Annotated in this window: 72 protein-coding genes, 1 other RNA gene, 2 pseudogenes and 1 CRISPR repeat array (1 of these 76 cut by a window edge); of the genes and pseudogenes, 40 read left to right on the forward strand and 35 right to left on the reverse strand. The window is 37.0% G+C overall.

The genetic code is table 11. From position 1 onward, the window contains the following. Nucleotides 1–545 carry the beginning of a transporter substrate-binding domain-containing protein gene (locus F6K15_RS03095; protein WP_293056885.1) on the reverse strand. The gene continues 559 nt to the left of window position 1, outside the view, so 545 of the gene's 1,104 nt are visible here — the first part of the coding sequence; the start codon lies at nt 543–545; its stop codon lies beyond the left edge, outside the window. A gap of 603 nt (nt 546–1,148) precedes the next feature. Here F6K15_RS03095 and bchM point away from each other — a divergent pair. The 3 genes from bchM to F6K15_RS03110 all read left to right on the forward strand — a co-directional run bounded on the left by bchM (nt 1,149) and on the right by F6K15_RS03110 (nt 4,856). Next, the gene (bchM, locus tag F6K15_RS03100; protein ID WP_293056887.1) at nt 1,149–1,835 is read left to right on the forward strand and encodes a magnesium protoporphyrin IX methyltransferase; all 687 of its coding nucleotides are present in this window, start codon (nt 1,149–1,151) and stop codon (nt 1,833–1,835) included. Nucleotides 1,836–2,240: 405 nt separating this feature from the next. Beyond that, the gene (locus F6K15_RS03105) at nt 2,241–2,621 is read left to right on the forward strand and encodes a DUF423 domain-containing protein (RefSeq protein WP_293056888.1); all 381 of its coding nucleotides are present in this window, start codon (nt 2,241–2,243) and stop codon (nt 2,619–2,621) included. Nucleotides 2,622–2,783: 162 nt separating this feature from the next. Continuing rightward, nucleotides 2,784–4,856, forward strand: a complete 2,073-nt coding sequence (locus tag F6K15_RS03110) for a serine/threonine-protein kinase (RefSeq protein ID WP_293056889.1) — start codon at nt 2,784–2,786, stop codon at nt 4,854–4,856. A 210-nt stretch (nt 4,857–5,066) separates the two neighbouring features. On the opposite strand, the gene F6K15_RS03115 is transcribed toward F6K15_RS03110, so the two are convergent. The 4 genes from F6K15_RS03115 to F6K15_RS03130 form a co-directional block, all read right to left on the reverse strand. Further along, nucleotides 5,067–6,830, reverse strand: a complete 1,764-nt coding sequence (locus tag F6K15_RS03115) for an iron uptake porin (protein ID WP_293056890.1) — start codon at nt 6,828–6,830, stop codon at nt 5,067–5,069. A gap of 1,207 nt (nt 6,831–8,037) precedes the next feature. Next, nucleotides 8,038–9,771, reverse strand: coding sequence for an iron uptake porin (locus tag F6K15_RS03120; protein WP_293056891.1), 1,734 nt, complete (start codon nt 9,769–9,771; stop codon nt 8,038–8,040). A 953-nt stretch (nt 9,772–10,724) separates the two neighbouring features. Then, entirely contained in the window at nt 10,725–10,880 is a 156-nt protein-coding gene (locus F6K15_RS03125) for a hypothetical protein (protein ID WP_293056892.1), read from the reverse strand. Between the two features lie 13 nt (nt 10,881–10,893). Further along, the gene (locus F6K15_RS03130) at nt 10,894–13,101 is read right to left on the reverse strand and encodes a PhoX family phosphatase (protein WP_293056893.1); all 2,208 of its coding nucleotides are present in this window, start codon (nt 13,099–13,101) and stop codon (nt 10,894–10,896) included. A gap of 1,451 nt (nt 13,102–14,552) precedes the next feature. On the opposite strand from F6K15_RS03130, the gene F6K15_RS03135 reads away from it, so the two are divergent. Next, nucleotides 14,553–14,705, forward strand: a complete 153-nt coding sequence (locus F6K15_RS03135) for a hypothetical protein (protein WP_293056895.1) — start codon at nt 14,553–14,555, stop codon at nt 14,703–14,705. A gap of 15 nt (nt 14,706–14,720) precedes the next feature. After that, a pseudogene (locus F6K15_RS38065) lies at nt 14,721–14,912 on the forward strand (IS630 family transposase); the annotation flags it as partial. 889 nt (nt 14,913–15,801) lie between these two features. Here the strand turns inward: F6K15_RS38065 and ribBA are convergent. Beyond that, nucleotides 15,802–17,562, reverse strand: coding sequence for a bifunctional 3,4-dihydroxy-2-butanone-4-phosphate synthase/GTP cyclohydrolase II (gene ribBA / locus F6K15_RS03140; RefSeq protein WP_293056896.1), 1,761 nt, complete (start codon nt 17,560–17,562; stop codon nt 15,802–15,804). Nucleotides 17,563–18,052: 490 nt separating this feature from the next. Here ribBA and bluB point away from each other — a divergent pair, with 490 nt between their 5' ends. Continuing rightward, the gene (gene bluB, locus F6K15_RS03145) at nt 18,053–18,691 is read left to right on the forward strand and encodes a 5,6-dimethylbenzimidazole synthase (RefSeq protein ID WP_293056897.1); all 639 of its coding nucleotides are present in this window, start codon (nt 18,053–18,055) and stop codon (nt 18,689–18,691) included. A gap of 337 nt (nt 18,692–19,028) precedes the next feature. Here the strand turns inward: bluB and F6K15_RS03150 are convergent, their stop codons facing one another. Further along, the gene (locus F6K15_RS03150; RefSeq protein ID WP_293056898.1) at nt 19,029–22,031 is read right to left on the reverse strand and encodes a hypothetical protein; all 3,003 of its coding nucleotides are present in this window, start codon (nt 22,029–22,031) and stop codon (nt 19,029–19,031) included. 685 nt (nt 22,032–22,716) lie between these two features. Between F6K15_RS03150 and psaA the strand changes: the two genes are divergently transcribed. The 9 genes from psaA to yidD all read left to right on the forward strand — a co-directional run bounded on the left by psaA (nt 22,717) and on the right by yidD (nt 33,792). After that, entirely contained in the window at nt 22,717–24,972 is a 2,256-nt protein-coding gene (psaA, locus tag F6K15_RS03155) for a photosystem I core protein PsaA (protein WP_293056899.1), read from the forward strand. Between the two features lie 281 nt (nt 24,973–25,253). Next, complete coding sequence (psaB, locus tag F6K15_RS03160; protein WP_293056900.1) at nt 25,254–27,482, forward strand: photosystem I core protein PsaB; 2,229 nt, start codon at nt 25,254–25,256, stop codon at nt 27,480–27,482. Nucleotides 27,483–27,559: 77 nt separating this feature from the next. After that, nucleotides 27,560–27,730 (forward strand): hypothetical protein, encoded by a 171-nt coding sequence (locus tag F6K15_RS03165; protein ID WP_293056901.1) that lies wholly within the window; start codon nt 27,560–27,562, stop codon nt 27,728–27,730. Between the two features lie 101 nt (nt 27,731–27,831). After that, entirely contained in the window at nt 27,832–28,461 is a 630-nt protein-coding gene (locus F6K15_RS03170; RefSeq protein ID WP_293056902.1) for a hypothetical protein, read from the forward strand. Between the two features lie 123 nt (nt 28,462–28,584). Beyond that, complete coding sequence (locus F6K15_RS03175) at nt 28,585–29,580, forward strand: glutathione S-transferase family protein (protein ID WP_293056903.1); 996 nt, start codon at nt 28,585–28,587, stop codon at nt 29,578–29,580. A 330-nt stretch (nt 29,581–29,910) separates the two neighbouring features. Next, on the forward strand, nt 29,911–30,873 hold the full coding sequence (locus F6K15_RS03180) for a D-alanyl-D-alanine carboxypeptidase family protein (protein ID WP_293056904.1): 963 nt from the start codon (nt 29,911–29,913) through the stop codon (nt 30,871–30,873). A 376-nt stretch (nt 30,874–31,249) separates the two neighbouring features. Beyond that, entirely contained in the window at nt 31,250–32,131 is an 882-nt protein-coding gene (locus tag F6K15_RS03185) for an aspartoacylase (protein WP_293056905.1), read from the forward strand. A gap of 486 nt (nt 32,132–32,617) precedes the next feature. Further along, a complete protein-coding gene (locus tag F6K15_RS03190; RefSeq protein WP_293056906.1) occupies nt 32,618–33,448 on the forward strand; it encodes a hypothetical protein in 831 nt (276 codons plus the stop codon). 125 nt (nt 33,449–33,573) lie between these two features. After that, the gene (yidD, locus tag F6K15_RS03195) at nt 33,574–33,792 is read left to right on the forward strand and encodes a membrane protein insertion efficiency factor YidD (RefSeq protein WP_293056908.1); all 219 of its coding nucleotides are present in this window, start codon (nt 33,574–33,576) and stop codon (nt 33,790–33,792) included. A gap of 350 nt (nt 33,793–34,142) precedes the next feature. Here yidD and F6K15_RS03200 read toward each other — a convergent pair whose 3' ends face one another. Continuing rightward, the gene (locus F6K15_RS03200; protein ID WP_293056910.1) at nt 34,143–35,549 is read right to left on the reverse strand and encodes a WD40 repeat domain-containing protein; all 1,407 of its coding nucleotides are present in this window, start codon (nt 35,547–35,549) and stop codon (nt 34,143–34,145) included. A gap of 310 nt (nt 35,550–35,859) precedes the next feature. After that, nucleotides 35,860–36,384: a ferric reductase-like transmembrane domain-containing protein gene (locus F6K15_RS03205; RefSeq protein WP_293056912.1), complete on the reverse strand. Its 525-nt coding sequence runs from the start codon at nt 36,382–36,384 to the stop codon at nt 35,860–35,862. Nucleotides 36,385–38,622: 2,238 nt separating this feature from the next. Here F6K15_RS03205 and F6K15_RS03210 point away from each other — a divergent pair. Next, nucleotides 38,623–39,588, forward strand: a complete 966-nt coding sequence (locus F6K15_RS03210; RefSeq protein ID WP_293056914.1) for a hypothetical protein — start codon at nt 38,623–38,625, stop codon at nt 39,586–39,588. Between the two features lie 198 nt (nt 39,589–39,786). Here F6K15_RS03210 and F6K15_RS03215 read toward each other — a convergent pair whose 3' ends face one another. The 3 genes from F6K15_RS03215 to F6K15_RS03225 all read right to left on the reverse strand — a co-directional run bounded on the left by F6K15_RS03215 (nt 39,787) and on the right by F6K15_RS03225 (nt 42,220). Continuing rightward, nucleotides 39,787–40,137, reverse strand: a complete 351-nt coding sequence (locus F6K15_RS03215; RefSeq protein WP_293056916.1) for an SH3 domain-containing protein — start codon at nt 40,135–40,137, stop codon at nt 39,787–39,789. A 290-nt stretch (nt 40,138–40,427) separates the two neighbouring features. Next, entirely contained in the window at nt 40,428–41,519 is a 1,092-nt protein-coding gene (thiO, locus tag F6K15_RS03220; protein WP_293056918.1) for a glycine oxidase ThiO, read from the reverse strand. A 353-nt stretch (nt 41,520–41,872) separates the two neighbouring features. Beyond that, nucleotides 41,873–42,220, reverse strand: a complete 348-nt coding sequence (locus tag F6K15_RS03225; RefSeq protein WP_293056920.1) for a 2Fe-2S iron-sulfur cluster-binding protein — start codon at nt 42,218–42,220, stop codon at nt 41,873–41,875. Nucleotides 42,221–42,510: 290 nt separating this feature from the next. Between F6K15_RS03225 and cimA the strand changes: the two genes are divergently transcribed. After that, complete coding sequence (cimA, locus tag F6K15_RS03230) at nt 42,511–44,118, forward strand: citramalate synthase (protein WP_293056922.1); 1,608 nt, start codon at nt 42,511–42,513, stop codon at nt 44,116–44,118. Between the two features lie 144 nt (nt 44,119–44,262). Continuing rightward, nucleotides 44,263–44,671: direct repeats of the CRISPR family, unit length 36 nt; unit sequence GTTTCCATTAATTCCGCTTCAAACGAAGCACTAGAG. Nucleotides 44,672–45,334: 663 nt separating this feature from the next. On the opposite strand, the gene F6K15_RS03235 is transcribed toward cimA, so the two are convergent. Continuing rightward, nucleotides 45,335–45,712, reverse strand: a complete 378-nt coding sequence (locus F6K15_RS03235) for a DUF2237 family protein (RefSeq protein ID WP_293056924.1) — start codon at nt 45,710–45,712, stop codon at nt 45,335–45,337. A 532-nt stretch (nt 45,713–46,244) separates the two neighbouring features. Continuing rightward, on the reverse strand, nt 46,245–47,282 hold the full coding sequence (gene pstS / locus F6K15_RS03240; protein ID WP_293056926.1) for a phosphate ABC transporter substrate-binding protein PstS: 1,038 nt from the start codon (nt 47,280–47,282) through the stop codon (nt 46,245–46,247). A gap of 1,028 nt (nt 47,283–48,310) precedes the next feature. Between pstS and F6K15_RS03245 the strand changes: the two genes are divergently transcribed. Both F6K15_RS03245 and F6K15_RS03250 read left to right on the forward strand, forming a co-directional pair. Next, on the forward strand, nt 48,311–49,273 hold the full coding sequence (locus tag F6K15_RS03245; RefSeq protein WP_293056928.1) for a hypothetical protein: 963 nt from the start codon (nt 48,311–48,313) through the stop codon (nt 49,271–49,273). Nucleotides 49,274–50,349: 1,076 nt separating this feature from the next. Further along, on the forward strand, nt 50,350–51,174 hold the full coding sequence (locus tag F6K15_RS03250; RefSeq protein WP_293056930.1) for a phytoene/squalene synthase family protein: 825 nt from the start codon (nt 50,350–50,352) through the stop codon (nt 51,172–51,174). Nucleotides 51,175–51,574: 400 nt separating this feature from the next. On the opposite strand, the gene F6K15_RS03255 is transcribed toward F6K15_RS03250, so the two are convergent. Beyond that, nucleotides 51,575–54,052 carry an ATP-dependent Clp protease ATP-binding subunit gene (locus F6K15_RS03255; RefSeq protein WP_293056932.1) on the reverse strand — a complete coding sequence of 826 codons (2,478 nt, stop codon included), beginning with the start codon at nt 54,050–54,052 and terminating at the stop codon, nt 51,575–51,577. Between the two features lie 1,510 nt (nt 54,053–55,562). Between F6K15_RS03255 and F6K15_RS03260 the strand changes: the two genes are divergently transcribed. The 3 genes from F6K15_RS03260 (at nt 55,563) to F6K15_RS03270 (ending at nt 60,157) form a co-directional block, all read left to right on the forward strand. Continuing rightward, the gene (locus tag F6K15_RS03260) at nt 55,563–58,007 is read left to right on the forward strand and encodes a dynamin family protein (protein ID WP_293056934.1); all 2,445 of its coding nucleotides are present in this window, start codon (nt 55,563–55,565) and stop codon (nt 58,005–58,007) included. A gap of 93 nt (nt 58,008–58,100) precedes the next feature. Then, complete coding sequence (locus F6K15_RS03265; protein ID WP_293056937.1) at nt 58,101–59,093, forward strand: diguanylate cyclase regulator RdcB family protein; 993 nt, start codon at nt 58,101–58,103, stop codon at nt 59,091–59,093. Next, a complete protein-coding gene (locus F6K15_RS03270) occupies nt 59,090–60,157 on the forward strand; it encodes a patatin-like phospholipase family protein (protein ID WP_293056939.1) in 1,068 nt (355 codons plus the stop codon). Before F6K15_RS03265 ends, F6K15_RS03270 begins: the two co-directional genes overlap by 4 nt. Nucleotides 60,158–60,669: 512 nt before the next feature. Here the strand turns inward: F6K15_RS03270 and F6K15_RS03275 are convergent. Further along, a complete protein-coding gene (locus F6K15_RS03275) occupies nt 60,670–62,511 on the reverse strand; it encodes a sister chromatid cohesion protein PDS5 (protein WP_293056941.1) in 1,842 nt (613 codons plus the stop codon). 1,315 nt (nt 62,512–63,826) lie between these two features. Between F6K15_RS03275 and F6K15_RS03280 the strand changes: the two genes are divergently transcribed. Next, entirely contained in the window at nt 63,827–63,973 is a 147-nt protein-coding gene (locus F6K15_RS03280; RefSeq protein WP_293056943.1) for a hypothetical protein, read from the forward strand. Nucleotides 63,974–64,665: 692 nt separating this feature from the next. Here F6K15_RS03280 and F6K15_RS03285 read toward each other — a convergent pair. Together F6K15_RS03285 and F6K15_RS03290 are read right to left on the reverse strand one after the other, a co-directional pair. Further along, nucleotides 64,666–66,876, reverse strand: coding sequence for a peptidase domain-containing ABC transporter (locus tag F6K15_RS03285; RefSeq protein ID WP_293056945.1), 2,211 nt, complete (start codon nt 66,874–66,876; stop codon nt 64,666–64,668). A gap of 315 nt (nt 66,877–67,191) precedes the next feature. Then, complete coding sequence (locus tag F6K15_RS03290) at nt 67,192–67,425, reverse strand: hypothetical protein (protein WP_293056947.1); 234 nt, start codon at nt 67,423–67,425, stop codon at nt 67,192–67,194. 243 nt (nt 67,426–67,668) lie between these two features. On the opposite strand from F6K15_RS03290, the gene F6K15_RS03295 reads away from it, so the two are divergent. Continuing rightward, nucleotides 67,669–67,857 (forward strand): hypothetical protein, encoded by a 189-nt coding sequence (locus F6K15_RS03295; RefSeq protein ID WP_293056949.1) that lies wholly within the window; start codon nt 67,669–67,671, stop codon nt 67,855–67,857. Between the two features lie 422 nt (nt 67,858–68,279). On the opposite strand, the pseudogene F6K15_RS03300 reads toward F6K15_RS03295, so the two are convergent. Together F6K15_RS03300 and F6K15_RS03305 are read right to left on the reverse strand one after the other, a co-directional pair. Further along, a pseudogene (locus tag F6K15_RS03300) lies at nt 68,280–69,221 on the reverse strand (sigma-70 family RNA polymerase sigma factor); the annotation flags it as partial. Nucleotides 69,222–69,421: 200 nt separating this feature from the next. Further along, nucleotides 69,422–69,757 carry a hypothetical protein gene (locus F6K15_RS03305; RefSeq protein WP_293056951.1) on the reverse strand — a complete coding sequence of 112 codons (336 nt, stop codon included), beginning with the start codon at nt 69,755–69,757 and terminating at the stop codon, nt 69,422–69,424. A gap of 1,213 nt (nt 69,758–70,970) precedes the next feature. Between F6K15_RS03305 and F6K15_RS03310 the strand changes: the two genes are divergently transcribed. Together F6K15_RS03310 and F6K15_RS03315 are read left to right on the forward strand one after the other, a co-directional pair. Continuing rightward, the gene (locus F6K15_RS03310) at nt 70,971–71,570 is read left to right on the forward strand and encodes a DUF4126 domain-containing protein (protein WP_293056954.1); all 600 of its coding nucleotides are present in this window, start codon (nt 70,971–70,973) and stop codon (nt 71,568–71,570) included. A 153-nt stretch (nt 71,571–71,723) separates the two neighbouring features. After that, the gene (locus F6K15_RS03315) at nt 71,724–72,404 is read left to right on the forward strand and encodes an FAD-dependent monooxygenase (RefSeq protein ID WP_293056956.1); all 681 of its coding nucleotides are present in this window, start codon (nt 71,724–71,726) and stop codon (nt 72,402–72,404) included. A 21-nt stretch (nt 72,405–72,425) separates the two neighbouring features. Here the strand turns inward: F6K15_RS03315 and F6K15_RS03320 are convergent, their stop codons facing one another. The 4 genes from F6K15_RS03320 to F6K15_RS03335 form a co-directional block, all read right to left on the reverse strand. Beyond that, nucleotides 72,426–73,514: a transposase gene (locus tag F6K15_RS03320; RefSeq protein WP_293056958.1), complete on the reverse strand. Its 1,089-nt coding sequence runs from the start codon at nt 73,512–73,514 to the stop codon at nt 72,426–72,428. Nucleotides 73,515–73,818: 304 nt separating this feature from the next. Further along, nucleotides 73,819–75,567 carry a hypothetical protein gene (locus tag F6K15_RS03325; RefSeq protein ID WP_293056960.1) on the reverse strand — a complete coding sequence of 583 codons (1,749 nt, stop codon included), beginning with the start codon at nt 75,565–75,567 and terminating at the stop codon, nt 73,819–73,821. 55 nt (nt 75,568–75,622) lie between these two features. After that, on the reverse strand, nt 75,623–78,607 hold the full coding sequence (locus tag F6K15_RS03330; RefSeq protein ID WP_293056962.1) for an ABC transporter substrate-binding protein: 2,985 nt from the start codon (nt 78,605–78,607) through the stop codon (nt 75,623–75,625). A 93-nt stretch (nt 78,608–78,700) separates the two neighbouring features. After that, a complete protein-coding gene (locus F6K15_RS03335; RefSeq protein ID WP_293056965.1) occupies nt 78,701–79,969 on the reverse strand; it encodes an ATP-binding protein in 1,269 nt (422 codons plus the stop codon). Nucleotides 79,970–80,413: 444 nt separating this feature from the next. Here F6K15_RS03335 and F6K15_RS03340 point away from each other — a divergent pair, with 444 nt between their 5' ends. The 6 genes from F6K15_RS03340 to F6K15_RS03365 all read left to right on the forward strand — a co-directional run bounded on the left by F6K15_RS03340 (nt 80,414) and on the right by F6K15_RS03365 (nt 88,694). Beyond that, entirely contained in the window at nt 80,414–80,752 is a 339-nt protein-coding gene (locus F6K15_RS03340) for a nucleotidyltransferase family protein (RefSeq protein ID WP_293056967.1), read from the forward strand. Beyond that, nucleotides 80,739–81,095, forward strand: a complete 357-nt coding sequence (locus F6K15_RS03345; RefSeq protein ID WP_293056969.1) for a DUF86 domain-containing protein — start codon at nt 80,739–80,741, stop codon at nt 81,093–81,095. The genes F6K15_RS03340 and F6K15_RS03345 overlap by 14 nt, the downstream gene beginning before the upstream one ends. A gap of 50 nt (nt 81,096–81,145) precedes the next feature. Then, entirely contained in the window at nt 81,146–85,276 is a 4,131-nt protein-coding gene (locus F6K15_RS03350) for a cobaltochelatase subunit CobN (RefSeq protein ID WP_293056971.1), read from the forward strand. Between the two features lie 272 nt (nt 85,277–85,548). Continuing rightward, nucleotides 85,549–85,836: a hypothetical protein gene (locus tag F6K15_RS03355; protein WP_293056973.1), complete on the forward strand. Its 288-nt coding sequence runs from the start codon at nt 85,549–85,551 to the stop codon at nt 85,834–85,836. Nucleotides 85,837–86,157: 321 nt separating this feature from the next. Then, nucleotides 86,158–86,643 carry a transposase gene (locus F6K15_RS03360; RefSeq protein WP_293056975.1) on the forward strand — a complete coding sequence of 162 codons (486 nt, stop codon included), beginning with the start codon at nt 86,158–86,160 and terminating at the stop codon, nt 86,641–86,643. A 734-nt stretch (nt 86,644–87,377) separates the two neighbouring features. After that, a complete protein-coding gene (locus F6K15_RS03365; RefSeq protein ID WP_293056977.1) occupies nt 87,378–88,694 on the forward strand; it encodes a PEP-CTERM sorting domain-containing protein in 1,317 nt (438 codons plus the stop codon). Nucleotides 88,695–89,129: 435 nt separating this feature from the next. Here the strand turns inward: F6K15_RS03365 and F6K15_RS03370 are convergent, their stop codons facing one another. The 4 genes from F6K15_RS03370 to F6K15_RS03385 all read right to left on the reverse strand — a co-directional run bounded on the left by F6K15_RS03370 (nt 89,130) and on the right by F6K15_RS03385 (nt 93,416). Continuing rightward, entirely contained in the window at nt 89,130–89,423 is a 294-nt protein-coding gene (locus F6K15_RS03370) for a hypothetical protein (protein WP_293056979.1), read from the reverse strand. Between the two features lie 452 nt (nt 89,424–89,875). Beyond that, nucleotides 89,876–90,070 (reverse strand): hypothetical protein, encoded by a 195-nt coding sequence (locus F6K15_RS03375; protein WP_293056981.1) that lies wholly within the window; start codon nt 90,068–90,070, stop codon nt 89,876–89,878. Nucleotides 90,071–90,748: 678 nt separating this feature from the next. Continuing rightward, nucleotides 90,749–91,654, reverse strand: a complete 906-nt coding sequence (locus F6K15_RS03380) for a VWA domain-containing protein (RefSeq protein WP_293056983.1) — start codon at nt 91,652–91,654, stop codon at nt 90,749–90,751. 397 nt (nt 91,655–92,051) lie between these two features. Next, nucleotides 92,052–93,416 (reverse strand): lipid-A-disaccharide synthase-related protein, encoded by a 1,365-nt coding sequence (locus F6K15_RS03385; protein WP_293056986.1) that lies wholly within the window; start codon nt 93,414–93,416, stop codon nt 92,052–92,054. 560 nt (nt 93,417–93,976) lie between these two features. Here F6K15_RS03385 and F6K15_RS03390 point away from each other — a divergent pair. The 6 genes from F6K15_RS03390 (at nt 93,977) to F6K15_RS03415 (ending at nt 106,998) form a co-directional block, all read left to right on the forward strand. Next, entirely contained in the window at nt 93,977–95,800 is a 1,824-nt protein-coding gene (locus tag F6K15_RS03390; RefSeq protein ID WP_293056989.1) for a serine/threonine-protein kinase, read from the forward strand. A 453-nt stretch (nt 95,801–96,253) separates the two neighbouring features. Next, nucleotides 96,254–96,648: a transfer-messenger RNA gene (ssrA, locus tag F6K15_RS03395) on the forward strand. Between the two features lie 884 nt (nt 96,649–97,532). Then, nucleotides 97,533–98,081: a PEP-CTERM sorting domain-containing protein gene (locus F6K15_RS03400; protein WP_293056991.1), complete on the forward strand. Its 549-nt coding sequence runs from the start codon at nt 97,533–97,535 to the stop codon at nt 98,079–98,081. 186 nt (nt 98,082–98,267) lie between these two features. Then, nucleotides 98,268–100,292, forward strand: coding sequence for a magnesium chelatase ATPase subunit D (gene bchD / locus F6K15_RS03405; RefSeq protein WP_293056993.1), 2,025 nt, complete (start codon nt 98,268–98,270; stop codon nt 100,290–100,292). Between the two features lie 1,290 nt (nt 100,293–101,582). Then, on the forward strand, nt 101,583–104,519 hold the full coding sequence (locus F6K15_RS03410; protein WP_293056995.1) for a response regulator: 2,937 nt from the start codon (nt 101,583–101,585) through the stop codon (nt 104,517–104,519). 973 nt (nt 104,520–105,492) lie between these two features. Continuing rightward, nucleotides 105,493–106,998, forward strand: a complete 1,506-nt coding sequence (locus F6K15_RS03415) for a M48 family metallopeptidase (protein ID WP_293056997.1) — start codon at nt 105,493–105,495, stop codon at nt 106,996–106,998. Between the two features lie 437 nt (nt 106,999–107,435). Here the strand turns inward: F6K15_RS03415 and F6K15_RS03420 are convergent, their stop codons facing one another. The 4 genes from F6K15_RS03420 to F6K15_RS03435 all read right to left on the reverse strand — a co-directional run bounded on the left by F6K15_RS03420 (nt 107,436) and on the right by F6K15_RS03435 (nt 110,349). Next, nucleotides 107,436–107,702 carry a hypothetical protein gene (locus tag F6K15_RS03420; RefSeq protein ID WP_293056999.1) on the reverse strand — a complete coding sequence of 89 codons (267 nt, stop codon included), beginning with the start codon at nt 107,700–107,702 and terminating at the stop codon, nt 107,436–107,438. Next, entirely contained in the window at nt 107,683–108,081 is a 399-nt protein-coding gene (locus F6K15_RS03425; protein WP_293057001.1) for a nuclear transport factor 2 family protein, read from the reverse strand. The genes F6K15_RS03420 and F6K15_RS03425 overlap by 20 nt, the downstream gene beginning before the upstream one ends. 614 nt (nt 108,082–108,695) lie before the next feature. After that, entirely contained in the window at nt 108,696–109,217 is a 522-nt protein-coding gene (locus F6K15_RS03430) for an NINE protein (protein WP_293057003.1), read from the reverse strand. Between the two features lie 40 nt (nt 109,218–109,257). Then, nucleotides 109,258–110,349 (reverse strand): alpha-hydroxy acid oxidase, encoded by a 1,092-nt coding sequence (locus tag F6K15_RS03435; RefSeq protein WP_293057006.1) that lies wholly within the window; start codon nt 110,347–110,349, stop codon nt 109,258–109,260. A gap of 260 nt (nt 110,350–110,609) precedes the next feature. Between F6K15_RS03435 and F6K15_RS03440 the strand changes: the two genes are divergently transcribed. Then, a complete protein-coding gene (locus F6K15_RS03440) occupies nt 110,610–111,026 on the forward strand; it encodes a CoA-binding protein (protein ID WP_293057009.1) in 417 nt (138 codons plus the stop codon). On the opposite strand, the gene F6K15_RS03445 is transcribed toward F6K15_RS03440, so the two are convergent. After that, the gene (locus F6K15_RS03445) at nt 110,995–111,567 is read right to left on the reverse strand and encodes a hypothetical protein (protein WP_293057011.1); all 573 of its coding nucleotides are present in this window, start codon (nt 111,565–111,567) and stop codon (nt 110,995–110,997) included. The two genes, F6K15_RS03440 and F6K15_RS03445, sit on opposite strands and share 32 nt — an antisense overlap. Before the next feature lie 893 nt (nt 111,568–112,460). Here F6K15_RS03445 and F6K15_RS03450 point away from each other — a divergent pair. Next, nucleotides 112,461–112,895, forward strand: coding sequence for a hypothetical protein (locus F6K15_RS03450; protein ID WP_293057013.1), 435 nt, complete (start codon nt 112,461–112,463; stop codon nt 112,893–112,895). A gap of 444 nt (nt 112,896–113,339) precedes the next feature. Here the strand turns inward: F6K15_RS03450 and F6K15_RS03455 are convergent, their stop codons facing one another. Together F6K15_RS03455 and F6K15_RS03460 are read right to left on the reverse strand one after the other, a co-directional pair. Next, nucleotides 113,340–114,230: a tetratricopeptide repeat protein gene (locus F6K15_RS03455; RefSeq protein WP_293057146.1), complete on the reverse strand. Its 891-nt coding sequence runs from the start codon at nt 114,228–114,230 to the stop codon at nt 113,340–113,342. 29 nt (nt 114,231–114,259) lie between these two features. Continuing rightward, entirely contained in the window at nt 114,260–114,592 is a 333-nt protein-coding gene (locus F6K15_RS03460) for a transposase (RefSeq protein ID WP_293057015.1), read from the reverse strand. Between the last annotated feature and the right edge of the window lie 751 nt (nt 114,593–115,343).

Below are 115,343 nucleotides of genomic sequence, written 5' to 3' on the forward strand. Positions count from 1 at the left end.
TTCCAATAGTCTTTCGGAAATTGTTCAGTATTGCGCCGTCTTTCTGCTAACCACAAAAGATTACCAACTGTGAATAGGAGAACAACTAATAGACCTACCGAAGACATAAAAGCAAGGCCAAAGAAAGGTTGAAGTCTACTCCAAAGCTTAGGTCTTTCTCCACTAATTAATAAACCAATATTGGCCAGAAAGTATGGTTGAGTAAAAGCCACCCTTTCCAGGCGGTCAGAAGTGACACTAATTGGCCCAATAACAAGATCGAGTTCTCCTCTCAGGATATTATCAATACCATCATTTACACTCTCTTGTCGATAAAGTTCGTATTCTAGTCCTTCTAAGGAAGATAGTTCTTGCCAAATGTCTATACTTATACCTTTAAAATCTCTATCCTTAATTACAAAGGGGGGAGAACCTGCAACTCCTACTCGTAATTTAGTCGCTCTAGCTGATAGTGGGAACAAAGATATTAGGGTAATAGAGAGTAAAGTTAGTAATTGGACTTTGCTAGTTATTTGCTTGAAGATATTTGTAGAAAAAAAATTCATCGTGACAATTTTTTGCCCCTGAGATAGTTGATAATAATTGAGTTGAGTGTAAACTATCCTCTCAATTTATGATGTCTAGTTTTTTCTGACTTTTGCCAATTATTCTTGAAGAAAGCACAAGGCACAAGGCACAAGGCACAAGGCACAAGGGAAAATTAATTATGGATAGTCAACGATCGGCCACTCCGTGTCTACAAATCCCAAACAATTTTCAGCATCGTTGAGACGGTGGGGTATTAAACCCGCATTCATAAAAGATAATTCTCGAAAAGTATGTTTGAGAAACTAGAAATTGCCTTGACTATTTTGTTTGGACTAGGATGGTTTACAAACTTTTGTCCTCAATGTAATCTATCAATTGGACGTGACTGAAATGCTGCAATTAATATCAAGAAAGCAGCTCAAGTGTTGCTCAAAGATTTGTTGCCACCATTAAGATAAAGAAGTACAATTAAGCGGATTTTAAATCAATTACAGAGGTGGGACATCCCTTGGTAGCTCAGTCAATGTTCTCATAGAGAAGTCGCTGAGAAGCCCAAATCTGATTCTCGATCAGCAGTGTGGCAGTATGTCACTAGACAAATATTTTACTATTAGGTGGACATGAACAGCAGGACAGACGACAAAATAATTGTTCGGGAATATTTTAATTCCACTGGTTTTGAGCGGTGGCAAAAAATTTATGGAGAAGGCCAAGTCAATAAAGTACAATTAGATATTAGAAAAGGACATCAACAAACCGTTGATAATGTTCTCAGTTGGCTACAAGAGGATGGTAATTTATCCGGTTTATCAATTTGCGATGCAGGTTGTGGAGTTGGTAGTTTGAGTATTCCCTTGGCCAAAGCTGGAGCTGTTATCTATGGTAGTGACATATCAGAAAAGATGATTACCGAAGCATATCAGCGTGCGAAGTCTAGTTTGATTAGTACAGGTAATGTTAATTTTGTTGCTCAAGATTTAGAAACTTTAAGTGGTAAATATCATACAGTTATTTGTTTGGATGTGCTGATACATTATCCTCAAGAAAAAGTTGCAGATATGATTAATCATTTGATATCTCTATCAGAGTCTAGACTAATTATTAGCTTTGCACCAAAAACTTTAGCTTTAAGTTTATTGAAAAAAGTAGGTGAGTTATTTCCTGGACCAAGTAAAACTACTCGTGCTTATCAGCATCGTGAAGCTGATATTATCAAAATTATAGAAAGTAATGGTTTTTCTATCCAAAGACAAGCAATGAATAGCACTCGCTTCTACTATTCTAGTTTATTGGAAGCTACTCGTTAGTCAATTCAAGAATTGTTAAAGAATATTGAAATTGGGTCCTAAAACTACTAAAAATCAATATAATATAACTAAATTTGTAAGTAAAACTTGGATTAAGATAAGACCCATTTAGGTTTTATATTCTTCATTGGCTGTTACAAATAAGTTATTAAGTTATATAGCTTAAATGCTTAACTACTTAATATTAAATAACAACTATATTACGAATATTATCAATATTTTGAGAAAAGTAGTGAAGATAAAAATAGATAAAAATTAGGGTTAATTTTATCAAAATAATTGGGTCGCGCCACCCCGCCTTTTAAGGCGAAATGTTTTTGGAGGCTTACTCAAATCCCCGTTACAAAAACAACTTCTGACTTATGAATTCTGACCTAGTTAAAATGACACAGGGGTAAAAAATTAATGACTAGAGTTTTTTTAGTAATAGCATCTATTCTAGGAGGTTTGTCTTTAGTCGGTGATTCTTTTGCTACTCATGCTTTGAAAGAAAAGCTTAGTCAATACTCTCTAGATATTTTTCAGACGGGTACTCGTCTACAAATGTACCACTCCCTAGCTCTGTTAGTGGTGGCTTTTTTATTAACTATTGAAGAGTTACCTCAAAGATTAATGTTGGCAGCTGGCTATGCTTTTATTATTGGCATAGCAATTTTTTCTGGAAGTTTATATGCTCTAAGTCTGACAGAAATTAAATCGTTAGGAGCTATAACGCCCATAGGTGGAATTGCCTTGATTATTGGATGGGGCTGTATGGCAGTCGCTGGTTGGAACTTGAAACTATAAAATAAAAATTGATGATTTTGATTATTTATAGAAATATTAAAAGATATTCAAGTCAAAAAATCAGCAAATAATGAACAATATTTTGCCAAAAGTTTTAAAGAAGACAACTTCGAGCTATAGTGTAGTAAAGCAAAGCTATACAAATCTGGGTACCTGGCTTCTGTGAGTTACTGCCTTAATCCCAACTGCCCTAATCCCTCTGACCCATTAAATGCTGGTAGACGCACTTGTTGTCAATGTGGCTCAGAATTGTTGCTGCAAAATCGGTATCGCGTCATCAAGTCCCTTGGGGGGGGAGGTTTTGGGAAAACTTATTTAGTAGACGACCGAGGTGTACAAAAAGTTCTCAAAGTATTACTGAAAAGTCATCCAAAAGCTATATCTCTGTTTCAGCAGGAAGCACAAGTACTAATCAGTTTACGAAACCCTGGGATTCCGAAGATAGAAGAAGATGGTTATTTTACATTTTTCCCAGAAAATAGTGACGAACCTATACACTGCCTCGTAATGGAATTTATTGGTGGTGCAAATTTACAGGATTGGATGAAAAGTCGTCGCCATAGGCCAATAAATCAAACTCAAGCAGTAGATTGGCTGACACAATTATCGGAAATATTGGAAAGAGTTCATCAGCAAAATTATTTCCATAGAGATATTAAACCCCACAACATCATGCGTAGACCAAATGGCCAATTGGTGTTGATAGATTTTGGTACTGTCAGAGAGGTATCTGAAACTTACTTGGTCAAAGTAGGGCAGGGGCAAAATGTTACAGGTATTGTCTCACCAGGATATACTGCCCCAGAGCAAACAAATGGCAAAGCTGTTCCTCAATCAGATTTTTTTGCTCTAGGGCGAACTTTTGTCTACTTATTAACAGGTAAACCTCCAACAGCTTTTCCAGAAAATCCTCGTTCGGGAAAATTGCAATGGCGAAAATATGCTCCCCACATATCAAAGAAGCTGGCAGATATAATTGATTACTTGATGGCTCCTTTCCCAGGAAATAGACCTCAAACTCCAACTATGATTTTGCAGTGTCTAGCAGAAATTGATACAGAAGATAGTTCTGGCAGAGAAAATTCTCGAATTTATTCCCCTTCTAACCAAATTCAACTAGGCAGAGAAAATACTAAAATACCAACAGGAAAAACTCAAACTAGACATCAAGTTAGGACGAAAATAAAAGATACACAAATATCCCGTAATAAGTCAAAAATTAAGCTAAAAAATAATCTGATAATAGGATTAACAATGTTGCTATTGGCAGTAGCAACCTCTCAATTTTATGGCTTTTGGCGCTACGGAATGTTTCCTGCAAATCCAATTCTATTGTTACGAGGGTTGAATAGTAGTAGGTTTTTGCAAAATAACTTAAATGGTTATTTAGGACAAATAAATGCGATCGCTCTGACACCAGATGGTCAAAATCTGGCTACAGGCAGCTCTAATACAATTAAAATTTGGAACCTCAAGACTGGGGAATTAAAAAATAATATTGTAGATGCTCATACAGCTCAAGTAACTACTCTAGCGATTAGTCCTAGTGGTCAAATATTGGTAAGTGGTAGTGCCGATCAAACTATCAAATTTTGGGATCTAGGAGTAGGTAAGTTAATCAGTACAATTTTGGGCCATCAAGGCCAAGTAAATGCAGTGGCCATTAGTCCTGATGGGCAGACATTAGTAAGTGTTGGCAGTGATCGATTAATGAAGTTTTGGAATATTCAAACAAGCAGTCGAATGCTTACCCGAATACCAGATAAAAAATATGAAGTAAATACTTTAGCTTTTAGCCGAGATGGGACGATTTTAGTTAGTGGTAGTAATGACGGAACTATTAGACTGTGGAACATTAGTACAGGTATTCGCAGACAAACTCTAGAGGGACATACTAAGGCAGTGAATACAGTCGTCGTCAGCCCAGACAATCAAATTTTAGCTAGTGGGAGTGAAGATGGAACTATTAGACTATGGAATTTAGAGACAGGGGAAAAAGAAAGTGTAATTAAACCAAATATAGGTGCAGTCAAATCTATTGTTTTTAGTCCTGATAACCAAAAAATAGTAGCTGGTGGTGAAAATATTACTATTTGGGATCTAATTACAGAGGAGAAATTACAAACATTGATTGGTCATTCTGAAAAAATAACTTCTCTTGCTATTACTCCTGATGGTAAAACCTTAGTTAGTGGAAGTATAGATCAAACTATTAAGGTCTGGCGAATGCCTTGAATCAGTTATCAGTTATCAGTTATCAGTTATCAGTACCTACGGGTAAATTACAGTGCTTTTCACCTTTGCTGGATAACCAAATCGCCATAATCAAAACCATGTAGGGACGTTCCATGGAACGTCCCTACTGTGGTCTATCGTACAGGAAAACCGCTGTAGGAGGCGGAAAATCTTAAATTTCCTGTTTGATCAGTTAATTAACCTACCTTTCTAGAACCTAAATTGAGTCCTGACACTTCCTACCCAGAGAGTTTCATTATCCTCAATGTGATTAGGATTAGTAATCACAAACAAACCAGGAGTAATGGCAATATTGTCAGTCATTTGGAAGCGATAGAATACTTCAATGTGTATAGATGTATCGGGGTCTTTTAAATCATCATCATCACCACCATCAGTAATGATTGGTGGCACACCAACAATGATACCTCCTAAACTACCGTCCCTGAATAGATCTGGAAAAGCTAAGGTCAAAGCACCCGTAAGTATTGTGATATCATCATCATCACTGTCATCTTCAGGACGAGCAAATGAGGTGCCGAACCAACCACCTATCTGAAACCAATCATTAACTTTCCACTGAGCTTCAAAGTTGATATTGTCTGCTGTACTTGCTTGATCGTCAAAAGGGTCTCTGGCCAGAAAACTACCAGTACTTCCGGTTAAGTTCAAATCTCCTTTTGTATGATAGGCACGCAAATAACCTATTTGAAAAGCTATTTTATCGTTTGGCTCAATCGTAAACTGGCCAAATCCACTAAACCCACCATTAAAAAGACCTCTGCCTTCTTGAGGGTCTTCCGAATCTGGTACAGCATAACCTATAGTTACCTTAATTGCATCACTAAAAGAGTAGGCAAATTTCATACCCGCATCAGAAGGAGCACGATAGTAAGTAGGGGTGAATCGTCCAAACCTAGAAACAGAACCAGAACCACTACTTTGAAAAGGATTAATAGGTGCCACAAAGTCATCAATACCATAGCCATTAGCAGCTATCTCTATTTGTGCTTTATCGTTGAGTAAAGGAAAACGATAGGCCAGTTTATTGAGAGTCACATCATCATCTAGATCGTCATCTGTAGATAGACGAGTCATCAAACTATTTGTCAAATCTCGATCGCTATAGTTAGGAACGTTACGAGCTTGTAAACGAGTTCTCAAGCGATCTTTACCTGTAAAACTGGTATCAAAAATTAAACGAACCCGATAAGAAAGAGTCGCCTCTGTTCGATCCTCGTCACTCCGTGCTAGTCCACGTCCCCCAGCTTTTTCTCCAAAGGTATCACTCAACCAGAATAAAGTTTCACCACCCAATTTAGTAGTTGTTGAGAATTGATTGGCTTCCAGTTCCTCAGTTCTCGCTTCCAGAGCATCAACACGACCACGCAACTCTGCTAATTCTGTAGCAAACTCTTCTTGCAGTCTCTGTAATACTGCCAAATCATCACGAGTCACTAAATCTGCTGTTGCTGCTGCGACCAATTCTGTAATTCGGTCCAAACAAGCATTCAGACCTGCAGCAAACTCATAACGGGTCATGGCCCGATTACCTTTGTAAGTACCATCTGGATAACCAGCAATACAACCATAACGTTCTACTAGAGATTGCAAAGCTTGGAAAGCCCAATCAGTGGGTTGGACATCTGATAATTGAGTCACAGATGTTACTTGTCCCATGGGATCTACTTGTTCTAACTCTGCTCCAGGAATCTTGAGGGAAGGATCTTTGAGATTTTTTAGCCTAGTATCTCCTGGTATTTCTACTTCTTCTGAGGAGGTATTACCTTGTGATTCTGTTGGTAGTTCAGATGAAGTAGTTGGATAGTTAGTTGTATTTGTATTAACATCTTGAGCGTTAGCCAGTTGTTCTACAGAAACCTGATTTGCTAAAGCAGAATTAGCTATTAGTAAAGTGGCGATACTGAACACACCAGAAGTCTGTTTTAGAACATTCAGGATAATTTTTGTCATTTCGATCTCTCCTCACACCTTTTCATAAGCTATGAACAACCCTACTGCTTAGAGTAGATTTAACTATTGATTGTTCCAATTGATTTTGTTAACAGAAGTCTTAGTGTTAGCTAAGTTTAATCTGGAGATAGATATCTAAAATTATCCCGCACTAGAGAATTAAGGGCTTAAATGCTCTGAAATACGGTATCAACAAATAGAATCTTTTTCTCCATAAAATTATTTCTAGTAGTTTTTACACAAAACTTATCCTGAAAAAAGACAAGTTAAGCATCGCCCTTGAGTGTAACAACAATTTAGATACTAGGTAAATATGTCTAAACTTCACTAGGGTTATCAGTAGACTCAAAATATTTCTGAATAATTAGATACAGCAGACATAGTTATCTTTTTTTACCATGAAGACTAGCACTTCTTACACAATAGTGCAACTATCTTGAATATAATATTTGATTTATTTTATTTTTCTACCTATTGTCCCAAGATTATGACTAGCTCATACCAGAAGCGATAAATCTTTACCATCAAAACTTAGATTGTTGCTAGTAGTCAAGAGAAATAGAATTTCAGCATTTTTTGTTCTTTATACCTCTGTTTTTAGTCAAATAGACTAAAATTTGGTAGAAGGTATTGTTTTAGCAAGTTTTTTCAACAATTAATAATTAATAATTAATTATTAATTATTACCTCTCCTTGAAAAGAAGAGGATTGATTCAAAGGAAAATTTTTCTTCATTATCCCCTTAAAAGGGGAGGCTTTAAACCAAAATTTTTCGGTAATATTCTTTTTTCAAAATGGTATAAAAATTTATAGCTTTTGAGAAATGAAATTTAAAGGGCATTCAGTAATATCAAATCCGGCCGCATTAGTGTAATTAGATAAAGAGTAAGATATTAAAATTTTCAATTAATTTATACATAGCATTTCTCAGGCTAGTGAGGTACTTTTATCTTTCTTATCTATTGCCAGATGAGCTGTTGCCTAGAATTTTATACCTCACTCTATTTGGGGAATTGCTATACATTGATCTGAAAAAAGTAAACCCCTCAGCTTGATCATCAGAACTTTTAAAGGGTAGCTAAGGGGTATAAAACTATTCTAGAAACTGACTAGCTAATCAGTCTTTCTATCATTTACTGAATTACCAAAGTTGTCAAAATAATCCAATCTGATTAACTAATATATTTCTTCTTGTTAATTCAAAGTTTTAGAATCTGAATTGAGTTCTTAAAGTACCGACCCAAAGAGTGTCATTATCCTCAATGTGGTTAGGATTTGTAATCACAAATACACCAGGAGTAATAGCGATATTGTCGTTCATTTGGAAGCGATAAAAAGCTTCAATGTGTATTGAAGTATCATCATCTTTCAAATCATCATTATCACCACCATCAGTAACAATTGGTGGCACACCAACAATAATACCTCCTAGACTACCTTCTTTTAGTAGGTCTGGGAAAGCTAAAGTCAAAGCACCAGTAATAATAGTGATATCATCAGTATCATCATCATCTTCAGGACGGGCAAATAAAGTACCGCCCCAACCACCTATCTGAAAGCCATCAGTAACTCTCCATTGAGCCTCAAAGTTAATAGTATCTGTGGTAGTTGCTCTACCATCAAAAGGATCTCTGGCTAGAAAACTACCTGTACTTCCGGTCAAGTTAACATCATTTTTCGTATGATAGCCGCGCAAATAACCGACTTGAAAAGCAAGTTTATCATTTGGTTCAATTGTAAACTGGCCAAATCCACTAAATGAACCATTAAAAGCACCTCTACCTTCTCGAGGATCTTCCTTATCTGGTGCAGCATAACCCACAGTTACCTGAATTGCATCATTGAAAGCGTAGGCAAACTTAACACCAGCATCAGAAGGAGCACGATAATAAATAGGGTTGAATCGTCCAAATCTGGAAATACTACCAGCACCACTACTTTCTAGAGGTGTGATAACTCCGATAAAGTCATCAATACCATAGCCTGTAGCAGCTAATTCTATTTCACCTCTACCATTCAGTACAGGAAAACGATAGGCCAACTTACCAATAGAAACAGTATCATCCGGACTGCTATCTGTAGATAAACGAGTCATTAAAGTATTGGTCAAATCTCCACCGCTATAGTTAGGAATGTTATTAGCTTGTAGACGAGTTCTTAAACGGTCTTCTCCTGTAAAACTGGTATCAAAGTTCAAACGAACCCGATAACCAAAGGTTGTCTGAGTTTCGTCCTCATCACTCCCGGATCTTCCGCGTCCCTCAGCTTGTTCTCCCCAGGTATCGCTCAACCAAAACAAAACCTCTCCGTTAAGTTTGGTAGTAGTGGAGAACTGATTATTTTCTAGTTCTGCTGTTCTAGCTTCTAGAGCATCTACTCGTCCTCGCAAAGCAGCTAATTCTGCGGCAAATTCCTCTTGCAGTCTCTGTAAAACTGCTAAATCTTCTCTAGTTACTAGGTCAGAAGTTGCCGCCGCAATTAATTCTGTAATTCGGTCTAAACAAGAATTCAAACCTGCTGCAAACTCATAACGGGTCATCGCTCGATTTCCCTTATAAGTCCCATCAGGATAACCTGCGATACAACCATAACGCTCTACCAAGGATTGTAGTGCTTGGAATGCCCAGTCTGTAGGTTGTACATCTGATAACTGAGTTACAGATGTTACTTGATCGAGTGACTCTCCATCTTCCAAGTCTGATACTCCCACTGGTGCCAGTGAAGGATCATCCATGGGCATTGAGCGAATATCTATTTGAGCTATTTCAAAAGAAGATGGGTTTTCTATCGTATTTTGGGCTAAGTTCTGATTTGCAGAATTTTCGCCACTTCCTAAAGTTTGTAAAGGAGGTTCAGCAGCGATCGCTGAACCTGCCATTAATAATGCTGCGCTAAAAACACTAGGACTGTATTTTAGAGTTTTCCAGATAAGTCTTGTCATATTTACTAACCCTCACACCAATGTGACATTCTCCTAAATCAAATCAAAGATTATGATGTAGGTTTCCCAACCTCACGGATAGGGCTTTCTGTTTCACAGGGAGTGCAACCACTTAACCCTCCGCAGACAGAGACGATGGGACTCACCGCCTTTTTATACTGAATCTCTACTTTTGTTTTGATATATCAAGACTAGGGCGGTCTATTTGTTTTACGAAAAAACAAAGGTTTTAATAAGTCTTAATATTTTTTTTGATCTTAAGTTTTAAATGGCCAACCGCAAAAGTCGTTTGACAATGTTAGAGATTGGTTTACTGATTAAGCGATGCTGTAATTTAATTTCCAGCCTTTGAGGAAGGCGTGAGGATTTCTTTACGAACAGCTCAACCATTATTCTTTTCTCTCTATCACAGTTTAGTTAGTTTGTCTATATATACAATTTCTTTACAAGGGATGAGCTTAAGATGCCACCTTAGAAATTAGATTTTTGCTTGATTTGTAAAAATTACGGTCTCGTCGCAAATTTTACACCTAATTTGATAATTTGCAACCTAATTTTCAGAGTATTTTTTTCTGAAAACAAGCCAAAAACTAAACAGAGAAAGGATAGTTAGACAAACTAATAGTAAAACCTGAAATCAATATAATAATGTAAAATTAGAAAATCATTCAATCTAACGACCCGCTTCTCACCACTTATCGTTTTTCAGTTTCTCAATTTCTATTTAGGGGTGGCTGATTAAATCTAAAAGCATTGACAGGTAAAGGTTTTAGCTTTTTTTCGCTGTAAGGGGGTGCAACTTTTTAACCTTGAGCGACCAAACAGTGAGGATAAAAGGCAGAATAATTGCAGAAAAATCAAGGGATAAAATATCCGATACCTCCTCTAAATTCTCCATTCCTCCTGACTCGGTTCTTCCCCTCCACCGGAGGGGTTATATCATGTCCGGATAATTAGTGATGAAAAAACACTTTTTCTCGTAAGCGCCTTTTCTTCCCTTCTGCCTCCTGCCTCCTGCCTCCTGCCTTCCTTCCTCCAAAGTGTAAGTATTCAACCGGACATGATATTAGGGGTGGGTTGACTCCTACCTCATACCAAAAGACTTCCATAAGCAAACCCTATTTAAGTAATTGGTTTTGAATCTAATCGACGAATAGCTATAACTGAAGGTTTCGGAGGATCGTTAACTTGTTTAGTTGGCCAGTTAGACCCCATCGGCACGGTACGAGTCTGGACAAAATCTGAACCATCAGTGGTTTTCATTGCCAACTGACGAGTTTCTGAAGTCATATTCTGGCGAATGCCGTTATATTCTCCTGGATGTTGAATAGCTAGAAACAAAGTTTTCTGGTCTTTGGTAAAGAAAGGCCCACAAGTTTCACTTTCTGTTGGCGCTATTCCAAATAAATAAGCTTCTCCAGCATTAGGACCAGAAGTGGGAAGATACCAGATAGAATTATTACCAAATAAACCACAAAGAGTAGACTGGTTTATTGGTTTGCCATCCTTACCCATTCGATTCATAGGCACTGTTTTGTTATGCTTACTGGTACTAATATCTGTCACCATCCACAGATTACCCTGTTCATCAAATTCTAAATTGTCAGGATTAGAAAATCCTAGTCCACCCTCCATAGGTTCGCCCCCAGTAGCAAACATTTCCCAACTAAATGTCATAGCATCTGGTTGATTATCATCCTCAGTCAAACGCATGATCCAACCAAATTCGTAAGCTTCACCATCCGGATCTTTAAATATACGTTTGTCTGGACTGCCATCATATTTACTGGGAGACCCGGAGGTAAAGGCAATAAATAAATTACCATTTTTATCTACCTGAGTATCTTCGGGACGTGCGGTACAAGTAACCCCAGCAGCATTAGCAGCTAGATGAGCATCAATGAGAATAGCTCCTTGTTTCTCTTCAGCATTACCTTTATACAAGTCCCCCAGAGTTTTATATTTCTGTTTGAACCTTTCTACTTCTTGAGAAGTCATAGCTTTGAAGCTACCACCATCAGGTCTTTGGGGTAGATTAATCATATTGTTAACGTGGACTTCTGGTAAATCTGGATTCACTGGAGTATCAGGTTGCAGAGGAATCCAACTACCTGTACCATCAGGATTAAATTTAGCGCCGTATAACATTCCATCTGTCAAAAGTTGAGAGTTAGCTTTATCAGTGGGGTCTTTTACTATACCTTTACTCACAAATTTATATAGATGACCACTACGGCGATCGCATCCGGAATAAAATGCTAATGGTTTATCGGTTTCTACCCTAATACCTACTGCTTCGTGGCGATATCGACCTAACCAAGTATGTTTTGTACCATAGTCGTCAGGGTTAGCTGGGTCTACTTCTACCATCCAACCATACTTATTACCAGCTAAACCAAATACACTTCCCAGACCAGCGACTCCTCTTTCACCAATAAAGAGGGATTTTTCTCTGGTCGGGTCAACAGAAGTACCATCAGGATATACTGCTTCTACTACATAATTTTGAAAGTTTTCTTCAGCGCTAAATACTGTTCCCCAAGGTGTAGTCCCACCTGCACAGTTAGCAAAACTACCAATGATGCGATCGCCTAATTTATCGTTATAACCTTTGCCTTTCCCTTTATTAAAAACTGCTACTGCGGGTCCAGTTGATTTTAAATAACGTCCGTCTTCTAATCCTGAAATACCTGTTATTCTGCGGTCAAATTTTGAATTTGTTCTTACCCATTTTCCATCTGGTTCGCGACGTATAGAAATTACACCTATTCCCATATCAATCATTGCTTCTTTAGCTATTGCGATAATCTTTTGTTTCAGGGAATTTTCAAGTAATTCTTCTGAACTAATTCCTGGTTCTGTTGCTTGTCTAAATGCTGTTGCTAATTCAGCAAAAGGCATAGATTTACCAATAACTGTTTGATAAGTTGTTACCCAAGGCAAAGGGCTAATATATTCAAAGTTTATAGTTAATAATCCTTCATTTTCACCAGTTTCAATGTAGGAAAGATAGTCATTATTGTAGCCAAAACGTGAATCACCTATTTTGTCACCCCATGACCCAATAACATCGTAAGTAAAACCTTCTGGAATTATTAAATCATCTACTACTTCGTAATTAGTATAATTCTCTATTTTTAAATCTTGATTACTTGTTTTCAAAGGCATTGGACCTTTAACTGGTTGGAAATTAATATTGTTGGTAGAAGTTCCACTAATTGGAGATTTTTCAATTGCTGGAGTAGATGATTGTTTTTGACAAGAATTAAGGGTTATTGTTCCTGCAGTAGCTCCTAGAAATATCAGGAATTCTCTACGTTTAAGGTTCATAGAAAAAGTAATAAGTTTTACGTTTTTTAATATAGCGTCGATTGATACTTTTTGGAAAGGGATAATTAGGCATAGTATGTACTATTTTCTTTTTTGTAGTAGACTTTTTTTTAACAGCATTAAATTGATATTATCTGTAACTTTGCTTTGGGAGTTTAGTGTTAAGGTGGTTTGATTTTATTTTTCAAGTCTAAATATATCAAAGCTTCTGTTCTTTTATTGCGTATGTCGCAATAGTCATTTTGGGCTTTTTTCTAAAAAACAATGTTTCACTTACTTGGAAATGAACTGGAAAAGTTAATATGTAACTTTGTTTTGGGGGTTTAGTGTTAAGGTGGTTTGATTTTATTTTTCAAGTCTAAATATATCAAAGCTTCTGTTCTTTTATTGCGTATGTCGCAATAGTCATTTTGGGCTTTTTTCTAAAAAACAATGTTTCACTTACTTGGAAATGAACTGGAAAAGTTAATATGTAACTTTGTTTTGGGGGTTTAGTGTTAAGGTGGTTTGGTTTTATTTTTCAAGTCTAAATATATCAAAGCTTCTGTTCTTTTATTGCGTATGTCGCAATAGTCATTTTGGGCTTTTTTCTAAAAAATAATGTTTCACTTACTTGGAAATGAGCTGAAAAAGTTAATATGTAACTTTGTTTTGGGGGTTTAGTGTTAAGGTGGTTTGATTTTATTTTTCAAGTCTAAATATATCAAAGCTTCTGTTCTTTTATTGCGTATGTCGCAATAGTCATTTTGGGCTTTTTTCTAAAAAACAATGTTTCACTTACTTGGAAATGAGCTGAAAAAGTTAATATGTAGCTTTATTTTGGGAGCTTAGTATTAAGGTGGTTTAATTTTATTTTTCAAGTCTAAATATATCAAAGCTTCTGTTCTTTTATTGCGTATGTCGCAATAGTCATTTTGGGCTTTTTTCTAAAAATAATGTTTTACTTACTCGGAAATTAGCTGGAAAAATTGGTATGTAAATATCAAGCCTTATTAAAATAGGCACTCACACAACCGAAAAAAAGTTCTTCTCTCTCCAGAGACAATCTCTCAAATTTACCCTAGCTCAGGTGTTCCCTGTCCCTCATAAGCCTGATTTGTGGGTATTCAACTAGACATAACAAAACTTGATTTGTTGAATTTTAGTATTAACTAAATTTAATTTGAAAAGGTAAATCTAGATATATCTAAAAACGTAAAAATTTCCTACGGAATGCTGCGCAAACAGCCGTTAGCTATTAGCTAGCCTCCTAGGTCGCAACTGCGGACTTCAGCTATTAATTTTGAGGAAGATAAAAGCAACCTTTGAAATTCAAGAATTGGCCTGAAAACTATCACTGGTAAATTATTAACAGGAATGGGTATTAAACCCATAGGGAAACACCAATGGCTGTTTAAGTATTTGTGGCTTTATGGGGGGAATAGAACCTCAAACAGCAGAGAGCTTTTTCTATGAATTTAGCCCTAAACGACACGGTGTGTATGGAAAAATATTTGGAGTTATTTGCACAAAAGTATCCTGATGATTTGCATATCATTCAATTGGATAATGGGCCTCTACATCAAAGTTTAAATATGTCAATTCCTGAGAACATAATTTTTTGATTTCAACCGCCTTACTCTCCAGAATTAAACCCCATCGAAAGACTATGGTTAGAGATAAAAAGAAAATTAAAATGGGAAATATTTGAGAATTTAGATCAGCTCAGGAAAAGGTTGACATCTATAATTACAGGATTAACTTCACAGACAATAGAATCTCTAGGGGGATGGGAGATCATTTTAAAAGCTTTATTAAAGGCTGGAGTTTAGTCCCTAATTTACTCCTATTCCCTATTCCTGATTTTGTGAGTGTAGTAATGTTAAATTGCATTTATATGACTATTTTCTAGCCATTAAAGTTCTGCAAGTTTTCCATCACAATTGATAAATTTTTTCCTTAACAACCTGATGCTCTCAGCAATTAAAACCTCTCCTGACTCTATAGAAGGATGGGTAGTTTTTGTATGGTTATTTTGGTTTTTGGTAGTTAAGCGTTCGCAACTACTCTGTGGCGATCGCTTAATAATTTTATACCTATTCTATTGTAACAATATTTTTTGAAATTGGTAATAAGTAATACCAATTGCTGTTTGCGTAGCATTCCGAAGGAAAGGAATAGCTGACTGCTAATAGCTTAATGCTTACCTAAAAACTTTGTTCTTTTATTGCGAATAGGGCAATATAGCTCTTCCCAGAAAGCGTGAAGTATACTTTAAGTCTTGAGCTTATTTATTTATTCTTTTACTTAACTACTGTTGCTATATCTCAGTAGAGTCAGAAAAACTAATGAAAGTAAAAATACGGATACTAATTTCTCTATTCGTAAACAATAGAATCATAAAAATGGATATAAAAAAGTTGTAAGCATTTCCTGCGGAATGCGCTCGCATTCAGCTATTAGCTGTCAGCTAGCCTCCTCCGGAGGAACTACGTTAACAGCAACAAGACTCTCTGATATAGGACAGTGTTTAAATTAAAATAGACTTTAAGGGCAAGGGAGCCAAATTTTGTAGTGAGACAATTAATAGGGCTTTTATAGTAAACTAAAAGCAATAACTGATAGCTGATGGCTGATGGCTGACGGCTGTTTGCGCAGCATGACCTAGGAAATGCTTACGTATAATTAACGATCAAAAAACTTTCTTCTTTTCCTTCTTCTTTATTCTTCTTTCTTCTCTCCTGACTCCTGAGGACTGACTCCTGAGGACTCCATTAAAAAACTGTAAATTTTTTGTGGTTCTAAATCATGTATAACTGTCAATAATTCAGTAATTTTAAAGCTCTGACGTTCGAGTTGTACTTGTAAGGTAGTCATAGGATCGGAACCAGAAGCAATGAGAAATTCCAATTTTGAAATATTCGGCCATTTACCTATTTCTGTTAATATTTTAGCGATCGCCTGTAAATAAGGATGATTTGATTGTTGGTACCATTGAGAATTAGTTAATGTTGCTTGCTCTAAACCAAAATTAACTATTAAAGGCGCTTGAGAAAAAACTGCCATTGCCACTGGTCTAGTTTCTTCCTGCAGTAAAAAGTCATATTCTTTGATTAAACTGCGTAATTTTTCCAAGTATTCATAGCGATGTTGAATTGGAGATTTCAAAGTTGGTTTTAAGGGGCGATCCAATAAATTTACTTCTTTTGTTTTGTTCTTCCAATCAATAGCAATAGTTACCAAATAACTGCGTAATAACATATGACCTAATTTTTGTGCTTTAGTCGCCAGATAAACAGAATTATAATCTGTTGTTTCGATTAACAAAGGAACGCGGTCTACTATTTCGATACCATAACCATTCAAACCTGCTATTTTTCGGGGATTATTTGTAATCAAACGAATTTTATTAACACCCAGATCGTGCAATATTTGTGCCCCCATACCATAGTTCCGTAGATCAGCAGGAAAGCCTAATTTTTCATTAGCTTCCACTGTATCTAACCCTATATCCTGCAATGAATAAGCTTTGAGTTTATTAATCAAACCTATTCCTCTACCTTCCTGTCGCAAATAGACAACAACTCCAGCACCAGCATCTTCAATCATTTTCATTGCTGCTTGCAACTGCATCCGACAGTCACAACGGAGGGAACCAAAAGCATCTCCCGTCAGACACTCAGAATGCACCCTCACCATCACAGGTTTTTCCTGAAATTCTTCTGGGTTACCTTTGACAATAGCTATATGTTCCGAATTATCTTGAGTATTGCGATAAGCATAGATTTTAAACTCACCAAATTGAGAGGGTAAATTGGCAATAGCTTCTCGGTAGACAAAGCGATCGTATCTGAGGCGATAGCTGATAATATCAGCAATACTAATCAATTTCAGATTATGCGTTATAGCATATTCTACTAATTCAGGTAATCTTGCCATCGAACCATTAGGGTTTTGAATTTCACAAATAACCCCTGCTGGATACAAACCTGCTAGTCTTGCCAGGTCAACCGATGCTTCTGTATGACCTGCTCGTTTTAACACTCCCCCCTCTCTTGCTCGAATGGGAAAAACATGACCAGGGCGACGTAAATCTTCTGGTGTGGTAGTAGAATTGATAACTGCTTGAATAGTGCGCGCTCGGTCTTCTGCGGAAATACCCGTGGAAACTCCCAATTCAGGGGAAGCGTCAATACTGACAGTAAAAGCAGTTTGATTACTATCAGTATTTTTAGTCACCATGAGTGGGATATCTAACTCATCAAGGCGATCGCCTGTCAATGCCAGACAAATTAGACCTCTAGCTTCTACTGCCATAAAGTTAATCATATTTGGAGTAGCAAATTGGGCAGCACAAATGACATCTCCTTCATTTTCTCGATGTTCGTCATCGACTACTACGACGCAACGACCTGCTTTAATATCGGCAAGTGCAGCATCAATAGAATCAAATTTAAATTGTTGGTTTAATTGTGTATTCACAAATAAAATACTTCTCAGGTTTTATAATTTTTTTTAAGGTATGCTTAAAAAGTGTTTCCTGGCGGAATGCTGCGCAAACAGAAGTTCAGCGGTTAGCTTTCAGCGAAAAACTTGGGTTTAAATCTCCTACTTCTTATGAAGTCAATTTTAGGAAGGGTCGCGTATCCCTTCTCAAAAGCTGACTGCTAAACGCCAATAGCTGTTTGCGCAGCATTCTTTCAGTAAATGCTTTTTATAAAGTATATAGCAGTTATATTTTTTACAATATAAAATCTTTTGGAACTAGCTAACAAAGATAAGAATTTTAGAGTTTCTATATATTTTTAGATTTTTTACAAATCATTTAGAATTGCTATAAAAAGATTATAGCGTTTCCTAAGCTACCGAAGCAATGATTAAATTTAGATAAACTTTTGATTATCTATGTCAGAAGAAGTAAGTAATTGATTTTCACATAGGAAAGACCGCATAATTCTTGGAGGTAAATTGTATGAAAGGTAAATTGTTTACAGAAAAAGAACGTCAAATATTGAAAGATATTATTATTCATCGCCGAACAGAATTTGGGGAAAATTTCATTAGTCAAGAAATTCCTGATACAACAATCGAACGCTTGCTATTCGCTGCTTTGAATGCTCCTTCAGTAGGTTTTTCTCAGCCATGGGAATTTGTAATTATTCGTGACCCATCAATTAAAACTCAAATCAAAACATCTTTTGAAAAAGAAAATGAAAAAGCCAAAGAGATATTCAAAAATAAACCTTTCTATAATCAGCTTCAATTGGAAGGAATTACCATAACTCCTGTTAATATTGCTGTGTTCTATAAACCCTCACCTAATCCTGTTATGGGTCAAACGAGTACGGATAAAGTTGGACCGTACAGTGTTTGTCTGGCAATTCAAAACTTGTGGTTGATGGCTAGAGCTGAAAATATAGGTGTGGGTTGGGTAAGTATTTTAGATGAAAAAGAGGTGAAAATTATTCTCAATGCTCCTCCAGAAAATGAATTAATCGCCTATTTATGTATAGGTTATGTCACAGAATTCACCGAACGTCCTTTGCTGGAAATTGCTAACTGGGAAAAGCGTAAATCAAAAGCTGCAGTTATTTATTATAACAGTTATTAAGTAAGCATTCAGCTGTCAGCTATTAGCTATCAGCTATTAATTTTGTCTTGGGAAAGGTAAAAGTAATTGAGAAAATTGAGAAATTAAGAAAGAATAAAAATTTACTACCAAAGTCTCCTACCCTAACCTTAGAAGTAATTATTTATTATTAATTGCTGTTAACGTAGTTCCTCCGCAGGAGGCTAGCTGACTGCTAATGGCTGTTTGCGCAGCATTCCGTAGGAAATGCTTACGTTATTAAGGCTTATTAAGACTAGATATTTGTCACTTATAGAGGCGTTTTATACAACATCTCTATAAGTGGCTTATTTACCTTAAAATTACTGTAAATATCAATTTATTCTGTTATCTCTTGTGGAGAGTCAAGAATATTTTCATATTCAATTTCTTCAGTAATTTCTTGTATAGAATCATCGCTTTCACTGGGCATAGATTCTACAACTACTTCAGATTTTTCTGAGGTAATTTGTTCTGAGTTTGGAATATTATCTTGCTGAAAATCTTCTACAACTTCAGGTATAGAAATAGTAGAATCATCACTTTCAGTGGGGATAGGTTCTACAACTACTTCAGATTTTTCTGAGGTAATTTGTTCTGAATTTGGAATAGTATCTTGTTGAAAATCTTCTACAACTTCAGGTATAGAAATAGTAGAATCATCACTTTCAGTGGGAATAGGTTCTACAACTACTTCAGATTTTTCTGAGGTAATTTGTTCTGAATTTGGAATAGTATCTTGTTGAAAATCTTCTACAACTTCAGGTATAGAAATAGTAGAATCATCACTTTCAGTGGGAATAGGTTCTACAACTACTTCAGATTTTTCTGAGGTAATTTGTTCTGAGTTTGGAATATTATCTTGCTGAAAATCTTCTACAACTTCAGGTATAGAAATAGTAGAATCATCACTTTCAGTGGGAATAGGTTCTACAGCTACTTCAGATTTTTCTGAGGTAATTTGTTCTGAGTTTGGAATAGTATCTTGTTGAAAAATTTCTACAACTTCAGGTGTAGATATAATAGTAGAATCATCACTTTCAGTGGGAATAGGTTCTACAGCTACTTCAGATTTTTCTGAGGTAATTTGTTCTGAGTTTGGAATAGTATCTTGTTGAAAAATTTCTACAACTTCAGGTGTAGATATAATAGTAGAATCATCACTTTCAGTTTCAGATTTTTCTGAGGTAATTTGTTCTGATTCTGGAATAGTATCTTGTTGAAAATTTTCTATAACTTCAGGTATAGAAGTAGAAAGATTTTCCACTGATTCATTACTTTCTTCTACATTTGGTGTAAAAGTAGAAGTTTCTTGCGGAGGCAGTTTTTCTAATAGTTCTGTTGTTGGTACTTCCTCTACTATTTCTGGTAGACTGGGAAGCTCATTTTCCTGAAGTGAATCTTCAACTTCAGATTTTTCTGATGGATTGAAATTTTCTTCTACATTTGGTTTTTCTATTGTGTCTAGAGTTTCTGATTTCTGTTTTTCGGTAACCTTATTTATAAGACCTTTAAATCTATCTCTAAAACGATTCACAAATCCACCTATTTTTTCTTTTGTTGTTGGTAGTTCGTTTGCTTCGGTAGTTTCTATTTTTGAGATTGATTCTTCAGTAAAAGTTTCCTCTATTTCTAGTTCAGTAGTAGGAATATCCTCTATTCCTGGTGCAATTAATGTTTCCTCTACTTCAATTTCTTCTGCTGTTTCAGTAGTAGGAATATCCTCTGTTCCTGGTGCAATTAATGTTTCCTCTACTTCAATTTCTGCTGTTTCAGTAGTAGGAATATCCTCTGTTCCTGGTGCAATTAATGTTTCCTCTACTTCAAATTCTGCTGACTCAGTAGTAGGGATATCCTCTATTTCTGGTGCAATTAATGTTTCCTCTACTTCAATTTCTTCTGCTGTTTCAGTAGTAGGAATATCCTCTATTTCTGGTGTAATTAATGTTTCCTCTACTTCAATTTCTGCTGACTCAGTAGTAGGGATATCCTCTATTTCTGGTGCAATTAATGTTTCCTCTACTTCAATTTCTTCTCCTGACTCAGTAGTAGGGATATCCTCTATTTCTGGTGCAATTAATGTTTCCTCTACTTCAATTTCTTCTCCTGACTCAGTAGTAGGGATATCCTCTATTTCTAATTCTGGAGTTACTTCTGCTTGAGTTTCCTCATAAATGTATTCTGGGTCAACTATACTATATGCTTCCTTCAGCGAAATTTCTCCGGCGATAATTTTGCTGAGAGTATCTTGTCCACCTGGTTCGTAACTAATCAAACCAATAGTGCTATTATAAATCTCATAGAGAGCATTACCCTCATCATCAATATATTCTAACTCGATCCAATTTTTTCCTGGATGAAACCCTTCTAAATATATTGACTGCCATTGATCAGTAATAAAACTGGTTCCATTAACCGTAACACGAATACGCCAATCAACTATTTCATCTTCAGGATCTTCTTGTCCTAGTAAGTGCGAAGGTGCATTAGTAAGATAATAATCAAGCAAGATGGGTTCCGCACCATATTCACCCAAGGGACTATTGTAAGTTAATAGTGGTAAATTTGGAGCAGGATTATTATTCGTGGTTTTAGTGAAAATGTGAAAAGTTGTTTGAGCATAAGCACCTTCATTCTTAAAACTTTCATCCCACGGACGACAAGCAAAAACTCTGATAGTATGAGTACCAGGTTCTAAGTCTGATAAAATCAGGAATTGATTTAGGTCATAGATTTTTTTATAAGGTTTGTTGTCTAAAATTACTTCTACATAAGGTCCTAAATCTAATTCTGACTTAAATATAGGTAGGTCTTTCACCTGGAGTTGCACTGTAATAGTATTGTCTTCAAATATTTGCCCTGGTTGAGGACTTTGTATTGTAACTTGTGGTTTGTAGATGTCGATCGCTTGACGTAGTTGTTGAATTATTTCTGGTGGCGAAACTTCCAATATTTTAGAGCTAGAAGTCGTTACAGCTTTTTCTGCGCTAAGTTGAGGTAGCTCAGAGAAGCGATCGCTACAACTGACCAAACCGGAAGTTAAAACTACTACTATTAGAAGTGTTAATAATTTTCTTAAATATAACCAGTCTAGACGATTTGTCAAAAATCCAAAAATAGATAAAGACTCTGAAACTCTTACCTTTGTTACCTGCTCCCTCTCTTGGCTACCTACTAGGTGTATATTTCGGCGATACGTCGCACCCATGTTTCCTCTGCTGGTGAGCATTTCTTGGCGAATGAAACATCTATAGAGTCCCACTCTTGTTCCCTTATTCGAGGATATTTTCTGTAAAACCAAAATCAGACTGTCGTATATTCTTGGCAAGTTTATATGAAACACGGACTATACTCCTATAAATTGAGAGTTGACATTGATATTTGTTTTCTCAGTTTTTCTGTTGTTTATGATGATTTTCTCACTAAAATCAATATTTTTGCCATTGATGGGGGATTAACTATATTTTATTTTTTCGTTTTTCGATAATTAGGCGAACAGCCTTGAAGCTTATCAAAATGTAAAAAAGTCCATGTAGCCTAGTTATCTAGTCAAATTTAAAGTTTTCAAAGAATAGTTAACTTTGAAAATTGTAAATTTTCTCATAATAAGTCTTGACTTTTTGTATATGCTGTGAATAACGATAGCTGATATTGTAAATTTTCTTATAATAAGTCTTGACTTTTTGTATATGCTGTGAAACGAGTAATAAGCAATAATAGGTGATTAAGTTGTGCTCAAGAAATTTTAATAATTGTAAACATACAACTTATACTCGTTAAGCAAGTCTATAATCTCCTAAAGAACTTTCATTTACATTCAGATCGATCAAATCGAATCTATGTATTTGAGAGAGTTTAGCCAAAGTCTTATATACTTTTGGCATAACCAAAGAGTGTGGTGTTGCATTCCTGCAAAAGACAGCTAAAATCTGTAAGTTTGCAAAAGATATTGATAATTCGTTACAAATGTTATCAATGTTGACAACATCAATAGTTCAGTTCAGTTTCTTTCAGAGGGGAGAGTCTTCATGACCATAAGTCCTCCAGAGCGCGAGGCAAAGGTAAAAGTCACCGTAGATAAGGACCCTGTACCCACCTCATTTGAAAAGTGGGGCAAACCAGGTCACTTTGACCGGAGTCTGGCCAAAGGACCAAAAACAACTACTTGGATTTGGAACCTACACGCTGACGCTCATGACTTTGATAGTCATACCAGCGATTTAGAAGATGTATCGCGCAAAATCTTTAGCGCACACTTTGGCCATCTGGCCGTAATATTTATCTGGTTGAGTGGCGCATATTTTCATGGCGCTAAATTTTCCAACTATGAGGCTTGGTTAACAGACCCCATAGGTATTAAGCCAAGTGCTCAAGTCGTATGGCCAATTGTTGGCCAAGAAATTTTAAATGCTGATGTTGGCGGTGGTTTCCACGGAATTCAAATCACCTCTGGATTGTTCCAACTATGGCGTGCTTCTGGCATAACTAATGAGTTCCAACTATATTGCACAGCTATCGGTGCCTTGGTAATGGCTGCCTTGATGCTGTTTGCTGGTTGGTTCCATTATCACAAGAAAGCTCCTAAGTTGGAATGGTTCCAGAATGTGGAATCAATGATGAACCACCACTTAGCAGGCTTACTGGGTCTAGGTTGCTTGTCTTGGGCTGGCCACCAGATTCACGTTTCTCTACCAATTAACAAGTTGTTAGATTCTGGCGTAGCACCAGCAGATATTCCTCTGCCCCACGAGTTTCTCTTTAATCAAAGCTTGATGGCAGAGTTATACCCTAGCTTTGCTAAAGGTCTAACTCCATTCTTTACATTAAATTGGGGCGAGTACGCTGACTTCTTGACCTTCAAAGGTGGTTTAAACCCTGTGACAGGTGGCTTGTGGTTATCTGACACAGCTCACCATCACTTGGCATTAGCAGTATTATTCATTGTAGCTGGCCATATGTACCGGACTAACTGGGGCATTGGTCACAGCATGAAGGAAATTCTAGAGAGTCACAAAGGCCCCTTAACTGGAGAAGGTCACAAAGGTCTCTATGAAATTCTGACAACCTCTTGGCACGCTCAATTGGCCATTAATCTGGCAATGATGGGCTCCCTAAGCATCATTGTGGCTCATCATATGTATGCAATGCCACCTTATCCTTATATAGCTACTGACTATGCAACTCAGTTATCCCTGTTCACACACCATGTGTGGATTGGTGGATTCCTGATTGTGGGAGCAGGAGCTCATGCTGCTATCTTTATGGTTCGGGATTACGATCCAGCCAAGAACGTTAATAACCTCTTGGACCGCGTAATTCGTCACCGGGATGCGATTATCTCCCACTTAAACTGGGTATGTATATTCTTGGGCTTCCACAGCTTTGGCTTGTACGTTCACAACGATACTATGCGTGCTTTTGGCCGTCCCCAGGATATGTTCTCGGATACCGGGATTCAACTACAGCCAATCTTTGCTCAGTGGGTACAAAATATCCACACCTTGGCTCCTGGCAATACTGCTCCTAATGCTTTAGCATCTGTTAGCCCAGCTTTCGGTGGTGATGTTGTAGCAGTAGGTGGCAAAGTAGCAATGATGCCCATAGCTTTGGGTACGGCGGACTTTATGGTTCACCATATTCATGCTTTCACCATTCACGTTACAGCTTTAATTCTTCTCAAAGGCGTACTTTATGCTCGTAGCTCTCGTCTAATTCCTGATAAGAGTGAACTAGGCTTCCGATTCCCTTGTGATGGTCCTGGTCGTGGTGGTACTTGCCAAGTTTCTGGTTGGGACCATGTGTTCTTAGGTCTGTTCTGGATGTATAATTCCCTATCAATTGTGATTTTCCACTTTAGCTGGAAGATGCAGTCAGATGTTTGGGGAACAGTAGACCCAGACGGTACAGTATCCCATATCACTTACGGCAACTTTGCACAAAGTGCAATTACCATTAACGGTTGGTTGCGTGACTTCCTTTGGGCGCAAGCTTCAAATGTAATTACATCCTACGGTTCAGCTCTGTCTGCCTACGGTTTGATGTTCTTAGCTGCACACTTTGTTTGGGCATTTAGCTTAATGTTCTTGTTCAGTGGTCGTGGCTACTGGCAAGAGTTGATCGAGTCTATCGTTTGGGCTCATAATAAGTTAAAGGTTGCTCCAGCAATTCAGCCACGTGCTCTAAGTATCGTTCAAGGTCGGGCAGTGGGGGTAGCTCACTATCTCCTGGGCGGAATTGTCACAACCTGGGCATTCTTCCTGGCTCGAATGATTTCAGTAGGATAAGAATGCAATAGCGTTTTAAGATTCTTGCTTGGGGATTGAACAATCCTCAATCCCCAAAAAAAGGCGGTGGGTATCATCGTCTCTGTCTGTGGAGGGTTAAGTGCTTGCACTCCCTTTGTTTCGCTCCGCGACATGTAACGCGCAGCGTTGCGCCAGCAAAACAGAAATCCCTATCCATGAGGTAGGGAAGCCTACATCAAAATTTAAAGATTATGATGTAGGAGAACGTCACTTCAATCTAAGATTCTCAGATACACGCGAGACATTTAGATAAAATATTTATGGCCACAAAATTCCCAAAATTTAGCCAAGACCTGGCACAAGATCCAACCACCCGTCGGATCTGGTACGGGATAGCTACAGCTCACGACTTTGAGACCCATGATGGTATGACTGAGGAAAATCTTTACCAAAAGATTTTTGCCTCTCACTTCGGCCATCTAGCAATCATTTTCCTCTGGACATCCGGTAGCTTATTCCACGTTGCCTGGCAAGGAAACTTTGAACAGTGGATTAAAGATCCTCTGAATATACGTCCAATCGCTCATGCGATTTGGGACCCTCAATTCGGTCAACCTGCAATAGATGCCTTCACTCAAGCAGGTGCCTCTAACCCAGTAAATATAGCATACTCTGGTGTTTACCACTGGTGGTACACCATCGGCATGAGAACAAATGGAGACCTATATCAGGGTTCTATCTTCCTCCTGATCTTGGCATCCATCATGCTGTTCGCTGGTTGGTTACACCTCCAGCCCAAGTTCCGTCCTAGTCTCGCTTGGTTCAAAAATGCTGAGTCCCGCTTAAATCATCATTTGGCTGGTCTGTTCGGTGTAAGTTCCTTGGCTTGGACTGGTCACTTGGTTCACGTTGCAATTCCTGAATCTCGTGGACAGCACGTTGGTTGGGATAACTTCCTGACAACCATGCCTCACCCAGCAGGTTTAGCTCCCTTCTTTACAGGAAACTGGGGCGTTTATGCTCAAAATCCTGATACTGCCAGCCATGTGTTTGGTACTTCCGAAGGTGCAGGAACTGCAATTCTGACTTTCTTGGGTGGTTTCCATCCTCAAACTGAGTCCTTGTGGTTGACTGATATGGCTCATCACCACTTGGCGATCGCAGTAATCTTTATCGTAGCTGGTCACATGTACCGGACTAACTTTGGTATTGGTCACAGCATTAAAGAAATGCTTGACTCCAAAGCTGGTTTAGTCGGTGGTAATAGTGAAGGTCAGTTCAACCTACCTCACCAAGGGTTGTATGAAACTCTCAACAACTCTCTACACTTCCAGTTAGCTTTAGCTTTAGCTTCTCTAGGTGTAATCACTTCCTTGGTAGCACAGCATATGTATGCTTTGCCTCCTTATGCTTTTATTGCCAGGGATTACACTACAATGGCAGCACTTTACACCCACCACCAGTATATTGCTGGTTTCATCATGGTAGGTGCATTTGCTCACGGTGCTATTTTCCTAGTACGGGATTATGATTCCGAGCAAAACAAAGGCAACGTGCTGGATCGTGTATTACAGCACAAAGAGGCAATCATCTCTCACTTGAGCTGGGTATCTCTATTCTTAGGCTTCCACACTCTCGGTCTTTATGTCCACAATGATGTAGTGGTTGCTTTTGGTACTCCTGAAAAGCAAATCTTGATCGAGCCAGTATTTGCTCAGTTCGTTCAAGCTGCTTCCGGGAAAGCTTTATACGGCATGGATGTGCTGTTGTCAAACCCTGATAGTATTGCTGCTACAGCATGGCCTAATGCTGGTAACGTATGGCTACCAGGCTGGTTAGATGCTATTAACAGTGGTACTAACTCTCTATTCTTAAGCATCGGTCCTGGAGATTTCTTGGTACACCATGCGATCGCTCTAGGTTTGCATACCACTACCTTGATTTTAGTTAAAGGTGCTTTGGATGCTCGTGGTTCTAAATTAATGCCAGACAAGAAAGACTTCGGTTACGCATTCCCTTGCGATGGCCCTGGTCGTGGTGGTACTTGCGATATCTCTGCTTGGGATTCCTTCTACCTATCTATGTTCTGGATGTTAAACACCATTGCGTGGCTAACGTTCTACTGGCACTGGAAACATCTAGCTGTTTGGCAAGGTAACGTTGCTCAGTTCAACGAATCTTCTACGTACTTGATGGGTTGGTTCCGTGATTATCTGTGGTTGAACTCTTCCCAGTTAATTAACGGTTATAACCCTTATGGAACTAATAACCTATCTGTTTGGGCTTGGATGTTCCTCTTCGGACACCTAGTTTGGGCGACTGGTTTCATGTTCCTCATCTCTTGGCGTGGTTATTGGCAAGAGCTAATTGAAACTATTGTTTGGGCACATGAGCGCACTCCTCTAGCTAACCTGGTTCGCTGGAAGGATAAGCCTGTTGCTCTTTCCATCGTTCAAGCTCGTGTGGTAGGTTTAGCTCACTTCACAGTAGGCTTTGTCCTCACCTACGCTGCCTTCTTAATAGCCTCTACTGCTGGTAAGTTTGGTTAATTTCTTGAGATTAGCTCAAACCTAGTTTAGTAGGTTAATTAAATTCAACCTCCTGCTTTTAGTAGGGGGTTTTTTTTGTGGAAAATATTAGGACTGGGAGAATAGGGCAAACAGGGATGAGGCCACGGATGTATGGATTAACTGATGGTCTGCAAACAGAGATTAAACCACGGATGTACGGATTAATTGATGGTCTGCAAACAGAGATTAGGCTACGGATGTACGGATTAATTGATGGGATTAGTTGATGGTCTTAGGTTTTACAGTTTAAGCCTTGGACAGCTAGGAATCTTGCGATCGCCTTTTTTAGTGATAAGGTCAGTAGTGCTATACAAAATGAAGAAAAAAAATGAGCAATTTCAAATCAGAATCTGATTATTCGTTGAGAATAATAAAAGAAAGATTAGAAGAAAAAATATGGAACAATCCAGAAAGCGAATACATACATAATTGGCAGTGGGAATTGAGGGATATCGAACAAGAGATTTACAGACGTGAAAAAGAAAAAGAAAGAAAAAGAAGGGAAAAAAAGGTTGATAGAGCAAGAAGCACCAATACTGAAAATAAAGGAGGATGTTCATCATGCTTTGGAAATCTTTTTGGGATCATTATACTTGTTTTTATAGCTTCCGTTTTTTTCTCTCAAGAAAACCAACAAACTTTAACAAGCAGAGACGGAAGACTGAAGATTAAGCATTTAGCTTCGTATCAAGAAGCTTGCGAAAAACGACAAGCAAGAAGCTCTTATAGCACTCAACGAGGAGTTCAAGGCAAATTATATCCAAGTAGGTGCAATCAAGCAGTGGGTAACGTTGAAGAATACTTATTCCTTGACAATTTCGGCGATCATAGATGTCAAGGAATGGCAAAAATTAGCACTGTTGAAGGAAAGACTTTTACATACTGGAGAGTTGATAAAAAAGTTCCAGGTTATATTTGTGAAACTGTTGGAGAAACATATAATATAGAAATTAATTAGCTTCAAAAAAGACATTTCATCTTAGAAGTTGCTTTTGAAAAAGAAGCTTTTGTGCTATGAGATATGTTCTCAACAACTCGTTCCTTGCTATAACTGTTGACTTATTAAATTCAAAAAAAATAAATGGTTAACAAACGCAAATCACTTCCACCTTCTCTGACAATAAAACTAGGAAAATGGGTTTGGACAAGCCTCTGGCAAATAATGATGTCAAAACTTGCCCCACGTAATAATTCAGGAGAATACATTCGTCCTGCTAGTTTATTTAGAGAAACAGTCGGGATACAAGCAGAAAACAAATATCAACCAGCTACTAAACGCTATCGTCTATTTGTTGGGTTGGGTTGTCCCTGGGCACATCGAACTCTGGTGGTTCGATCGCTCAAAGGTTTGGAAGATGCTATTCCAGTAACTATTGTTTCTCCAGCAGGCGATCGGGGTATCTGGGTATTGGAAGAGGAACAAGAAGGATGTTTTACTCTACCGGAATTATATAATTTAGCAAAGCCTGGTTATAATGGACGCGCCACTGTACCTGTGCTATGGGATGAGCAAACAAAAACTATTGTGAATAATGAGAGTGCAGATATTATTGTGATGCTTAATGCGGAATTTAATCAGTTTGCCAAAAATTCTCATCTTGACCTTTATCCAGAACAATTAAAAACCAAAATAGACGAGTGGAATGACAAAATTTACCACACCATTAATAATGGAGTTTATCGTTGTGGGTTTGCCCAAACTCAGGAAGCTTATGAAAAGGCTTGTCAAGAACTATTTAATACTTTAGATGAAATTGACAATACACTTGCTGCTAGTAGGTATCTTTGTGGTGAAACAGTAACATTAACAGATGTACGTTTGTTTACTACATTATTCCGGTTTGATATTGTTTATTATGGTTTATTTAAGTGTAACTTGCGGCGAATTCAGGACTATCAATATTTAAGTGCTTATCTACAAAATTTATATCAACTTCCAGGAATAGCAGATACTTGTAATTTAGAAGCAGTTAAACGAGATTATTATGGTAATCTTTTTCCTCTTAATCCTGGTGGGATTATTCCTTTAGGTCCAGATAATAGAAGTCAGAAGTCAGAAGTCAGAAGTCAGAAGTAAAAACTTAGGTAGAACCTTTTGCTAGGGGGACGTACAAGAAGAAAGTTTTTTACTTTCAATTATATCATGTCTGGTAGCATTAGTATTGTAAGGTAAGGGTAAGAAAGAAGGAAAAAGGCTTAAAACCCTGAAAAAACTTAAATTTCCTGTAGATATTCACTCTTGGGTTTACACAAACGCGCCCCAGCGGACATGATATTAGTCCACAAGCTGATTGTGGCCTTTACCCAGAGAAGATTATTTCCCGATGCTAAGGTCTAATCGTGTTTACTTTTAAGTTTTTTAGTAAAGTAAGAAACGACTTTGAAATTCACTAACAGGAGTCGAACTTTGCACAACGAAAGTCTGTCAGAAAATTTATCATTAGTCCAAGAAACTGTTGCGGATGATATTCCTGAAGCAGTACGAGACCCTCAAAAGGATGAAGAAATTATCCCAACTCAGTCTCAAAGCCAAAAATGGATATGGGGTTGGATAGGAATAGTTATAGTTGTGGGAGCAGTTAGTCTGGGATTACAATTTCAATCTAATGTCAATCAAGTTAATGCTTCATCAACTCAAACTGAAGTTGATAATGTAAATACTTTAGCTACATCTTCTGCCAATGAAACTCCAATAAATCAACTTAAAAAAGATACTTTATTAGATTTTCCTTACTCGCAAGTATCAGAAATGGAATTAGAGTATATAACTTCTGATAGTGATATTAGATTGCAAATAAATGCAGCTAAAAATTTTCAAAAAATGCTTGATGCTGCTAGAAGTGATGGTATTAATTTAGTGGCTTTGAGAGGATTTAAGTCTGAGTCTGAATTAAAATATTTGGCGAGTAATACTAATAATATTGAAGATAATTATGCAAATAATGCCAATCAAATTTTGCCTTTAAGTTATGGGGAATATGTAACAGGTTATGCTGTTGATATTGGAGATGGAAATGCACCAGAAACTAACCAAAATGTGGAATTTGAAAAGACAGCAGCTTTTCAATGGCTACAAAATTATGCTGCTTATTTTAGCTTTGAAATGATACCTACTGATGATGAAAAAGATATTGGTTATGAACCGTGGCATTGGCGTTATGTAGGCGATCGTCATAGTCTAGAAACTTTTTATAAAAATCAACCTAATATAGTTTCTGAAGAGTCAGAATTAATTTTAGAAGATAAAAAATTGATTGAAGAAGGAATAAGCAAGAAGCGGTGCGACCCCGCGTCGGCGACAGATGTAAGGGAATGCTCACCAAGAGAGAAGGAAGGAATAGATGGGAACTCAAATCTCAACCAATTGTAAACACTGTGTAGATGGTGGGGTATTAAACCAAAAATAAAAAGATATTGAAGAAGGAAGAAGGAAGAAGGAAGAAGAAATAAGAAGGAAGTAGATGGGAACTAAAATCTCAACCAATTGTAAGCACTGTGTAGACGGTGGGGTATTAAATCAAAAATAAAAAGATAACGAATAATTATTATTATTTTGGTTATTAAATATTTGGTAAACTGCTTTGCTAAAGTTAATTGTGAATAAGAGACAGGGGAGTAGTTGAATAGGCGATGTATAGGAGCAAAAATGCTTGAGAAAAGTTTAAAATATCAGTTGCTTAGTCAAATATTGATAATTTAATCGAGTAATCATCAATTAATTATATTTTTGCTGGGGATTTATCAAAATGGAAAAAATTAATAAAGTGGCAATTGTTGGGGGGACTCACGGTAATGAATTTACAGGTATATATCTTCTTAAAAAGTTTGAAAATTTTCCTGACTTGATTAGTAGAACTAATTTTGAAACTCAAACATTATTTGCTAATCCTCAAGCATTTGAACTGGTGAGAAGATACGTTGATACTGACTTAAATCGTTGCTTTAAACTCCAGGATTTAGGAAATCCAAACAAGACTAACTATGAAGAAACTAGAGCAAAGTTTATTAATCAAATGCTAGGACCTAAAGGTAATCCTAAATTTGATTTTATATTGGATTTGCATACTACCACTGCTAACATGGGATTAACCATAGTTTTAGTGAATAATCATCCCTTTAACCTCAAAATTGCTGCTTATTTAAGTTCAGTTGAGCCAGATGTTAGAATTTATAGCTGGATTAATCCAGGAGAAGAAAATGCTTTTGTAAATTCTATTTGTGAATTAAGTCTTGGTATTGAAGTAGGTCCGATCGCTCAGGGTACTCTCAAAGCAGATTTATTTCAGAAAACAGAAAGATTAGTTCAGACAAGTTTAGATGTTATCGAAAACTTCAATGAAGGTAAATTGAATCTAATTAATAGAGATATTACAGTCTATAAACATCTAAAAGTTGTGGATTATCCTAAGAATAAAGATGGAGAAATAACAGCAATGATTCATCCTGAGTTACAAGGGAGAGATTATCAACAATTAACTCCAGGTGAGCCAATTTTTTTAACCTTTGATGGCGAAACAATTTATTATGAAGAAGAAACTCCGACATGGCCAGTTTTTATTAATGAGGCGGCTTACTACGAAAAGGGAATTGCTATGTGTTTGACAAAAAAAGAGACCATGACACTTTGACGAAGTCAGAAGTCAGAAGTCAGAAGTCAGAAGTCGGAAGTTAGAAGTTATTTTTGTCACAGGGATTTTGAGCAACTCTCCAAAAATATTTCGCCAATGGGGGATTTTAGACCCAATAACGAAGTCAAAATTCAGAAGTCAAAAGTCAGAAATTATTTTTGTAACAGGGATTTTGACTGGAGTTTAGACTAAATACTTGTTAATACCTAGAGATTTAGTGAATTTTCAATGGACGCTGAAAGGTTTAGTAGAATTTGTTAGTTCTGATGAATATCAGTTGACAAGCTTGGGTAAAATACCAATGGGAGCTTTATCATTACGACTATTTAATTAATAATGAGCAGTTTTATAGAAAAGTGAACAGAAAAGTGAACAGTTTAATAAAAAAGTGAACAGAAAAGTGAACAGAAAAGTGAACAATCACTGTGGAATTACTGTGAGATTATTAAAGTTATCGCTAAATAAAGGAAAAAAATCCTAAAAATTATGAAGACTAGATTATTGAAATATTTAAAAGGCATAGCCTTTTCAGCTCTAACAGTGGGATGTTCTTTTATGACTTATCCAGCTTTTGCTGTATCTTTTACTGATAATTTTGATGATGGGATTGTAGATTCAAGATATATACCAATTGAAGGTGCAATCCTTTCAGAGGAAGCAGGTCAAATGACTGCAAATTTAGGTCTTTCTGGCGATGGTGTTCTCATTGACTTTAATGATGTTGTTCCTAATGCCGTATGGTATATGATTAATTTTGAAATTGAGGACTTTTTACCAGAACATGCTCTTGAAATAGATTATCAGTTATTTGATGAAAATAATGTACACTTTGAAACTGTTCGTTTCACTTATGCTTTTCCTTCAGATGATATAGCATTAAATCCTGGGATTAAAACCAAACAATGGAAGGAGGTATTTAAGCTTAACGAAGATGGTGAGTTTGAAAAAGATGAGAAGTTAAGTGAACACAAAGAACTTGAAGTTGAAATAAAAGAATTTGATATGTGGTTTGACGTTCTTCCAAGTGGTAACGTATTTGTTGAAAATCATATAACTAAAGAAAAATCTATAAATAAACCTGAGAAAAAACCAAAATACACTAAGGTTCGATACAGGGTTAAAAATAATCAGGTTGATCCTCAAATAATATTTAATTCTGCTGGTGCTGCTGATGCTACATCTATACGCGTGCATACTCCAGAGCCTGCTTCCACTCTTGGCTTCCTAGCGCTCTGTACACTAGGAGCAGCTTCAAAGCTCAAACACAAACTAAAGCCCTCCAAATCAACACAAAACAAAACAGAAAAAGTCTCATAAAACCACCAATAAAACACCCTGATACCCCCTTCAATCGATTACGAGGTTTGAGTAATTGCTACTCAAGCCCCATGTACTGAAATTGAAGATATTTATTTAGGGCTTGCTGATTAAATATCAAAGCTATGAAAGTATTACTAATTAAATTAATTAAAGGCTACAAAATCTTCATTTCACCAATATTACCTCCATCCTGTCGTTTTCAACCCACTTGCTCAGAATATGCAATGGAAGCGATAGAAAGATTTGGGATTTTTAAAGGTAGTAGAATGGCAATTATGCGAATTTTACGTTGTCATCCTTTTCATCCTGGTGGTTATGACCCAGTTCCTCCAAAAGAGTAATACCATGTCCGGATAATTAGTGATAAAAAAAACCATTACCCTTGGAACATTTCTTTCCCTTCTGCCTTCTGCCTTCCTTGTTCCAAAGTGTAAGTATTCAGCCGGACATGATATAATACCATGTTCTGTAGCATTGGTGTAATTAGATAAAAAGTGTGGGGACCCACCCCTCCCCCTCCCAGGAGGGGAAATGGGGAGTGTGGGGAGTAGGTATAATATCGTGTCCGGTAGCACAGGAGCATATATAGAATTAAGTCGCAATTGTAAGAAACCCTTCTACCTTCTGCCTTCCTTCCACTAAAGTATAAGTATTCAAGCGGACATGATATAACACTCCTAAAAAAATTAGCCTATTTCAACCAACCACCCCAAGGACTAACTTCAAGTACCCCTGTCGGTGTCATCACTACCCGGAATATTGCAAAAGACTGTTTCTGACTCGTAACTTCAGAATTAGCAGAATTTAACAACTTGGGTAAAGGTGTGTATTGACTATAATATTGTGCGGGTTCATTCATCGGTTCTAAGCTAGCGATCGCTCCATCTCCATTAACTTTTACCTCAAACACTAAATCTTCATACCATATTGGAGTCTGTCGCCAACTTTGGTCAATTTGGTCATATAATTTTTGGTTTAACTCTTCTAACTCAGCTATATCAGTAATCTCTGAAACAGATATAATTTCTGCTTCCTCTTTCACAATAGATGGGGAAGTTGTATTCTGTAAATCGTTACTACTAAAGTCAGATACAGACCACAGTTTGATCGTTCCATCAGCACTCCCACTGGCAAGAGTTTGTCCATCAGGATTAAATTTTACCGACCAAACAGCTTTAGAATGATCTGTAAATGTTTCTAATAATTCTTCTGTATCTAGTTCCCACAGATGAATATTTTTGTCATAACTGCTGCTAGCAAGAGTTTTGCTATCGGGACTAAAAGCAACAGACAAAACTGCTTTGTCGTGTCCTTCTAGAGTGCATTGTAGTTGACCAGTGTCCATCTGCCATAACTTAACTTTTCGGTCTTGACTACCACTAGCAAGAGTTTTACCATCGGGACTAAAAGCGAGCGCCCAAATTGTGTTTTTATGTGCTGCCAAGGAGTGGAGTTGTCTACCTGTATTCAATTGCCAGGTTTTGATTTGACCATTTTTACCTCCACTAGCAAGCATCTCTCCATCCTTGCTCAAAACCAGAGATGTGACAGGAGCTGAATGTTGAAAACTGCCCTCAACAGAACCAGTATTAAGATTCCAAATTTTAATTACACCATCATAACTACCGCTAGCAAGAATTTTTCCATCAGAACTTATAGCGATAGCTTTAACATCATCGGTATGACCTTCGAGAGTCTGGAGCGGACTTCCATTTGCAATATTCCACAATTTAATGCGGTTATCCCAACTACCACTGGCAAGAATTTTACCATCTGGACTCATAGCAAGAGATTCGATCGCATCTGCATGAGCATTGATAGTATGCAGCAATTTACCATTGGTTAAATTCCAAATTTTAATTACACCATCATAACTACTACTGGCAAGAGTTTTTCCATCTGGACTCATAGCAACTGCATACACCCATCCTTTATGTCCTGAAAGGGTTAGAGAGGGTAGAGTTTTTTGCTCGGATGGTCGGACAAAGTTTTTGGTGGATATTGATAGCGATCGCCAGGACCACAGTCCACCAATAGCTGCTAAAGTAGTTGCTGCTATTACTGTAGAATATTTTCGGCGGTTGGGTTGAGCTAGCATAAATTTTAATCCTACTATTGATGATTACTTGTTCAGGACTTACGCAGTCAGTTATCAGTTATCAGTTAGTTATCAGTTGCTATAAGACAGGGAGTGGCCGATAGTTGACTATCCATCAGCAATTTTCCCTTCTGACTTCTGCCTTCTGCCTTCTGCCTTCTTCAATACTGTTTATCTTTATCTGTGGTGGGTTTAATACCTCACCGTCATATCAGTTATCAGTTGCTATAAGACAGGGAGTGTGTTATCGCGAACTATCCACCAGCAATTTTCCCTTCTGCCTTCTGCCTTCTGCCTTCTGCCTTCTGCCTTAATTTCTACTCTTAGTTTTTGTCAATTTTTTTCTTCGCTCTATCCATCTTCTAACAATAAATAAAACTGTTATACCTGTTATACCAATTATTCCTAATGGGGTGAGGTAGCTCCAATGACCCCACATTTTGTCTATGACGTGCCAGACTAAAAGGAACATTGCTAGATAAGTCAGTTCATGTAATTTCTTCCAATTTTTTTTCATTCTTTTGATACTCCAATCATTGGAAGTAATTGTTAGTAGTGTGAAAATAATGAAAGTTACGACTCCTTGTATATAGATCCAATAAGTTTGGATATCAAAAAAGTCAAAGTTTCTCTTGCTCACTAACAATATTCCATGACCAAAAGCAAATAGAAAAGCAATTACACCTATTTGACGACGATACTTCAGCAATATTTTAGGAAATTCTGTTTTTTTTGTGCTTGGAAACACAATTCTCAAAATGCTTGGTAGTAGAGTAATTACATAGCATATTAATGCTAAGAAACCTAAGTAGTTAGCAACTGGTGCTGTATCCAAAATAGTCTCTCCTTTAGTTTTTAAATTTGATTTAAGTGATATTTTTTTTTGCTCGGTTATATAGCGCTACGCGCAAGGCAACATTCAACAGGCAATAGGCAAGAGGTGAGAGGATACAAAAAGGTTTCAGCTTCTATTCATTTCCTCACTTTAATGGGTAGCATTGTAGACAGGACTTACAGCAGTTATTTTTTTCTAGTGACAATAATCTGAATATAATTGTTTAGAAATAATAACCGTAGAATTACTAGGCTAAATGATTACATCAAATCCAGGAGATATTACTGAGAAAAATATTGAAAATTAGATTTTTTGGGGTTGTACATTATGGGGCAATATTGCCCAAAATTTGTTTAGACTTTGGCTAAAAAAACCTAATATTAATATAATTCTAGCAATTGATTAATTCAAAATCCTTTCGGTCGAGAATCTCTAATTATTCGTCACTGTACAACGCCGATTTTTTTAATGCTAGTTATTAATTGCTCAATTCAATCAGAAAAAGCAACTATAGCAATTTCCAAGAGGTATTTCTGTACAAAATTATTTTGTTGCACGGGAGTAGGGAGTAGGGAGTATAAAAGAAGAAAAACAACTGTACCTCAGTAACTTGAGAAATGCTAGACTAACATTTTGAATCATTTGAAATTAATTACTCCCAATAAATATATTCAAAATATCAAAGGTCTATTCCGGATAATTAATTACGATAAATTGTAGATATTAAGCAACCTCAAAAATTGAGCCATAATGCTTAGATTTTTAATTGATATTTCACTAATAAATGTGATAAATTCTCACAGTTTTTATTGGTAATTATTAAATGTATGGGATGAAATTATAGTTATAGCAGTCGCCACCATAATTAGGATATTGAGTAATTATAATGATTCATAACACGAGCAAGACGTTCGTACTAATTGTCCAACACCAACCAGACCGTTGCTATATGTATTCAGAAGAATATTTCATACATTATTTACCTAAAATTATCGTATTTATTAGTAATTATCAAATGTATGGGATGAAATTATAGTTATAGCAGTCGCCACCATAGTTAGGATATTGAGTAATTATGATGATTCATAACACGAGCAAGACGTTCGTACTAATTGTCCAACACCAACCAGACCATTGCTATATGTATTCAGAAGAATATTTCATACATTATTTACCTAAAATTATCGTATTTACCTAAAATTATCGGTATTTTCATTGCTGTTGTGGGTTAATCTTTGAATTTAAGAGTAATTATATAGAAGTAGAAATATTTGTCAGTACATACTTTTCATAGTCTGGTGAGAAACTGCAAACATTACTACACTACTTTTGTACTACTATCAGACCGCTTTTGGGGTCTACTATTAATTTGTGCCATTTTCTAACTCCTAATAATTTTTAGCTTAGAGTTTTTCTTGTTGTCTAAGGTAATATATTTCTGAGCTTTCAAGGGTTATGCAAGTTTTGAAACGGGCAGTAAATAATTTTAATGAAAGCTATATTTACACAGCATTGCTGATTCATCCGGAAAAATAATCTGGGCTTTGTCATGTCCATCAATACCAAGCAACTATAGCTGTCCTAAATAGGTTTTGAACATCTAAATATCGAGGGTTCTATATATTGATCTATGTAGCGGTCGCACTGCTTTTGTTTTTCACTTGACTAAATTTATCTTTGGAGAATATTCTATAATTATCTAATTACATCAGCTTGTAAATATCGGATTAAACTAATCACTGACATGGTATGAGATGAGTTGGAAAATTCTTTGTTCTAGTGCAATCAAATCAATGATTTGGTTATTTAAAATGTATTGAGCATAAAGTTATTGTGTAAGCATTCAGCTATCAGCAGTCAGCTATCAGCAATTAGGGCGTGTCATCAATTAGCTCTAGGTGCCATGCTATGACTGAATTTCATGCCGTGAGTGCCTCGGCAGTCACAACCGCTCAAAACTTATCCGTGACAGGGGTCTGGGATTTAAATGATGACACGCCCTAGAATGAATAATTATTTCTAAGGTTTTGTCCTGAGACCCATGGCAGTAACTTTTTATTCTTTTTCAATTTAAAAGGTTGCTTTTACGCGGGCCCAAAATTAATAGCTGAAGTCCGCAGTTCCGACCTAGGAGGCTAGCTAATAGCTGACGGCTGTTTGCGCAGCATTCGGTAGGAAATGTTTACGTTATTGTATAGTATTTGAAGAAAAACTACTTATTGTTAAATAGGCTCTAGAATGACAAAAACTTTTATTCATGTAGGTTTGCCTAAGACAGCAACAACTTTTTTACAGGATAAAATTTTTCCTAAACTCAGTAATATAACCTTAATTAGTAGGCCATATACTCAACAAAGTAAGGCTTTTAATAAATTACAATATGCCGATGATTGTTATTCTGACTCAGAAGAAATCAAAAAAGAAATAGGAAAAATAACGGCATCAAAAAGACTTATTTCTGACGAGATATTGTGTGGGACTCAATTTACTATTAATAGAAGTCTAATCGTTAGAAGACTCAAAGAAGTATTTCCTCAAGCAGAAATTATCCTTTTTCTCAGAGGTCAGCAATCTTTGCTTCTGTCTAGCTATAATCAAAAAGTAAAAATGGGTTATACAGGAAAGATTGAAGAATTTATTAGGTATTCTAAAAAAGAATATACCTACGATGACTATCAATATGATTTATCTATCAATAAATTTAGATGGAATAAAAATACTCGATATTACAATTATCTATCTCACAATATCAATTTAATTGATTTATGTTATTACGAATTAATTAAACTTTATCAAGAAAACTTTCCTAAAGTTCATGTTTTTCTATACGAAAAGTTTCGCGAAAATTGCCAAGATGTGATTGCTCAGTTAGAAAATATCCTAGAAGAAAAATTGGAGGGTTTTGACAGCAACATTTTATCTGATAGAGTCAATGAAAAATTGGATACTAATAAACTTCACAGAACAAGAGCGATTAATAAGATTAAATCGATTGTTAAGACCAAAAATAAGTATCTTTTGAATGGAGGAGGACTACTGTACAGATTAATAGTTAATGATACTCAAAAACCACTTGGTTATGAGCGGGAATATATTCAGAGAATAACAAAAGATTTTTATGTTGAAAACAATCAAAAAATTGTTAGGGAATATCCAGAAATATCTATTCAAGATTATCCAGAAGAATATCAGTTAGAATCATAATTATCAATGAGTCAATACAAAAATATTTTGTGAAGAAAGGTTATTTAAAAAGCGTTTCCTGACGGAATGCTCCGCAAACAGATACCATTACATAAGCACAAACTTTTAGGCTGATAACTGTTAACGTAGTTTCTCCGCAGGAGGCTAGCTAATAGCTGATAGCTAGTTAAGTTTGAGGCGCTTCTCATCATAATTAAGTTAATACTTATATTGACAATCTTTGAGATATTTTGCCGACACATAACCCTCTATGGGAGTAATAATTCTTGTCCAATTTTCACCTTCACTACCATCAGTAACTCCAAGAGCAACTACTGTACCACTTTCCAAAGTACCAATTATTTCTCCATCTGGTTTTTCTCGAACATTTAGAGGTGAATCAGTTAGATTTCCTACTGTACAATAACCAACAGGAGTTTGAGCCAATTGATATTTGGGAATTGCTCTAATACTTGTTTCAGTAGTAATAGCTTGAGCAACTATTTTAAGTTCTAATAGACATAGAAAAGCACAAGCAGTAGTCGTTAGATATTTTTTCCAATTATTCATCTTAAAATTCCTACAATACTATTTCCAACTTCTTTATTATTTCAAATTTAACCAGCGCTCATTGCTATATCAAAGCCCCCGCGCATCCCCCAATTTTGGGGGACTTTTAGATGCAAATTTACTCTTGTTCCCTCCAGCATTGGGGGGCTAGGGGGCAAAATTCAGTATTAAACAACTTTTCAGATATCCTCATCAAAGCCCCCGCGCATCCCCAAAAATTGGGGGACTTTTACCAGCTAATGAATTCTTATTCCCCCCAGAATTGGGGGGCTAGGGAGGCAAAATAATTATCAATTATCAATAAACCTAGAATAATTAAAAGCATCTAATAATAGATCGGATTTATTATTCCAAATCAAATCAGCTATTAATAGTGCTGTTACAGGTGTTAATAAAATTCCATTCCGATAATGCCCAGTAGCAATAGTCAAATTATCATAATTACTTGTTCCTAATATTGGCATTTCATCAGGAGTATCAGGACGAAAACCCCACCAAAATTCTAATATTTTGTAATCTTTTAAAATCGGATATAACCGAATTGCATTTCCTAATAATTCTTGAATTCCTGCTGCTGTATTTCCCTCCGAAAATCCGACTTTTTCATTTGTTGCACCGATAACTATTCTTCCATCTTGGCGCGGCACAATATAACTTTCTGTGCCAAATAAAACTTGCTGTAAAGGTAGATTTTCTCTAGTTATATCTGAAGGGATTTTTAACGACAACATTTGTCCCTTTCTAGGAAATACAGGAATGGGAAATAACTCCTGAGACCATGCACCTGTAGCTAATACATAATGTTCTGCTTGTAATTCACCTATTGATGTTTTGATGCTTTGAACTTTACTTTCTTTACGAATTATTTCTATAACAACTCCTTCAAGAATATCTATTTTTAACTCCTTAGCTGCTGCAATAGTTGAATTGTATAAATAACGATTATCTACTTGCCCATCTTCAGGGTAAGACCAACCACCAATTACCTCTTGACTTAATCCTGGTTGATATTGATGAATTTCTGCTTGATTTAACCATTGATAATTTAGGTTTTGTAAACTATAACTTTCTCTGTCTTTTTCTGCATAAACTGGAGCTAAAATTCCACAAGGCCAATAGCCAGTTTCTATACCACTAATTGATTCTATTTTTGTTACCCATTCTGGATATAATGCCCGACTTTTTAAACATAAATCTAACATTTTACCAGGGGGGATAGCTTCTGCTTGAGGAGCTAACATTCCAGCAGCAGCATTTGTCGCTGTTTGCTGAAAATCACGGCTAATAATTGTTACTTTTGCTCCTCGTAATGTTAGTTCTATTGCTATTGATAGACCAATAATACCGCCACCAATAATTAGGATATTGCTTGATTGATTCATTTTCTAGGTGTTGCTGAATTAGTGTATTTAATTACTTAGGAGTCAACCCACCCCTAACCCCTCCCAACCCACCCCTAACCCCTCCCAGGAGGGGAGGGGAAGTCAGGAGTCAGAAGGGAAGAAAGAAGAAAAAAGAGAAATGGATGATTATTGGCAACACTTTTTAAACTCTATTCTTAAATATTTTTAGTAATTTTTTTCAAGCTTTATTCTATCCTTCATATAGAATCTGGTTATATAGTATATATCTATAACTATACTTCAAACCTTCAATCTCCCCTACTCCCCACATTCCCCTCCAGGGAGGGGTTAGGGGTGGGTCTCCTACTCCCCCCCAACTATATAATAAGTTTTCAACCAGATTTGAGATCGGGAGTCCAAACAATTTCAGAACCTTGCCCCCAAAAACCATTATATTTAGTTACTTTTATATCTCCTAAAACTTGCACTTGACAAGACAAACGTTTAGAAGAATTAGAAGAATGAGGAGGTACAGAAAGTCTGGCTTTTTCTCGCCATTGAAGTGGAGAAACTTCTCCTTCTATTACCACTGCACAAGTGCCACAAGTACCAATACTACGACAGTTAATAATTGAAGCATTGCCATTATAGACATCAACACCATTTTTTAGTAAAACCTGACGCAGATTTGCACCACGATCGCAAGTTATAGTTTTACCTTGAGCCTGAATCTTAACCATAATAAATTATTTTATCTATATTAGCTATCTATATTAACAGTTAAAAGTTAAAAAAAATTAAAATATAAAGTAAAAAATTACTAAAAAAGTAGGATTAATTATAAAGTTTAAATTAAATAGGACTTACGCAAATTCACCTTAAAAACGCCGTATGTAGGGGCAAATGGCATTGGCTAACGCCAAGCTCCGTTAACACCCTCAACATCTGTAGGGGCGAATGGCATTCGCCCTCTCTGCGCAAGTCCTGTTAAATTGAAAAATTCTCTGAATTTCTAACATCTCTAGTAATAATGAAAAAACTCTGGATTTACGATACAACTCTACGCGACGGCGCTCAACGAGAAGGACTATCCTTATCCCTAGAAGACAAACTACGCATCGCCCACCAACTCGACAGCTTAGGGGTTCCTTTTATTGAAGGAGGTTGGCCCGGTGCGAATCCTAAAGATGTGCAATTTTTCTGGCAACTTAAAGAACAACCCCTCACTCAAGCAGAGGTAGTAGCATTTTGTTCCACTCGTCGTCCGGGAAAACAGGCAGCTTCTGATACCACTCTACAACCCATTTTATCTGCTGGTACGCGGTGGGTGACAATTTTTGGTAAATCTTGGGACTTGCACGTTGTTGAGGGGCTAAAAACTACTCTGGAAGAGAATTTAGCAATGATTGCAGATACGATTTCTTATCTCCGCAGTCAAGGTCGTCAGGTGATCTATGATGCTGAACATTGGTTTGATGGTTACAAAAATAATCCTGATTATGCTTTGCAAACTTTAGCTGCTGCAAACAATACTGGTGCGGAATGGTTAGTCCTCTGTGATACCAATGGCGGTACTCTTCCCCACGAAATTACTCAGATAGTAGCAGATGTTTCCCATGCTTTGCCCACTGCAAAATTAGGCATTCACACTCATAATGATTCGGGTACTGCTGTTGCTAATGCTTTGTCTGCTGTCAGAGAAGGAGTGGGGATGGTACAAGGAACTATCAACGGTTATGGCGAACGTTGCGGTAATGCTAACCTTTGTACTTTGATTCCTAATTTACAAATTAAGTTGGGTTATGATTGCATTCAGGCACAACAACTGGAAAAACTTACTCAGACCAGTCGTTTTATTAGTGAAGTTGTGAATCTTGCTCCTGATGACCACGCGCCGTTTGTGGGTTTGTCTGCTTTTGCTCATAAGGGTGGTATTCATGTGTCGGCAGTGGAGCGCAACCCACTGACTTATGAACATATTCAACCGCAACAGATAGGTAATAGTCGTCGCATTGTGATTTCTGACCAAGCAGGTTTGAGTAATGTGTTAGCAAAGGCAAAAAGTTTTGGTATTGAGCTAGACCGCCAAAACCCTGCTTGTCGGCAAATTCTGGATAGTTTAAAAGAGTTAGAAAATGAGGGATATCAGTTTGAGGGAGCAGAAGCTAGTTTTGAGTTATTGATGCGAAAAGCTTTGAAACAAAGACAGCATTTCTTTGAAATTAAGGGTTTTCAGGTTCACTTGGATAAGGATGGTGAAAAAGTTAGTAATTCTCTGGCAACGGTGAAAGTTACTGTTAATGGTCAGGATATTTTGGAAGCTGCTGAAGGAAATGGTCCGGTTTCAGCTTTGGATGCTGCTTTGCGGAAAGCTTTAGAAAATTTTTATCCAGCGATCGCTAATTTTTATCTGACTGATTATAAGGTGAGAATTTTGGATGGTAGAGCTGGTACTTCTGCTAAAACTAGGGTATTAATTGAGTCTAGTAATGGTCAGCAACGGTGGACGACTTTAGGGGTTTCTTTTAATATTTTGGATGCTTCTTATCAGGCAGTTGTTGAAAGTTTAGAGTATGGTTTGATGGCAGAAAGCAGAAGGCAGAAGGCAGAAGGCAGAAGAGAATCTTACGTTGTCTGAGTCTTACAGCACTTTTGAGGATAGTCAGGTGCAGTTGTAATATTATGTCCGGTTGAATACTTACACTTTGGAGGTCCGAAGGCAGAAGGTATCCCCCCCTACCCCCCTTTGAAAGGGGGGAGTTAGAAGGGAGAAAGTTTTTTTATAACTGATAATTCCGCTTGAGACGAAGCACTAGAGCAAATTGTGGTCAAAGGTGAACACTGCCAACTCTTAATTGTGTTTCCATTAATTCCGCTTCAAACGAAGCACTAGAGTCTTCAGCAACGCTTTGCCACCTATATTTGTCCCTTTGTTTCCATTAATTCCGCTTCAAACGAAGCACTAGAGTAGAATTTATCCAATGGCAGCAAAAATGCGCCATATATGAGGTTTCCATTAATTCCGCTTCAAACGAAGCACTAGAGTTTTGGATATGTCTGCTGAGGAGAATTCTATTTTGGAGTTTCCATTAATTCCGCTTCAAACGAAGCACTAGAGGTTGTTTCTCAGCAGACAAGATCGAGCGAGTGTTTTTGTTTCCATTAATTCCGCTTCAAACGAAGCACTAGAGAGTTCGGTTTTGGAACCACGACAGAGTAAGGCTTTCAGACCCCCAAATATACGCACCCCTTTGATCAAAAAGTCAAACAGGCAAATTTTGCCAAAATGACACGCCTCAAACCCGCTCCTAGCATGGCATCAACGCGGGTCAACGAGAGAATCAGCATTTCAGCGATTCTCGGAGGCGCGTATGTGGGGTACCATGCAAAGATGAAAAACAACCTCTTAACCACTCCTAAAATACTAAAAAAGATTAAAAAGCTACTGCTATTCATTTGTCGAGGTTATTTATACCAAATTCCTTACTTTCTATACTAACCTTAAGTATACAAATTGTCAACCCCCCTTTGATGAAGTCAGAAGTCAGAAGTCAGAAGTCAAAAGTTAGAAATTATGAAGTTAGAAATTATGAAGTCAGAAGTTATTTCAGTTATTAGTTATCAGTACTAACCATCTTTTTCAACTTACAGAATAATTAAGGTAAAAATCCTCTCCTTTAAAGGAGAAACAAGAAAAGATTTTCCTTTTATTCAATCCTCTCCCTAAAAGGAAGAGGTAATCAGGACTTACGCAAAAGATGAATTTATACACCATCTGTAGGGGCTAACGGCCGTCAGTCCCTACTATATGTGGTGGTTCTGCGTAAGCCCTGGTAATTATCAATTATCCATGATCAATTATCAATTATTGAAAGTGCGTGTTCCTGCAAAACCTCCAAAGGCACAACTTCTAAAGCTTTTTCATGAGTTGCTGACAAAACTACCGGTGGTGCAACTCCAGAATCTAGAGCTTCTTTCCAACGAGACGCACACAAACACCAGCGATCGCCCGGTTTTAAACCAGGAAAAGAATATTCTGGTCTAGGTGTACTCAAATCATTACCACGACGTTTGGTAAATTCCAAAAATTCTGCTGTCACTGCTGCACAAATAACATGGGAACCAAAATCTGATGGTCCTGTCTGACAAAACCCATCGCGATAAAATCCAGTCATGGGAGAAGTGCAGCAAACTTCTAAATTTTCACCTAATACATTTAGTGATTCCATCATTAGATATCTCCAGAAAAGAGGGAACAGGGAATAGGGAATAGGGAACAGGAAAGATACAACATATTCCGGCGTTGCTGAATTGAAGTATGAATGCGCGATTGTTTGGTTCTCGCCTTCGCCCCCGCACATCCCCCACACATTGGGGGAATTTTAGAGTTTTATTCCCCCCGCGCATTGGCTTGCTCGGGGGGCTTGCATCATACCCAGAAAGGGAATAGGGAATAGGGAATAGGGAACAGGGAAGATACAACATATTCCGGCGTTGCTGAATTGAAGTATGAATGCGCGATTGTTTGGTTCTCGCCTTCGCCCCCGCGCATCCCCCACCCATTGGGGGACTTTTAGAGTTTTATTCCCCCCGCGCATTGGCTTGCTCGGGGGGCTTGCATCATACCCAGAATCAGCAACGCCCATATTCCAAGTATATTAAGTACAAATATTAATAATTAAATGTTTATAGTGCGGGCATCTTGCCCGCCATCTGCCTCCTGCCTCCTGCCTCCTGCCTCCTGCGTCCTTCCTTCTTCCTTCTTCAATTACTTGCTACTTGACTTTCAACTTTCTCCAGAATTTTTGCTCCTATAGCCTCTGGAACACGAGTATACTCAAGAGTATTGTTCAAAATTTGACCTTCCTGTAAAACCCAATTGACCATTTTCTTAACTGCAGTTGCTTGGTCTGAAGTCTCATAATTTGCCTTAATTAATAACCAAGTCACTCCAACAATGGGGTATCCATCATCAGGGTTAGCTTCGTTAGCAGGAGTAAAATCTTGATAAAATCTCAGTCCAGATAATGCAATATTTGCCTCTTCGAGAGTAGGTTCGACAAACCGACCTTGTAAGTTCTCCAGCATTGCTGTTGACAAGTTGTTTTGACGAGCAAAAGTATCCTGTACATAGCCGATCGCTCCTTCAGTTTCTTTCACTAAAGCAGCTACTCCATCATTTTTGTTACCTTCCAGGGGATTTTTTGGCCAATCAGGTTTTCTGGATGCACCCACTTCTCGACTAAATGTTGGACTGGCAGCACTCAAATGTCTGGAGAAAATGAAAGTTGTACCACTACCATCAGCTCGTACCACAGTTTGAATAGGTAAGTCAGGTAGGTCAACTCCTGGGTTGTCCTGAGCAATTCGGCGATCGTTCCATTTAGTAATTTTACCTACAAAGATATCTGGCAATACCGACTGAGATAGTTTGAGTTCGCTTACTCCTGGCAAATTATAAACTACTGCTACAGCACCTCCTGCGGTAGGTACCATAACAACTCCTTTTGGCATTTGCTCTATTTCTGCTGCAACTGGTGGCGCATCTGTACCTGCAAAGTCAACAGTATCTGCAATAAAACTCTCAATACCTTTGCCACTACCCACAGAATTGTAATTTACTGTAATTCCTGTATCTTCTTTTAGTTGTTGAAAGTAACGCTGATACAAAGGAGCGGGGAATGATGCTCCGGCACCTTCAATAGTTTGGGCGATCGCTTCGCCAACAGTGCCAAGTGAAAGAGTAACTGCTGCAACTGTGGCTGTTAGAGCATTGTGCCAAATAGTTTTTAATAAAACCATATATTATGAGCCTCCGAAAAAATCTAATTATTTATTAAGTTTCTAGTTTATTAATTCTCTAGATAATAACGAAGATAGCAGTTTAAATACAACAAACTTTATTTATATTACTAAATCTTTATATTACTATATATTAGACATCTCCAGAAAAGAGGAAGTAGGGAGTAGGGAGTAGGGAACCCACCCCTAACCCCGACCGTGGAGGGGAAGAATTGATAATTTCTTTGGGATAATTGATTTTATTTTTTATTATTGGAGATGTCTATTACTATTTTTACTGAATAATTAAGGTTTAAAGCCTCTCCTTTAAAGGAGAAACAAGAAAAAATTTTCCTTTTATTCAATCCTCTGCCTTTTAGGGAGAGGTAATTATCAATTATCAATTATTGAAAGAGTTTTTATAGACAATAATTTAATTATATAATATTCTCAAGATTTTGCCAAAAATTTTAATCTATTGTTAACTTTAGCATAAGCATTCAGCTCTTAGCAGTCAGCTATCAGCAAATAATGAATAATTCCTGATAATCCTGAAGAAGCGTAATTTGACAGTAAGTTTTAATTCTATCCAAATTTCTCAATTGCTTTTACCGAATAATTAATAATTAATAATTAAATAATTCTGGTTTCAAGCCTCCCCTTTTAAGGGGAAAAAAGCGGTTGAGGGATGGATAGGTTTCCTAACCAGATCCAATCAACCAAGACAGCGGTCGTTTGCGGAGCATTCCGTAGGATGGGATGGATGGGTTTCCTAACCAGATCCAATCGACTCCTGTGAAGAAATAATATTTCCTTATTTTCAATTCCGTAACGGTTTTAACCAGAGGTAATTAATCGAATCTAGATTTAAAGCCTCTCATGAGCAAGGATAAAACGGTTTTAACCAGAGGTAATTATCCATTATTCATTATCAATTAATGAAACTAAAAGCAATAGCTGATGGCTAATAGCTGACGGCTGTTTGCACAGCATTCCGCAGGAAATGCTTACTTATAATTGTTCAATATATGAGGATATATCGACAAAATATGAACAGTCAATATATATTGATGTGGGTTGGATTTCTATTAGCATCATATTCGATTGTAGCTAACGATGCTATACAAACTCTTGGCACATTTTTAAGTTCTAATTCTCAGCGCCCTTGGTGGGTTTTATGGCTGTTTATTTGCTCCATTTTGTTAGTAGTTTTTTTCTATGGCTGGATTACTAATGATGGAGATGTAGCTTATGGACGTTTGGCAGAATTTCCTTTTCCTGAAAATTTTAGTTGGATTTATATAGTTCCTCCTTTCGTACTTTTATTTTTAACAAATTGGGGAATTCCTGTTAGTACAACTTTTCTAATTCTCACAGTTTTTGCTCCTAGTAATCTCACAAGTATGTTGACTAAATCACTGTTTGGTTATGGGTTGGCTTTTGTCACAGCTATACTTATTTATAAATTCATAACTAAAGCTTTAGAAGAGAAATTTCTCAGTACAGCAGACCAAGAACCATCAATTTATTGGGTGATTTTTCAGTGGGTATCAACAGCATTTTTGTGGAGCCAATGGTTAATTCAAGACTTGGCAAATATCTTTGCATACTTGCCACGAAATCTTGATGCTTCAATGCTATTTTTTTCCATGTTTGTGATGTTAATTTTACACGCAATTATCTTTTACAGAAATGGTGGTGCAATTCAACATATAGTTACCAGTAAAACTAATACTCAAGATATTCGTTCAGCAACAATTGTAGATTTTATTTATGGATTAATCTTATTATTATTTAAAGAATGGAGCAAAATGCCAATGAGTACAACTTGGGTATTTATCGGTCTTTTAGCAGGAAGAGAAATAGCAATAGCTCACAATTTCCAAAACCGTGAAATGAAGGATGTAGGTCAGATTATTTTGAGTGATGCTTTAAAAGCTTTTGCTGGTTTAGCGGTTAGTATTGTTATTGCTTTTGGACTTCCTTTTCTAGAAAAAATGATTAGCAATTAAGTTATGGCAGGGAACAGGGAATAGGGAATAGTGGTTTGACCCTGCCGGTTGTGGCAAGAAGTGGGAACGAAGTACCACCAGATTGCGCCTGAGTCAGAAGTTTCGCTAGCAAAATAATCTCAGATTTCCTGCCAAAACTTCGATAACCTAATCCAAATGTAAAATCATTAGCTTAACACACCGAAAATTAAAATCTAGATGGTGCGTTACATTTCATTAACGCACCCTACTGGATTGTTTCATCTAAAATGGTGCATTAGCTTTTTTCGTCACCCCATCCCCCCATCACCCCATCCCCCATTTTCTATTGCAACATTTTAGATGAAACAGTCCACTACTGGACTGACACACCTTAAATGGTGCATTAGCTTTTAACTTGAACAGGACTTACTTTTGACTTTTGAGTTATAACTTCCGTGAAATAGTATTATTGCTGACTACTTCACTAGCGTTATAGTAAACTGGCATTGACATCTCCAGGGGTTGAAACACCCTGGATTCTGTGGGAAATCCACCGCAAATGGGGATTTATCCCCATTTGCTTAAAGTCTGTCAACAAACTTCTAGACTCCTGGGCGTAAATAAAAATTTAGCTGTGAGCTTACTTTCAGAGTGGTTTTACTCAAGATATTGGAGCAATAAATAGCTGCTTTAGCTGCATTACTTGCATTCAGCCGTCGTAGGAAATTAATTCCCCGTCTCCTGTCCGCCGGAATCTCACCGCACTAGCTAGAGGTCATGGCCACAAACCTTGTTCTTACTCATATTTTGACCATTATAACAGACTTTGACTCCGCTTTATTACCCGCGCGTCGTTATTCAACCAGGGGATAAATCTTCCGGGAACTTTCCTCCCGTCGTCTTTTATGTTTATTGTAATTAAGTCTCACAAATGCCCTAACTACCTAGTGCCGGATGGCGGAAATAATTGACAAGTTACAAAATCCTAAAACAATTACAAACTAATACTTTTGACTTTTAACTTTTGACTTTTAACTTCCGCGTAGAGGCACTAGTGTTGAGCATCAATTAAACTAATACATTAAACCAAAAATGGCCGTGAGGAGTTGAATAATATGAACAGACCTGAAGATAAAGATGCCTTATATATACTAAAAGAAACAAGTCGTACTTTCTATATTCCTATTAGTGAATTACCATCTGGGCTAAAAGAGGCAGTTACATCGGCCTATCTTTGTATGCGTGCCATTGATGAAATTGAGGATCATCCCAGTCTAGATAGCTTCACAAAGGCAAAATTGTTGCGAAAGATTAGTTTACTTTTACAACAAGGAGTTGACCATTCAAGTTTCGAGAACTTTTCAGCAAAGTTAGACTTGAATATGACTAACCTACCAGAAGTAACAAAAAGAGTAGGAGAATGGGCAATACTAGCTTCAGAGACAATAGCGCCTAGAATCTGGGATGTAACTGCAGCAATGGCAGACCGGATGGCTTATTGGGCTGAAAATAATTGGGCAATTCACACAGAATCAGATTTAGACCGCTATACTTTTAGTGTGGCTGGTGCAGTGGGACTATTACTTTCCGATTTATGGAGTTGGTACGATAATACTAAGACTAATCGTACTGAAGCAATTGGGTTTGGGCGAGGTCTACAGGCGGTGAATATTCTCCGCAACCATACAGAAGATTTAGCTAGGGGTGTAGATTTTTTTCCTGATAATTGGACTGCGGAAGATATGCAGACTTATGCCCAACGTAATCTTTTATTAGCTGATTCTTATACTAACTCTCTTCCTCCAGGACCTGCTAGAAATTTTTGCCACATTCCTCTGACTCTTGCTCATGCTACTCTAGATATTTTAACTATGGGGCAAGAAAAGTTGAGTCGTTCGCAAGTGATGGAATTAATTTCACGCTGCAATAATTCTGCATAGCAGAAGGAAGAAGGAAGGAGGAAGAAGGAAGAAGGAAGAAGGAAAGAGGAAGAAGGAAAAATATTGCGTTGTCTAACTTTTAAGCTTTTTATCTGTCCTAATATCAAATCCGGTAGCATCGGTGTTATTCAGTATTTAAAGATAAGAGTTGACATTGTAGGGGCGAATGGCATTCGCCCTTAACCATTGTATGACGACAATAGAACTATATTAATCCGAAGCAAACGGATTTGATATAACCTTTCCTTCGGTCGCTATACATGATTAAGGGACGCTCCATGAAACGTCCCTACAGGTTCTATAGATTGATGTTTTTGATGATTGGCGATCAGGGAACAGGATTGAAATTTCCAGTCGTCAAAACTGACTGCTTAACTTCCTTATGCCCGTTTTTGAGTTTTTAAGATTTGCTATAAGCAAATTCTGGAAGTTGTTCCTTTGCAGCTCCAGCAGGTGTAACTTTTACCTCTCCATTTTCATCTAAATCTACATAAACATTTTCACCATTCTGAATTTGACCAGCTAATAATGCTTCTGCCAAAGCATCCTCTAACAAATGCATAATTGCACGACGCAGCGGTCTGGCACCATAACTAGGATCGAATCCATCCTTAATCAAGCGCTCCTTAAAACTGTCACTGAGTGTCAGAGTCATATTGCGTTCGCCCAAACGACTGAATACTTCCCGCAGCATAATTTCTGCAATTTCTTTCACCTCATCCTTATTCAACTGACGGAAGACAATAATTTCATCCAGTCGGTTGAGAAATTCTGGGCGGAAATACTGCTTGAGTTCCTCATTGACTAAATTGCGGATACGGTTATATTGAGCTTCTTCTTTATCCTCAGCAAACTCAAAACCTAAACCACCGCCACCTTTTTCAATGACCTTAGAACCAATATTAGAAGTCATAATGATTAAGGTATTTTTGAAGCTGACTACCCGTCCTTTAGCATCAGTGAGGCGACCATCCTCCAAGACTTGTAACAAGATATTAAACACATCTGGATGAGCTTTTTCAATCTCATCAAACAATATGACAGTATAAGGGCGACGACGAACTGCTTCAGTAAGTTGGCCACCTTCATCATAACCAACAAATCCTGGAGGTGAACCAATTAATTTAGAAACTGTATGACGTTCCATGTATTCTGACATATCTAGTCGAATCATGGCTTCCTCAGAACCGAAGAAATAAGCAGCTAAAGCTTTTGTCAGTTCTGTCTTACCAACACCAGTTGGACCGGAGAAGATGAAACTAGCAATAGGTCGGTTGGGGTTTTTCAGACCAACACGGGCACGACGCAAAGCACGAGATACTGCTTTAACAGCATCTTCTTGACCAATGAGACGTTGGTGCAGAGTATCTTCCATGTGTAGTAGTTTCTCAGATTCAGATTCTGTTAACTTACTCACAGGTACTCCAGTCCAAGATGCCACAATATGAGCAATATCGTCTTCTGTCACCACAGGAGTAACCTTAGTTTTTTCTTCTTGTCTATCGGTATCGCTCTGTTCAATTTGTGCTTGAATTTCTAGTTCGCGATCGCGCAATTCACTAGCTTGCTCAAAGTCTTGTGCGCGAATAGCTTCTTCTTTATCTTTTGTCACTTTTGAGATTTCTCGCCTCATATCCTTCAACTGTGGTGAAAGCATAGAGTTTTTGACTCTAACACGAGACCCTGCTTCGTCGATCAAATCAATTGCTTTGTCTGGTAAGAAGCGATCGCTAATATATTGGTCTGATAGTTTAGCTGCTGCGGTCAAAGCTTCATCAGAGATAATCAACTTGTGGTGTTGTTCGTAAGCAGAGCGTACCCCATAGAGAATTTCAATTGTTTCCTCCACACTAGGTTCGCCCACTTTCACTGGTTGGAAACGACGTTCCAGAGCAGCATCCCGTTCAATATGCTTGCGATATTCATCCAGAGTAGTCGCCCCAATACACTGTACTTCGCCCCTGGCCAAAGCAGGTTTGAGAATATTAGCAGCATCCATACTACCTTCTATGGCACCAGCACCCACAACGGTATGAATTTCATCAATTACCAGGATAATATTGCCATTAGAGCGGACTTCATCCATAATCTTTTTCAGTCGTTCCTCAAATTCTCCTCGGAACCTAGTACCAGCAATTAAGGAACCGATATTCAGACTTACCACCTGTTTATTTTGCAGAAGATCCGGAACATCTTGGTTAACGATACGTTGAGCTAACCCTTCAGCGATCGCTGTTTTTCCGACACCAGGTTCACCAATGAGGACAGGATTATTTTTTGTTCTCCGGCCCAAGATTTGAATCATCCGTTCAATTTCTGTTTCCCGGCCCACGACTGGGTCGATTTTACCCTCTGCTGCTAATTTTGTCAGGTCTGTACCAAATTCCTCTAGAGTTACAGCTTTCTTATTGCCAGAATTAGAGCTTCCAGGAGAAACTGCAGCAACTTCTCCAAGGGAGCGAATTATCTGAGTCCTAATTTTGCTTCTATCAACTCCCAAATTATCCAATACTTTAGCAGCGACTCCTTCAGAATCTTGCAGCAATGCCAGTAGCAAATGTTCTGTACCGATATAGTTATGGTCTAGTTTTCTTGCTTCTTCTAGGGATACTTCCAACATCCGTTTTACCCTGGGAGTAAAAGGAATTTCTGCCGGAGTAAAGCCAGACCCACGGCCAATTATTTGTTCTACTTCGTTCCGAGCATCTTTGAGATTTACATTATATTCTTTGAGAACTTTAGCCGCAATACCTGTACCTTCACTAATCAAACCCAGGAGGATTTGTTCTGTACCCACAAAGTTATGTCCAAGGCGACGAGCTTCTTCCTGGGCCAACATGATCACTTTGATTGATTGTTCTGTAAAACGTTCAAACATGGTTACTTTTCCTTACATATTATAGTTACAGGGAATATGTCCCTCCTGTAGTTTAATTGTTATAGCAGGGAACAGGGAACAGAGAACAGCGGTGGGACCCCGCGTCGGCGACAGACGTAAGAGAACGCGCACTCCTGTGAGGGAACAGTAGGAAAAACATTTCCTTGGGTAAGGTTCATGATTAGTCTATGTCCTAACCAACTCCTTCCTTGCTATACCTAGTTTTAAACCACAATTAGGCCATAAATAGAAACTAATGTAAATTTTTGTTTACTGTAACTAATTTAGCGTTGTTAAAGCAGGAGTGGCTAGTGAGGAGAGCCGTAACCAAAAATTAACTGAGGATGAAGAGGCCAAGTAGGGGCGTTGCTGAATACTGGGATGATTTCGGCGCTCCACGGGGACACGGGGATTATGGTTTCTGCTCTGTGACAAAATCATCCCGCAATTATGCAATGCCCAAGTATAGCGCTGTGCGCAGGCAACAGGCAACAGGCAACAGCTCATCTGGGAGAATAAAAGGCTAATAATATAAGACTTTTAGCTATTGGACATCTCCTTTCAACAATGAATAATGAATAATGAATAATGAATAATTACCTCTCCTTGAAAGAAGAGGATTGACAAACAGATGAAAATTTTTCTTTATTATCCCCTTAAAAGGGGAGGCTTTAAACCACAATTTTTCGGTAATTTGTAAATATGCCAGCGCACATTGCTATAGCTAGTCTTTTTTTATTAATAGTAGCACTTGGGAAATAAAGTTGACATACTCTTGGGCATTCAGGTATGAAGATTCTCCTGAAATCAGAATTCTTGGTTCACAGAAAAATTATATCCTTTGAGATTTCTTATAATCTCAAACCATTATAGGGACATTCCTACATTACAGCGGTTTTCAGGTCAATGAACCACAGTAGGGGCGAATGGCATTCGCCCTTATAGGTTTTTGGTTATGACGATGTGGTTTATCAATCTGAAAAGGGCTGTAAATAGCTAATTCGGCTAATAATAATTAGAGAACTGAAGATATTTAAACTAACTTGGCTACAAGATATTTTGATAAATTATTAATATTATTTGTAGTCAAGTTACTAAAAGGAAATATCCTAGCACTTTTTTCCCCTTGTAGAGCCACAGCTCGCGGCGTTGCCAAGGGGAGGCTGAATTAGCTGAATTATTTAATTAATAGTTATTAATTTTTTGGCGTTGCTGATTATAGGTATGATTTTGCCCCCGCGCATCCCCCAATTTTGGGGGATGCGCGGGGGCTTGACCAGAACAAAACAATCGCGCATTCATACTTCAATTCAGCAACGCCAATTTTTAATTTTTCGGTAAATTTTTCATTAATCTCGTAATTATTAAAAATTGTTAATTCATTTTACAAATATACAAATAATCGTTGCCAGCATTATTGTGAGATTTGTTAAAATATAATCCTGGCGATCGCTAAATTTTTAGTATTAATTTTAACTAAGTAAAACTAAGTAAGTAGAAAATTAAAGAAATGAATTATTCAAGTTTACAACCTAATGTTTATAGTATTCAGAAGGACGTAATTAATTTTCTTTCTGAGATTAGTAACCTATTTCATGATTATAATTCTGTTGCTATTTCAGAAACATTATCAAAAGAAAATAAGGAGTCAATATCAAATTTTCTAACACAGTCAATATCGAACATTGACCAAGGCAAGAAAAATGTTGAGCATTTAGAACTTCGGATGGCAATCGTTGCTCCGATGAAGGCAGGAAAATCTACTATTGTTAATGCAATTGTTGGTCAAGAAATACTCCCTACTCGTAATGCAGCTATGACAATAATACCAACAGAAATTATTTTATACTCAAGTTTAGATCAACCTGAACTACTTGTTTTAGATGAAATTAAGATAATTTTTGAACAAGCAGTTTCAGCGATTCAAAATAAGATTAAAGAAATAGGTGGTGTAGAAAAAGCAAAAGCAATAATAGATAATTACCCTCATTTGCATAAAGAGCTAGAGAGGATTGAAAGAATAAACTTTTCAGAAGGTCATCTTTTTGCAGGTAATAAAACAACTGAACAAAAATATATTATAAACAAATTATCAATACTCAATGATACAATTCGCCTTTGTAATTTGTTGTCTGTGCAATTCAATCCCCTACAAAGCCTTTCTACTCTTCCTCGTATTAAAACACCTTTTTTTCAACAGCTTTTTCAACAGCAAAATTTGGAACAGAAGAAACATTTAGGCGATCTTGTTATTATTGATACTCCAGGCCCCAATGAAGCAAGTGATAACTCTCGCCTCTTAGGTGTTGTAAAGAATGAATTAAAAAGAAGTTCGATTGTATTAGTCGTTTTAGACTATACTCAACTCAACACAGAAGCGGCAAAAAATCTTAAGAAGGAAGTTGAACGTATTATTGAGATTCGAGGTAATCAAGACAGCTTGTATATTTTAGTAAATAAAGTCGATCAACGTAGAGAGGGCGATATGTCCCCTGAAGATATACAAAATTTTGTTGTCTCGGAGTTTGGAATAGATTCATCTAGAGCTAGAGACACTGTATTTGAGATATCAGCAAGGCGTGCATTTTCTGCTGCATCTTTTTTCAAGACCATCAATGACAATAGTTTTTCCTTAGAATATCTAAAACAGCTAGATACTTTTAAATTATTAGCCCGAGAAGCTTTTGGTGTTGACTGGGAAGAAGACTTAAAAAGTGCCAATCTGGAACTTTTAGAGCAGAAAGCGAATAGAATTTGGGAAAAGTCTAAGTTTGGTAATTTTATGGATAATGCTATCGATGCTTTAGTGAAAAGTGCTGCACCATTAGCTATCGAAAAAGTATTAACTCTAAGTTATAGGTTATTAGTTAGGTTAAAAGATGAGACAAATTTGCGTAATAAGGCAATTTTAAAAGATGCTTCTAAGTTAGAAGATGAAATTAATTCTTTAAAACAAGACTTAAATAATTTAGATAATATAAAAAAGAAACTAGGAAACTTTAACAATGTAAAAGAGGAGATAAATAAATATAAGGATGAGTCTTTATCTGTGATTCAGGACGGGCTTCAATTACTGATTGAAGAAAAATTTATTGGTAAAGAGTATGATCGTAGTAATTGGATTCAACAATTAGACAAAAAGAGTAGAAAACTGTTGTTAACTCCCATTTCTAATATTAAATTTTTGTCTAAAGGATATATTACAGAAAAATTGTTTTATAAATCCCAAGGAAAAGTAGAATTTGAGGATAAAAATGAGGCTGATAAATTTGCTCAAGAGTCAATTTATTATTGTAGAGATTTAATAGAAACATATCTTATAGAGTTTAGAAAATCCTTGGAATCTAAAGTCAAGTCAGTTTACGATCAATTAGCAAATAAATTAGAACGAGAAACAGAATCTATAATTAAAAAGGCGACAGAGCGATTGAAGAGAGAATTTGAACTAAAATTAGAACCTTTCTCCTCTCCAAAATTTCGCACAGAAGCCTGTGGGGAAATTGAATTTCAAATTAATCATAAACTTAAAACTCAAAGCTCAACAGAAATTCAGAAGCGTAGACGTTGGTTTACATTGTGGTTGTGGAAAGTGGATACTGCAGTAAAAATCAATAGAGAACAAGATTATTATGAAGTTGTATTAGAAAATTTAGTCAAGGAAGTAAATGTTTCACTTGAGGAGAATATTCAAAATATAAAGAATGAAATCAAAGAGTATCTTGATAAAGAAATACAAGATGAAATTGATGCTTATTTTGATTTATTAAATGAATACCTTTCAGGATATAGAGACAGTCTTGAAAATGCACAGGGTGATAAAACTCTAACTCACAAACAACAGGAACAACTTAAAGTAAAGTTAAATTCTATAGTTAAAAAATCTACAGAGCAAATAGGCAAGTGTGAGAATTATCTTGAAAGAGTTCAGAAAATATTGCCGCCCAAATCTTTTTAAAACAGAGAACTTAATACTTCTGAAATTTAAGAAGATAACTGGGTAGTTATGGATAGATTTAATCGAAAATTTTATAAATTTAGGAGTCATCAAATGGAATCATTCGAGAAATTACAACGTAGAGTTCCCTTGGTTAGCGATAAAACCTTGCTCGATCTAGTTAATGGTATTCAAATTAGTCGTGGATTACTTAGTTACCGTAAAAGTCAAGGCTTTTTTGGTAAACTACTTGATAACCTAACAGGAAGTAATTTTAAGCGTCAGATGCTACTAGAAGGAAATTTAGTTGCAGGTCAAGAAGCTTTACATGAATGGGTACTTGAATTAACAGATTCAGTTAATGTTAGTAAAGTTGCTTTATATACAACTCAAACTTCACTTTTAGAAGCTCGAAATGCAATAAGAAATCATCGACAAGAATTACTGGAACATCAACAACAATTAATTGCTTTTAGTGAGAAGTTTAATCAACTGGCAACAGAGATTCATGGGCGGGTTAATGAATTAGAAAGCCGTCTTAAAAAACTAGAAATAAAAAGTGAAGCAAAAGATGATTTTGATCGGATTCTAACTTCTTGGTCTGCAAAGCAAACCTATACTAAACTCCCTTGGGTATTTCAAGTAGTTTTTTTGGTAAGAGAAGTGTTTAGTAGTTCTGTAGCAATATATGAAATTAAGTCTGGTGATACTAAATATTTCCGAGACTTATTAGGCAATAAAATTATTGCAGAAAGCCAACATTTACCAGATAACTTTTTTGATCTTCATCAACTATACGAGCAAGAATGGCAACAATTACAGTCAACCGATTTAGATTTAGCAATGGGGTTGCTAGAAACTCGCTCTTTACCAAGAGAAAGACTTGTTGAAATGCCCTATTATTTTACATTAGGAACTACTTTAGAATTAGCAAGTTTACCAGAGCAAGTTCGTCCTGAGAAACCAGCAGAATGTGCAATTGAAATTTGTCGTTCTCAAATTACCAAGTTAGATTACACCACAGACATTCGAGACTTTGTCCGTCAAAATGTTCAAGAGATTGCTAATGATAGTATTACCATTTTATCTAGGAGTCCGAAACTATGAATCAATCATTATCTCCTAATTTTTCCGATAAAGCTTTAACAATTAGTTCCTCTGATAAAGACTCAGAACATAAAATTGGTCTAGTGCTTGCTGGTGGTGGTGCAAAGGGAGCTTACGAAGCAGGAGCTTTAAGCTACTTAGCTGAAATTAATTTTGCTCCCCACATGATTGCAGGTACTAGCATTGGAGCTTTGAATGGAGCAGTTATTGCATCATACCCAGATTTCTCAGTAGCAGTAGAGCAACTAAATATTTTATGGGATAAACTAGGTTCAGAAAAAGTCTTGCACTTAAATCCTGAAGGAATCAAAAAAGTTGCCTACAATGCAGCAAAAACTTTTGTACCTGCATTTCAATCTTGGTTTTTCGATTTGATAAGTGAAATAGCTATAGATGGGGATAAAGTATCTTTATTTAATCCCGATACAGTTGAGAAGTTACTCAAGGAAGCAGTTAAACCTTCTGCGATACGAAGTGGTAAGGAGCTTTGGGTTGCCGTTTTTCCAGCCTTAAAAATTCCTGGCATAGATTACGATCATTTGCTAGGAATGCTTCAATTTTTAGCAGGATCGTCAGCAAAATGGTTAAGGGTGCAAGATTGCAAAGATGATGAGTTACTTTACAATTTATTACTTGCAAGTGCTGCCATTCCTTTTGCATTCCCTCCACGAGAAATAAAGGGGAAATATTTCGTTGATGGAGCTTTAGGAGATAATGTACCTTTAGGTGCTTTATCAAAAGAGGGTTGTACTCATGCAATTGTTATTCATCTTGGAAATGCTGTTACCTGGAATCGTTATGATTTCCCAGAACAAGCAATTATAGAAATTCGCCCTACTCAATCTTTGAATAAAAATCAAGCTCTAATTGCTGGAGATATTACCAGTATGTTAGATTTTAGTTCAGAACGAATTAGCCAACTCAAACAACTAGGATATCAAGATGCTAAATATTGTTTGGAACCAATCCTGAGAAGTTTTACCAGTCTTAGTGAGCTACGCTCAGAGGACGATCTTCTTAAAAAGAAAACAGAGGAACTTCAAAAAGATCCTCCTGTATGGTAAATAACTACCAGAGATTTTAGGATTCAGCTTTAGAAATTTCGGTGGGTAAACCAGTCTAGTAGTTGGGAGTGATCGCTTTTAACTAGGGCTTGCTGATTAAATCTCAAAGCATTGACAGATATTGGTTTTAGCGTTTTAGAGTTCAAAAAAGTACCAGCTTTTCGGTGGCAATAGCTGCATAAAGCTAGTATTTTGGGACGATTATGGCAGAAAAATTGAGGGACAAAACGCCCGCTCCTACCTCCTCTACATTCCCATTTCTCCCCTCCCCTCCTGGGAGGGGTTAGGGGTAGGTTGGGAGGGGGAGGGGCGAGGGGTGGGTTGTCTCCTGTCTCCTGTCTCCTACAAAGAGGAAAAAAACTTTCCATACGCAAACCCTAACTAGGAGTTACGCAAATTATGAAATAATACCCTATCTATAGAGGGCAAATGCCATTTGCCCCTACATTATAACCAAAACCTTGTAGGGACGTTCCATAAACAAGGAGTATAATTTTCCACAGGTAAGAGAATTATTGTATTCCTTCCAAAGCATCTATCTTAGCTTTGATGTCTTCATCTTGGAGATTATTGTAGTGTCTCTTAAGTAAGGCAATATCTTCTGGTTGCCAATTCACCTTTTTCAGCACTTTATTAATCTGTGCTTTCAATTCAGAACGCAAGTACCTTACTTGTTCTAATTCTATTGATTCGCTTTCTTCCCAAGCATCAGCAAAAATCTCTAAAACTTTTTTGCCCTCTTCCCTACTAATAGATCGTTCCTCGTCAAAATTATCTATTTGATCGGGATATCGCTTTGGTGAACCCAACCATTGAATTAAGATAACCGTATCAGATTCTCCTCCACTGGTAAAGTAAGCGAGAAAACGAATTCCTGCTTTTTGATCTCTATTTCTATGAGTTGCATTCAAAATTTGTAAAATCTGCTGAGTATTAAATCTGCCCATCTGACCTAGTGCTATTGCTGTTGCTTCACGAACCTCCGAATCTTCATCCCTCAACAAATCCAACAATTGGGGAATCAATTGTTTAGCCTCCGACCCCAAATTACCCACTGCTGTTGCTGCTGCTCTACGGACATCCGAATCTTCATCCCTCAACAAATCCAACAATTGGGGAATCAATTGTTTAGCCTCCGACTCCAGATTACCCACTGCTGTTGCTGCTGCTCTACGGACATCCGAATCTTCATCCCTCAACAACTGCTGAAACTGAGGAATCAATTGTTTAGCCTCCCATCCCAGATTACCCACTGCTCTTGCTGTGGCAGCACGGACACGCCCATTTTTATCTTTGAACAACTGCTGCAATTGGGGAATAAACTCTTTAGCAGTCTCGGACTCCATCTCACCCACTGCCCATGCTGCTGCTCTACGGAAATCGGAATCTTCATCGCTGAACAACTGCTCCAACTGAGGAATCAATTCTTGGGCCTCCCATCCCATCTCACTCACAACTCTTACTGCAGCAGCACGGACACGCCAATTTTTATCCCTCAACAACTGTTGCAACTGGGGAATAAATTCTGTGGCCTCCCATCCCATCTCACCCACTGCTGTTACTGCTGCGTAACGGATATTCGAATTTTTATCCCTCAATAACTGTTGCAACTGGGGAATAAATTCTGTGGCCTCCCATCCCATCTCACCTACTGCTGTTACTGCTGCGTAACGGATATTCGAATTTTCATCGCTCAACAACTGCTGCAACTGGGGAATCAATTGTTTAGCCTCTGACCCCATCTCACCCACTGCTATTGCTGCTGCACGACGGACCTCCGAATTTTCATCGCTCAACAACTGCTGCAACTGGGGAATCAATTGTTTAGCCTCTGATCCCATCTCACCGACTGCTCTTACTGCAGCAGCACGGACACGCCAATATTTATTCGTCAACAACTGCTGCAACTGGGGAATCAATTCTTGAGCTTCCGACTCCAGATTACCCACTGCTCTTGCTGCTGCGATAACGACACGCCAATTTTCATCCCTGAACAACTGTAGCAACTGGGGTATAAATTGTTTAGCCTCCGACCCCAGATTACCCACTGCCCATGCTGCTGCACTACGGACCTCAGAATCTTCATTCCTTAACAATTTTCCAATTTGTTCTACCCGCTCTGAGGGTATCTCAACAGGAGACTTAAGGTCATACTCAGAAATTTTCTTCATGGCCTCACCCCAAACATCAGGGTCAGAATCATCCAACGATGCCAAGGTTCCCTGGAGTTGCCAGTCTTCGGGTGGTGACTTCTCAAAAGCTTGAACATGACCCAAATTTACTGCCAATAACGCCACCAATAACAGCAGCAAAAAACGCAATTTACGAAGAAAGGAGTTGGAGAGTTTCATCATCTTAAGATTGAGATATATTCATTAATTGATAATTGATAATGGATAATTAATAATTACCTCGGGTTTTAACCGCTACGGAATTGAATATCAGGAAATATTATTTCTTCTCTTGGTCTCATGGATATGGTTAGGAAACCTATCCATCCCATCCTACGGAATGCTCCGCAAACGACTGCTTTTTTCCCCTTAAAAGGGTCGGCTTTAAACCAGAATTATTTGATTATAAATTATTCGGTAAAGCAGCAAATTACTCAATTAAGTTTACATAATTAAGTTGAGCCGGAACAGAAAATTAAGAAAGAATTTAGGCGTTGGTAATTAGATGGGGAGTAGAGGAGTAGGGGAGTAGGGGAGTAGGGGAGATGGAGAGCTTGAGAAATATTTGGTAATGGTTGAAGATGGAACATTTTTTTATACCGAATTAAACGGATTTGATATTATTTAGGTAATTTCAAAGATGAATCAAGCAGGAAGTACACAAGTAAATCGACTAATCTGGAAACCCATACCATTGACGTACATTTTTAGAGATAGAGTTTCGACTTAGTTAACAATTTGCGCAATTTAGCGATATAATATGCTAGTTCTCACACGCAAGTAGTAACGATGGTGAAATTTGTATCTTCTGCACTAATCGCGACTTAAACATTTCTGGCAGTCTATCTATATAGATATAGACCTCAGAAGAAATCCCGCTCCCCACTAGGAACGGCGCAGTAAGGGTTTGAGGATTTTTTCTGATGTTGATTGACAAAGACTTAAATGTAGGTATAGGCTGTAGAGATGCGGTTGGCTTGACCGTCAATGCCTGTGGATGAGTAACCGCCGACGGCCTCACAAGAAGCAGGAAGTAAACATCAATTTGTCACGTTATGTGACGCTTTGTGTCAGTTTTATAGAGCAGCTTTAACCCATTCGACTATGTCCAGGTAAATCATAAAAATCAACTTGCCAGGCGACCACATTGGACACAAATGTAGTTTTGGTTATGCTTTCGATGGCCATTTTTGCGGATCTGTTTGCTAATACACTCACCGACATTGCTGCGAATTTAACTTATGGCTTCTGACTTCAGCTATACTACTGCTCAACCCAACCTAAATTTTTAGGCTGACAACAGCTTTGTTGCACAAAAGACGATCTGGTAAGCTATTTTTTTGCTAGTCCCTTACTCAAGCGTTGGCGGAGCCTAGCGGTAGCTATATCGCTGAGTTTTGCGGATATATTTGATTTAACTATTGTCCAATAGTTATTTGATTTATATACAGTTAGAGGAAGCGATCGCTGAGTTTTGCGGATATATTTGATTTAACTATTGTCCAATAGTTATTTGATTTATATACAGTTAGAGGAAGCGATCGCTAAGTTTTGCGGATATATTTTATTTAACTATTGTCCAATAGTTATTTTGATTTATATACAGTTAGAGGAAGCGATCGCTAAGTTTTGCGGATATATTTGATTTAACTATTGTCCAATAGTTATTTTGATTTATATACAGTTAGAGGAAGCGATCGCTAAGTTTTGCGGATATATTTGATTTAACTATTGTCCAATAGTTATTTTGATTTATATACAGTTAGAGGAAGCGATCGCTGAGTTTTGCGGATATATTTGATTTAACTATTGTCCAATAGTTATTTTGATTTATATACAGTTAGAGGAAGCGATCGCTAAGTTTTGCGGATCTGTTTGATTTAACTATTGTCCAATAGTTATTTGATTTATATACAGTTAGAGGAAGCGATCGCTAAGTTTTGCGGATCTGTTTGATTTAACTATTGTCCAATAGTTATTTTGATTTATATACAGTTAGAGGAAGCGATCGCTAAGTTTTGCGGATATATTTGATTTAACTATTGTCCAATAGTTACAGCAGTTTCCGCATGAAGTACATCTCGGGAGTCTAGTCGCAGCTATATACTTTCATGCAACAAAGCCACTGACAACTATAGTCATTCTGAATAAGACTGAAACACTTTTTCGGCTGAAACTCTTTCAAGGCAAGAAACCCTTATCTCAATCTTAACTAGAATGACTTTAACGAAGTCAGAAGTCAGAAGTCAGAAGTTATTTTTGTAACGGGGTGAGCAACTCTCCAAAAATATTGCGCCTTAAAAGGCGAGGTTTTATACCCATGTTATTTTGATAAATTTAAGAGTTTAAAAAATCTAAATGATTGCCATGTTTTGCCCGTAGAGAAGCTACAGAACCTTGCAATTCTAACTTACCATTATCTAATAAAACAATCCATTCAGCCCGACTAATTACCCTTGGTCTATGACTAATAAAAATTGTTGTTTTACCACGACGATGCAACAATAAATTCTCCAAAACTTCGGCCTCACTCACAGGGTCTAAACCAGAAGTTGATTCATCTAAAATTAATACAGCAGGGTCATTAACCATAGCTCTTGCTATTGCCAGACGTTGCCTTTGTCCGCCAGAAATATTTGCTCCAAATTCTCCTAAAACTGTTTGATATTTATCAGGTAAACGACTAATAAATTCATCTGCTCCAGAAATTTGACAAGCTTTAACGATTTGTTCAAAAGTTACTCCAGGTACTGCTAATTGAAAATTTTCAATAATCGAACGACTCCAAAAATGAGCATCTTGAGGAACTAATACTACCTGTTTTCTAAAAGAATCTATATCTAAATCTTGCAGATTATAAATCCCAATTTGAATATTACCAGACTGCACGGGATACAAACCAGCAATTAATTTTGCCAAGGTACTTTTACCACAGCCAGATTCACCAATTAAAGCAATAGATTTACCACCAGGAAATTTTACAGAAAAGTTTTCTAATAAATCAATTCTACCAGCATAGTGAAAACTAATATTAGAGCAAATAATATCGGCTTTAGGACTAATTTTTACATCGGGTTTTTGATGATTTTTATCTACTTCTGGTGGATAATCAATTACTTCAGAAAGTCGTTTAGTGGCAGTCTGAACTCTGGTCAATTCATCCATCAATCCTACCAAAGTAGTAACCAAAGTTGACACATATTGATTCATGGTAATAAAAGCCAATAATTGACCGATACTTAATTGTTCGGCGATGACTAAATTACTGCCAAACCACAAGAGAAAAATATTAGCAATATTACTAACTAAACCCGAAAAAGTATCATTCACAATGCCAATCTGAGTGGTTCTAAAACTTAAGTTAGCCAACTTACCAAACCTGCCTTGAAATTCTTCCCAAAATTGAGGAGAGCTAGAGGTAGTTTTCAGAGTCATTGCTCCTTTAAAAGTCTCTACTAAAACACCCTGATTTTCTGCCTCCAAAGCAAATAAACTTCTAGTTTTTTGCTGCAATATCGGCAATAAAGCAATAGTGGATAAAGTCATAATTACCGCCATAAAAACAGCAACTATACTCAGGGAAAAACTGTAAATACACATTACAGTCAAAGAAACCAAAGCAATAAAAAATTGACTAGGCAAACTGACAATCACTTGAGAAACCAACTGATTAATTTCTTTAATATCTGTCAACCTACTAACAATTTCACCGCTGCGTCGTGTCTCATAATACTTCAATGGTAAACTCAAAATTTTTCGCCCAAATTCCATCACCAACCCTAATTCCAAACGTTGGGCAAAATGAGCAATCATATTAGATTGAACTAATTCCAAACAACTGCTAAAAACATTCATCACAATCACAGCAATTACCACACTGGTAAGTAACTGAAAATCACCCCGAACTAGCACATCATCAGTCAGAATTTGTACCAAAAAAGGAGAAGCAATAGAAAGTAAACCCAAGACAATATTCAGCAGAAAAACTTGAAGAATAATTTGCCGATAATACCAAACTCGTCTGAGCCATCTGCTAATATTACTGACTTTTTCATCAGCCTCAGAAAAAAAGCGTTTTGGGTCAGGTTCTACTAATAAACAAACCCAATCTCCCCAGGCTTCAGCTAATTCTTTTTTTGATAAAAAACGAACTCCAAGAGCAGGATCAGCAATTATATATTTATCTCCTTGTTTGCCATACAAAACCACCCAATGATAGCCTTGCCAATGGATAATTGCTGGCAAAGGGGCACTTTCAATTTGGTCTAAAATTCCTGGATTTGCTTTGACAGACCTAGCATTAAAACCAATAGTATCTGCACCTTGTTTTAAACCTAATAATGTAGTTCCTTGTTGATTAGTACCAATAGTTTCTCTAATACGATTTATTGTTAAATTACGACCATGATATTTAGCAATAGAAGCCAAACAAGCAGCCCCACAATCTTCTTCACTTTGCTGGAGAATTAATGGATATTTATTAACATTATTTATTTCGCGATCGCTAGATGCTTTTGGTAATATTGGTACTGGTACTATATCTAACATAATGATTTAAATTAAAAATTAAAAATAACTATACTGACGATTTATTTCATCCCAAATAACTACTTCTGTTGACTAGGGAGCAAATCAGAAAAAGCACCCATAAAACTATGGATGCCTCATTTGATTAAATATTAATCAAAGTTATAATTCCACCATTACCGAATAATTAATAATTAATAATTAAATAATTCTGGTTTAAAGCCGACCCTTTTAAGGGGAAAAAAAGTGCTAGGATATTTCCTTATATTCAATACGGTTTTAACCAGAGGTGATTATCAATTATCCATTATCAATTATCCATTAATGAAATAGCTTTTAGTAGCAACCACGACCACGATATCCACCATAACCATAGCGACTACGACGGTAACCATAGCTTACAGAGCGACCGTATCCATATCCATCATGGTAGTAGCGAGAGCGATCGTAGCCATAATAACTTACACGGCGACCGCGACCGTAACCATCACAACCACAACCACCATTAATAGTAGCAGATTCTTCAGTGGAAATATCGGAGAATAGTTCGTTGTTTTGAGTGTCTTGCATGATTTTTTTCTCAGAGTTAATTAGATCGACAAGCTAGTATAAATTTATGTTCATTTATTTAACTATCTTGTGATGTATAGTCTATTCTTCTTGAAGTGAAGTGCAGCTTCAGGATATTTTTTTGAATTTCTATATGTCAGTTTTTGGGTAGTGGTGTACAAGTAGTGATTTTTGTAGTTTTGTTTCTGAAGGTGAAAGGGATTTATATCATGTCCGGTTGAATAGTTATAAATAAACGATGGAGTGCTCAGAAGTCAGGAGGGAAGAAAGAAGGAACAAAGAAGGAAGAAGCAAGAAAAAAGAGGAAGAAAAGGAGAAAGTTTTTTGATCACTAATTATCTGGACATAATATTATATCATGTCCGTTGGTATCGGAGCGTGTATAAAGTTGGGGAAATATCTAGCGCCATTAATGGTTTTTCCTTCTCTTAAAGCTTCTTCCAACTTCGGTCTTCCAACTTCGGTCTTCCTTACCTTCTCTATACAATACCGATTCTACTGGACATGATATTACTTATAGAACTCATTTGAGATCTATATAATTATGGTAGTCAAGTCTTTTCGCGCATCAATTTTGACCGAAAATCATCTGAAGGAGTGTTTTTTGTATTATTTCTCCCCACATCTTCCCTCTTACCTTCCCCTCCTGGGAGGGGGAGGGGCGAGGGGTGGGTTCCCTCCTGTCTCCTGTCTCTTGTCTCCTGTCTCATCGCTAAAAAAATGGGTTCTATAAATATCACTACATCTATAGGACTACCGATTTTTGTAACTGTGATTTTTTGGTAATGTTTTTTGGGTAATGTTACCCATCAATTCAAACTTGACAGACCACTAGACTAGCAGCGCATTATTTTCTAACAAAGGTATTCTCTCAAAATACGATTACGTTTTGGGTCTTCCAACTTTTTCAACGCCTTAGCTTCTATTTGTCTAATTCTTTCTCTGGTTAAATTAAAAGCATCACCGATTTCTTTCAGGGTTTTTTCTTGACCATCATCCAAACCAAATCGCATTCGTAACACATTTCTTTCTCGTTCAGTTAAAGTGTTGAGAACAGTTTCTACGTCTTCTTGTAGGCAATTTTCAAAGACATATTTTGCTGGTGTTTCTCCATCAAATTCGATCGCTTCCTTATAGATGTTATTTTCTCCTTTGCCTATAGGAATTTCTAAAGATAACATTTCTTGAGCGCATTCTACAATAAATCGTAATTTCTCTGTGGTCATTTCCATACGTGTAGCGACTTCTTCCGCAGTTAAGAGACAACGTTCCATTGACATCTGTTTAACTGTTTTCTTAATTTGGGAAATGGTTTCATAGAGATAAACTGGTAAGCGAATGATGCGAGAATAGTCACAGATAGCTCTAGTAATAGCTTGTCTAATCCACCAAATACCATAAGTAGAAAATTTATAGCCTTTTGTATGGTCAAATTTTTCTGTGGCACGAATTAATCCTAAACTACCTTCTTGGATTAAATCTTGGAAGTCTAATCCACGGTTTTGATATCGCTTGGCAATTGATGTCACCAGTCGCAGGTTAGCTGTCACCATTTTATTTTTTGCCTGTCTACCTTGCTGGAGGCGATCGCGCAATTCTGGTATACTCATTTTTACAGCTGTTGCCCATTCTGTTTCATTAGGCGATCGCTTGAGTTTTTTCTCTAAATTTTCACGAATTTGTTCTAAAGCTAATAATTCATCAATTTGATGAGCTAAATTGATTTCTTCCTCAGGACGCAAGCGAGGTATTTTATTAATTTCTTTGTAATAAAGTTGAATGGAATCTTCTGAAAATGTTGCGGTTGGCGGTTCTATATCTTGGTCGTAGCTACGTTCAGCAGGCTTTTTATTTGTAAATTCTTCTGTAGATTCCCAATCATTTCTGGTTATATTTTCTAGCCAGTAAGTATCATAATAAGTAGGATTTTTACAGTCAATTAACCACCATTTAATTTTGATATTTATATTTTTTATTGTCTGAAGAGCAACTATTACTAACTGATGATAGTTTTTTGTACAAATAAGTAATTTTTTTTTTTGCTTTGAGGCAGATTTTGGGAAATAGTTATTATTTTTTCTTGAAGTTTACGGTTTGTTTTAAATTTTTCTTGTAGTAACTCCAACAAAAATATCTCTAAATTACCTTCTTCATCACTATTAATTTTGTAAATATTATCAATATATCCAATGCAAGAAGTTGGTAATTCTAGCTGTTCAATCTCTAAATTTTCCAGTTCAAAATTATAGCCAAGTTTGTTAAACAAGGCTAGTATTTTTTTCGGGCTATTAATTTTTTTTAGATCGTCTATTTCTAATGAATGCCCTATCATTATCGTCTGTCTCCACAATTAATTTATGTTAATATGTTGAGTCTTTAATAGAGTTGTCGCTGCTTTTAGCAATTTTCGACTTAATCAAGTGACAAGTCTAATATATTGCGATTAAAAGCGTTATTATTTTTATTTTTTTGAGTTTGCTAAATTTATAAGAAACATTTTTTTGTGTTTTCTGAATATATAGTTGTAGTTTTTGAGAATAATTGCTTATTTTTCTCTAGTTATTCAAAGATTCAAGTCAAGCAAAACTTTTCCCAGGTCTAAGATAATTAGCGATCGCGCTTAATCATAGCTATCACTATCATCAAAGAGCTTGATTATAGTTATTTTATTACATTATATCATAGATATTATTTTATGTCAATATTTATTTTCAAATTCTTGATATTATGATGTTTGTAGTCGCTCAACAAAGATTATATGTGTATATCATATTTAAAATTCTATGTCAAATTTTGATCATCTTGACTGATATCCAAAGAAAACAGTTAGGATGATTATTTATACAGCATGAGATGAAAATTATGGGCTAATAGGCAACAGGGAAGAGGAAATAAAAATTAATGTATAGCAGTCGCCATTACTGTATTTGACATATCAAAAGCTTAAAACTTAGAAAACACCAGATTTTTCTTTCTCTCCTAGATAACTAAAGCCTTCTTTCTTCTGCTATAAAACCGTACCTCAGCATCTTGAACAATGTGGTATTTATATTTAGTTTAAAAATAGGGCGTTGGTGAAAAGAGGTATGATATCATGTCCAGATAAGAGCACGAACAAAAAACTTTCTCTCCTACTACTCTTTCTTCTTATTTCTTCCCTCCTGACTCAGTCGTTCCCCTCCCCTCCTGGGAGTGGTTAGGGGTGAGTTGACTCCTAAAGAATTAAGATTAATATCATACACGCACTTCAGCAACCCCAAAAATAGTTTTAAACATTAATATTAAAATATAACTTGTCAATCTTGATAATATATATTTATACATCTGCAATCAGCAGATAAAAGATTGAAGTAATGAATAATTATTAAATAGTCATATCATGTCCGGTTGAACAGTTATAAATAAACGACTAAGGAGTCAGGAGTCAGGAGTCAGGAGGGAAGCAAGAAGAAGTAAAGAGAAACTTTTTTTGATCACTAATTATCCGGACATGATATCACTAGCAAAATCAACAGTTTTTATGAGGAAAAATTAGGAATAAAATTATGGAAACTTTATTAGGTATTTGTCTAGGTGTAGGTTTAAGTGCAGCTTGTGGTTTTCGCATATTCGTACCTCCTTTAGTCATGAGTATTGCAGCACAGTCAGGAAATTTACAACTGTCTTCTGATTTTGCCTGGATGGGCACCCCACAAGCAACAATAGCTTTCGGAGTTGGTGCATTTTTAGAAGTTGCAGCTTACTATATTCCTTGGGTAGATGAACTACTAGATATTGTCGCTACTCCCACAGCAGTCATCGCAGGTACAATGATCACAAGTTCATTTGTTAGTGACATGAGTCCCATGCTACAGTGGACGATCGCTGCGGTCGTAGGAGGGGGTGCTGCGGGAACAGTACAAGGTTTAACAGATGTTACCAGATTAGCATCTACAACTCTCACCGGAGGATTTGCAAATCCTGGAGTTTCCACAATGGAGTTATTAAGTTCCTCGGTGTTGTCAATTTTGGCGATTTCTGCACCAGTGTTCGCAGCTTTCCTTGTATTTGTAGTAATTGGGTTACTATTATCAGGGGTCAAAACTTTGCATAGAAAGTTGAAGCAGAGAAATAATACAGAAATACCACCGACAGAAATAGAGTAATGAGTTATACCATTTCACGGAAGTTATAAGTCAAAAGTCAAAAGTCAAAAGTAAGATTTTATCAGCTCAAAACTTTGATGCTACCGTTATTTTGGGAAGTTATTTAACATTTAACTGTTGTATACTTTTTCTAGTCATTATTCACATCAATCTATGAAAGCAGAAAACTCCAGTCCAAAAATTGACTATGATGTAGCGATCGTTGGTGCGGGACCAGTGGGATTAGCAACTGCTCTCGGTCTACGCCAACGTGGGATCGAAAATATTATTGTCCTCGACCAAACCCGAGCTTTCCGTAAAGTTGGTCAGGGTGTTGATCTTTTACCAAATGGCTTAAAAGCAGTTAAATATATTGATAACCAAGCTTACGAAAATATTAAAGAAACTGGTCAAACATTCAGCAACCCGCCAGAACCTAACCCGGAAAGTGAATCAAAAAAAAATCAGTCTTCGCCAGAATGGACAACCAGAAATGTCAACGGGCAAAAAATCCGTTCATTTGTCCTGAAATATGATGAATGGTTTGATAAGTACGGGGAAGGTCGAGTATCAATTTCTTGGTACGATTTACAGACTCAATTGAGAATGCTATTACCAAGCGATCGCCTCAAAACTAATCACCGTTGTGTTAATGTAGTTCCCGAACCAGAATTGAAATGTGTTCGAGCTGATTTCATTTATAATCAGGGGGTAGAAGCTAACCGTACGAATAAAACTGTAGAAAATCGTGACAGCTTTTATCTTGATATTGGATTAACCAATACTGGCTGTACGGCACAGCTCACTATTCCCTCGGCAGTAAATGCCCCTGGGAATTTCTTTCTAATTATTTGAAGACTGCCATTGATATCGGCATTAATGACTATACCAGTTCCACTCCGTTTGGAAACCACGTTTGACTCGTTTACCCCCATAAGTTTCATGTTTAATTGGTTTCTCAAGGTCAAGGGCAGATGTTTTGCTTGTATAGCTTTCCTCTATTTCAATCACCTTGATTCCTGCTAGCTGACATTTATAAGTAATTTGCTTGAGTAACTTATCATGTGGTATCTGGGTGAAATTTTGATTGTTTTTTTTGCCGATATTTGTACTTTGTTTCCAGTTATCATTTTTTCCTATGACTACAGTACCAATATTATTTGTGGTTAAATACTCAACCACTAATTTACTGGTGTTATGGAGATAATTCTCAACAAAACGGTTCCGACGATAACTCAATGCTTCTATCTTACGGCTGCTTTTTCTGTTTCCTTTGAGATGACTTTGGTGCTTGGCTTTACGCTTGTTGTAAAGCTGATTAACACTTTTTAGTGGTTTCCCGTTAACAAGCATAGGTTTAACACCGGACTTGTTTGTAGATATAGCTACTAATCGGTCAATCCCTAAGTCAATCCCGGCTACATATCTTGAGTGTATTTGTGGCTGAAGAGTTTTTTCATAGACTACTTCAATTATATAGCAGCTAGTAGCAGGTACTATCCTGACTTCGATTACAGTTTCCACAACTACAGGTATTTTGATTTCACTCATAGATAAGTGACAAATACCATCTTTTAGAGGGGCTTTATAAACTGATTCCTTTGAATATATAACTACATTTCTACCTTTGGTTTTGTCCTTATACTTTGGTATTTTTGGTTTACCTAAAAACTTCCCTGGATGTTTTAACCATTCTTTGATTGCCTGAAAATAACCACGCCAAGTTGCAACCAAGCATTTTATTATTTGTTTTGATACTTTAGTTGGTAATGCTCTGTAGGCATCGCTATTTTTGGTGGCGTGATATAGCTTGGTTAAATCTAGACTTTTTGAGCACTTGAAAAAATGCTGACGACAATAATAGTTAGCCAGGTTGTACAAGTTTTTTGATTTAAAGGCTAACTCATCACACACCCGCCAAAAGTTATGTGTTCGGTTAATAATATGTCTGTCAACAAGTCGCATTCACCCACTATAATTCATCTTAACTCCTGTACCTGTTTAATATTACAACACTTTTCTAGAAATAGCAACTACTTTATACAATTTTTATTCAAAGGAGGCTTTACATTAGAAATATTACAGCAGATTCCACTCAGCGTGAGGTACACTCGTCGCGGGCAAGATGCCCGCACTACAAGCATTTAATTGTTGATTTTTGTACTTTATATACCTGGAATCCGCTGTATCTTTTCTTTTGGTAAATCATTAAAGTTTTTAAACTCTGCATTAGAAGTTTATAAATAATTTCATTTTTATTCTCCTAATTTCATCGACAATTATATAGTTCATAACTATAATTAACTTTGGGTAAATTATCGGGATTTTCCCAACAGTTGAATTTCTCTAAATCATTTTCGTTTACTTCTAAATTAACTGCCCATAAGTCTAAATGTCTAGTTTTTTCTGTCAAGATTTTAGCAATTGTTGAATCTGGTAATAATGCTGAATTTTCTTGTTTTTTTGCCAGAACAAATTCTAATGTTTCGGTTGGTAAATTAGCTTTTTTTTCCAGACGTTGGAAATATAAACCAATCGCCATTAAAGCACGAATTTCTGAGTGAGTTTTATAACTCATGGCAATCAATATTGGAGCTTGAGATTTTGTTTGAATGACTTGGGCTAATAAATCTGCTCGTCGTGATTTTTGATAGGCATAATTTGTGACTACACTTAATGCTCCACATAATCCCATTATTAATATTATAACAACTATTTTTTTGCCTGTTGCTCTGAAAATATTGGTAATATTTTTAAACAGTTTGCTTATTGGTTTTTTCTCCTCAATATTATTTTGCCAACAACTCGCCATACTTGACCCCAACAACAATAAAACTACCGGAAAATAAACAAAGCCATAACGAGCAACTAAAGATATGTCTTTTCCTAAACCATAAATTACAAAGAAAAATAGGAGGATGGCAAACCCTAAAAAACTTCCTAATATTTGAAGAGAAAGACCTGCTAATGGAGAAGCGATCGCTCTTTTCCATCCCCCCCATAAACTAGGAAAAACCCAGACTAAAACTAACAAAATTGTCATGCCAGAAAGGATGCTAATAAAAGTATTTGTTCCCTCCACTGGCAACATAAATATCATTGTTATTCCCCAGACAAATAAACGCAAGATAGGTTGCCAGATTTCATCTAAGTCATAACTGGTATCGATCCAACTCGTCAAGTCATTACTAGAAATACCTGTCACTGCTGGCAACCACACTAAACAACCGACCAAACTCCCCAACCCAACTATATAAATGTGACACCAATAAGGTTGAGAAAATTGTTTGATATCCCTGAGCAAAAACCAACCCATAACTAAACCTTCCGCAGCGAGAGTCAATGCAAAAAAATAGTGGGTGGCAATGCCTAAACTATTAATTATTATCCAGAAACATCCTAACAATAAAGGTAATTTTTTTTGCTGCTGAATACAACGTATTGCTTGGATGAGAAAAGCTAGAGAAATGATTATCCAGAGAATAGTTAGGGTATAATGACGAGCTTCTTGGGCAACATAGATACCGTAGGGAGATACCGCCATCAGTGCAGCAGCTATTTGCCCCACTATCTGAGAGCGAAAGGCAAAACAACCAAGAGCAAATATTGCCGGAATAGCTAATACACCAAACAAAGCACTGAGCGATCGCCCTACTGCTAATGATACTATTTCTCCATCTGGGGTAAATATTTTCAGCCAAAAATGAGTCAGCAGAAAATATAGAGGTGGATGAGTGCTTTCAGTCATTAGGTTGTGAATGACGTCGCTGTAGGGAATTGTTGGGTCGAAGCGCAGGGGTGAGAGGAGTTGCTGCCAAGTGATGACTTTATCTAGGGGGATGTCAAGAAAGTTATGACCGAGACTGTAACCTAAAGTCGATATTTCTATGGAGTCAGCAGGTTTATCTGCCCAAAAATTGTAGCGGAGAATAGTACCTATTAAAATGGAGATACTTAATAGGAAATAATTGAATTTATTTATTTTTAGACTTTTTATGGTGTTAATTACAATTGCCAATTTAATATTTACCTTTTCCAATAATAAAAAATAAAAAATTAAACGCCACTATATACTATTCTTCTAGTAGCCGAAAATCTAAATCAGAACAATCTGGATTTGGAGATTCAACAACTTCAACCAGGAAAGCTTCACCTTCGCGCTCCCCTTCTGGAGAAAATCTCAAATTTTGTCCTGATGTTTCATTAGCTGGAAGATTTACTTCTTTAAGTTTTTCTAAAACTTCAAACCTAGTTGGATTATTGCCAGAATTAGATAAAGCATAAATAAAAGCTTTAGTTGCATCATAACTGGTAGCGGTAACCCAACTTACCGGACCTCCCCACTGAACTTTTGCTCGTTCTAAAAATGGTTCTGCTGTTAGTAATTTCTTAAACCACGGTACTGCCAAAATCAAACCTTTAACAGCTTGCTTGCCCTTGTTTAAAGTATCGCAATTATAAAGACTATCGCCACCAAGTAATTTTAATCTTTGTTTTTCTGGCAATTCATAATTAGTTGTGGCAATTTTAATTGCTGAGTCAATTGTGTTGACATCAGCAAATAGCATACCAGCTTTAATTTGATTTTCTACTGCTGTCTTAACTGCTACTTCTAAATAAAAGGATTGTTCCTTCAAATCCACCTTAGTAATTTCTTTCCTCTTTAAGTGAAAACTAAAATGTTCTTTGAGACTTAGACTATATGAACTTTGATCGTTATAAAAAATTACAACTTTTCTTATGCCTAATTCTTGAGCATATTTAGCTAATTTTTTACTTAAGATTGAGTTATTAATTACTGTTCTAAAAAAAATATCACTCTTCAATTTTGTACTTGTGCTGGTGGGAGAAATTATTGCTAATTTTTGTGATTTTTTTTGTGCTTCATATACTTCTAATCCTGCCTTGCTAGCATTGCTAGAGTCATGTCCTATAACCCCTAAAATAGACGCTCTATTTTTCACTATTTCTTGTGCCACTGTCTGGGATATTTTCGGCTCATTGCTATCATTAACAATAACAATTTCTAGTAATCTATCATTTGAGAGTCGATCTTGATTAAACTCATCTTGTGCCTGGGCAACACCTCGCAATATTTCTTTAGCTATTTTACTTTCTGTATCTGCTGGTACAACCACTGCTAGAGTTATAGGATTACCAGACTCATAGGCTAGGCTATTATTCTGATAAATAAGTGGTTCTGGTTCGTTTCTCTTTGCCTTTACAAGTGCTGCAAAACAATTAGCAGCTTCACTATAATTATTGCTTTGGAATTCTTGATTACAGTTTAAAAAATTATCATTATATTTTGTTTCATAACTATTGGAAAAGAGTGTGATTTCCCCACTACTAAATCTTTCTGTTTCCTGCAAATCCCCGTTTGATTTTCCGGATGAATAATCTGAATTTTGTTGAAATTGTAATCCTAAAAATATTCCTATTCCAATCAGCATAGGCACGGCTAAAATCGCTGTCAAAACTACCAAACGAATTGGGATTTGCTGCGACTTTTTACCATGAGAAACTGAAATATTTCTAGGTTTTTCCTTGGCTCTAAGATATTTAAGTTTCTCTAGAGCTTTAGTATTGTTAGATTCGATTTCTAAGACCATTTCGTATGGTTTTTTCACTAGGCTTAATTTTTTCTCGATCCAACCCTTTGTTTGAATTAAATGATCGCCATAACCGAGCAATGATTCTATGTATCCCTCTTTCGCACGCTGTGGATTAATTTTGTAAGCTCGATCATACAGTTCTTTTGCTTCCTGAAATTGTTGATTTTTTCGATATGCTTCAGCCAAGCGGAATAAAGCACTAAAATGGTTAGGATTAAGTTCTAAAGCCATACGATAGTGGTGCAACTCATTGTCTATATTCCTGCGGTTCCGCCATATATTAGCTCTTTCGTAGTAATAATCAGCTTCAGGATCAAGTTTCTCAAGTTCCCATATTTCTGATTGTAGTGGGTAATATTTGAGTAACCAATGACGAACAAACTCAATTGTAACTCTATTGCCATCTGCATCTAAAAAGTCATTGTCAATCAAAGCTTGTTGTGCTGGAAGTAGTTGCTCTATATTAACTCCAATGCTTTTTAGCAGATTTAAAGGGTTTTCTGGGGGTGACTGATTTTTTTGCCTAGCTTTCTCTTGAGCTACTGCTGCTGCTGAGAATACTACTCTTTCTGGAATCAATAACCCCTCCCGAAACCAAACTAACCCTGGTTCGCTCAACTCAATAGCATTGTCTATAACTGTGTCTGCATCACCCCCCAAAATCTTAGTTTTTCCCTGTTCCCGTGCTTGCACGAACAGAGCAGAGCATATAGCTTGTGTGAAGTAGGGATGGCCTGCTGAAAGTCTGATAATTTCGTTTATTACTCGGTCATTGTATTGCAGAAATTTTCTAACAGGTTTTGTAATCAACATTCGGGTACTTAATCTGTCTAGCAATCCTATTCTCTGTTGAGGCGCACCCCTATACAATTTCAGAAGTTTTGGCATATCACTTAGTCGCCTTCCCACAACAGGAATAATAAAAAGTTGCCTCTCCTGAGATACAATTTGCCTTAAGTATCCAAAGAAATCTTCAAATCCTGAGTCATTATTCTCAGTGTTTAAAACATCGAACTCATCTAATAATAATACTAAATTTCTATTACCTAATTTCTGGAATATCGGATTTAATAATTGACTGAATTTATCTGCGTCTTTTTCTAAATCTTGAATTGAAGCTAAATCATTTGTAGATATTTCCAGATGCTCAAAAATTTCTTCAGCAAGTTTATGGATAATTTCATGGAAAGACCATTGGCTTTTATCTTGAAAATCTGACAGGACAAAAACAAATTTATTATCCAAGTTTACCTGTTGACGAATTTGCTGTAGTACAGAAGATTTACCTATACGTCTTTGACCATGGAGCAGAATAACTTGTTGATTATTACTCAAATTATCTTCAATAAAGCGAAACAGACTTTCTCGGCCAAAAAACAATTCTTGTTCATCAATAGAACGACCAATAATGTAAGGATTTCGTTTATTTCTTGGAGATATCATATTAATTATTAGTTTTTGTAGTAATTATATTTTTACTCTTACCAACTAACAGAAAAATAACCTTTTATATATATAATTCAGGAGTTATCAAAATTATGCAAAGTATGCTGCTAACTTGCCCAACCATTTCACGATAGATTTTATAGCTTCTTTATTTTCTGACAAATACTTAATTACATTTTTTACTTTTTCTGCTTGCTGATGACTCATCAAATTGAGAAATACTTTCTCTCTCTGTTTAAGTATTTCTGCATTAGTATTTTCAATTTCTTTAATTACCCACCACTCCATAATTGTTGAAGAAAATGAATAAACTGTATTTTCTTCAACTGTACTTCGTTTAATTACTCCCCTTTGTTCTAAATCAATCAACTCTCTTTCTTTTTGACTAAAAATAATATTAATATCACCTAAATTATAGCGTTTTTTTTGCACGCGACCTTCTAAGTTAGATAATGCAATTAGCATTAACAAAGTTTGTTCCAATTCATTAGCAAGTTCCCATGTACCTTGAAAAAAATGTTCTGTTGCTGCTATCAACTCCCTAGCAAATATCTCAGCACTAGGTGTTTCTCCAGAGCGCATTTGATGATAATAAAGAAATCCGACATTTTGTAGTAATAGTGGATTTCCATAAGCAATTTCTTCAATTCCGTCACATAGTGCAGGTGGTATTTGCATTTGACTAAGCAACTTTTCTACTTCCTTCTGATTAAGTGGTTTTAGTTGTTGAAATGCGTAATGATTATACCAAGGAGATTTTTCTGGTGTCAGCTTAGGACCAGTTTCATTCAGACGTCGCCTTGAAGTTACAATCATTGATAAATACTTTCTTTCCGAGGAGTGATAGGCTAAATTTCTACACTCACTTAAAAATACTTCTACGTCAGTTTCGGTATACTGAGAATGGGAACGAAAAGTCGCATCATAATCATCTAAAAGTAGAACTAAAAATTTATTTTGCTGACCTAATCTTTTCAACACAAGACGCAGGTAATCTTTAGTTATTTTTGGCTTTTTTAGTAACTCTCGAACCATAGGTTGTATAGTCGTATCATCTTTAGTTTTTTCTCTAATTAAATTAATAATTTTTCGCCAGAAATTAGCGGGTATAAAAGGTTGAGTGTCTAGGCAATTTAGGTAGACAATTACCGCTTTAGATGGATCTAAATCTTGGGACTCCCAGATATGATGAGATGTCAGTAGGTTAAGGAAAGAAGTTTTTCCCATACCTCGGCCACCCCAAATCGCTAAATTGCTGCGGTTGTATATTTGGTCAAATGCTATTGCTATTAAATTTTCCCGCCCCACAAAACGTTCTGGGGCAACTGGTTGGCCTACAGTGAAAGGATTTCTTGGCATGATGTCTTGATTTTACAATTTTAGGAAGGACTTACAGATGATGCTTTTGCTATTTTCGTTATTATAGCTCCATACATAGCTAGCTACTAGAACTCCAGTTTTTTTTACTTCTTATTCTTTGAATCACTCAATTTCCTCTAATGAAACTTAAATTAAATTGGTTTGATTATTGACGTTTTCTACTGCATTTAAGAGTCTGTTTTTGTTAGTTTAACTTTTAAATAAATAAGCTGTTTCGTCAAGTTCAGAAATAATAATTTAAGTTTCTTTATATCCAAATTTTGCTTTAAGTGTTTCTAGGAATTTATGGTCAAGTTGACTAGCTTTTAACCTATAAAAATTGGACATATATTGTAATTTATTAATATTTATAAGTTCTATGTTTAGTGTATGATTTAATAATAGAATAAATTCTATCTACCTATTAGTTATTTTGAAATATATATGCTAGTAAAGCTAAATCCTCAATTACAAAAACGTTTGGGCATATCAACAGAGGAAATTGCTCTATTTTGCCAACATTGGAATATTATTGAAATGGCTTTATTTGGGTCAGTTTTAAGCAATCGCTTTCACGCCAATAGTGATATTGATATTCTCATTCGCTTTGCACCAAAAGCTCGCCAGGGATTATTAACTCTTGCTAAAATCAAACATGAATTAGAAAATAGCATAGGGCGAGAAGTGGATATTGCGGTAAAAGAATCCATTGAAAATAGTGAAAATTGGATTCGTCGTCAGGAAATTCTCAAGACAGCACAGGTAATTTATGAGCAGGGATAAAGCATCACTTTTGGATATAGTTAACGCAGCAAGGCGAGTTTTGCAATTTGCTGAAGGAATTGATAAATCTGAGCTGGCAACTAATGAAGAAAAACAATCTGCCATTCTCTATCAAATTATTGTAATGGGAGAAGCTACCAAGCGACTATCACCAGAATTTCGGGAACAATATCCGGAAATTCCGTGGAAAGATATTGCTGGAATGCGAGATATTCTTGCTCATCAATACGATCGCCTGAACTTTAATACTCTTTGGGATGTTATTCAAAGTGATGTTCCAGAAGTTTTGCCACTCCTTGAGTCCCTCTTACTAAATTCCACTGATGATATGGATAATAATTAGTCTTTTTTCGTTACCCTAATAGTATAGTAACTTTTATCAAAAATTAGGCCATGAAACGCATTGTCTTAATCGCTGGTTTTGAATCTTTTAACACTGGTTTATACCGTCAAGCAGCTCAACTGGCAACTTCCCAATGTCCAGATTTAGATATCCAAGTATTTAGCGATCGCGCTCTTTCCACGGAACCAGAAACTGTCGCCACTGCCTTAGAAAATGCTGATGTTTTTTTCGGCAGTCTGCTTTTTGACTACGACCAAGTTTTATGGTTGCGTGAAAGAGTACAACATATTCCCATCCGTCTTGTGTTTGAGTCAGCACTGGAATTGATGGCATTAACAAAATTGGGAAAATTTATTATTGGCGACCAACCGAAAGGAATGCCAAAACCAGTCAAATTTATTCTCAGCAAATTTTCCAGTGGGAAAGAAGAAGACAAACTTGCGGGTTATATCAGCTTCCTGAAAACAGGTCCGAAATTACTCAAATTTGTACCAGTGAAAAAAGTGCAAGACCTGCGCAACTGGTTGATAATTTACGGTTATTGGAATGCTGGTGGTACAGAAAATGTGGCTGCCATGTGTTGGGTGTTGGCAGAAAAATATTTAGATTTAAAAGTTGGAGAAATTCCTCCACCAGTGGAAACTCCCAATATGGGTTTGCTGCATCCAGACTACCAGGGTTATTTTGAGTCTCCCAAAAAATATCTCGAATGGTATCGCCAAGAAAAACAAACTTCCGCGACTCCCGTTGTTGGTATTTTGCTCTACCGCAAACACGTCATTACTAAACAACCATACATTCCTCAACTTATCCGCAAATTTGAAGAAGCAGGTTTAACACCCCTACCTGTATTTATCAACGGAGTCGAAGGTCATGTCGCCGTCAGAGACTGGATGACCAGCGCTTTTGAAAGTCAGAAGTCACAAGTCAGAAGTCAGAAGTTAGATAAAAGTCAAAATTCAAAAGTAAAAAGTCAAAAGTTAGATTCTGTTGAAACAGGACTTACGCAAATTAACCTTGAAAACGGCATATGTAGGGGCGAATGGCATTCGCCCTCACTAGATTTAAACTCAAAAGTCAAAAGTAAAAAGCATGATTCTGTTGAAACAGGACTTACGCAAATTAACCTTGAAAACGGCACATGTAGGGGCGAATGGCATTCGCCCTCACTAGATTTAAACTCAAAAGTCAAAAGTAAAAAGGATGATTCTGTTAAACCAATACTTTCCCTTTCTCCAGAAGCAGTAGAAGTCGATGCAGTCGTTTCAACTATTGGTTTTCCCTTGGTCGGTGGTCCTGCGGGTTCTATGGAAGCAGGGCGACAAGTGGAAGTTTCTCAACGCATCCTCACTGCCAAAAATGTTCCCTATTTTGTGGCAGCACCCCTACTTATTCAGGATATCCATTCTTGGACGCGCCAAGGTGTGGGAGGTTTGCAAAGTGTAGTTTTATATGCACTGCCAGAATTAGATGGAGCGATCGATCCTGTTCCCCTGGGTGGTTTAGTGGGAGAAGATATTTATTTAATTCCCGAAAGAGTGAAACGTCTCACGGGTAGAGTGAAAAATTGGATAAAACTGCGTCAGAAAGCGCCCGCAGAAAGAAAAATAGCCGTTATTCTCTATGGTTTTCCTCCCGGTTATGGTGCCACAGGTACAGCAGCGTTGTTAAATGTGCCGCGATCGCTCCTGAAATTCCTCCACGCTCTAAGAGAAGAAGGTTACGACGTTGGGGAAATTCCCGAAGATGGGGAAGAACTTATTCGTCAAATTAAAGAAGCAGACGAAATTTATTCTTCTTCCTCCCTCGATAATTCAGAACCAGTGCGAGCATCTTGCTCGCGTCCTTCATCCTCCCATTCTTCATCCTCGCATCCCTCATTCTCCGATGCTTCATCCTCCCATTTTTCATCCTCCCATTCTTCATCCTCGCATCCCTCATTCTCCGATGCTTCATCCTCCCATTTTTCATCCTCGCATCCTTCTCAAGTTAATATTAAAACCCTAGAAAAATGGTTGGGTTATCTATCAACAACTCGCATGGAAAAACAATGGGAAAATCTCACCCGCACGGGTATAAAAACCGATGGAGAAAATTTCCATATTGGCGGAATTAAATTAGGAAATATTTGGCTAGGAGTACAACCACCACTGGGAATTTCCGGCGACCCAATGCGCTTAATGTTTGAAAGAGATTTAACACCCCATCCCCAATATGCTGCTTTTTATAAATGGCTCCAAAATGAATTTCAAGCTGATGCAGTAGTTCACTTTGGAATGCACGGAACTGTGGAATGGTTGCCCGGTTCGCCCTTGGGAAATACTGGCTATTCTTGGTCAGATATTCTGTTAGGAAATATGCCACATCTATATATATATGCTGCTAATAATCCTTCCGAATCTATGTTGGCAAAACGTCGGGGTTATGGGGTGTTAATTTCTCATAATATTCCTCCTTATGGTCGGGCAGGTTTATATAAAGAATTAGTCAGTTTGCGAGAATTAATTTCTGAATATCGGGAAGATCCCCAGAAAAATTCAGCCTTACGAGAACCGATTTTTAAGAAAATTATTGATACTGGTTTAAATTCAGATTGTCCGTTTGAGTATGGCAAAAAATTAGGAATTGAATTTACTACAGAAAATGCGCAGATGTTTAGTGCAGATGTAGTTAATCCCTATTTTGTCGAAATTTACGAATATTTGCAGGTAGTAGAACAAAGATTATTTTCTTCTGGTTTACATACTTTAGGTGAAGTTCCGAATGAGGAAGAATTAAAATCTTATTTGGAGGCTTATTTTGGGGAAGAAATCCCAGAGATAGACACGGATTTTGGGCACGGATATACGGATGATAATGTTAATAAAGATATGGTAAATATTCGGGATTTGTTGATGCAAAATACTGACGAACTAACTAATCTTTTGCGTGGATTAAATGGAGAATATATTCCTGCTGCTCCAGGAGGAGATTTATTACGAGATGGTCCGGGAGTTTTGCCAACTGGTCGAAATATTCATGCTTTAGACCCCTATCGAATGCCTTCTCCCGCTGCTTATGAAAGAGGGCGAGAAATTGCTAGGGAAATTATTAATCAACATTTGGAAGAAAACAATAATTATCCCGAAACTGTAGCAGTAATGTTATGGGGTTTAGATGCTATTAAAACCCGTGGCGAATCAATCGGGATTTTATTAGAATTAGTAGGAGCTGAACCAGTAAAAGAAGGTACGGGTCGAATCGTTCGTTATGAATTAAAGACTTTAGCTGAAGTCGGTCATCCCCGCATCGATATTTTAGGAAATTTATCAGGAATTTTCCGAGATAGTTTTGTCAATATTATCGAACTATTAGACGATCTATTCCAACGAGCAGCAACCGCAGACGAACCCGTAGAACAGAATTTTATCCGCAAACACGCCTTAGCATTACAAGCGCAAGGTATAGAAAATGTTTCGGCACGGTTATTTTCCAATCCCGCTGGTGATTTTGGTTCCTTGGTAAACGACCGAGTCGTGGATGGAAACTGGGAGTCAGCAGATGAGTTGGGCGATACTTGGCAAGGGCGAAATGTCTTTAGTTACGGTCGTCAGGACAAAGGTCAAGCACGACCAGAAATTTTGCAGGAGTTGTTAAAAGGTTGCGATCGCATCGTTCAAGAAATTGACTCGGTGGAATATGGTTTGACAGATATTCAGGAATATTATGCTAATACTGGTGGGTTGAAGTTAGCAGCAGAAAAACAAAGAGGTAAAAAAGTAAGTGCGAGTTTCGTCGAAAGTTTCTCCAAAGATACCACCCCCCAAAAATTAGAAGATTTGTTGCGGATGGAATATCGCACAAAATTATTGAATCCAAAGTGGGCGGAAGCAATGGCAAATCAAGGTAGTGGCGGAGCTTACGAGATTTCCCAACGGATGACAGCGTTGATAGGTTGGGGCGGTACAGCTAATTTTGCTGATGATTGGGTTTATGATGGTGCTGCCGAAACCTATGCTTTGGATGCAGAGATGGCGCAGAAATTACGGGAGGCAAACCCAGAAGCGTTTCGCAATATTATTGGGCGGATGTTGGAAGCGAACGGACGCGGTTTTTGGCAAGCAGATGAGGAGAAGTTGCAAAAATTGCGGGAGTTGTATGAGGTAGCGGATGAGGATATTGAAGGTGTGAGTGTTAGGTAGTAGCTTGGTTTTTGTTGTCTCAAGCAAAGCTAAAACATGGCTTCTCCCCCTCAAATATTACAGCGGTTTTCATGATTAGTAGACCACAGTAGGGGCGATTTCCTACGGAATGCTCCTAATTACGCGAATCGCCCCTACAGGGTTTTGGTTATGACGATGTGGTTCATCAATCTGAAAAGCGCTGTAAGTAATATTTCGCTAAGAGTATCCATACCCAATCCGTGATATGTTTATATAGTAATTATATAACAGAAATCAGGAGTCAATAAAGTATGAGTATAACTCAAAGTGGTGTAGTTACAGTTGGGAATCAAAATGGCACTACCTTTAGCAAAGAGGTTACTATAACCTTTCCACAACCATTTCCTACCACACCAGTAGTAGTCGCCAATACTTTACAGCAGCCGAACCTTCCGCCAATACCAGATGCCTTCGCTGTATCTATTATAGAGGTTAATACGAAAACAGCTGTCGCCCGTGTTTACCGAGTCGATATAGGTCCACAACCGCCTGGTGGCTGGGCTCAAAATTTACAACTTGCCTGGATTGCTCACTCCTGATAATAGAAAAAGTGGTAGTTGGGCAGCCTGATTAAAAGTACCTGCAAGGATGGTCAAGGTTAAGTTCTCGAAGATAGTAGTAGTAGGTTGGGTAGAATGAAGTGAAACTCAACACAAACCAAGACAATAAAGTCACAAGTAGGTTGGGTAGAACGAAGTGAAACCCAACATCATTATTCTTGTTGGGTTTCGTGACCTCAACCCAACTACAATATAGGCAACAAAAATTCTTGTTGGGTTTCGTGACCTCAACCCAACTACAATATAGGCAACAAAAATTCTTGTTGGGTTTCGTGACCTCAACCCAACCTACAAAACTTTATGGAATATCGTCGGGCAAAAACACCAGGAGCAACTTATTTTTTCACAGTAGTAACATACAACCGCCAGAAAATTTTGTGCAAACCTGAAAATGTAGATTTACTAAGAAAAGCTTTTCGATATGTTATGGAAAAACATCCATTTAAAATAGATGCTATTGTCATCTTGCCAGAGCATCTCCATTCTCTTTGGACATTACCTGAAAATGATGCAAATTTTTCGACTCGTTGGCGATTAATTAAAAGTTATTTCAGTCGTCAATGTTATTCTCAATGTGAGGAAAAAATTTCAATATCTCGACAATATAAAAGGGAAAAAAATGTTTGGCAACACAGGTTTTGGGAGCATCAAATTCGAGGGGATTCAGATTTTGCTAATCATCTCGAATATATTCATTATAATCCAGTGCATCATGGATTAGTAACTGCTCCGAAAGATTGGGAATATTCTAGTTTTCATCGTTATTTGACATTCTCCCCGGCCTAAAGGCACGGGGATTCCTACTGAGCCATAGCTCCTCGGCGGGTTGACGCTTTGCTTCGCATAGCTGTCGCTAACACAGGGTGCTGCTTCCTTGGCGGTAGTCTAACGCTTCCCTCCACGTCCGTTTAGAGTTTCCGAGTGCCCCCCGGCAACTAATAACACTATAGCATATATTCAATTAACTTAACATAAAAATAAAAAGTCGCCCTACAAGGGCGAGGCTTTAAACCCAATTTTTCGGTAAAAGTGGGAATTTATGACCAAATGTGGGGAACTTCACAAAGGCTTATTTTTGATAGCAATATTGGTAGAGAATAAAACGTAGGTTGGGTTAAGCGGTAGCGCAACCCAACAAAGCAAGATAGTGTTGGGTTTTGTTGCCTCAACTCAATCTACATCTACATATAAATCTACTCGCCATCCGGGAAAAAAATCTCTACTTTACTCAAGCTTTACGAAAAAGCATAGTAAATATAATAAAAACGTATATTTTTTTTTATATTTAATGAAGAACACTGTAAATACTTGATTTCCTCTTCAGTAGTTGCTATAGTATTTTAACATACACAAACATATCCGACTCAAACAAATATTTCAGGAAGTGCATACTGCTATATAAAAAAAATAGTAATATCGCAGTTTGAGAGTAACAATTTGTAGAAATAAAGCTAGTCTACTAATTGAAAATTATGATATTAACTAAATAAAACCATTTAATAATAAGGAGTAAGCAAAGTATGTATTTCCAGAAGCTAAAAACTCAAAGTCTAGTCGTAAAATGGAAAAGTATTAGTGTTGGTACTTTTCTCAGTATTTGTACTTTTGCAGTTCCCGCTACTGCTACTACATTAGATTTTAATCAGAAAATTATAGCTCCTGACGGTGCAGTGGATGACTATTTTGGTAGCTCAGTCGCTATAAATGAAAACTATGCTCTGATAGGCTCTTATGATGACGACAATGGTAGAGACAGTGGCTCTGCTTACCTGTTTGATACAGTTACTGGCAATTTACTCCATAAGTTTACTGCTCCCGACGGGGCTTTTAGAGACAATTTTGGGCGTTCAGTCGCTATAAGTGAAACAAATATTCTGATTAGCTCTTTTAAGGATGATGATAATGGTACAGATAGTGGCTCGGTCTACCTATTTGATACAGTTACTGGCAACTTACTTCATAAGTTTATAGCTCCTGATGGTGCGGTGGATGACTATTTTGGTAGTTCAATCACTATAAATGGAACTTATGCTCTGATAGGTTCTCATCAAGATGATGATCGAGGATTACAAAGCGGCTCTGCTTACCTATTTGATACAGTTACTGGCAACTTACTCCATAAGTTTACTGCTCCTGACGGTGCTGTTAGTGACTTCTTTGGGGATTCAGTTGCTATCACTGAAAACTATGCCCTTATTGGTTCTTATGGTAAGGATGATAATGGTGACAACAGTGGCTCGGCATACCTATTTGATATCGCTACTGGCAACTTACTCCATAAGTTTATTGCCTTTGACGGTGCTGCAGGCGATCATTTTGGGCGTTCAGTTGCCATAAATGGAACTAATGTTTTGATTAGTTCTCATGGTGATGGTGATGGTAGTCAAAGCGGTTCAGCATACCTATTTGATGCAGTTACTGGCAATTTAATCCATAAAATTACTGCTCCTGACATTTCTGCTGGTGACCTCTTTGGGCGTTCAGTTGCTATAAATCAAAGCTATGCCCTGATAGGCTCTTATGGTGATGACGACAATGGTAGTGCCAGCGGGTCTGCTTATTTGTTTGATATCACTACTGGTGACTTTATCCAGAAGTTTACCGCTCCTGACGGTGCGACTCAAGACTGGTTTGGAATTTCAGTCGCTATAGATGGAAACAATGTTGTGACCGGCTCTAATGGTGATGATGACAATGGTAGTCAAAGTGGCTCGGCTTATCTGTTTACCATTAATGCTCAAGATGCAATAGATCCCGAATCTATCCCAGAACCATCATCACTCTTAGGAATATTAGGTACATTTGTTTTGGGGGGTTTGAGTTTGAAGCGACGTTGAAATGGTGACACCTCTTTTGAGAAAAACTAATTCTTACTGTTGAATTATTAATTTTTTAATCATTCTTGTAATATCATGTCCGGATAATTAGTGATGAAAAAACTGATCATGAATGCTTAAACAATAAATCTTTCTATTTTCCCTACTCCCCTACTCCCCTACTCCTCTACTCCCCTACTCCCCTACTGTCTTAATAATAAGTATTCAACCGGACATGATTAGGACTTACGCAGATACGCTATATATAGCGCTTAAAACTATTGTTCAATAGAATTTACACTCTATAAATAGTGCCTTTGCGTAAGTCCTGATGATATAACTCTAGCTATTGGCACAAAAAATTTCTAGCTTCCTGTTATAGTTGCTAGGTTTTTTTATCTCATAGGTCAATTATGTAAAAAAATTCCGAAAGACGAATGATTTGTGGTAGTTGACTCATGGATGCAGTGGAACTCTCAAACTTTTTTGCACTACTACAGCTAAAGCTTCAGATTTTCGCAATAACCCAATTTTGTAAACTTGCATTAATGCCAGGAGTTCGTAATTTTCTGCTTCTGTAAACCCAACTTTTTTTCCTTTCGTTTGTAGCTCCCCCAGTCGTTGATTTTGCTTTATATCCATTTTGCCATCAGCAAGTTCTAAAATTTCTTTGTCTGAAAGTTTGGAGACGGGGGCGTACAGATGATTGTTTGGCAAATTTTCTAAGGTGGGTAACAATAACAACGTCATACACCCAAATTTTGTGCGACCGCGGTCTGCTCCTGGACTTTCATAGTCTACATCACTTTTAAATTATCAGGATTTACGCAGGGACTCTACAGATAGCTAGTGCGCCATTCGGAGCTTTGCGGAATGCAAATGCCATTCACCCCTACAGATGCTGCTTTAAAGGTTAATTTGCGTAATATCATGTCCGGTAAATCAGTTACGATATGTCATTGCGTTAGCGTTTGCGCAGCATTGCGAAGGAAAGCTTTGCGATAGCAAACGGAACGAAGTGAAGCGTTTGCGGAGCATTCCGGAACGGAAAGCAATCAAAGTACTTTGCGATTACTTCACTCCGCTATCGCTGTGTTCGTAATGACAACTGTTCAACCGGACATGATATAAGTCCTGATTATTATAATATAAAAACCCGTCAACATTAATGGGACAGAGCAATAGTAACACTGACATGATGATTATTTTTGGTTGGGATAGTTTTTTTCATCTGTCTGAGATTGCTTTGTAGGATTTTTTTCAGTTTCTGTAGGTTGACTGGATTTCATTAAACCAGAACCATGCCACAAAAAACTGACAATCATTATTTTAGTTAATGCATTCAATTGCTCTAACTTTTCTTTGTTCATTGGTTGATTTATATTATTAGCTTGCATGAATTTTGAGCCGATATTTATTCTTGATAAAGATTAACAAATCTTTCAATAGATATGCTGATGAATCCGGTGAGGGTAATTACTTAATTTAGAAACTTGATTATGGAGCGATCGGCTTTTCTACCATAGAATTACAAATAAGTATTTCAGCACACTTTGACATAATTAATTAACTACTATATTATGCTTCAGTATTAATACATAACATTTCGGATGAGAATAAAATTGACAATTCTATTTTTCCGTATTTTTACTGAAATAGCTGTGATTTATCTTCTGGATTTAATGTGATTTATACTATAGATACTGTGTGATTTAAAACACAATATAAATTTTATCTAAAAGGTAAGAAATGTAGAAATTAATATCAAATTAACTGAGGAATTTATAGCAATCCTCTTCATAGTTTTGTAGCAAATATTTACATCATTCTAGCATTAGATCACAGGGGTAAAAATTTCATAATTTGATATATAAATTTAGTTTGTTGTACAAATAATGCACAAGTTTATAAATATCAGAATAAGTCAGTAGTCAGTAGTTAGTATTTAGAAGAAAGTCAAGAAGAAAAATACTCTAATTTAGACTGTGTTTAGAAAACATCTTCGCACGTTCAATAGTAAGGAATTAAATTCATAAATATTTTTCTTCTTCCTTCTTCCTTCTTCCTTCCTAATATTAAGAAGCAAAATATTTACCATATAAACCTGGATATCTTTCTTTTATCCAACCACCTAATCCTTTTCTTGGGTCTCCCTCAAGTTGACGTTCAAGAGCAGCAATAATACCCTCATCCATCACCTCATCTATTAAATCAAAAATAAAGATATTACAATCTTCTCCTCGTCTAGATTGAAATTTATTAGCATTCAAATCAATGCCTAAATAAAAATCTATTGCTCCTTCTGTCTCAATATCACTACCTACACCAATCATTAAAATTTTAATCTCATCTTGGCTATTGATATTAGAACAAGTTTTTCCAATAACATTAATAAATTCTTTACTATCATCAATTTGACCATCAGTATAGATAATTATAAAAGCACCTTTATCATCAGTTCTATTAGAAAACCATTGAGATACTGCCTCATTTAAAGTAGGAGCAATATAAGTCGCACCGCCAGGTTTATTTTCTTTAAAAGCAGCTTGTACTTGAGCAGCATCTCTGAGATAAATAGTTTTAGTCGGTTGTTGATTTCGATTGAAAAAATATAAAGTTAACTCATCACAAATTATGCCATAATCATCATCTTGTTCGGACAGAATTTCAAATACATGACCTTGTACAGTTTCTTGAAGATATTGCCAACGATTTTTGTTTCCTGTAGTAGCATCAGATATTGTCATGGAACCACTACGGTCTATCAAAATAAAAACATCGCGATTGTAAATTTGTGGAATTGGCATATTTTTCTCCTTTGGTAAGATTAATTCAGCAGGTTTTTGATAACTTATATTTTTGCAGATATATCTACATATTTCTAAGATTTTACCAAACTTTGCCACTATAAAAGATATCAGTAAATTAATTTCTTTCATCCTACGTTCATTAAAATTAACAAAACTCAAAAAGGTATTCAACAATTAATAATTAATAATTAATAATTAATAATTAACAATTACCTCTCCTCGAAAACGGATAGGATTGACGCACTACCGATTTTTCAACCCAAAAAAGGCTTGAGTCAATATCAGTTAGTAGGGGTAGGAGACAGGAGACAGGAGTTAGAGGAATTTAGAGGAATTTAGAGGAATTTAGAGGAATTTAGAGGAAGTAGGAGTAAGAATTGTGCCAAGATTGTTCTGCCCAACTATGCGCCTAAAATACGCTCCATGCATGAGCATGAAGAGCTGAAAACCAGGCACTTTTTTCGAGCTGAAAAAGGCTAAAGTATTTATAGATCAATGCTTTTAGATTTAATCAGCAAGCCCTAATTATTAATTATTAATTATTAATTATTAATTATTAATTGTAGTTCTACATCCATTTCAACTCCATTAAAAAATCAGCAATTCTCTTAGCTGCACCCGGTTTACCCATTCTCTGAACCCCATTTTTAGCAATTAATTGTAGTCGCTGTGAATCATTTAGCAGAGACTTAACTGCATCTGCAACTTCTCTGGGGTGCTTGACCAAAGTCACAGAAATTCCTAAAAGGCGACTTTGAGCTTCCGCAAAAGCAGATGTGAACTGAGGGCCATTGCCAGGAATAGCGATCGCTGGTTTCCCCAGACCAACAAATTGTTCCGTAGCAGTACCCGCCATAGCAATAGCTAAATTTCCCCGATGCAAAAATTCAGGAAAAGCTTGTCGGTCTAAAATCATACTAGCATTTTTATTCTGAGAAGTTAATTTGACAGGAAACTGAATATTTCCCTCTCCAAAAAAAAAGGTTGGTACAGAACGATCGACTGGCAGTTGTAAAATACTATTTTGAGTATCAGTTCTCATCTCTCGCTCAGTCTGCCAATGATAAGAATTTAGAAGTGTAATAAACGGTTCTAAACTTAAGTTAGGAGCGATCGCCCCCAGAAACAAAAATTGTTGCTGTGGAAAAGTTTCGAGTAACCCTACAACCGCTTGAATCATAATTTCCCAATTCGCATAAGCTTCTGGAGAACGAGATCCAGGCAATAAAGTAATCGTCACTTGGCGCTGCATTTCTAGCATTTGTGCATCGGAGCGGTCTATTGACAGCAGAGAGTTTTCCAACTCTACACCATCCATCATTGGGTTTCCCACATAATAAGAACGAATTGACTTTTTTCTGAGTATTTGTGCTGTTAGATCGTCTCTAGCAAGTACCGCTCTACACTTACTCCTACTCATTAACCAACATTCCCAAGGAAAATAAACCGAACCTGACCAATGCTGAAAACTTTCTGCCAAAGACTTGGAGGGAAGTTTCCCAGTTTCATCTCGGATCAAATATTCTGATTTAGCAGTTCCTAAAAAAGCATAAGACGCTCCACTCAACCAAGCAAACAATAAAGGTACAATATCGCCAACTGCAAAGATAACTACTTGATGACCTAATTGAGTTTCGGAACTTACCCAATATTTTAATGCTTTGAGTTGAGCAAAGGTCATTTTTAATAAACCACCTTTGACATCTTGCCATAACTGTTGCCCATCCATATAGATAAACCCGCCAGAAGGCATTCTTTGTCGGGGACCAATAATTGAGAGACGAGATATTTTGGTATAAGCGTATCCTTCCCCAACTATAGGCAAAGCAGCAAGAGTAGGAGGAAGAGGATATTTTTGTAGTTCTTGTAAAATTTGAACTGCGATCGTGTCTTCCCCATGACCATTACTAAGGCAAAGTATCTTCAAAGTCATAGTTGCTGAATTAGTATATGATATTAATCTTAATTTTTTAGGAGTCAGGAGTCAGGAGAGAAGAAAGAAGAGGAGAAGAGAAAGTTTTTTGTTCGCGCTCTTATCTAGACATGATATCATACCTCAAATCACTAACGCCCAAAATTTAAACTAATAGTTCGTAATTTAACCACCCTGAGAAGTAGTAACAGTTAGGATACTATTTAGCATTCAGCAGAAGGAGTCATTTTTTCAGAAGTCAGGAGAAAATTCTTACTACTGTAAGCTAAACTCCTGAATATTAACTACCTTATAGTCGTTTTCAGATAGATAAACCATATACTCACGTACCACAACCCTCCTAAAGATGTTCCATGGAACGTCCCTACTACTAACAGGACTTACGTATAGACACTATATTGACTGAGGGCGAATGCCATTTGCTAACGCCAAGCTCCGCTTTATATGTTGCGGAGCAAAACGCCCCTACATATGGCGTTTTTAAGGTGAATTTGCGTAAGTCCTGACTAAAATAAAAACTGCTGTAATTCACTAAGATAAAGAGAAATGGGGAAATAAAAATGAATATATTAAGAAACTTACAAGAGGGCAAATATACATTAGAACAAGAATTAGGAAGGGGAGGTTTTGGTATTACTATCAAGGCTACTCATAATTATTTAGGACAACCCGTAGTTATTAAGACTCTCAATGAGTCTCTATGTCAACATCCCAACTTTGAGGAATTTCAAAGGAAGTTTCAGGATGAGGCAAGAAGACTCGCTTTGTGTGTCCACCCTAATATTGTCAGAGTCAGTGATTTTTTTGTGGAAGATGGTCAACCTTACATGGTGATGGACTATATTCCAGGTCACACTTTAGCAGAAGTTATATCTGGTGGACAACCTCTACCAGAGGCGATCGCCGTACATTATATTCGTCAGGTAGGGAATGCTTTGATGGTGGTGCATCAAAATAACTTGCTCCACCGAGATGTTAAACCCCAAAATATTATGCTACGTCAGGGTACTGAGGATGTCATCTTAATTGACTTTGGTATTGCGCGGGAATTTATTGCTGGTAAAACTCAGGTTCACACTAATATGGTTTCTGATGGTTATGCTCCTCCAGAACAGTATTTTATTCAAGGAAAACGTACCGCAGCAACAGATGTATATGGTTTAGCTGCGACTCTCTATACTTTATTAACAGCACGACTGCCAATACCAGCAATGAGGAGATCCCAACAAGAAATACCTACTCCGAGGGAGTTACACCCTCAACTAAGTGGTACTGTTAATCAAGCAGTGCTAAAAGGTATGGCAATGGATATTCAATACCGACCTGCAACTGTGGAGGAATGGCTAAAACAGTTATCAAATTCTAGCACAACTGATTTACATTCAACTATTCAGGTTGTGCCTCAACAGCATCCAGCTCATAATGTGGGAAATGGAAAAACTTCTACTACAAATATTCCTCCTACACAAAGACCTACAGGAATTTTGATGTGGGGTATACTCGGAGCGATCGCTACCCTAACAGTAGGAACATTAGCAGCAATAGTGTTAAATTCTCAGCCCCCTGACACACCACCTATTGTTCAAACTCCTGCACCCTCTCCCACGGTTAGGCCATCAGATATTGCTCAAACTCCTATACCAAAACCAACTACAACTCCTACACCATCTCCAGAACCTAATGATCCGGACCAATTGCCCAATTTTACTCCTACCCCATCACCATCACCATCTCCAACCCCCACTCCTGTTCCTCCTATTGTTAGACCAACCCCTACTCCTTCACCTCCAGTAGAACAGCCTACACCCATACCACCTACAGTTGAGCCAACTCCAACTCCAACTCCAACTCTAACTCCAACTCCAACTCCGGTTCAACCTCCCCAAGGTTCAGTTCCTGACATACCTATAGATTTAATACTGCCAGATAATATTCCTTCCGATCCTATTGATAATTCTACTATTAGGGATCGGTTGCCGATTATTCGTGGTTTACCTCCAGGCACCTTAGAAAGTAAAGTAATAGAATTATTGGGAAAACCTACAAAAGTTAAAGAGCGTGGCTATTGGCCTAATACTAGGGCTGTAATTTATGATTTACTTCCTAATCAGATTACTTTAGGCTATATATATGATCGAGATTCCCGTCGTTTACGACAAACTGAGTTGTCTGTGGCAGATGGTGTAGATGGCCTAATGGTAAGAACCGCTTTCATTAGTATGTTGAATTGGAAAATTACTCCAGAAATTAAGCAAGGACTGCAGGACGTGCGAAACCGTAAAATTAATCGCTACGAGTTTAAAACAGGTAATCTTGAAGGTCTAATTGAGCGTAGTAGGAATGACCTTGTCTATATTGGTGTGTGGGAAGATGATTTACATTAAGAGGGATTAAGGAGTAGGGAGTAGGGGAGATTGAAGTAATTATTAGAAATCTCCAAAAATCAAAAATAAAATCAATTATTATCCATACATCATCAATTATTCCCCCCTTTTCCCTGTTCCCTCTTTTCTAGAGATGTCTATTGATTATAAACCAATACAGTTGAGTTAAGGATTTTTTTTGCCAGTTCTGTAATCTCAAAAGCTTATCTCATGGTTTCATACCTTATGAGTTTTGGTCTTATCTGTTTGTGCAGCATTCCGTAGGAAACCGTATTGGATTATAAACACATATTATTATATAACCGGATTCTATATGACTCCTGCCTTCTGCCTTCAGCATAGCTGCCTTCTTCGACTCCTGACTCCTGACTCCTGACTCCTGACTCCTGACTCCTGACTCCTAAATACAGTTGTCATAATGAAAATAATTGTGTAAGATAAAAAGAATAACACGGGGCATTAACGGTTTCGACAGGGTGGTGAAATCTACTTTGTGATTCAGGTCGAGAGTGAGTCTTCTCTCGCAAATCCCGGGCTCAAAAAATAATAAGTGCAAACAACATTGTACCTTTTGCTCGTAAGCAAGTAGCTGTAGCTTAATTGCGAAAACACCTCTTATAGGTTCGAGCGTCTGTAGTTTGACTCCGTTAAGGATTGCAGACTTAACCCCAACGGATGCACTGGTAAACTGCCTCTGGTCAGCTGCTGGTTAAGACTTTACTAGAGAATCCCGCCATCCGGGATAATGGATGGTCCCGGCTCTGAGGGTTAACAAGAGCTAAACCTGTGAATGAGCGAAGAGTAAATAGCCATTTTGGACATGGGTTCAACTCCCATATGCTCCATTAAACAATTTGAAGAAGGCAGCTATGCTGAAGGCAGCTATGCTGAAGGCAGAAGGGAAAATGACTTATAAATAGTCTTCGATATGCCACTCCGTGCCTTATCACCCCAAACAATTTTCAGCACCGTTTAGACCCTGGGGTATTAAACTCGCAACAGAAAAGATAATAATTATCCTAAAGCCGTTTTTTGACTTTTGAGCATAAAGCGGTTTTTTTTAGAGGTTGTTTGTAACCTACATTCCGCACTTCAAAATGTAGCATAAAAAATCCTGACTTCTTCTTCTCTCCTGTTTAATATTTACCAAAAACTTGAGTATCTTTGATTAGCTAAAAAATAAAAGCCCCTTTGTCAATTTTGACCAAGGGACAAATAACTATCAGGGTGCATCTACTAAACGTAGTATAACACCAGTAAGGGGTAAAACCCACTATTTCAATAATTTAAAAAAAATATCATAAATCGAACAAAACATAAGTTTAATTAAACAAAGCACCCACCCATGCCATAAAAAAAAGCCCCTTCGTCAATCTTGACCAAGGGACAAATAACTATCAGGGTGCATCTACTAAACGTAGTATAACACCCATAAGGGGTAAAACCCCTCAGTTATGTATTTATATTAATTATGCTACTTATAAATATAAGCTATATTAATTAAAAGTCATTTTATAAAAGTAAAAAAATAAAATGTACAGCTATATATTTTAATTTAAGTGTAACTTGAAAAGAAGAATATGTATGAGAATTGGCATTTGAAGCGATCGCTAACTTTAACAAGCACAAAGAGATTGGTCGTAATTTAATTCTGTAATTGAACCGTAAAACGAAAATCTGTGTTATGATAAAAATATACATATCAATATTTAGGATTTGGGAGGATAAAAAGATGAAAAATATCTACCAAAAATTAATCGTTGCTAGTGGTGCAGTAGCTCTGAGCTTAGGTTCCTTAGCTATGCCTGCTCAAGCAGTATTAATGAGATATGATTTTTCTGTAACAAATATTGACGGAGGTATTCACTATGGTAAGACTGGATCGGGCTATTTTACTTTTGACAATGAAGGTGTAGGAGGGTCTGGTGAATTTGTGAAGCAGGTTTCGGAATTTAATTTTAATTGGTTGGGACGAAACTATGGGATAGAAGCATTAGACTTTGAGAATGACGGAGATGGTGTTCTATTCGTAGATGGAGTATTTCAAGGATTAGATTGGGATTACGTTGCCAGTGCAGATTTGTCTTGGGATCTAACCACAGATGAATTTGATTATGTTGATACCAGTGCTATTTTTCCACTATTTCAAGGCTCTGGTGAAGTAATTTATCAACAACAGCAAGCAACTTCTGCTGTTCCCGAACCTGGAGTTTTAGTGGGTTTAGGTGTAGTTAGTTTGGGTGGTTTGCTCAATAAAAAGAAGAAATTATTCCATTGTTAAATTAAGTAAACAAAATATCTAACTATCAGGTTTCTAAAAGTGCATAATAATAATAATTAAGGTGGGCATCTTGCTCACCTTTTTTCACGATAATGTTCCGCATCATTTCACGACCGCCAACCCCTATCGAAAAATATGTCCCATTATTTTGATATCCTAAAAACCAAGAGTCAAAATATTTAAACTATGCCTGTAGTAAACCCTCCCGCCATCATCAACTTTCCTCTAGCTGCCGTAGTTGGACAAGAAGCAATCAAACTAGCCCTATTGTTAACTGCCGTCGATCCGGAATTAGGAGGAGTTGCCATTGCTGGCCGTCGTGGTACTGCCAAATCAGTAATGGCCAGAGCGCTACATTCACTCCTACCTCCCATTGAAATTGTTCAAGATTCCATTAGTAACTGCAATCCTAACTATCCCGAAGAATGGGACGACCAACTATTAGAGCAGTATACCGACCCCACCTCAGTAGAAGTTCCCACTCAAGTTATACCCGCACCTTTTATTCAAGTTCCTCTAGGAGTAACAGAGGACCGGTTATTAGGTTCGGTAGATGTAGAAAAATCAGTCACACAGGGAGAAACGGTTTTTCAACCAGGATTATTAGCATCAGCTCACCGAGGAGTATTATATGTAGACGAAATTAATCTGCTGGACGACAACATTGCCAATTTATTACTAACAGTCTTAACAGAAGGGCGAAATCAAATAGAACGAGAAGGGATTAGTTTTCAACATCCTTGTCAACCTCTATTTATTGCTACCTATAATCCAGAAGAAGGGCCACTGCGAGAACATTTGCTGGATAGAATAGCGATCGCTCTCTCAGCAGATATGGTTTTAGGTTTAGACCAACGGGTGGAGGCAGTAGAGCAAGCTTTAGCTTATGCTAAATCTCCCCAAGCTTTTCTCGAACGATATGCAGAAGATATAGATAATCTCAAAACTCAGATTCTTTTAGCCAGGGAGTGGGTAAAAGATGTCACCATTACCAACGAACAAATCCAATATTTAGTAGAAGAAGCAATTCGTGGAGGCGTGCAAGGACATAGGGCAGAACTTTTTGCCGTGCGAGTGGCTAAAGCATCAGCAGCACTGGATGGACGGACAACAATTAATGCTGATGACTTGCGTCGGGCCGTGGAGTTAGTTATTGTGCCACGGGCAACAATAGTGCCAACCCCTCCAGAAGAGGAGCAACAACCGCCACCTCCACCACCGCCACCACCAGAAGACCAGTCTCAAGATGAGCAAGAGGAGGATGAGGATGAGGATGAGGAAAACCCGGAACCTCCAGAGGAAGAGGAGGCAAGTATTCCTGAAGAATTTTTGTTTGACCCGGAGGGAGTGGTGTTGGATGATAGTGTGTTGATGTTTGCTCAAACAGCAAACCGTCAAGGTAAGTCTGGTAGTCGGAGTGTTATTTTTTCTGAAGACCGGGGGCGTTATGTGAAGCCAATGTTGCCCAAGGGTCAGGTCCGACGTATTGCGGTTGATGCGACTTTGCGAGCTGCTGCTCCTTATCAGAAGTCTCGCCGCGAACGTCAGCCAAATCGTAAAGTGATTGTGGAACCTATTGATATGCGAGCAAAGCGTTTGGCCAGAAAGGCTGGTGCTTTGGTGGTGTTTGTGGTTGATGCTTCGGGTTCGATGGCGTTAAATAGGATGCAGTCGGCGAAGGGAGCGGTGATGCAGTTGTTGACGGAGGCTTATCAGAGTCGCGACCAAGTGTCGTTGATTCCTTTTCGGGGTGAACAAGCGGAGGTGTTGTTACCGCCTACTCGTTCAATAACTACAGCGCGACGACGTTTGGAAAAGATGCCTTGTGGTGGGGGTTCGCCTTTGGCCCATGGTTTGACTCAGGCGGTGAGAGTGGGTGTGAATGCCAAGCAGTCTGGTGATGTTGGGCAAGTGGTAATTGTGGCTATTACGGATGGACGGGGTAATATTCCGTTGGCGCGTTCGTTGGGTGAGCCGATATTGGATGATGAGAAGCCGAATATTAAGGAGGAGTTGTTGGAAATTGCTAGTAAAGTTCGGGGTTTGGGAATTCAGTTATTGATGATTGATACTGAGAATAAGTTTGTTTCGACTGGGTTTGCAAAGGAGTTGGCGAAGCAAGCGGGGGGTAAGTATTATCATTTACCTAAGGCGACAGATCAAGCGATCGCTGCTATGACTCAGAATGCTCTCAAGGATGCTATTGGTTGATGGGGTGATGTGGTGATGGGGTGATGTGGTGATGGGGTGATGGGGTGATGGGGTGATGGGGTGATGGGGATAAACAACGCAAGTGCAAGGGAGCAAGGTGCTCCCACTGTTCCCTTGACCAAAATAATTACAATAGACCACAATTATAATGCACCACCACCAAAAATATTACAGCAGATTCGGTCGTATATGAAGTACAAAAATTATAACACCTGCCAGGTTGGTGTTTGACAATTAGTGCGAGCATCTTGCTCGCTTCATAATATCAATTTTATAAATTTTTGCGGCTTTGTTGCATGAAAGTAGCGTTCTTAAAATCCATTCCGCAGCTATATCGCTCTCTTTGTGTAGATTGATGTTCTATTCATCTATAGCGCTGTGCGCAGGCAACAGCTCCGGAAAGCAACAGCTCATCTGGGGGAATAAATTGCCGATAATATAAGACTTTTAGCTATTTAGCCCCTCCTGCAATTTGTAAATATGCCAGCGCTCATTGCTATATTGGACAATAGTTATCGATATACTGATTAAACCTCAAAGCCTTTACAGGTAAAAGTTTCAGTCTTTTTATGTCAAACTTAGATTTTCGATTCATCTATTGGACAATAGTTATAGCAGTTTCCGCAGGTTATTAAGTACATATGCGGAGCAAGTGCGGCAGCTATATACTTTTATGCAACAAAGCCAATTTTTGCTACAAATATTTGGACTATTTCTAGTAGTCAATAGTCAGTAGTCAGTATAAGTAGCTTTTATTATCATTTTTTGCCATGAAAAAATCTATTAAGCGTAAATTTGCATCTGACTTAAACTACTTTATTTGACTAAACTATTTGTAACATTCCTCTTTGAAATTGGTATAAATCATTATAATTACCTGATGTTCTAACTATAGTGGCGACAAGTATAATAGACATTACCAAAAATAAAAAATCAAATCAATTCTTATCCATAAATTATCAATTATTTCTCCCTGTTGCCTGTTGCCTTCCGGAGCTGTTGCCTCTTTTGGAGGAGATGTCTATTGGAGATATCTACTTATCTCTAACCTGAAACATTTACCACCTATAATACTAAAGATATATTGTTGATTAGACCACTTCTATAACCTACCTATATCCATAAATAGGAGAGAACTTATGTATAATAATTATTATAATATCAGGACTTACGCATCAGGTACGAAAAATTAGGATTTAAGATTGCTTCCGGTGTCGGTCGCTTGGGAGGAAAATACGTTGTACTGCGTAAGTCCTAAATATATTATATATACCAATTTTAAATAAATTAATGAATATTTTAGGTAAAAATTGCCATATTCCTACAGAAAATCTACAATGGAGTGAACGTATCACCATTACTCAAGGTGATATTATTTCTCAGCAAGTAGAGGCAATTGTTAATCCAACTAACAATAATCTCCGCAGTTACGGACTATGTACCAAAATTCATCAAGTAGCAGGAGAAGTACTCAGAAGCGCAACCAGACAGATAGAATGGCTCGATATCAGTGAAGCTAAAATCACTAAAGGCTATCAACTCCAGGCTTCGTACATCATTCATACCTGTGCCCCCGTTTGGGATCAAACTAACAGCCAAACCTCTAGTCAACAGTTAGCTCAATGTTATCATAACTGTCTGGAGGTAGCAGCAAAAAATCAAATTAATACTCTCGCTTTTCCCTGTGTAAGCACGGGAATGCGAGGGTTTCCCAGAGATTGGGCTGCAAAAATAGCCATGACAGAAGTGGTGAAATTTTTACAACACAACTCCCTCCCCTGGAAAATAATTTTTGTCTGTGGCGAGTCAGATGATTACGAACAATATCAAGCACATCTACCAACTGATATAACTTCTCCCACTTCTTCCGAACAACCTCAAGTTCAAATTGCGAAAAGTTTAGTTGCTCGAATTGAATCTAAGTTTAGAGTCGCTATTATTGGCAGTACTTCCTTTTGGGGTGTGACTACCGAGGCAATATGCAAAGCTACTGGTAGACAACTGGCAACATTAGAAAATTTAGCTCTGTTGACTGGTGGAATTATGGGTGTACCCGAAGCAGTATCCCTGAGTTTCTGGCGAGAGCATCAACAGCAAAATAAATTTGCCCCAGTTTACCATATTCAGCCTACTGGATTTGAACCGTGGGAATATGGTATAAATTTGTATGGAGGCAAAACTCTATCTGAGCGCCGAGAAATTCTGGCTCGGATGGCATCAATATATATCCTGATTGAAGGTGGCCCCGGAGCTAAACAGGAGGCTGAAACTGCAATGGCAGCAGGTGCAGTGGTGATTCCGGTGGGAGTAACGGGAGGTTTTGCTAAGGAACTTTATCAAAAAATGTCTCGCCCTTACTATATACCTTCTCAGTTGTGGCAAAAATTGGGGGAAGGCTATATTTCATCGGAAACAGTGGCAGAAGCGATCGCTCAAATTATGGAAAAAATCTGGCAACGTCCCAAAGAAGTGATGTTTAACCCTGAAAAAAAATCTGTTACCGATTTAGAATTGCGATCGGCATTAGGGGTTAATTACCGGAAGTTGCGAGATTTATTAGCAGCATCTCAATGGCAAAAAGCGGACTGGGAAACTTTCCGCCTGTTTTGTGAAATTGCCCTGAGAGTAGAAGTACACAAAGGTGTTAAAGAAATTCGGGAAATTTTGAAGACAATTAACAAGAATACTCAACCAAAGAGATTTCGCGAACTCACTGACTTGCTGCAACATTACCAGACAATGTTTCACAGTATTCATCAACAGAAGTTTCCCTCTTGTTCGCTTTATGGTTATCTTCCTGGTTGCCTTAATTGGAAGTTTATTAATAAATTGCCTTTACTAGATTTACAAACAATTGATTTACTCTGGATGGTATATTCTGGCGGGCGTTTTGGTTTCAGCGTGCAGGAAAGAATTTGGCAAACATTATTTACTCAGGATGAGGCGAAGGTGGAGGATAATTTTATCAGTTGTGTAGGGCGAGGTTATTCTCAAGGTGGAGATGCTTATCAGGAGGGTGAAAATTTTACCCTGAATTCTCCCGAGGGGTTGTTACCTTGGCTCAACTGGTATGATGCTGAGGGTAATCTTCACGGTATAGAATGTGATGGGAAGTTACGTTATTTGACGGGTGGGTTTGCTCAGAAGGGTGTGATGAGAAAGCTATGGCAAGAGGGAATTAGGAAAAGGTTGGAAGTGGGAGATAATGATTTTTCTAATTGCGTGCTGAGTGGTTTAAATTTGCAGGGTTTGAATTTTCAAGGTGCTAATTTCAGGGGTGCTTATCTACAGAATGCTAATTGTGAGGGGGCAGTATTTACTGATGCCGATCTTAGAGGTGCTAATTTAGTAGGAGCCAAATTTTCAGTGGGAGCTTTGCAAGAGGCAGTTATCGACCGGAGTGATGCGTGCAGTTGTCAATGGTTGAAATCTTATACTATTTTAATTGTTGATGATTCTATTATTGTTCGTCAACTTTTGAGTACGACTTTTACTAATGCTGGTTATGAGGTAGAAATTGCTAGAAATGGAGTAGAAGCTTGGGAAAAATTACAAAATAATTTACACGTTGATGTGATTTTATTAGATATAGAAATGCCGAGAATGGATGGTTATGAACTAACTAAAAAAATCAGAAATGATGCTAAGTTTAAAAATATATTAATCGCTATTTTAACTAATCGTGCTATGGCTAGAAATAAACAGAAAAAAATTCAGGAAGAATTTAATTATTGTTGTTATTTGAACAAACCTTTGGCTGAGGAAAAAGTGTTAGAAACTATCAATAATATTTTGAACAAATGTGTGAAGCATGAGACTATTTTAATTGTGGATGATTCTATTACTATTCGTGAACTTTTGAGTATGACTTTTATCAAAGCTGGCTATCAGGTAGAAGTAGCAAAAGATGGGTTAGAAGCTTGGAATAAATTGCAAAATAATTTACAGGTTGATTTGATTTCATTAAATATAGAAATGCCGAGGATGAATGGTAGAGAGTTAGCTTTAAAAATTAGAAAAGATTCTAAGTTACAAAATTTACCAATAATTTTTATGACTTCTCGTGGTAAATCTAGAATGGGTGTAGCAATTGAACAATCAGTTAATAATTGTGCTTATTTGACAAAACCTTATGTTGAAGAGAAGGTATTAGATACTGTCAAAAGTTTATTGAAAAAAGAAGGAGTCAGTCCTCAGGAGTCAGGAGTCAGGAGAAAGGAAGGATGAAAGTGAGAATTATCTAGGGATATTCCAGTATTTTATGCCTGCATTGAATAGAAGTATAGAGTGCGACAGTTATATAACCGAGTTTGATATTGAATCTTAATTATTCGGTAATATTTTTAACGATAATAGGCATAAAGTGAAATACTTATTCCTATTCCTAAATTTACCGAAAAATTGTGGTTTAAAGCCTCCCCTTTTAAGGGGATAATAAATAAAAATTTTCATGATTAGTCAATCCTCTTCTTTTCAAGGAGAGGTAATTATTCATTATTCATTATTCATTATTCATTATTGAACATCTTTCCGTTCCCTGTTGCCTGTTGCCTATTACCGAAAAATTGTGGTTTAAAGCCTCCCCTTTTAAGCTATGCTTTATAAACATCTTTCTTAATATAAAACGTAGACATTATAGACAAGTTATGTACTATCCTTTCAAAGATTTTTGCCAGAGAAAAAGTGCATTAAAAAGTAGATTTTTTTTGATAACTTAAGTAGTTTTTCCTATCTACTATGATTCTTTCTCCCTTCTCCCCTGCTCCCTACTCCCCTACTCCCCCTACTCCACACAAGGTTTTCAGGAGTTCCTTATAAGGGATAGCCTTGGATAGGGGATGGTAAAGAAAAATTTTCATGATTAGTCAATCTTCTTCTTTTCAAGGAGAGGTAATTATTAATTAGGGTCTGCTGAAAAAATTGGTTGGTGGGGTAAGACACGGGGACGCACCAGACGCGGGGACGGGGAGATGGGAGCACAGACAACAGTTTCGGCCATTTTATGTGAAGAAATTTTCTTGAATTTCAGCAGAAAATTTCAGTAAATTGATGCCCATAAGAGCCATAAACTAGGAGATAAATTGAATATAAAAAGCTCCATTACCTTAGCTATCCTGACTTTTAGCTTTATTCAGCAAGCCCTAATTATTAATTATTCATTATTCATTATTCATTATTCATTGTTGAACTGTTCCCTATTATGAAACTTTTATTAAATTATTTCACAATTATAATTAGCTTATTTTCCCTGCAAAACTTAGCTTTAGCAGAAACAAATACTCTAGAAAATCAACCTCAAAAACCTCGGTCAGTAAAAATATTTCCTACTAATTTTCAGCCAGAAACACCAGAGCAAAAATTAGCTGAAGCAGACAGACTTTATTTAGCAGGAGAAAAAACAGCAGCCGAAAAACTTTACCGAGAAGTAAAAGAACCATTTTCTGAAGATATTGAAGCTAAAATTAATCGTCCTAAAGCAATTTATGAACCTACAGAATTACCAATAACAGCTCAAGTTTATTGGCGACAAGCACAAGAAGGATTAGCTAAAAATCTAGAGACTCAAATCTTGATAGCTTTAGAATTATTAGTCAAAGAATATCCTGAATTTATTCCAGCTCATATTAAATTTGCAGAAGTATTAAAAGCTGATGAACAAACAGAATTAGCCTTAGAAAGATTACATCAAGCAGCGAGTTTATATCCCAACGAACCAGAATTAATGAAAGCTCAAATTACTGCTCTAGCAAATGAAAAAAAATGGTTAGAAGCAACTTTATCTGCCCAACAATTTGCTTTAATGAATCCCGAACATTCCCAAGTAGATGAATTTAATCAATTAGCAGAAACCTATAGAAAAAAATTTCAGTCTCAACTCAAATCAAAATTAAGAGGAAATACAATTGCTAATGTTGTGACTGGTGCTTTAGGAGTAGCTCTTACTGGCAATCCATTTGCTGCTATGAATGCAGTTCAAACAACAGCATTAATGCTCCGAGGAGAATCAAGAATTGGCAAAAATTTAGCAAAATCTGCCACTAAAAGTTTACCTATGGTTGAAGATGAAACAATTCTTGAATATGTTAATACTATGGGGCAAAAACTTGCAAAAATGACTGGTAGAGACGAGTTTGAATATCAGTTTTATATAATTAATGATGAAAATCTTAATGCTTTTGCTTTACCTGGTGGGCAAATATTTATTAATTTAGGAGCAATAGTTAAAACTAATTCGGAAGCAGAATTAGCAGGTTTACTTGCTCACGAACTAGCTCATACTGTATTATCTCATGGATTTCAGTTAATGTCTGAAGGTAATTTAATTAGTAGCGTTACTCAATATATTCCTTATGCGGGTGGTGTAGTTAGTAATTTAATTGTACTTAACTATAGTCGAGAAATGGAACGTCAAGCAGATGTATTAGGAACACGAATTTTAGTATCAGCAGATTATGCAGCAGATGGGGTAAGAAATTTGATGAAGACTCTGAATAAAGACACAGAAGATAGAGGTATTATTGCTTGGTTATCCACTCATCCAGAGACAGCAGAAAGGGTACGTTATTTAGAAGAGTTAATTGTTAATAGTGGTTATAATCGTTATGCTTATGAAGGAGTAGTTTATCATGGGAAAATTAAGGAAAAAGCTAAAGCATTATTAGTAGAAAAGAAAAAAGATTTTTCAGCAATAGGGAATAGGGAATAGTTGGGAGTGGGGGAGATTAAATATTGAAGTAATTAGGGTTTGCTGAAAAAGTCTGATGGGTGAGGGTAGGAGACAGGAGACAGGAGACAGGAGACAACCCACCCCTCCCCTCCCAGGAGGGGAGTTATGGGAATAAGCGAGGAGGTAGAAGTAAGAATTGTTCCTCAATTTTTATGTCATAATTATTCCAAAATACTAGCTTTTTGCAGCTTTTTCCATCGAAAAGCTGGTACTTTTCCCATACCTAAAATTGCTAAAACCAATATCAGTCAATACGCGTGATATTTATTCAGCAAACCCTAATTATAGAGTTATAAACATATGCTATATAACTGGATTTTTCCTCCTTTTGATTCCTGACTCTTCTCTGATTATTTACCGAATAATTAAGATTTAAAGCCTCTCCTTTAAATGAGAAACAAGAAAAAGTTTTCCTTTTAGTCAATCCTTTTCTTATTCAAGGAGAGGCAATTATTAATTATTAATTGTTGAAAATATAATCTCCGAATAATAGCGTGACAAAAAAACCTTCTCCCTTTAAACCTTTCTTTTCCTTCTTTCTTTCCCTTTCTCCTTCCTCCTTCTTCTTTCTTCCTTCTTCTTTCTTCCTTCTTCCTTCTTCCTTCTTCCTTCTTCCTTCTTCTTTCTTCCTTCTTCCTTCTTCCTTCTTCCTTCTTCAAAAAATTAATTCGACTTACCGTCACTACCTAAATATTCTCGGTAGGAACAAATTTTATCTCCTCTCACATCAAAAGAAACTGCTACTCGATTTTTATAAGCTTTTCCCCACATCGGACCTTCATCCCGAAATTCAAATACTACTGTTGTTTTATTGCTAGTAATATTGTCTAAAGAAGTAATTGAAAGTCCTTCACTATAAGCTTCAGAAACATACTGAAAAAATTCTCTAGCACGGTCTTTTCCTTGGTTTAAACCATGAAATTTTCCTACAGGAAACCAAAAGGTAAAGTCATCAGTAAGCATATCCAAAAATTCTTCCCATTCTCCAGTTGCTAAACCGTGGGTAAATTTATCAAATGCTTTTTTAGCAACGGTAATTGTATTTATTTCTGTTTGAGTCATTTTTACAAATTCATTTATATACTGTTTGTAAACAAAAGATTAACATAGGGTGTGTGACGGTATGCTTATATAGCAATTCCCATACTGATGAGGTACAAAATTTTAGGTTTGAGGGAACAGGGAATAAAAAGACAAAAAGATAACTGTACCTCACGACCTTGGAGGCTATATCATGTATCTTTGAATACCCACAATAATAATTTTAGAGAACAGGGAGAAATTTATCAGAGAAAACATTTTTATTATGGCTAATTAATGAGACTTAATATTACTATTTCTGGAATAATGGCCGGTTTTACACCTCACGCATCACGTCCTGTAGGAGGGGTGCATTACATTTCATTCACTCACCCTACGTGGTTTAATATTTATTTGATAAATTTTGTAAAATATAAAATGCTTTTTAGTTAATAGTTAGGCAATAGCAATTAAAGCACAATCATAGCCACGCATCACCAACGCCAGAATTTCATATATCTTCACCCTTGGTTTTACACAAACAATTCCATTCGGACATGATATAAAATCTTAATGCATGACTTTTGAATTTTGAATTTTGACTGATAACTTCTTAGAGCTTTAGGAAAGAAACTCAACTTACCCAATCTAATTTTTTACAAAAACTTATAAATAACTGCTCCTGTTTCAGGGTGATTTTCCATTTCAATTAATCCGTCTTTATATAAACTTTTTAACAGTTCTTTCATTTCTGGTACTGTTTTATTTGTGGCAATAATACAATCTCCTATAGAAATTCCTTCTGGATGTTTCTTTGCCAATTCAAGAATAATTTGTGTGTCTGACTTGGGAGGATCTTTTTCTATTACTCTTTCTATTTGTTCCTGGGGTAAGTAATTAAATGTTACATCTCCAGAATAGAATCGTTTCTTCAGTATTTTCAGATTTTTCTGTTCTACCATTCCAGGAATAAAAAATAAATCCAAAAATTGACCCATTCCTAATAAACCTAAGGTGGCTAACCAGATAGTACCTGTGAAATATTTACCCGAATAAAATCTATGTAATCCGCAAATACCTAAGAAACTAGAACACCATAAAAGGTAAGCCATACCTATATTTCTAGTTTCATCTGTTTCAAGTGCTTTAGGATTGTTAACAATTTTAGATTTGTTCATTTTTTTGCTCCATAAGTCAATACAAAATTCTATATAAATTTTATGAGCTGAATTGACGTACCAAACTAACATCTATATTTTCAATTTTAGCACAGCCACTCAATGCCATTGCCACTTCTAATTCATCGCGCAATAGCTCTAACAAATGATGTACTCCTGCTTCTCCATTCACTGCTAGTCCCCACAAAACCGGACGCCCAACTAAAACGCCTTTTGCCCCTAATGCTAATGCTTTGAGAATATCTGTACCCCTGCGTATACCTCCATCCATCAGTACATCAACTTGATGTCCCACTGCTGCAACTACTTCTGGGAGAGCATCAAGAGTAGCGATCGCTCCATCTAACTGTCTACCTCCATGATTAGAAACAATAATTCCTTTTGCCCCATGTTCTACTGCTCGAATGGCATCATCTTCCCGCAAAATTCCTTTAACTACTATAGGTAATGATGTCAATGACTGCAACCAGTCTATATCTCTCCAGGTAAGAGCTGGATCTAGTTGATCAGCAACATAAGCAAATAACCCAGACTCATCTTCTGTTTGAGGAATTTCTAAATTTGCCATCGATTTTAAATTAGCTAATTCCATGTCAGATGGTAAAGTAAACTTATTTCGGCGATCGCGTTCTCTTATGCCCAAAATTGGCGCATCAACTGTCAAACACAATGCTTGATAACCTGCAGCTTCAGCTCTTTCTACTAAAGCACGAGTGAGAGCACGGTCGCGATGTACATAGAGTTGAAACCAAAAATTTTTTGGCACATTTGGAGCTAATGCCACATCTTCTAAACTTTTAGTGGACATGGTACTTAATACCATTATTGTACCTAAATCTGCTGCTACTCTTGCTGTTGCTAATTCTCCTTCTGGATGTGCTAAACATTGAAAAGCCATAGGGGCAATTAAAATTGGCATTTTAATATGCTGTCCCAAAATTTTTGTAGTTAAATTTCGCTGGCTAACATTTACTAACATTCGAGGTCGTAGTTTATATCGTTCATAAGCAGTACGGTTATCTTGTAAAGTAATTTCATCCCATGCGCCACTAGCATAATAATCTTGTGCCATTTGAGATAAATGTTGTATTGCCAAAGATCCATACTCGAAGATATTAATTGGTTTGTTCATTATTGTTGGTAATTGGTAATAATTAAATGGTAATTGTCAACAGTTTCAATAGTGTTTGTAGGTCTGATGCTGTAAATGAGAAAAATTTATCTAATACCTAAGTTAAACAAAAGACAATTTTGCGGAAATTGAACGTGAATACTCACTACTAAATCTCGTCATAACTAATTATCAAAATATTATAAGTTTTGGATAAAAAATTAATTTATATCGTATCATAATCTTGTACTATTTAGAGTATATTGCTTATCGAAAAAATCATGGTAAATTTGAATACTAACGATCGTCTCAAGCGAGAGATACTAACAAATTCTAAAATAATTGCCGTGGTGGGTCATTCCGATCAACCAATTCGTACTAGCTATCAAATTGCTAGATTTTTACGAGAGGTAGGTTATAAAGTTTATCCTGTTAATCCAGTAGTTAAAGAAATTGATGGTCAGCCTAGTTATGCTGCTTTAACAGATATTCCTGAACCTGTGGATATTGTTAATGTTTTCCGCCGTTCTGAATATTTACCAGAAATAGTAGATTCAGCGATCGCTATTCATGCCAAAACTATTTGGACTCAGCTAGGTGTTAAAGATTGGCAGTCAGCAAATAAAGCATTAGATGCAGGTTTAAATTTAGCAATGGATGTTTGTATTAAGGTTGAGTATTTGCGACTTCTTGGCTAATCATTTGCTGATTTTTATCTAGTCTTTTGCCCAAAAAAAGTAAAAATCCATAGGCAATTAAATTTTCACCAATTAGTTCAAAAAATTCTTCAAAAGCAATGCGAATTTTTTCAATAAAACTCATTAAAAAATCTTGTGTAAATAATAAACTAAGCAAAGGTTGAGCAATATCTTTAAAAATTTCAGCTCCAAATCCTCCAATGGCAAAAATCAGCATTCCTAGTAATGCTAAAAAAGTTTCTCGACGATAGGAACGCCACAAGAATTGTAAGTCTGAGTAAAAGAGAATCAAAGGCATAATAAAAAGAACTATATATATTTGCAGCCAACCACGTTCGCCTAACCAAGGAATCCAGTTTTTTAGTTGTAGATGAATTTTAAATACTTCATCAATAGCGCCGTAAATTAAGAGCATAGCAAAGGTTAATTTAAACCAATTAGAAGGGGAAATTTGAGAATGCCATTCTTTGAAAAGTAATATCAAAGGTATCAATCCAATTATCAATAAATGTAATGCTTGTAAGAGAGAAGAAATAGTCATTTGACCGTTCATATCAAATAGGGGATAGGATTTACCCCTAATCAAGATACTGCCAAGATAAATTAGAACTAATAAAAGTTCAAAAATAATGAAGCCAACTAGCAGGAAATTTAGAGTTTTTTCGTATGGCGATTTCTGAAAGTTGTTAAGGTCGAACATTATGATTAAACTCTTGAATATTTAAACTCTTTATAACAAAAAAATTACGACAGATTCTGTGGTATATAAGGTACAAATATTAATGATAAAGTGTGGGTATCTTGCCCACCACAGATGTACCTCACTGATGATCGGATTTTTTATATCAAGTAACATTAATAACTGCAATGTAGGTAGGTTGCATACAACCTCCCTACGAGGTTGGGTAAAGATTGTTTATTACAGTTATTTAATGAGACATGATATTAATCCTATGTAACTCATCTATCACATGGATTTTACTAGCAGCAGCAATAATAATGGACTTGTAAAAGTTGATAGGAGTCCCGATGATGGCGATTTTGTGTATTGATATAAAATGCTTATCAAAAAAGCATCATAGTCTAAATTTAGCTCATTAAAGTTGTGTAAGTCCCACTACTAAATTCAATAGCTCTACACTTCTGTATATCTACTTAAAGCTGACAAACATGAAATCCTTAATTACGGATAAATACTTATAAAAAAGTTATTTTGTCAGTGATCTAAATCATGACTTATCCGTTATTTTATCAGTATGTAGGTTGATACAAAGCTTATACTGTAAATGTGGCACATCAGTAATAATACTGTTGAGAGAAGAAGTTCTTATAAGTTGATCCAGAAGGATTTGTGAGTTAATAATTCACAAAAGTTTAATTAGAACAGGTCTCTATGCTGAAAAATATTCATTAAGTATTGTGGAATATACTGAGATGAGAAACCCTTTTATAAAAATAACCTCTATAACTATTAGCACTATTCTTAGCTGTAGCACGATTAATATAAATTCAGCACAGGCAGCTAATAATGCCTCAGAATTTTTTTTAACCGCTCAGGCAACTCAAACAGACATTAAAATAGAACCTACAACTGTAATTGATGATGTTATTAACTCAAAAGCTAATAAAGCTAATAATGAGGCAATAGCAGTTACAAAACTTATAATTTTACTGTTACAAAAAAGTAATTTAAAATTAAAGTTTATTTACACTTACAGTCAAACAGACTTGATGATGGCAAAGGTAGGAAATTTGAAATATAGTCTTAATCCTGATCAAGAAACTTCTCAACCACTAATAGATCCAGGTACATTATTGGGAATAGGATTGATTAGTCTCAGCTATTTACTTGCAAAAAAAAGACCCTGATAAATTATCAGAGTTCAATATCAATATATTAAAAAAATCTTTGAAGTCAAAAATTGTTTAATATTTGAATTTAAGTGACATACTCCCACACTAACCTGACGGTATAGTGTGGGCTTCTCGTTTCACAGTCCCGGTATCCCGTCGGACTCCACGAGCTTTAAGAACGAGATGCCCCACCGCTCTTTTTGCACATAAAAAACTGCTCACCTAGTTCCGCAATAAGATTTTACGTTTTCCCACAGTTGACTAGGAATTCGGGACAACAACCCCATATACTATTAAATTTTTATGGTTCATTACTGGCGGCGATGAGCTGCAGACCAGCATAGTTCGATGATAACATAAAAATTTGTAAATTAATGGGACATCGAGTCCCATTAATTTACCGCCGATTCATCTCACGCTATAATCTGTGATTTGGCGTGAGGCTTCTCAGTGATTTAGCTAATTATTTTCTGACTCTTCTACCTGAGTTTCAGTAGAATTTGATTCTGGAGATCCTTGTGCTTCAGAATCAGAATTAGCTGAAACTTCCTGCTTAATTTGATCTTTAAATCCCGCAGGAGCTAGCTCTATTGCCAGATTAAAAAGCTCTTGAGCAGCTTCATTATTACCTTGCTCCCTGAGCATAATTGCCTTAGCTAAAACAGGCCGAAAATCTTCAGCATTGCCCTTCATTGCTTCATCATAAACCGCGATCGCCTCATCGTAGCGTTTCTGCTCTGCATAAACCTGCCCCAAAATCAACTGCACTGAAACCACATCAATACTGCCAACTTCCACTTGATTTGCTTGAGGAGCAGCTTTTAGTGTATCCTGCAATAAACCAATAGCAGCTTCTGGGCGCTCCTGTTGTAACAACAAATTAACCAAACCCTGCAAAGCTTTTAAATTTCCAGGTTTAGCTGTCAGAAGGGAACGATAGATTTGAGCAGCACCTTCACGATCGCCCGTATATGTCTTAGCTTGAGCCAGCAGTACATTATAATCTGTATTACCAGGATTTAGCTCAGACAATTTTTCTAATGGAGGTATAACCTCCTCAATATTACCCTTGCCTGATTGAATTAACTCCAACTTAACTTGTAAAAGTCCTTGTAGTGCAGTTTGATTATCTGGTTCCCTTTGTAAAACTAACTCATAACCCCGTGCTTGTGCCAGCAGATCTGCTTCTCGATCTGCTACAGGAGTCTGAGTTGAAGATGGAGTGGATTGACCATTATTTTGATTGGCCTCTAATAGTCCCCCTAATAAAGGAGATAGAGAAAATCCTAAAAAAGCAATTATTACCAACACCACCACTGCCATCAAAAAACCACGACGTTTATCTACCATGAGATTAAATTCGGTTCTACTGAACTTATTCACCTTGTGACATACTCCCACACTAAGCTGACGCGCATTGTGTGGGCTTCTCGTTTCTCAGTCCCGGTATCCCGTCGGACTCCACGAGCTTTAAGGACGGAATGCCCTACCGCCCTGTGTTTTACATTTCCGGCAGCATTTTGATCACGACACATCACAATGCCACAATGCAGACAGGAATGAACTCTATCTGATAATTTTTTTGAAAGCTTTTCACCACAATTTGAGCAATCTTGGCTTGTACAATTGGGATTTGCAGCTATTGTTTTCTGCCCAGCTTTCTCAGCTTTGATAGCAAGAATAGTTAGGAATTGTCCCCCAAATCGCATCATTGATTGATTTACTCAAATGAGTTTTAGCTAGTCCTTTAATATTTAAGTTTTCATAAGCAATCACTTCATTTTTTGATAAAAGTTCGTTGATTTAGCTAAATTTTCTCCACTGGCTGAAAATCTGTGGTAATTCCACCTAATAAAAGCTTTTGATTAATTTTCAAACTTTGCTACTCTATTCAATTATTTTCGGTATATTTTCAGGTTAATGGATTTCTGAACTACTTTTCTAGTCAACCTACTCTTAAAAGTTTTTTACAGGATTTCAAGACGGAGAATTAATGATAATTCAATTAAATTAGCTTAGTTATTGCTTTTGTTATTGTAGCAAGCTATCAAATATTTCCACAATTTATTTATTATGGATATGTCCAATTTTTTTCATTTCCTACGATATACTAAACGAACAAGCTAAGTTAATTAAAGAATTATTGAAAATTTACGGATTAATCAACAATATCATTGGATTAATAACAATAGTAAGGTTAATCATCCTACCTGATACTAAATTTTTTCAAGTAGGCTGAAATAAAAGTTGCTCGGACTACCCGATAAAAATCAAAAATTATGGCTTTAGGTCTTGCTTGAGCAGTTGCTCAAAGAAACCTAAAATTTTCATAATATATATTAGAGTTCCAACCTAGGTTAATTAAGTCCGATTTTAGTCTAAATCTTGAGCGATATCAACAACTCAGGCAAAAATAACTGTGTTATCGTTGGATATCTGGGCATTTAAACTAATTATTGACTG

This window comes from Okeania sp. SIO2B3 (assembly GCF_010672525.1).
Lineage (GTDB): Bacteria > Cyanobacteriota > Cyanobacteriia > Cyanobacteriales > Microcoleaceae > Okeania.

Excerpts from the sequence above, each read along its gene's own strand:
- F6K15_RS03225 (WP_293056920.1), bottom strand. The coding sequence starts at position 42,220 with ATGGTTAAGATTCAGGCTCAAGGTAAAACTATAACTTGCGATCGTGGT.
- F6K15_RS03345 (WP_293056969.1), top strand. The coding sequence starts at position 80,739 with ATGAGCAGGGATAAAGCATCACTTTTGGATATAGTTAACGCAGCAAGG.
- F6K15_RS03435 (WP_293057006.1), bottom strand. The coding sequence starts at position 110,349 with ATGAACAAACCAATTAATATCTTCGAGTATGGATCTTTGGCAATACAA.
- F6K15_RS03360 (WP_293056975.1), top strand. The coding sequence starts at position 86,158 with ATGGAATATCGTCGGGCAAAAACACCAGGAGCAACTTATTTTTTCACA.
- F6K15_RS03275 (WP_293056941.1), bottom strand. The coding sequence starts at position 62,511 with ATGATGAAACTCTCCAACTCCTTTCTTCGTAAATTGCGTTTTTTGCTG.
- pstS (WP_293056926.1), bottom strand. The coding sequence starts at position 47,282 with ATGGTTTTATTAAAAACTATTTGGCACAATGCTCTAACAGCCACAGTT.
- psaA (WP_293056899.1), top strand. The coding sequence starts at position 22,717 with ATGACCATAAGTCCTCCAGAGCGCGAGGCAAAGGTAAAAGTCACCGTA.
- F6K15_RS03260 (WP_293056934.1), top strand. The coding sequence starts at position 55,563 with ATGAATTATTCAAGTTTACAACCTAATGTTTATAGTATTCAGAAGGAC.
- F6K15_RS03375 (WP_293056981.1), bottom strand. The coding sequence starts at position 90,070 with ATGCAAGCTAATAATATAAATCAACCAATGAACAAAGAAAAGTTAGAG.
- thiO (WP_293056918.1), bottom strand. The coding sequence starts at position 41,519 with ATGAATCAATCAAGCAATATCCTAATTATTGGTGGCGGTATTATTGGT.
- F6K15_RS03330 (WP_293056962.1), bottom strand. The coding sequence starts at position 78,607 with ATGATATCTCCAAGAAATAAACGAAATCCTTACATTATTGGTCGTTCT.
- F6K15_RS03455 (WP_293057146.1), bottom strand. The coding sequence starts at position 114,230 with ATGGTAGATAAACGTCGTGGTTTTTTGATGGCAGTGGTGGTGTTGGTA.
- F6K15_RS03235 (WP_293056924.1), bottom strand. The coding sequence starts at position 45,712 with ATGATGGAATCACTAAATGTATTAGGTGAAAATTTAGAAGTTTGCTGC.
- F6K15_RS03440 (WP_293057009.1), top strand. The coding sequence starts at position 110,610 with ATGGTAAATTTGAATACTAACGATCGTCTCAAGCGAGAGATACTAACA.
- F6K15_RS03445 (WP_293057011.1), bottom strand. The coding sequence starts at position 111,567 with ATGACTATTTCTTCTCTCTTACAAGCATTACATTTATTGATAATTGGA.
- F6K15_RS03135 (WP_293056895.1), top strand. The coding sequence starts at position 14,553 with ATGAATTTAGCCCTAAACGACACGGTGTGTATGGAAAAATATTTGGAG.
- F6K15_RS03245 (WP_293056928.1), top strand. The coding sequence starts at position 48,311 with ATGAACAGTCAATATATATTGATGTGGGTTGGATTTCTATTAGCATCA.
- F6K15_RS03185 (WP_293056905.1), top strand. The coding sequence starts at position 31,250 with ATGGAAAAAATTAATAAAGTGGCAATTGTTGGGGGGACTCACGGTAAT.
- F6K15_RS03410 (WP_293056995.1), top strand. The coding sequence starts at position 101,583 with ATGAATATTTTAGGTAAAAATTGCCATATTCCTACAGAAAATCTACAA.
- F6K15_RS03450 (WP_293057013.1), top strand. The coding sequence starts at position 112,461 with ATGAGAAACCCTTTTATAAAAATAACCTCTATAACTATTAGCACTATT.
- F6K15_RS03315 (WP_293056956.1), top strand. The coding sequence starts at position 71,724 with ATGAAAGCAGAAAACTCCAGTCCAAAAATTGACTATGATGTAGCGATC.
- F6K15_RS03265 (WP_293056937.1), top strand. The coding sequence starts at position 58,101 with ATGGAATCATTCGAGAAATTACAACGTAGAGTTCCCTTGGTTAGCGAT.
- F6K15_RS03285 (WP_293056945.1), bottom strand. The coding sequence starts at position 66,876 with ATGTTAGATATAGTACCAGTACCAATATTACCAAAAGCATCTAGCGAT.
- F6K15_RS03175 (WP_293056903.1), top strand. The coding sequence starts at position 28,585 with ATGGTTAACAAACGCAAATCACTTCCACCTTCTCTGACAATAAAACTA.
- F6K15_RS03200 (WP_293056910.1), bottom strand. The coding sequence starts at position 35,549 with ATGCTAGCTCAACCCAACCGCCGAAAATATTCTACAGTAATAGCAGCA.
- F6K15_RS03370 (WP_293056979.1), bottom strand. The coding sequence starts at position 89,423 with ATGACGTTGTTATTGTTACCCACCTTAGAAAATTTGCCAAACAATCAT.
- F6K15_RS03270 (WP_293056939.1), top strand. The coding sequence starts at position 59,090 with ATGAATCAATCATTATCTCCTAATTTTTCCGATAAAGCTTTAACAATT.
- F6K15_RS03250 (WP_293056930.1), top strand. The coding sequence starts at position 50,350 with ATGAACAGACCTGAAGATAAAGATGCCTTATATATACTAAAAGAAACA.
- F6K15_RS03350 (WP_293056971.1), top strand. The coding sequence starts at position 81,146 with ATGAAACGCATTGTCTTAATCGCTGGTTTTGAATCTTTTAACACTGGT.
- bluB (WP_293056897.1), top strand. The coding sequence starts at position 18,053 with ATGAAAGGTAAATTGTTTACAGAAAAAGAACGTCAAATATTGAAAGAT.
- F6K15_RS03105 (WP_293056888.1), top strand. The coding sequence starts at position 2,241 with ATGACTAGAGTTTTTTTAGTAATAGCATCTATTCTAGGAGGTTTGTCT.
- F6K15_RS03215 (WP_293056916.1), bottom strand. The coding sequence starts at position 40,137 with ATGAATAATTGGAAAAAATATCTAACGACTACTGCTTGTGCTTTTCTA.
- F6K15_RS03390 (WP_293056989.1), top strand. The coding sequence starts at position 93,977 with ATGAATATATTAAGAAACTTACAAGAGGGCAAATATACATTAGAACAA.
- bchM (WP_293056887.1), top strand. The coding sequence starts at position 1,149 with ATGAACAGCAGGACAGACGACAAAATAATTGTTCGGGAATATTTTAAT.
- yidD (WP_293056908.1), top strand. The coding sequence starts at position 33,574 with ATGAAAGTATTACTAATTAAATTAATTAAAGGCTACAAAATCTTCATT.
- F6K15_RS03400 (WP_293056991.1), top strand. The coding sequence starts at position 97,533 with ATGAAAAATATCTACCAAAAATTAATCGTTGCTAGTGGTGCAGTAGCT.
- F6K15_RS03310 (WP_293056954.1), top strand. The coding sequence starts at position 70,971 with ATGGAAACTTTATTAGGTATTTGTCTAGGTGTAGGTTTAAGTGCAGCT.
- F6K15_RS03320 (WP_293056958.1), bottom strand. The coding sequence starts at position 73,514 with ATGCGACTTGTTGACAGACATATTATTAACCGAACACATAACTTTTGG.
- F6K15_RS03125 (WP_293056892.1), bottom strand. The coding sequence starts at position 10,880 with ATGGAAGTCTTTTGGTATGAGGTAGGAGTCAACCCACCCCTAATATCA.
- psaB (WP_293056900.1), top strand. The coding sequence starts at position 25,254 with ATGGCCACAAAATTCCCAAAATTTAGCCAAGACCTGGCACAAGATCCA.
- F6K15_RS03190 (WP_293056906.1), top strand. The coding sequence starts at position 32,618 with ATGAAGACTAGATTATTGAAATATTTAAAAGGCATAGCCTTTTCAGCT.
- F6K15_RS03130 (WP_293056893.1), bottom strand. The coding sequence starts at position 13,101 with ATGAACCTTAAACGTAGAGAATTCCTGATATTTCTAGGAGCTACTGCA.
- F6K15_RS03305 (WP_293056951.1), bottom strand. The coding sequence starts at position 69,757 with ATGATAGGGCATTCATTAGAAATAGACGATCTAAAAAAAATTAATAGC.
- F6K15_RS03335 (WP_293056965.1), bottom strand. The coding sequence starts at position 79,969 with ATGCCAAGAAATCCTTTCACTGTAGGCCAACCAGTTGCCCCAGAACGT.
- F6K15_RS03255 (WP_293056932.1), bottom strand. The coding sequence starts at position 54,052 with ATGTTTGAACGTTTTACAGAACAATCAATCAAAGTGATCATGTTGGCC.
- F6K15_RS03430 (WP_293057003.1), bottom strand. The coding sequence starts at position 109,217 with ATGAACAAATCTAAAATTGTTAACAATCCTAAAGCACTTGAAACAGAT.
- F6K15_RS03210 (WP_293056914.1), top strand. The coding sequence starts at position 38,623 with ATGACAAAAACTTTTATTCATGTAGGTTTGCCTAAGACAGCAACAACT.
- F6K15_RS03460 (WP_293057015.1), bottom strand. The coding sequence starts at position 114,592 with ATGATGCGATTTGGGGGACAATTCCTAACTATTCTTGCTATCAAAGCT.
- F6K15_RS03365 (WP_293056977.1), top strand. The coding sequence starts at position 87,378 with ATGTATTTCCAGAAGCTAAAAACTCAAAGTCTAGTCGTAAAATGGAAA.
- F6K15_RS03115 (WP_293056890.1), bottom strand. The coding sequence starts at position 6,830 with ATGACAAAAATTATCCTGAATGTTCTAAAACAGACTTCTGGTGTGTTC.
- F6K15_RS03120 (WP_293056891.1), bottom strand. The coding sequence starts at position 9,771 with ATGACAAGACTTATCTGGAAAACTCTAAAATACAGTCCTAGTGTTTTT.
- bchD (WP_293056993.1), top strand. The coding sequence starts at position 98,268 with ATGCCTGTAGTAAACCCTCCCGCCATCATCAACTTTCCTCTAGCTGCC.
- F6K15_RS03355 (WP_293056973.1), top strand. The coding sequence starts at position 85,549 with ATGAGTATAACTCAAAGTGGTGTAGTTACAGTTGGGAATCAAAATGGC.
- F6K15_RS03385 (WP_293056986.1), bottom strand. The coding sequence starts at position 93,416 with ATGACTTTGAAGATACTTTGCCTTAGTAATGGTCATGGGGAAGACACG.
- F6K15_RS03170 (WP_293056902.1), top strand. The coding sequence starts at position 27,832 with ATGAGCAATTTCAAATCAGAATCTGATTATTCGTTGAGAATAATAAAA.
- F6K15_RS03415 (WP_293056997.1), top strand. The coding sequence starts at position 105,493 with ATGAAACTTTTATTAAATTATTTCACAATTATAATTAGCTTATTTTCC.
- cimA (WP_293056922.1), top strand. The coding sequence starts at position 42,511 with ATGAAAAAACTCTGGATTTACGATACAACTCTACGCGACGGCGCTCAA.
- F6K15_RS03340 (WP_293056967.1), top strand. The coding sequence starts at position 80,414 with ATGCTAGTAAAGCTAAATCCTCAATTACAAAAACGTTTGGGCATATCA.
- F6K15_RS03425 (WP_293057001.1), bottom strand. The coding sequence starts at position 108,081 with ATGACTCAAACAGAAATAAATACAATTACCGTTGCTAAAAAAGCATTT.
- F6K15_RS03290 (WP_293056947.1), bottom strand. The coding sequence starts at position 67,425 with ATGCAAGACACTCAAAACAACGAACTATTCTCCGATATTTCCACTGAA.